This is a genomic window from Sinomonas soli (genome assembly GCF_054782415.1).
In genome coordinates, this window is the sequence record NZ_BAAGSN010000007.1 from 110,952 (window position 1) to 225,207 (window position 114,256).

Consider the following 114,256-nt stretch of genomic DNA (forward strand, 5'->3'; position numbering starts at 1 on the left):
GGGGCGACGGTCGCCCTGTTCGTGGAGCAGGCAGGGGCAGCCTACGCGCTGCTGGTCGAGACTCCGCGATCGGCGGGCTTCCACCTCTCGCTCAGCGAGGGAGCCAGCTACCCTTTCGACCACGGCGCTGCCACCTGGGCGCTGCGCTCCCTTCACCCGGCACGCCCGAACGATCCTGCCGTCCTGACCGAGGCGCGCTCGCGCGGCTGGGCGCGCACTTCCGGCGAGGTTGAGCCGGGGGCGTACGCTCTGGCGGTCCCGATCGGCTCAGACGGGCTGCGCCCGAACGCCTGCCTGGCGGCCATCACCCTGCGGGAGGAGATACTCGACGGCGCACTCGAGCCGATGCTCGAGTCTGCGCGGGTGATTGCCGCATGACCTTCAGGTAGCCGGCATCAGACGGCGCGGGAGCTGCCGCCGTCGACACGGATGTTCTGCCCCGTGATGTAGCTCGACTCGTCGCTCGCGAGGAAGCGGACGACGCGCGCGACCTCGGCCGTGCTGGCCGCACGGCGCAGGGGGATGCGGGAGGTCCATTCGGCGGGGACCGTGCTGGGGTCTGGCTTGGTGAAGCCGGGTAGGACGTTGTTCATGCGGATGCCCCGCGGGCCGTACTCGTCAGCGTAGAGCTTGGCGAAGGAGGCGAGGCCAGCGCGGATGGTGGCCGAGACCGGGTACGCGGGGTTCGGCTCGAAGGGCGAACTCGTCGAGATGTTCACGATCGACCCGCTCCGGGGCTGCAGCATGTGTGGAGTGACAATGCGAGCCATGCGGACGACATTCAGCAGGCAGATCTCCAGCCCGTCCACCCAGTCCTGATCGGTCAGCTCGAGGACCCCGCCCTTGGCAGGGTGACCGGTGCAATTGACGACGGCGTCGACGCGCCCATAGGTGGACACAGCCAGGTCGACGACTGCCTGCAGGTCGTCGACGGAACGGTTCGAGCCGGCCATGCCGACGCCGCCGACCTGGCGCGCGAGGTCCGCGGCGCGCCCGGAGGGCGACATCGCGGCGATGCGATAGCCGCAGGCGGCGAGCTCGGTGGCACACGCCGCACCGATGCCGGACCCTCCCCCGACGACGATCGCGACCTTCTCGGGATTGGCCATCAGGACTCCCCCTCCTGCGACTTCGCCTCGGCACCGCGCTTCGCATAGTGTTCGGTCAGCAGGTCGACCGCCAGGGTCGACAGCTCGGCGAGCTCCTTGAAGTCGACGTCATCACCGGCTGAGGCCGATACGTAGAATCCCTCCGTCAGCGCCCGGCCGAAGGCCACGATCTTCCGTGCGAAATCCGGATCCGCCCCGAGGGCCTGCGCCGGGAACTGCCCGCCCACCTGCCCCAAGGCGGTCTCGAACATGTCCGCACGGATCTGAAGGTACTTCTGGCGCGCTTCGTTGTCCTCCAGACGCTTCTCGAGGGCGAAGACCAGACCGATGACCCAGAACGCGTGCTTCGCATTGGCGGGGTCCGATCGAGGGGCAGCCGCGCCCGCAATCGAGCTGCCCAGCAACTCACGCTGACTCCGTCCCCCGACCGAATCGCGCCAAAGACCGAAGCAGTAGTCCAACAGCGCGACGAATAGCTTCTCCTTGTTCTCGAAGTGCCAGTACACCGAGCCGATAGGGAGCCCCGAGACACGCGCAACCTCCGACATCGTAGTCCCCTCGTAGCCTGCCTCAACCGCGAGGCCGAGGACCGCGTCCAGGATTGCCTTCTCGTTCTCTGGCGTCGTGTAGTGCACGCTCCTGCGTTTGGCCATGCTCACCAACTTCCCGGATCGTCTGCGACCTCAAACCCCTTGACGCCTGTGTGACCCACGATATACCGTCGCATCAATCCAGAACCTGCATTCTAGAATTCAGCAATTTGCGATCTGGAGAATGGCTCCACCTACCTAAGACCCCGACCGTTCCGGCCGTCCCTGCGCAGCGTTGCGCCACCGGCCGTGAGCGCGCTGTGAAACCCGAACGGATGAGGACGGGTCTCGCGCAGAGAGGCACTCATGAAGGTCACTGAATTGATCGCCGGTTCGAAGATGAGCCGGTTCCAGATCCTCGCCGTCGCCACCGCCATCGTGCTGACGGTCCTCGAGGGCTACGACTCCGCCATGATGGTGTTCGTCGCGCCCTACGTCACCAAGCAGTTCGCATCCTCCGCCAGCATGATCGGACTGGTGCTCGCGGGCGCCTTGATCGGCATGGTTGTCGGTTCAGTCATCGTTGCACCCATTGCCGACAAGGTCGGTCGCCGCCGCATCGCTATCGTCGGCACCGTTATCGTCGCCATCGGCATGCTCGCTTCTCCGTTCTCCACCGACATGACCAGCATGCTGTGGGCCCGCATCGTGACGGGCCTCGGTGTCGGCGCACTGATCTCCGTCGTCGGCGTCATCGCCGCCGAGTACTCGAACCGGCGCGTCTACCCGGTGGTCATGGCGATCTATTCCGCCGCCATCAACATCGGAGCCGTGCTGGGTGCCGTCATCATCGGACCATTGCTGCCAGTCCAGGGCTGGCGGTTCGCGTTCTGGGTCGGCGTCGTGCTTTCCATCATCGCCATCGTGCTCGCAGTCGCGCTCTTCCCCGAGTCGATCGCCTGGCTCGCCGCGCGCCGAAAGCCCGGCTCACTCGAGCGCCTCAATAGCACCCTCGCCCGGATGGGCCACGATCCCCTGCCCGGACTCCCCGAAAGCCAACTGCCGGCACGCGAGGGCAGCAGCGCACTGCGCACCGTCTTCTCCAAGCAGCTCATGGGTCAGACGGTGCTGATGATCATCGGCTACATTTCCTTCCTCGTCGTGTTCTACTTCGCCAACAGCTGGGCTCCGAACACCCTCGCAGCGGCGACGAAGAATCCGGCGCTCGCAGCTCCCACCACACTCTCGCTGGGTCTTGGTGGCATCATCGGCGCCTTGGTGTTCGGCTTCATCTCCACCCGTGTGAACCCGCGGATCCTCACCCCCATCTTCCTCATTGTCGGCGCCGCCGGCCTTGCGCTGTTCGGCTTCATCGAGACCAACCTGCCGGCTTCGCTGATCGAGCTCTTCGTCGCCTCCTTCTTCTTCAGCGCGGGCGTGACGGGCTTCTACCAGATCATCCCCAAGCTGTACCCGACTCTGGCCAGGGCCACCGGGTATGGCATCGTGGCCGGTGCCGGGCGCATCGGCGGCATCGCCTCCCCGATCCTCGCGGGCGCCGCGTTCGACGCACACATGCCAGTGCCGGCCGTCTTCGTGATCTTCGCGCTGCCGCTGGTCGTCTCCGCGCTGACCATCGCCGGTCTCCACGCGCTCGAGTCCACCCAGCGCAGGCGCGCAGCAGCGACCCAGAATGCGGCCGAGGAGAACGAGGCCCTCGCCTCACCCACCAGCTGATACCCCCCTTCCGCGCCGCCGAGTTTCAGGGCAGCGCGGAAGGCGACTTTTCTAGAACGAAAATTCTAGAACTTTATTTCTGAGAGGAAGCAACCTATGACTCTAGCGGTGGCAGCCCTGTCCCACGCCCCTTCCTTCGGCAACGTCGACCCCGGCGGGAGCACGTTCGCCGAGATCCAGTCCGCCATCGGAGAGGTCAAGGCCTTTGTGAAGGACTACGATCCCGAGGTCGTCGTCGTCTTCGGCCCAGACCACTTCAACGGCCAGCTCTACTCACTCATCACGCCATGGGCGGTGGGTGCCCAAGCTGAAGGCGTCGGGGACTACAGCACCACCGAAGGCCCACTACCCGTGGACAGCGCCGCCGCCCGCTCCCTGCACGCCCACGTGCTCGAGCAGGGCATCGAGATCGGGCGCTCCGAGCGCATGAAAGTCGACCACGGCGTCGTCCAGCCGCTCGACTTCGTCTTCGGCAAGGACTTCACCCAGCCGATCGTCCCGGTCTTCGTGAACTCCCTCGGTATCCCGCTGACCCCCATGCGCCGAGTCCGCGAGATGGGCGAGGCCTTCGGCAAGGCGGCCCAGGCGCTGGACAAGCGGGTGCTCTTCCTCGCCTCCGGGGGGATCTCGCACAACCCGCCGATCCCGCGGTGGGAAGGGGCTCCCGGGACCATGCAGGAGCGCCTCATTGCGTACGCCCCCACCCGCCAGGAGCGACTGGACCGCGAGCAGAAGATCGTCAGCGGGATCCAGGCGATCGCCGACGGCAACGCCCCGAGCGACCCGTTGAACGAGGAGTGGGACCAGCTGCTCCTGGACACGTTCCGCTCTGGGGACCTGAGCCCTGTGGACGGGTGGGCGAACGACTGGTTCTTGGCAGAGGGCGGATCGGCGGCGCATGAGATGCGAAGCTGGGTCGCTGCCTATGCCGCGCTCTCCACTGCCGGGACGTACCGCCTTCCCGTTGACCACTATTGGCCGGTGAAGACTTGGGGCGCCGGCTTCGGCATCCAGGCTGCGATCACGGAGGCCTCATGACCTCCCCGGCCCACGTGCTCTCACCCGCCGCGAAGGGCGCGACGGGGCTGGCCACCTTCTGGGAAGCCGTCGCCGACCTTCCGCACCGGCTGGAATACGTCCAGATCGGCGCCTGGCGCACCCGCGTGCTGCACGTCGGCCACGGCGAGCAGACAATCGTCCTGCTCAACGGCACCAGCGGACACATCGAAGCGTTCACGCAGAACGTCCGCGCCCTCGCTGCCCGCTACCACGTCATCGGCTACGACTATCCCGGGCACGGCTTCACCACTCTGAGCGACCACGACCTCGAGATCCCCGAGTACGAATCCCACCTGCTGGCACTGCTCGATGCCCTCGGCCTCGAGCGGGTCCACATCATCGGCGAATCTCTCGGCGGCTGGATCGCGATCAAGTTCGCCGCCCACCACCCCGAGCGCGTGCGCACCATCGTGCTCAGCGCTCCCGGAGGCCGGGTCGTGGGCGAGCAGAGGGTCGACCGGGCCCAGTCGGTGAGCATGCAGGCAGTCGCCGACCCCAGCTACGAGAACGTCAAGAAGCGGCTCCAGGTCGTCATCCACGATGCGGAGAAGATCACCGACGAGCTGGTGAAGGTCCGCCAGGCCATCTACTCGCAGCCGGGGTTCGGAGAATCCATGCGCCACATCTCCGTGCTACGCCAACCCGAAGCGCGGTGGCGCAACCGGGTCACCGTTGAGGACTACGCGGCGATTCCGGTGCCCGCGCTGCTGGTCTGGACGGACCACGAGCCGACCGGGGGCCCGGAGGTCGGCAAGCAGTTGGCGGCGGCCATCCCGGACGGCGAATACCTGCTAGTGACCGAAGCCGCCCACTGGCCGCAGTGGGAGGGCTCCGATGCCTTCAACGAGCACACGCTCGACTTCCTGAGGAGGAAAGGGTGACCAGCACAGCGAGCGAGCAGACCATCGAGGAGATCGCGAACGAGATCTACCTTGCGCGCCGCGGGACGTACACGATCGACTACGTCAGCCCTCGTCTGCCCGACCACGACCTCGAGTCCGCCTACCGGATCTCCGAGATCGTCGCCGCCCGCCGAGAGGCCGAGCTCGGCGTGAGGCGGGCAGGCCGCAAGGTCGGGCTCACCAATCCGCTCGTGCAGCAGCGCGTCGGCGTCTTCGAGCCGGACTACGGAATCCTCCACGACGACATGGTGTTCCCCTCCGGTGCCAGACTGGCCCAGTCGCGCTTCAATTTCCTGCGCATCGAGGCCGAAGTCGCGTTCGCTTTGAAGGAGGACATCCTCGACACCCGGCTCGAGGCCATCAGGGACTCGATCGACTATGTCACCCCGGCGTTCGAAATCGTCGACTTCCGCTTTCCCGGTAACGTCGGCGCGATCGTCGACACCGTCGCCGACAACGCCGGGTGCGGGGGGCTGGTCCATGGCGAGGAGAGACACGCCTACGGCGATGTCGACCTGACGGCCGCGGAGATGGTCATCACGACCGCGGACGGCCTCGAAATCACCCGTGGCATCGGCAGCAATGTGCTCGGCGACCCGATCAATGCGGTCAAGTGGCTCGCCGAGACCGCGATGCGCATCGGCCAGCCTCTGCGCGCCGGCGAGCTACTGCTCTCAGGCTCAATCGGCTACATCGAGCCCTGGCCAGCCGACGTCGAGTGCATCGCCACCATCACAGGGCTGGGCCGCGTGACTGCGACCCTCGATTCGAACAGCTGAGGACATAGCGATGACCGAGAGAACATACGGCGTCGATATCGAGACCCGAACCGAGATCGAGCAGCTCGTCTCCGAACTGCTCTACCGCCTCGACCACAATCGGGCCGACACCACCTGGGAGCTCTACACCGAGGACGCCGTCACCGTAGGACCGCTCGGCACCATGAAGGGCCGCGACGCTATAAAGTCCTGGGGAGCAAAGCGCGCACAGCAGACCGACGTCGTCGGACTCCATGTCATCGGCGGGATCCGCCTCGCCTGGGAGGGCGAAATCCTGGCCGGAACCGTCACGTACTTGACCTTTCGCGATGCGGCCGAGGACGTGCTTAAGCCGGCGAGCGTCGGCGAGTTCCGCGAGCAGTACCGCAAGGTCGACGGCGGGTGGCGCTTCGCGCGCCGCGAGATTGTCCCCGTATTCGGCGGCGCCAACGCGGCGGCGCACGCCAAGCGCCTCGCCGACGCCGAGGCCGTGAACGCGGGGCCACGGTGAAGCCGGTTGCCCTGGCATCGGGAGCACCCGCCCCTGCGCTGCTGCACCAGGCGCTCGCCTCGCAGGCCGCCGCCGAATTCGTCATGGCATCCGGCTACGACGGCGTGATCGTAGACCTGCAGCACGGCGAAGTGGGACTCGACGACGCGTGCCGAATGCTTCGCGCGGTCCCCCGCGAGCAGAGCGAGTATGCCTACGCCCGGGTCGGCTCCATCGACGCCACGTCGATCCTGCGCCTGCTGGACTCCGGTGCACGCGGGATCATCGCCCCCACGGTGGAGACGGCCGAGCAGGCCGCCCGACTCGTCGCAGCGACCAAGTACCCTCCGCTCGGCAGCCGCAGCCTTGGACCCTCCCGTCCCGCCCTCTACCCGGGCCAGGACTACACCGCGGCCGGCAACCGCGCCGTCTCGGCGGTGGTCCAGATCGAGACGCGCGCCGGCTTGGAGAACGCCGACGCGATCTTCGCCGTCGACGGCCTCGACTCCGTATACATCGGTCCGGCCGACCTCGCGGTGAGCTACGGGCTCCCCGGGCGCGGGGACTGGACCGACGGCCCCGTGCGCGAGGCGATCGGCGAGCTGTCCGTGAAGGCCCGCGCTGCTGGCCTCACCCTCGGGATCTACTGCGCTTCCGCCGAGTATGCGAGCGGGCTCCTCGAGGAAGAGCTGGTCGACTACGTCGGCCTCGGCATCGACCTCGTATTTCTGAACACCATGGCAAGGTCCGCCATCAAGGCACTGAGGAGCGAACAATGGGCTACGACGCCGACGTCGTGATCATCGGGGCGGGCCCTGTCGGCCTGACCCTGGCCAACCTGCTGGGCCTGCGTGGGATCGACGTGCTCTTGCTCGAGGCCGGCGAGGAATTGATCGACTACCCGCGGGCCGTCGGGATCGACGACGAGGCCATGCGGGTCATGCAGTGCATCGGCCTCGTAGAAAAGGTCCTGCCGCACACCGTCCCCGACCAGCGGATCCGCCTCGTCAACGGACGCGGCACGGTCATCGGCATCATCGACCCGGCAACCCGCGTGTTCGGCTGGCCGAGACGCAACGGCTTCGTCCAGCCTCTCGTCGACCGGGTGCTGCTCGAAGGCCTGCACCGCTTCGGGAACGTGAGGGTCCGATTCGGGACCCGGATGACGGAGCTGAGGCAGGACGGCGAAGGCGTGACCGCACGCTGCCGGGAAGGAGCCGGCCAGGAACACGACGTCCGCGCGAAATGGGCGGTGGCCGCGGACGGTGGAAGCTCAGGAACCCGGAAAGCCCTCGGCATCAGCTTCGAGGGAGAGACCCGCAAGACCCCCGGACTGGTCATCGACGTCGCCAACGACCCCATCGGCACACCCCACGCGGTGTTCGGCGGTGACCCGAAGCGCGGCTGGGCCACGCTCTCGCTCCCGCATGGCATCCGCCGCTGGGAGTTCAACGTCCTCCCCGGCGAAGAGGACCGGGCCGAGACCGATGCCTTTGTCTACGGTCTGCTGGCCGACCACGTCCCCGATCCGAGTGCGCTGAACATCATCCGGCGAAGGGTCTACACCTTCAACGCCCGCATCGCCGGTACCTTCCGCCAGGGTCGGGTCCTGCTGGCCGGTGACGCAGCACACGTCATGCCCGTCGTCGCTGGACAGGGCTGGAACTCCGGCATCCGCGACGCGGTCAACCTCGGCTGGAAGCTCGCAGCGGTCGTCGACGGCCGTGCCGACGCCGGCCTTCTGGACACCTACGACCAGGAACGCCGTGACCACGTCGCGGCTATGATTGGCCTGTCCCTGAACATGTCCCGGCTCATGACGAACCGGAGCCGTCTGGCCTCGGCGGCCCGCGACCTCAGCGCCGCCGTGATCTCGAAGCTGCCCAAGCTCAAGCGACAGGTCTCCTCGCAGGGCTTCAAGCCCATGCCGCAGTACGACCGCGGTGTCGTGGTGCCGTCATCGCTCCCACGCTCGAAGTCGGTGCCAGTCTCCTCCGACTCGCCCCTCTCCGTCGGCACGCTGTTTCCACAGCCCCGCGTACGAACGGCAGACGGAGGCGAGAAGCTGCTCGACGATGCGACCGGCACCGACTGGCGCGTCATCGTATGGAACAACGACCCGGCCGCACTGATCTCCCCCGCCACCGCTGAGCTGCTGCCCGTCCTCGGCGCTACCCTGGTACACGTCGTTCCCGCCGAGCAGCTCCCCTGGGCGGCCGCCCACGCGGCCGCCGGCGTCGCCGTCGTCGGCGACCCCTCAGGAGAGCTGAAGCGCTGGTTCGACGTTCGGCCCTTCTCGGCTGTGGTGGTCAGGCCCGACCACGTGGTAGCAGCCGAGTGCCTCGCCCAAGAGCTCGACGTGACCCTGCAGAAAGTCTGCTCCGCCGCCTGTCTCGTCCGCCCGGCCGCCCGCGACGACGAGCGAGCAGAGGCCGCACGTCGTGCCGACCTAGGCACTGACGCGCGCGAGGCTGCACCCGTGGGCTGACGGTCCCAAGGGCCTCGTGTACGACTGCCCTCGCGGGGCCGAACCTGCATCCTCACCTTCTACCGCCAGGAGAATCACTGTGCTCACTCGCACAGAAGCCACCCGCCAGCATGATGCCCGCCCCACCGCCGACGATGGCCGAGCGCTCGGGGCGAAGTGACTTCCCGATTCAGATCAATGAATGGGCACCCCATTGGGATGTCATCGGACATTGGCCCTGCCGCTTCTTCTCTCGCGCTCGCCTGGGGATCCGGGCTTCTGCAAGAGCTGGCCTGTGCTTCTCCCGCCTAGATGCTTCATGCACCGCCGGGCAAGGCTCTTGCTCAGCCCTGCGCGGCGCGCCAGATCCTCGGCTCTGATCGCCGTCCATTTGTCAGGGGCCTCTCTCAAGAGAATGCTCTCGACGCGTCGTACGGCCCAAACTGGAAGGGCTGCCTGGCTCATCCGGCCCCCACGGGACCGGCGTCTGGCACGTGGACGTGCAAACTGCCCGTGGTTCCCATCTGCTCCATGTCCTTCCTCACCTCAGGTCTCGGGCAGGGATGTCATGTGGAGGGAGAGGAGCCGCCATTTCCCCGTCGGCCCGAGGCGCCAGAGGCCGCTCGTCGCTGACTGGATGGAGCGCGCGGCCCCTTCGGAGGTGAGCAGGTCCAGCTGCGCTGTCCCCCATCCTGCCGCGGTGCCGGCGCCGAGTCTGGAGGCCTTCTCGAGCTGGTGGCTCACGGATCGGTACTGCACCGTCCGGGCCAGGACATACCTGCGCAGGCCTTCGGCAGTGTCCCGTCGCCCGGTCGAGTGCGTGTAGATGAGCTCCCGATCGAAAAGCTCGTCCCAGCGTGCTGGGTCTGGCGCAGCCATCCATGCGCACCGCGCCGCCTCAGCCTCCGCAAGCTCCTCCAGGAGGGATGTGCTCACGGCTCCGCCCGCCGCACTGGCCCACCGGCCCCGGGATCGGACATCTGCAATACGCGCAGGCGTCCGCCGACGAGCCCCACGGCGCGCACCTCCCCCGTCGGGGTGGCCATGGATTCTCCGGCCAGAGCGCGCACCAGGGGTTCGCGCCAGGCCGCGGCGACGTCGTCGAATGCGATGTCGTCGAGGCCCGCGAGCATCGGCGCATCGTGCCATTGCGAACGGTTCCCGAAGAGGAACGGGACGTCGAAGCAGTGGGCGGCGCCGGCGCCCCCCGCCGCCTCGAGCTCAAGCCTCGAGACGTGTACGAAGATTCCGGACTCTCGCAGCTCTTCCGCCAGTTCTCGTGCGGCAGCGGAGAACTGGTACTCGGTCATGTCGGCGGTCATGCGTTCCCAGGCGCTGCCCAGGGACGGTCGCTCCTGGGGGCGGGCGAAGTGTGCCTCGCGGAACTCGGTGGCGGCGGGCTCGGGCAGTTCGGACGCGGCTGCGGGAGGGATGAAGGCGCGCGCCTCGTGCGCGGTGGTCGCGAGCAGGACCTGCCGGACGCCCATCATGCGCCCGGCGGCTGCATGCCAGTCCTGCACGTCGGCCGTGAGCCGGCCGCCGGCGAGGGGCTGGACCCCGAGTCCGCGACCGGCCCATGCCCGATTCACTGCGGCAGACGCTGCGACGAGACGGGCTGGCTCGACCTCAGGCAGCTGCGTCCCGCCGAGGGACTCCGCGAACACCCTGCGCCGTTCCGCCGACCCCTCCGGGCCTGGCGGTGGCTGGTAGGGAAGGCTGAAGAGTGCGAGGCGGCGGATGCGTCCGGCGAGCGAGGGGTCCTGCGCGGCCGCGAAGGCGAGCCACGCCCCGGCGGACTGGCCTGCGAGGGTCACGTTCTCCGGGTCGCCGCCGAAGTGCGCTGCGTGCTCGATGGCCCAGTCCACAGCGGCGAGAACGTCGGACATAGCGGCGACAGTCCCGTCGGGGCCAGGCAGGAAGCACGCTGCGGCGCCGAGCCGGTATGCGGGAACGATGACGACCGCCCCCGCGGTCTCGGCGAGCACCGAGGCGTCGTGCCAGCGGACCGACGCACCCCCCGAGACGTACCCACCTCCGGGCAGGAACACGACGACGGGCGCGGCGCGACCAGCACCGGCGGGAGCGTACACGCTCACTTGGAACGCGTCGTCCTCCTGCTGCACCTGCGAGGCCGCCGGACCGAGCAGCCAGTCGAGTCCGCCCGGCTGTTGCGGGAAGACCACCAGTTCCTCGGTCGTGCCCACTTGCGCAGGAGGGACAGGCACTGCTGGCGGGAGGAGGCCGTGGTCCGCTGTCCCGAGGCGAGCCCAACGGCAGCGGGTGATGACGACGCCGCCCGATCCCCGTGGAGCACCCGAAGTGCGGGACCGCTGCCCCGCTTCCGCGGCGCTCACGGGAGCGGCTCGTACTGGGCTGGGTCGAGTTCGCGCGTCAGCTTCCAGTAGTCCAGGACCGGAAGGGGCCAGATCTGGGACACCCGCCCGAACCTGTTCTTGTACCAGGTCTGGACGCTCGGGTGGCCCCACGCCTTGGTGGCGCTTGCGGCATCGAGTCGCTCGTAGAACTCATCGAGGACCTCCTGCTTCAGGTCGAGCGCGGCCCAGCCCTGCTCGAGTTCGCGGCGGATGCCGTCGAGGGCGTACTCGAGGCCGTACTCGATCATGGAGAACAGGCTGCCGTTGACCACGTGGCCGGTGTTGGGTCCCGAGACGATGAACAAGTTGGGGAACCCGGGCACGGTCATGCCGAGGTAGGCCTTCGCGTCGCCGCCCCAGTACTCGTGGAGATCGCGGCCGTCGCGGCCCGTGATGCGCAACGGCTCGAGGAACTCGCTGGCCTGGAATCCCGTGGCGTAGACGACGGCGTCGAGGCGGTGGAGCGTGCCGTCCCCGTCCACGATGCCCTCGGGAACGAAGTGGTCGAGCCCGGAGGTCACGAGGGTGGTCTGGGGCTTCCTGAGCGAGGCCGCCCAGACGCCGTTGTCGCGGAGCATGCGCTTGCCGCCGAGCAGGTAGTCGGGGGTGACCTTCTCGAGGAGGTCCGGCCGGCCGGCGTACTGCTCGGCAAGGATCGCGCGAAGCGACTCCTGCACCCTGTGGTGGACTTCCGAGATCGAGTCCTTGCCGGCCCACTCGGGGTCGATCACCGTGGTGTGCTGGCGCCCCTCGACGCCCAGCCAGTGCTGCCACAGCCGCAGCCACTGGCCGAAGTGGGGCAGGTGGTCCGAAAGCCAGAGGACGGCGTCGGGCATGTCGTCGTAGTACATCGGGGTAGGCAGCATCCACGGCGAGCTGCGCTGGAAGACCGTGAGGGAGGCGACCCGGTCCACGATCGCAGGGACGATCTGATAGGCGCTCGCCCCCGAGCCGACCACAGCGACCCTCTTGCCCTCGATGTCGACCCCGTGGTTCCATTCCGCCGAGTGCATCTGGGCGCCGGTGAATGACTCGCGGCCAGGAGTGGCGGGGATCTTGGGCCTGTCGAGCTGGCCCACCGCCGTGAAGACGGCGTCGACCCGGTGGACGGTCGCGGTGCCTCCGACGAGGACGCGCACGTCCCATTGGCGGGAGTCTTCGTCCCAGATGATGGACTCCACGTCCGCCCCATAGACAATGTCGTCGAGGAACCCGCCGCGCTCGGCGACGGTGCGCGTGTAGCCGTGGATCTCGTGGCCCTGGGAGAACTGCTGCGGCCAGTCGTCACGCTGGGCGAACGAGAAGGAGTACGCGTAGTTGGGGGTGTCGAGGCGCACGCCCGGGTAGGTGTTCTTCCACCACGTGCCGCCCACGTCGTAGCCCTTCTCGAAGACCTTCACCTCGATCCCGGCTTGCTTGAGCCGGTACGCGGTGGCCATGCCCGCGACTCCGGCGCCGACCACGGCCGCCGAGAAGGTCCGGCCCGGCGCGATCTCGTCGACGCGCCACCGCGGGCGGCCGTTCGCCTGCGGGGCGAGGGCCATGTCGTGCTTGAGGAGCGGGCGGTATGCGGCGTCGGCACCGTTGGTGATCCAGTCGACTACGGCGTCGGCCTCCTCGTCGCTGAGGGTGCGGACGCGGGTGATGCGCTCATCGCGCACCCGCTTGAGCGCGGCGAGCGCGAGCTCGCGGGCCTCGGCCTGCTGCTGGTCGCTCATGCCTCCGTGGGGCTTGCCGACAGTGTCGACGGGCGGCTGCGGGGGGCGGAGCTCGTCGCGGAGGATGCTGAAGTCCCCCGTCGCCGCCGCAAGGGCGACCATGAGCGCCGGAAGCTCGACCGCCTTGACTGCCTGGGCGAGGAACGCGTCGTCCTCGGTGATGGGGATGTACTGCTCGCGCGTGTAGAGGTCGTCGACCTCGCGGGCGAGGTCGACGGGTGCCAGCGATTCGGTCACAGTGCTCTCCTCGTGTGAAGGGCCGCCCCGGGTGAGCAGCGTCACGTCTAGATCCATAATAGACAAGAAAATGTAATAATCCATTAATAATGCATTCTAAGCTCGGGGGTTCGCGCCGGAATCACTCGGCTTGGGAGAGCAAGCTCGCCAGCGCGGCGGCGTCGGAGGAGCGGGCCGTCCGGAACCGGGCAGGCCACACGCCCTGCTTGCCGGGGGCAATGATGCCCTGAGGGTCCACGGCGTCCTTGAGCAGCTCTTGGAAGCGGAGCGCCGCGTGGTCGTTGAAGTCGAATCCGCCGGCGATCCGGTCCATGTAGTCGACGTGGCTGCGGTACGGCGCATAGCCGCGGGCGCGGGCCGCATCGAGGAGCCGCACATACAGCTCGCGGGCGCGGGCGAGCATCTCCTCGTTGCCTCGCTCGAAGAAGATCATCGTCACGTGGACCATGTGGCGCGGGTACAGGTGGTAGCCGATGTACAGGTCGAAGCCGTATTCGGCGTACAGGTCCTTCGCCTCCTGGTAGAACGCGTAGACCTCCTCGCCACGTGCCGGGATGATCGGCGCGGCATCGATGTGGCCGCCGTTCTCCGACGCCCACGCGACGGTCGAGAGCGGCCGGAGCGTGGGGACGCCGGCCATCTGGGTGCGGTCGGCCTCGGCGATGCGATCGTGCTCGAGCGCACGGCCCTCCTCGCCCTCATAGGTCCGGGCGTCGACCACGGCGTCCGGGATTACGGCGGTGACACGTTCGCGCACGATCTCGAGGCGCCGGCGCACGAGGCCCGGGTCGCCGTACAGGCCGAACTTCGCGTTCCACTGCCCGATCCCGAACTCCCGGCGCATCTCGTCGAGCCGCCAGTCAGGGATGGAGCCCTCGCCGTCCCAGAAGTCCTTCCGCGCCCCACGCATCGTCGCGGCGCGGACCACGTTGCCGCACAGCGCGTTGTTCTGGATGATGTCCTCGCGGCGCAGCTGCGTCAGCACGTCGATAAGTGCGGGGAGGTCCTCCTCGCGCTCGACCATGATGTCCCCGTTCGCGAATGCCTGCGGAGCAGGCATCAGCCACAGGCCGCCGGAGACGACGACGCCGAGGTTGGACTGGGTGAACAGTCCGTCCAGCGTGGGACCGAAGCCGCCCTGGAAGATCGGACCGAGGTCGGAGTCCTCCATGGCGCCCATGCCGGTGCGCAGCAGGTCGCCGTCGGGCAGCACGACCTCGAGCCCGCACAGGCTCTTGACGTGGTCCCCGAGCGGCGTCATGCCGTAGCCGCGGTCGAGCATGTTGCCCAAGATCGAGCCCCATCCGAGTGCGGGGACGCTCATCCAGAGATTGAGGCCGTGCTCCTTGATGTACTCGAACAGGTCGAAGAACGTCACGCCCGGCTCGACCACCGCGTATCCGAGCCTGCCGTCCACTGAGAGAATGCGGTTCATCCGGGAGAGGTCGAGGGCGACCATCCCGTGGTCTCGCGGCTCGGGGCCGCCGTAGCCGAGGTTCTTGCCGCAGGAGAACGTCCATAGCGGCGTCTCCGTCTCGCCGGCGAGGCGCACGATCGCCTGGACCTCCTCGGTGCTCCCGGGCCGGACGCCGGGCCACGCCGAGCGGCCGCTGTTGAGCGGGTAGGGGTCGAGATAGCCGTCCTCCCCGCCGGGGCGGACCACATTGTCGGCGCCGACAATCTCGGCGGCACGGCGGAGGAACTCCTCGCGGGGATCTGTGGCGGGATCGCTGGGCATGTTCGCTTCTTTCGTTGTTCTCAGTGGTTCTTATGCTGCTGAACCGGGGAGTTGCCCCCGGCAGCCCGCTAGGCTGGGCGCGTGATCCCCGAGCAGCAGCCCGCCCTCACGCTGAGGCAGGCCTGGCATTTCGTCGTCGCCGCCGAGTCCGGGACGCTGGCCGAGGCCGCACGCCGGCTGCACATGGCGCCGTCGGCGATCTCGACCTCGGTCGCCGAGCTCGAGCGGGCCGTGGGCTCCGAGCTCCTCGTCAAGCGCCGGGCCAAGGGGGTCGCCCTCACGGCCACGGGCCGCGAGGTCCTCGGCATGGCCCGGGACCTGCTCCGGATGGCCGACTCGATCGCGGCGCTGTCCCGCGAAGACCGCTCGCAGCTGCGCGGCCCGCTCACGGTGGGCTGCGACATCACCCTCGGCCCGACGATCATCCCGGCGATGCTGAGCGACTTCGCCCGGCAGTGCCCGGGGGTCGAGGTGGACTTCGTGGAGGGCTTCCACGAGGACGTCCAGGACCGGCTGCTCGCCGGCGCACTCGACGTGGCCTTCGTGTACGACGCCGCGGTGGACCCCGCGCTCACGACCGTCGCCCTCGCCTCCGCGGCACCGCAGGTCCTGGTGCCCGCTGACCACCGCCTCGCCGAGTCGCCCACCGTGCGGCCGGCGGACATCGCCGAGGAGCCGCTCGTGCTCTTCGACTCGCCGCCGCTCGGGGGCCGGGTCCTGCAGCTGTTCCAGGAGGCGGGAGTGGTGCCGACCGTCCGTCACCGCTCCCGTTCCTACGCGACGGTGCGGTCGCTCGTCGCGGTGGGACGCGGCGTCGCCGTGCTCTACCAGCAGAAGGCGCTCGAGGCACCCTACGCCGAGCTGGGCGTGCGGCTGCGGCCGCTGTCCGCGCGCGGCGCCGTGGCCCGCCCGGTGCAGGTGGCGCTCGCGGCGCCCCGCAGCACGCGCCCGTCGGTGCGGGCGCGCGCCTGGATCGACGTCGCGCTCGAGCTGTTCACCGGTGACGGAGGGGCCGACGGCGCACCCTCCGACGGTGCCGACCGCGCGGTCGGGACTGGCTGAGCGGCGCACGGGGAAGCTGCTCAGGCGAGCGCGGACTCGCGCCGGGACGAGGGGTACGGGAGCCCGAGGTTCTCTCGGAGCGTGGTGCCCTCGTACTCGTGCCGGAAGTAGCCGCGCTCTGCGAGCTCGGGAACGAGCTTGTCGCAGATGAGCGCGAAGCCGCCGGGGTTGAATGGGGCGTTGAGGTTGAAGCCGTCGCACGCGCGGGCCTCGAACCACTCGATCATGCGGTCGGCCACGGCGCCCGGGGTGCCGGCCATCCACTGGTGGCCGGTCGATCGGGCGAGGTCGATGATGAGCTCGCGCAGCGTCATGCCCTGGTCCACGCTCTTGCGGCGGTAGATGTGGTACCGGGAGCCGCGTGAGGGGTCCTCGGTGAACCACTCGGCAGGGATGGCCTCATCGAGGTCCAGGGAGGACAGATCGAGCTTGAGGTCCGCACCGACCTGCCTGCGGCCGTTGTCCATGTGGATGTTGCGCGCGAGCTCGGCGGCGAGCTCGTCGGCCTCGGCCTGGGTATCGCCGAGGATGGGCAGGATGCCGGGGATGATCTTGATGAGCTCGGGGTTCCGTCCCTTCGCGGCGGCCTTGGCCTTGAAGTCGGCGTAGAACTCGATGGACGGCTGCAGGAGCGGCTGGGCCGTGTAGATGCCGTCCGCCACGGACGTGCCGAGCTCCACGCCCGGCCCGGACGAGCCGGCCTGGACGAGCACCGGCCGGCCCTGCGGCGAGCGCGGTCCGGGCAGGGGGCCCTGGACGCGGAAGTACTCGCCGACGTGGTCGATCGCATGGATCTTGGACGTGTCCACGTACCAGCCCGATTCACGGTCGTTGACGACGGCGTCGTCCTCCCAGCTGTCCCAGAGCTTCTGGACGACCTCGACGAACTCGGCCGCGCGGCGGTAGCGGGTGGGCCCGTCGGGGGCCTCGGTGAGGCCGAAGTTCTGGAAGCCGTCCGAGCTCGTGACGATGTTCCAGCCGGCGCGGCCGCCGGACATGTGGTCGAGCCCCGCGAGGAGCCGTGCGACGTTGTAGGGCTCGTAGAACGAGGTCGAGATCGTGCCGATGAGGCCGATGTTCTTCGTCACCGCGGCGAGCGCGGCCAGCGTCGTCATGGGCTCGTAGAAGCCATTCATCTTGATGTCGCCGCGCATCACGGTGTTGGCGTGCGCGATGTCACCGAAGAACACGGCGTCGAGCTTGGCGGCCTCGGCCATCCGGGTGAGGTCGGCGACGAAGTCGAAGGCGGCGAGCTCGTCCGCCCGGCTGCCCTCCATGCGCCAGCTGTCCTTGTGGTAGCCCGCCGGCAGCATGAACGTGGTGAGCACCATGTGGTGTCCGCGCGAGTTGGTCATCGAGAGTTCCTTTCAGTGCACCGGGCCACAGCGCCGCGGCGATCCCCTCCATCGTGGCCCGCGACACTTCATCTCGTAAACCATCGAAATTAGGGGGTTGTGTTCTAAAAAATAGTCTTTAGGGCGCACGACGGCGCGGGGTCGCCTGCGCGCACGACGGCGCGGGGCGGCGTCGCGCGCGGCGAGGCAGAGACGATCAGCGCGTGGTCGCGGCGCCCTCCGGGGCCCGGCGAGGGGCGCTGCCCGCAACGGCCTCGCCGTCGGAGCCGAGGCGCGTGCCCTCGCGGCTCAGGAAGACCGCCACGAGCCCCGCGACGAAGATGGCGGCCCACGCCACGCCCACGAGCAGGAAGGAGCCGCCGCCCATCATCGCCAGGGCGGTCGCGAGCATCGGGGTGAGGCCGGCGCCGAGCGTCGAAGCGGTCTGGTAGGAGAGCGATGCGCCTGTGTAGCGGACGGCCGCCGGGAACTGCTCCGAGATGTAGGCACCGATCGGGCCGGCGAGCAGGCCCTGGATGAGGCCGTTGCCCACGATCACGGCGACGGAGAAGCCAACGAGGGTGCCCTCATGCATGAGGACCAGCGCGGGGTAGACCCACAGGAGGCCGAGGATGCCGCCGGCGGCGAGCACCGCGCGGCGGCCGAGCCGGTCGCTCAGGCGGGCGGCCGCGAAGCACACCACGATCGTGACCACGGCCGCCACGCCCTTGACGTTGAGGATGCCCTCGCGGTTCACGCCCTCCTCGTACGCGACGGAGACGCCCCACGAGGTCAGGAAGCCCTGGCACGTGTAGAAGCCGAGCGATGCGACAAGCGTGAGGAGCAGCGCGCGCCAGTGCCTCCGGAACACCTCGACCACGGGCAGGGCTTTGCGGCGGTGGGCATCGACGGACTCGGCGTCGAGCTGCTGGAAGACCGGCGACTCGGCCACCTTCAGCCGGATGACCATACCGATGAAGATCAGCACCGCAGAGAGCAGGAACGGGATCCGCCAGCCCCAGTCGAGGAACGCGGGTCCCGTGACGGCCGAGACGCCCGAGACAACGAAGGTGGCCACGAGGCCGCCGGCGGGGCCGCCCGAGTTGGCGAACGCGGCCGCGAGGCCGCGCTTGGCGGCGGGGGCGTGCTCGAGGGCCATGAGGGTCGCACCACCCCATTCGCCGCCCACCGAGATGCCCTGGATGATGCGCAGCACCACGAGGAGGACCGGCGCGCCGAGCCCAATGCTCGCCTGCGTGGGGAGGAGGCCGACGGCCACTGTGGAGAAGCCCATCATCAGCATCGAGATGACGAGCATGCGCTTGCGGCTCACGCGGTCGCCGAAGTGGCCGAACACGATGCCGCCGAGTGGCCGGGCGATGTAGCCGACCGCGAGCGTGCCGAAGGACGCGAAGAGCCCGACGGCCGGCGGGAGGTTCGAGAAGAAGACCTTGTCGAAGATCAGTGACGCGGCGGTGGCGTACAGGATGAAGTCGTAGTACTCGATGATCGAGCCGATGGCGCTCGAGGCGAGGATGCGACGCAGGTCCTTGGTGTTGAGCGTGTCGGAGGGGCGCTCGGCACGCGACGGTGAGTGCTTCATGGGTGTGCCTTCTGCGGGAAAGGTGATCGGTCTCACGACAGGATGGCACAGATCACCCCATCCTTGAAACATTGTCGTCCTAAAAAAACATTATTTGCTGATTCTGCAGCTGCGCGCGTCGCCCCCTTGCGCCCCTCTCCTCAAGTTTGTAATCTCGACCACAGAATGTATTTTCGCCCATTGGGCTACCGACACAAGGAGGTCACCGTGGCAGCACGGACCGGAGAGCAGTACAGAGCCGGACTCGCGGACTCGCGGGAGGTGTGGATCGGCGACGAGCGCATCGACGTCGCCGTCCACCCGGCGTTCGCGGGGTCGATCGCCGGGATGGCGGCGTACTTCGACTATCAGCACAAGTACGCGGACGACTGCCTCATGGTGGATGTGGAGACCGGCGAGGAGCACAATGTCTCGCTCCTGCGGCCGCGCGCGGCCGAGGACATCGAGCGCCGCCATCGCGCGTTCGACCGCCTGGCCCGCTACTCGAACGGCATGCTCGGCCGCACCCCTGACTACGTCAATGTGGTGCTCGCCGGTCACGCGAGCCGTAAGGACATCTACGACCGCTCGGGCGACCCGGTCTACTTCGAGCGTCTCGAGGCCTACTGGCGCCTCGTCCAGGAACAGGACCTCGCCCTCACGCATACGATCGTGCACGCTGCCATCGACAAGAGCGTCGGCGAGCTGCAGGGCATCAACGAAGACCTCACGCTGCGCGTCGTCGAGCGCACTGAGGCTGGCCTCGTGGTCCGCGGTGCCAAGATGCTTGCGACCCTCGGGCCGATCGCTGACGAGCTGTACGTCTACCCGGCCGTGCCGATCCAGAAGGGTTACGAGGAGTACGCGCTGTCCTTCGCGATCCCGGTCGCGACGCCGGGCGTCGTGGCCGTGTGCCGCGACCACTACGGGGTGGACATGGACGTCGTGGACCGGCCGTTCTCCTCGCGCTTCGACGAGCAGGACGCCGTGATCATCTTCGACGACGTCCTCGTCCCGTGGGACCGCGTGTTCATCGACGGCGATCTGGGCGTGTACAACGCGATCAACGCGGCGACCGCCACCGGCAACACTCAGCAGCAGACCGCGGTCCGCGCGTGCGTCAAACTCGAGTTCGCCTACGACCTGTGCACCCAGATGGCCAAGGTCACCGGCACCGAGGGCAAGCCCGAGACGGCCTCGATGCTGGGGGAGATCTACTCCTACCTGCGCATTGCGCGCTCCGTCGTGGCCGACGCCGAGAACCGCGCCTCCGACTGGGGCGGCGGGGCGTTCTTCTGCCACGACGACATCTCGTCGCTGCGCACCGTCATGCCGATCTGGATGGCCCGGGTCAACGACATCATCAAGGCCATGGGCTCGCACAATCTCCTCGCGACCCCGACGGCCCGTGCCTTCGAGGACCCCCGCCTCGGCCCGCTCCTGCACAAGTACCTGCCCGGCGCGAACGGGATCGCCCCCGAGGAGCGCGCCCGGATCTTCCGCACCGCCTGGGACTTCGCCGGCTCTGCCCTCGGCAGCCGCATCGAGCTGTACGAGCGCTTCTACCTCGGCTCCGTAGCCCGCGCCCGCGCCCTCGACCATAAGAAGGCACAGGCCAAGGGCGAGACCGGCGCGTATGCCGCGATGTTCGCCGAGGCCGGCATTGCGCCCGTCCCGACGGCCTCCGACGAGCTGGACGACCTGGCGGCTGCACCGACCAGCTGACTCCGGCTGACGTCAGGAAGAGACAGGAGACGATGATGAGTGCACCCGCAGACATCGGGCGCGAGTATGCCGAGAACATCGGCGACGAGCGGGGCCACCTGGCCGCGCGGGCAGAGCTCACCGGGCGTCTGGCCTCCCACGTGGTGGACACGCGCTCGGGCGGCATCTCCCCCGAGGCCAGGGAACGCGCCGTCGTGCGCGTCCTTGACGCGGTGGGCTGTGCGCTCGCGGGGCACCGCGCGCCGAGGGCGGCGGAGCTGCTGGCGCTCGCCGCGTCCTGGGGCGGCCGACCGGACGCCCGCATCCCCGGCACCTCCACGAGGGTGCCCGCGCGCACCGCGGCGTGGGCGGGCAGCGTCCTGGTCCGCACGTTCGACTTCGAGCCGGTGAGCGCCGAAGGCCCCGGCGGCCAGGAGGTCGCCGCGCACATCACCGGGACCACGGTCCCGGTGGCGCTCGCGGAGGCCGAGCGTCATGGGGCGACCGGCTCCGAGCTGCTCGACGCGCTCGTCCTCGCGGACGACGTGACGGCGCGGCTCGCCGTCGGCAGCGGCTTCGACGTCTACTCCGGCCAGGACAACACCGGCACCGTCAACGGCATCGGTGCCACGGCCCTGGCCGCCCGGCTCGCCGGGCTCGACGCGCGCAGGCTCGTGGACGCCTGGGGCCTCGCCGTGCAGCAGCTCGGGGGATCCGTGGCCCCGATCTTCGACCACGCGCCCGCGTTCCGGCTGCCGATGGCGTTCGCCGCGCAGGCGGGCGTGACCGCCGTCGAGCTCGCGGCGATCGGGTACCGCGGCGAAGACGACCCGCTCACGGGCCGCTTCGGCTTCCTCGACCGGTTCTGCGCGGAGCCGCGGCCCGAGCTCATGCTCGAGCGGCTCGGCGAGGTGTACTGCGCCGACCGTGTCATCAAGCCATGGAGCTCGTGCCGCGCAAGCCACCCGAGCCTCGACGCCGCCGCCCGACTGCACGCCCGCGGTGTGCGCCTCGAGGACGCCGCGCGCGTCCGCCTCCACGTCACGCCGCGCACCGCAGCCGGGTTCGTGGGCGCCGAGTGGGCCCCCGGGCGGGACCCGGAGGTCGACGCCGCGTTCAGCCTCCGCTTCACCGCCGTCGCGGCGCTCGCGCACGGGACCGTCCGGCCCGAGCACCTCCTCGCCGCAGACGACCCGGCGCTCGGTGCGGCCGCGGCCGCCGTCGAGATTGTCCCCTCGCTCGGCCCGGGCGAGTACCTCACCGCAGAGGTCGAGGTCCTCACGCACAGCGGCGCCACGTTCCGCGAGCGCGTCGACGCGCCGCTCGGGGACCGTCACCACAGCCCGCTCACGCTGGCCCAGATCGAGGGAAAGTTCCTCGCGAACGCCGCATTCGCGGGCCTCCCGGCCGATCGGGCGCACCGCGCCCTGGGCCTCGCGCTGGGCCTCGCCGAGGCGCCAGGCGTCGGGCCGCTCCTCGACGCGATCACGCTTCCGTGACCCTGTTGACCCACACACCTATGAGTCCTGTCCAAAGGAGGACACCATGACCGTCCAGCCCCTCACCGCCGAAGGCCCCATCGTCGATCCCGTCGTGTTCCGCAACGTCGTCGGGCACTTCGCCTCCGGCGTCACGGTCATCACGACTGTCGTCGACGGCAGGCCGTACGGCACCACGGCCTCAGCCGTCTCGTCGCTCTCGATGGAGCCCCCCATGATGCTCGCGTGCCTCAACCGCTCGTCGTCGACGCACGACCGCGTCGTCGAGGCGGGCGTGTTCGGCATCAACATCCTCGCGGAGGACCAGGCTGCGCTCGCGTTCCAGTTCGGCCGCAAGGGCGGTGACAAGTTCGAGGGCGTGGGCTACACCATCTCCGAGAACGGGGTCCCACTGCTCGACGGTGCGCTCGCGACGATCGAGTGCCGGATCGCGGAGACGGCCACGGGCGGCACCCACACGGTGTTCCTCGGCCTCGTGGCCGAGGCCAGCGCCGCAGACCGGCAGCCGCTCGCCTACTACCGCGGCACGATGGGCCGCCTCGAGCGGGTCCTCGAGGTCAAGGCGTACGACGGCGTGCGCGACTGGGTGCTCAAGCGCCGCACCCCGCTCGGCTCCGTCCTGGACCCGGTGGCCATCGGCGAGGCGATCCGCTCCGAGCCCGAGCAGGTGCAGAACGCGCTCGTGAAGCTCACCGCGGAGGGACTCGTGTCCCGCAACGATGAGGGACTTCTCGAGCCTCAGCCCATCACCGCCCAGACGACCGACGCCGCCTATGACGGCCGCGCGACCATCGAGTCGGGCGTCATCGCCTCCCATCTGGGCCGGCTCACCGACGGCGACGTCGCGGAGCTCCGTCGAATCGTCTCCGAGCTTGAAGCGCTGCGCGCCGAGGAGGCGGGCGACCTCGACGCGTTCCTCGCCCTCAACGTCGCGTACCACGACCGGCTCGTGTCCGTGGCAGGGTCCGCGGCCCTCGCGGATGCCTTCCGCCGCCTCGGCCTCGGGACGGTCTGGCGCCAGGCCCTGACGGCCGAGGAGTGGTCGCGCCAGCTCGAGACGAACCACGTCCGCGACCTCACCGAGGCCCTCGCCGCCCGCGACGTCGACGCCGCTCAGGAGGCCCTCGCCGCGCACACGGCGTTCGGCAAGAAGCTCGCGCGCGACGTCATCGCCCGGCACGGCGGCACCGTCTGACCCAGCGGCCGAAGAGCAGAGGGGGCAGGACGCGAACAGCGTCCTGCCCCCTTTCCCCTTTCAGAACGTGATGACCGACCGCGCGATCGCGCCGGTCTCCTGCCGCGCGTAGGCGTCATTGATCGCGTCCAGGCCCACACGGGCAGAAACGAGGTCATCGAGATTGAGCCGGCCTTGGAGGTAGAGGTCCGCGTAGAACGGGATATCCCTGCGCGGGTCCGTGGACCCCATGTAGACACCGCGGAACGTGCGCTGGCCCACGAGCAGGTCCCGCATGACGTCGACGTCGAGCGGCGCGCCCTGGGGGATGCCGATGAAGTTCACTGAGCCGCCCGTGCGGGACAGCCCGATCGCCTGGCGCTGGGTCGTCGCGAGGCCGATCGCCTCGAACACGTGGTGCGCGCCGCCGTCGGTCGCGTCCCGGACGGCCGCGGCGACGTCGGCCGCGGAGGCGTCCACCACGTGGGTGGCGCCGAAGCGGCGGCCGAGCCCGAGCTTGGTCGGCTGCAGGTCGATGCCGACGACGGCGCGTGCCCCCGCGAGCGCCGCGCCCTGCACCACGTTCAGGCCTACCCCGCCGAGTCCGACCACGGCGACCGTCTCCCCGGCCCGCACGCCAGCGCTGTTGAGCACCGCCCCGACACCGGTCGAGACGGCGCAGCCGAGCACGGCGGCCTGCGCGAACGGGATCTCCGAGGGAACCTTGACGAGCTTGTTCCGGTGCAGGATGGTCCGCTCCGCAAAGCCGGCGACCCCGAACGAGGTGACCGGCTCGCCGTCGCGCGTGAGACGGGCGGGTGCGCCGGCCGGTCGTCGGGCCGCACCGGGGTCGAGGCAGCGGAAGGGCGCCCCACTCCGGCACTCGCGGCACACGCCGCAGAAGTCGACCTCAGTGGCCACCACGCGGTCGCCGACCGCGAGGTCCCGCACTCCCTCGCCCACGTCGATGACCGTCCCGGCCATCTCGTGGCCGGCCACCATCGGCACCGGCCGCCCCCGGTCCACCGACGCGACGAGGTAGTCGGAATGGCACAGGCCCGCGGCCGCGACCTCGACGAGCACCTCGTCCTGGAGCGGGCGCCCGATGCGCAGCTCCTCGATGTCGAACGTGCCGTCCAACCGGTTGATGACCGCTGCCCTCATGGTTCCTCCGTCCGCCCGGACCACCCCGGGCTATATATTGCAGATCTTTATCAATTATATTTTTTACTGCTAGCTATGTCACGAGAATCCCGGAGGAATCCATGCGCGCAGCAGTGACCGAGACCGTGGGCGGACCGTTCGAGGTCGCCGACATCCGGATCGACAGCCCCGGCCCCGACGAGGTGCTCATCGAGGTGCGCGCCTCGGGCCTGTGCCACTCGGACCTCCACGTCGCGACAACCGATGCCGGACTCCCGATGCCCGCGGTCCTCGGCCACGAGGTCGCCGGCATCGTCGCGGCGGTCGGCGCGGACGTCGCCGACATCGCGGTGGGCCAGCACGTCGTGACCTCGCCGATCCATTCCTGCGGGGCCTGCCGCGCATGCCTCACGGGCCGCCCGTACCACTGCGCACGGTCCTCAGCGACATCGCGCGCGCAGGGCATGGCGCCGCGGCTCAGCCTCGGCGGCCGGCCACTGACGCAGTTCATCGGCGTCGGCGGCTTCGCCGAGCAGGTCCTCGTGCACGCCACGAACGTCGTCGCGATCCCGGAGGAGATCCCATTCGACCGGGCGGCCCTGCTCGGCTGCGGACTGGTCACGGGTGCGGGAGCAGCGGTCAACACGGCGCGCGTGCGCCCCGGCGACACGGTCGCCGTGCTCGGCTGCGGCGGCGTCGGCCTCAACGTCATCCAGGGCGCGGCGCTGGCCGGCGCGGAGCGGATCGTCGCGGTCGACCTCGATCCGGCCAAGCTGGCCCTCGCGAGCATGTTCGGTGCGACGGACGCGGTGGACCCGGCCGCGGGCGACGTCGTGGCGCAGGTCCTCGAGCTGACCAGCGGCGGGGTGACCCATGCCTTCGAGGTGATCGGGCTCAAGGTCACCTCCGAGCAGGCTCTCGCGATGCTCGAGATCGGCGGGACCGCGTATCTGATCGGCGTCCACAGGCCCGGCCAGACCCTCGAGGTGACCCCGTTCGGGGACCTCCTCGGCAAGCAGAAGGGCCTGCGAGGAGTCGCCATGGGCTCGACGAACCTCAAGGTGGACATTCCGATGTACGCCCGCCTGTACCTCCAGGGCCGGTTCAAGCTCGACGAGCTCGTCTCGCACCGGATCGGCCTCGGCGAGATCGACCGCGGCTACGACCTCCTCCGCGCAGGAGGCGTGGCCCGCAGCGTCATCACGGACTTCTGAGCCCCGCACCAGGAGGGGCCGGGTCCACCGACCCGGCCCCTCCTTCGCTTGCCTCCCCTGCTCGCGGCGTCAGTCCTTCCGCAGCCGGTGCATGATGCGGGCGCGGGCCTCGGCGAAGCGGGGATCGGCCTTCGTCTCCAGCTGGTCGCGCTGGTCGCCGAACCCCGTCTCGATGACGTCCACGACCGTCGCGGGCTTTTCCGCGATGACCACGACCTTGTCCGCGAGGTAGAGGGCCTCGTCGATGTCGTGCGTGACGAGGAGGATCGTCACGCCGAGGTCCTGCTGGAGGTTCAGCACCAGGTCCTCGAGGTCGAACCGGGTCTGCGCGTCCACCGAGGCGAACGGCTCGTCCATGAGCAGGACCTTCGCCTCGTACGCGAGCGCCCGGGCGATCGCGACGCGCTGCTGCATGCCGCCGGACATCTCCCACGGGAACTTGTGGCCCTGGCCGGCGAGGCCCACGGCCGCGAGGTTCTTCTCGGCCGCAGCGTTCCGGTCCGCCTTGCCCATGCCCTTGCCTTGGAGCGGGAAGGCGACGTTCTCGAGCGTCGTCATCCACGGCATGAGCGAGCGGCTGTAGTCCTGGAACACCACCGCGAGGTCGGGGTGGGGTCCATCGATGACGTCGCCGGAGACCGTGATGGCGCCCGACTGCGGGCGGATGAGCCCGGAGAGGCACCGCAGCAGGGTCGTCTTCCCGACGCCGGACGGACCCACGATCGAGACGAACTCACCGGCGGCGATGTCCAGGTCGAGGTCGGCGAGGATCGGGTTGAGCGAGGCGCCGGCGCCGTAGCTCATGCTGAGCCCGCGCACCGTCATCACATCCCCGCCACGCGCAGGGGCGTGCTGCGCGGGGACGGGCTGGGTGGCTGCGTCCTGGACGGGCTGGTCCTGGATGGTCATGGGAACTCCTGGGGTGGCTTGAGGCCGAGGCGAGGTGGACGGCGTCGTGCTCACTGGGCACCTGAGGCGTGGTACCAGCGCAGGACGCGGCGCTCGATGAGGACGAACAGCATCGAGAGGATGTAGCCCACGACGCCGACGAGCAGCGCGCCCGCCCACGTCTCGGGCACCTGGAACGTGGCCGAGGAATTGAGGATGTAGAAGCCCAGGCCCTCGGTCGAGGCGAACATCTCGGACACGACCATGACAGTGATCCCGATCGGCAGTGCCACGCGGATGCCGGCCATGATCTGCGGCAGCGCCGCCGGGAGAACGACCCGACGGAAGTAGAGCCCGCGCGGGATCCGGTAGACCCGCGCGAACTTGCGCACGGTGGGCTCGACGCCGAGCACGCCGTCGATCGTGTTCAGCAGCACGGGCCACAGGCACGCGAAGGCGATGGTGCCCACCTTGGGCCCCTGGCCGATGCCGAACGTGCCGATGATGAGCGGCACGAGTGCTGCCTGGGGGATTGAGCGGAAGAAGTGGATGATCGGGTCCACGACGTCGCGCAGCCACTTCGCCTCCCCCAGCAGGATGCCGAGGGCGATCCCCACGACGGTCGCGATCGCGAGGCCGCCGAACAGGTTGCCCAGGGAGTAGGTCGCGCCGGCCGCGATGACACCGTTGCCGAGGTCCCGTACGAGGGCTTCGAGGATCGTCTGCAGCGGCGGGACGAAGAAGTTCGTGCTCCCGGCCGTCGCGAACCACCAGATGGCCGCGACGACCACGATCAGCCACGCACTCTGGACGATCGCCCCGGTGACGGTCGGTCGGGAGCGGGGGGCGCGGCGCGGCGTCGTGCGCGCGGGACGCGGACCGGCGGTGCGGAACGTGGTGCTAGTCATCGATCTGCCTCTTCCAGGTCAGTGCGCGGGCCTCGACCTTCTGAAGGATGACCGCGAAGGTCCACCCGACGAAACCGGTGAACAGCAGGTCCGCGAAGGCCAGGTCCCAGCTGGCGTTCTGCTGCATGAGGGTGATCTGGCGCCCGATGCCGGGGGCCTGGGAGATGACCTCGACGCCCACGGCGACGAGGATCGAGATGGCCGAGGAGATCCGGACGCCGGTCGCAATGAACGGCAGTGCGCCCGGCAGGAGGACTCGGCGGAAGCGGAGCAGCGGGGGGATGCGGAACACCGCGACGGTGTCCGCGACTGCGGCCTCCTGACGCCGGGCACCATAGATGGTCTGGATCAGGATCGGCCACAGCGCACTGAGGGCGACCACCACGATCTCCATCCTGGTATTGGACCCGAGGAGCATGATGACGACGGGCATCAGCGCGAGTACGGGGAACGAACGGCCGAAGTCGAGGAGGATCGCCGTGGAGCGGTCGAGGAAGCGGACCGATCCGATGAGCAGGCCGAGCACTGTCCCCACCACAGTGGCGATGAGCCATCCGGCAAGGGCCGCCAGGAGCGTCCCTCCCAGTGCCTGCCAGAACGCGGGGCTCACCACCGAGGCCGCGACGGCTGCGCCGACGGCGCCGACGGCAGGCACCATCGAGGGCAGGAGCCCGGCGGCGACCACCGCCTGCCATATCCCCAGCAGGAGAGCGACCGCGAGCACGCGCTGGGCGAGAAGCCCGAGTCCTCGGGAGCGGAGCAGTGTCATCGAGCGCTACTTCCCCGCAGACGCCCGCTGCGGCGCCTGCTCCCACAGGATGTCCTTGACCGCGACCGCCTTCTGGAGGAGGCCGAAGTGCTTCATCGCGTCCACGCCGTCCTGCGCCTCTTTGACGTTGAAGGTCACATCGGCCGGGACGAACGTCTTGGGCGCCTTGGAGATGTCCACCTGGTTCACGGTGGCGTAGACCTTGCGGACGTCCTCGAGGTGGCTGGGATCGCTGTAGTAGGCCACCGCCTCCGCCATGGCGTCGTCGAACTTCTTCGCCGCCGCGGCGTTCTGCGCGAGCCACTGCGCCGTCGACGTCCACACCGTCACCGGCATGTTCGCCTGGTACTCCCGCACCGGGTTCGAGATGCTGACGTAGCCGGCGGAGAGGATCTGGTGGTAGAAGCTGTCGGCGGCCACCACTGCGTCCACGGTCTTGCGCTCGAGCGCCGCCTGCATGCCTGCGTACGGCACGGCGACTTCCTTGACGGTGCTCACATCCACGCCCGCGCCCTCGAGGGCCTGCAGGACGGGGATGTCCCCACCAGTCTTGACGCCGACGACGCCGATGGTCTTGCCTGCAAGGTCCTTGAGGCCCTTGATCGGCGAATCCTTGGCGACGACGACGCCCGAGTTGTCAGACTTCGCATCGACCATGCCGTTGCCTCCGATGACCTTCACCGGCACGCCCTTTGCGGCAGAGGTCGCCACGTTGATCCACGAACCGATGCCGATATTGACGTCGCCCGAGACCACCTGGGCCAGGAGCGCGGCCGGGTCGGCGCCGCGGACGATCTCGACGTCGAGGCCGTGCTTGGCGAAGAGGCCCTGCTGCTGGGCGATGTAGGCAGTCTCGAACTGGATCGGGGCGACAGCGACTTTGAGCTTGGTGGTCCCGCCGCTGGCAGCCGACTGGGCGTCACCGCCGCAGCCGGCGAGACCGAGGGAGGCGCTGGCGGCGATGGCGACGACTGCCGCGCTGCGGGCCAGGAACGTGCGTCGAGTGAACATGTGGTGTCTCCTGCGTGATTCGGCGGCGGTGCCGCATCGGGTGCTGGGAAAGAGCACGCCCTCAGAGCGTGGGCGAACCGTGTGCATCATGAGCATAAGAATGTATTTCTTGAAAGGTAATGTATCTTCACTACGATGATGTTGCAAGGGTCACACCCATCTCAAGGAAGAGGTCCTATGACTGCCACGGCCACGGACACCGCCCTACCGGCATTGCTGGACGCCCCACTGCGGCTGTTCATCGATGGCGAGTTCAGCGCTGGCGAAGGCGGCGACTTCACGGTCGTCGATCCCTCGACGGGCACCCGGCTGGCGACGACGACGCTTGCGTCCGCCGACGACGTCGACCGCGCCGTGCGGGCCGCCCGGGCGGCGTTCGACGACGGCCGCTGGGCCCGCCTCGCGCCCGCCGCCCGCGCGGCGCGGCTGCACCGCCTCGCGGACCTGCTCGAGGAGAACCTCGACGAGCTCGCGCTCCTCGAGTCGCTCAACTGCGGAAAGCCGCTCGCGGTCGCCCGCGACGTCGAGATCCGCCAGGGCATCGAGATCCTCCGGTACCAGGCCGGCTGGGCGACGAAGCTCAACGGCGAGACCCGGGACGTCTCGCTCCCCGGCGCCTGGCACGCCTACACCCTGCGGCGGCCGCTCGGGGTCGCCGGGCTCATCGTGCCGTGGAATGTGCCGCTCACGCTCGCACTGTCCAAAGTGGCCCCGGCGCTCGCGGCGGGCTGCACGGTGGCGCTCAAGCCGGCCGAGCTCACGCCGCTCACGGCGGTCCGGCTCGCTGAGCTCGCCCTGGAGGCAGGGATCCCAGCGGGCGTGCTCAACGTGGTCCAGGGCCTAGGGCCCATTGCCGGCCAGGCCCTCGCCGAGCACCCGCTCGTGGACAAGATCTCCTTCACCGGCTCGACCGCAGTGGGTCAGCACCTGCTCCGCACCGTCTCGCACAGCCTCAAGCGCATCAGCCTCGAGCTCGGCGGCAAGTCGCCTGTGGTCATCTTCGACGACGCCGACCTCGCCCAGGCAATCCCCGGCGCCGCCCAGGCCATCTTCGCCAACGCCGGACAGGTGTGTGCCGCAGGCTCGCGACTGTACGTCCACGAGAAGGTCGCGGACGCCGTCGTGGATGGGATCGCGCGGATCGCCGAGGGCCTGCGGCTCGGTGCCGGCACCGCCGAGGGAACCCAGCTCGGCCCGCTCATCTCCGAGGCGCAGCGCGAGCGCGTCCTCGGCTACGTCCGCGCCGGGTTGGCGGGCGGTGCCGAGCTTGTCACGGGCGGCACCGCGGCCGACGGCGCGGGCTTCTTCGTGCGCCCGACCGTGCTCCGCACCGACTCGCCGTCCCTCTCCGTGGTGCGCGAGGAGATCTTCGGCCCGGTCCTCGTGGTGCAGACGTTCTCCGACGCGGACGCGATCGAGGACGTCGTGGCCCGCGCCGACGACTCGGACTACGGGCTCAATGCGATCGTGTGGACCCGGGACCTGAGCCGTGCGCTGCTCTTCGCCGAGCGTGTGAAGGCCGGGAACGTCCGCGTCAACACGCCTTCGGGAATGGACCCCAACCTGCCCTTCGGCGGGTTCAAGATGTCGGGCTGGGGCCGCGAGAACGGCCGGGAGGGCATCGAGGCGTACACCGAGCTGAAGACAGTGACCATCAGGCTCGCCTAGGGTCAGCGGCACGGCGAGGGCAGGAGGGCGGCCCCAGAACGGCCGGGCCGTCAGTCCCGGGCCGTCCTGGGAGCCGGTGGCGTCACATGGACCGTGTCAAGGTCTTCCAGCACCCGGAGCTCGCCGCGGAAGTGCCGGGCCGCCAGCCCCCACGTGGTGGGCGGCGCCCCGGCGGGAACAAGGTGGTGCAGTGCGAGCACGCGGACGCCTGCCCGCTCGGCGAGCTGTCCGGCCGCTTCAGGGGTCGTGTGGGCGTGGCGGTGGTGGCGCATCGAGGCGGCCACGTGGTCCGGGGCGGCGTGGGCGTGCAGAGCCTCTACGGCGGCCAGATCGATCGCCTCGTGGAAGAGCACGTCGGCGCCTCGCGCGAGGCGCTCGAGGTTCGCGCTGGGGCCGGTGTCGCCGGAGACGACCACGGACCCGTGGCGGGATTCGAAGCGGAAGGCGAAAGCGGGGGCCACTGGTGCATGCTGGACGAGCGTTGCGGTCACCGAGACGCGGCTGTCGCGGAAGACCTCGAATGGTTCGGTGGGAGGGTGCGGCCTCTCGTCGGCGTCGTATCCGATTCCCTCCGGGAGGACGATGTCGCGCGCGCGGAAGACGGCGGTCGGGTCGGCCCCGAGGGAGTCCCGGCGCCGGTCGTTGAGGTCGGTTGCGTGGGCGCGCAGGAGCAGCTCGACCATCTCCCGGGTCCCGGGCGTCGGATTGTCTGGGAAGACCACGGACAGCTCCTCGCTCGCGTGCTCGTTCATCCTCGGGACGGACCCTCGCGGGCCCGGACCGAGGACGGGCACTATGGCTTCCCTCCTCGAGCGGAACGCCAGGCCTCCCATGACCATCACCGAGTTGAGGTCGATCGTGTGGTCCGAGTGCATGTGCGTCAGGAAGATCCCGGCGAGGTCGGGGAAGCGCAGCCCGGCCTGGACGTACCGCTCGCCGACGCCCCACCCGCAGTCGATGAGATAGACGAAGCCATCCACAACGACAGCCGTGGCGATGCCGGCGCGGCGCGGTCCTCCCCTCGCGGCACGCCAGAGGGGTCCGCCGGCGGTGCCCAGCGCAATCGCGCGCATGCCGGGCTGCTCCGGACGGGTCACCGCGGGGCCGGGCTGAGTGCCGGGATGGAGAACTGCTCGCTGAGCCCCGGCAGCGCGGCTGCAAGAGCGCCGAAGGCCTCATCGCGGCGCCCGGCCCCAACGACGGCCGCGACGTAACGGTCCGGACGCACCAGCAGCTCGTGGCCCACCGCTGCGTCGAGGATGCCCGCATCGACGGGGCCTGCCACCGAGCGCACCGCGACGGGCGCCGCTCCCGGGCGGGTCACGGAGAGCTCGCCTGGGCCCGTGACGGCGATCCACGCGAACCCGGACCCGATCACGTCGTCGAGCTGGGTCACGGCGCCGCCGCCCGCCGGTACCACGTCCGGCTGGGGCAGGGCCCTGCCGAGCAGGTCCGCGGCTGCGGCAGGAACACCGGGGGCTACGGGCACGGCCAGGCCCTCGTGGTAGCGGGGCTGGCGGAGGAACTTCATGGTCGTGAGCCACGCCTTCGCGCGCGGGACGATGCCCAGTGCCGGAAGCACGGCGTCGCGCGTGGCGCACACGAGCGGACTGGTGCTCATGACGACTGATCCGATGCGCTTGGACAGGCGGACCATCTCGGCCGCGTGCGGCTTCCGTTCGGCCTCGTACGAGGCGAGGAGGGGCTCCGCGGCGCGCCCGTGCACCGCCTCTGCCAGACGCCAGGCTGCGGCAGCGGCGTCGCGCAGACCTGCATTGAGGCCCTGGCCCGCGAAGGGGGGCATGAGGTGTGCTGCGTCGCCTGCGAGGAGGACGCGGCCCTCCCGCCACCGCGCTGCCAGTCGCTGCTGGGCGGTGTAGACGACGGCTCGTCGGACCCTGAGCCGCTCGATGTCCTGGTACTGGCCCACCAGCGCACGGATGGATGCGGGCGAGAGCATCGCTTCCTCGTCCTCGCCTGGAAGGAGCATGAACTCGTAGCGGCGCCGCCCCTTCACCCCGGGAACGACGACGGCGGGCCGGGTGCCGTTGCAGTGGAACGACGCGTACGGCTCGCCGGTGCCTGCATCGAGCAGGTCCACGACGATCCACTTCTCCACCTGGGTCGAGCCCTCGAGCCCGATCGCGAGCGCCTTCCGGGCGAAGCTGCGGCCGCCGTCGCACGCTAGGAGCCACTGGGACCGGAACGTCACGGCAACGGGTCCGCTGCCTGCGCTGTCGGAAGGCGCCGCGGTTCCACCCCGATGGAGGATGTCGCTCGTGCCGGCCTCGGCCAGCGCGAAGGCCTCGTCCTGCGCGAGATCCCCGCGGAAGCCCTCAGTGCGGGGACCGCGGCGCGCCCCGGTAAGCTCGACGCCGCATTCTGTCTGGATGAGCCGCGTCGCTTCGGTCGCGAAGTGCAGCTGGATTCCTGGCCGCGCCGCTGCTGCCTTCCACAGCAGGCCCTCCATGACCGGCTGGTCGAATTGGCTCTTGCCGGGCTGGCCGAGGCGGGGGCGCGGCGGCCGGACATCAGCCAAGACCTGCCCCCGCCTGCCCGTGTACCGCGCACCCGTGCCGAGGAGCGTCTCCGGGGCGAGCTCCGGCAGGACGCCGAGCTGCTGCATGATGCGCAGCGCCTCATCGGTCGCGCTGATCGCACGCGGCTCATCGCCGGTGCCGGGGCGCTGCTCGACGACGGCGACGCTCAGGCCGGCATCGGCCATGAGGCAGGCGGCGGTGAGCCCGGTCGGTCCAGCGCCGAGGACCACGACGTCGGCGTCGACGTGCTCGCCCAGTGAGACTCGTTCGTCCATGTCGATCAGGCGTCCAGGGTCACCGTGTTGGACAGCGTGCCCAGGCCGGTGATCTCGACCTCGACCACGTCGCCTGCGGACAGGAAGCCCTTGGGTTCCATGAAGAGGCCCACCCCGCCGGGGGTGCCCGTGACGATGACGTCGCCGGCGGAGAGCTTCGTCCAGGCCGTGACGAATTCGATGATCTGCGGGATCGAGAAGTACAGGTCCGCCACGGAGGCGCTCTGCCGCACCTCGCCGTTGACCCTGGTCTCGAGCTTGAGCTGGTCCACGTCGCCCAGGTCAGCGGCCGGAACGAGGTAGGGACCGAAGGCTCCCGTGCCGGGGAAGTTCTTGCCGGGCGTCCACTGGGTCGCGGCAAGCTGCCAGTCTCGGACGGAGAAGTCGTTGTATGCGCCATACCCTGCCACGTAGTCCCACGCGTCCGCGGCCTTCACCCTGTAGGCATCCTTGGAGACGACCAGGGCCATCTCGCCTTCATAGTCGTACTGCGTGGTCGAGGCGGGCATGAGGGCCGGGGCGCGGTGGCCCATCTGGGAGTCCGCGAAGCGAGTGAAGACCGTGGGCGCCTTCTGGTTCGTCTTCCCGGTCTCCTCCTGGTGGCTCACGTAGTTCACCCCGATGCAGAGGATCTTGGCCGGGTCAGTGATCGGGGGCAGCAGGGTGACCGCGGCCTCGTCGTAGGCCGGGGCCCGGCGGACCTGCTCCTCGGTCAGGCTGCCGAAGCGTCCGTCGGCGACGATGTACTTCAGGGCCGGAGCGATGTCCGCACCCGTCGGGCCCAGGTCGTGGACCCGGCCGTCCAGGGCCACTCCCCAGGTCGTGGCGCCGTCGGGGGTCGTGAAGGAGACGTAGTTCATGGAAGGCCTTTCGAGTCGGTGCGGTGTGGGAGGGGTGGCCGGGGCCGAGGTCAGAAGCGGTGGTCGACCGGGGGGATGCCGAAGGTGCGGAAGTCGTCGGGGCGCCTGTCGGACCACATGTTGTACCAGTTCTCGTCCTGGCCCCAGATGACGGGCTCACGGTCGTCGTCGTAGATCTGCTCGAGGTCGGTGTAGAGCTCGACCACGGCGCCTGAGGACTCGACGTAGTAGGCGGCAATGTTGTGGCCCGCACCGTGCCGGACCGGGCCCCAGATGAGCTCCCGGCCCTTCCGGTTCAGCCGGTCGCCGAGCTTGGCGAGGTCCCCCACGGACTGGGTCTGCCACGCGTGGTGGTGGAACGTTCCGCGTCCCTTGATGAGGGCGATCCCGTGATGATCGGGGTTGCAGCGCATGAAGTATGCGAAGTCGTCGCCGATCACATCGGAGAGGCGGAAGTCGAACACCCGGGAGAGGAACAGCATCATGCCGCGCACGTCGACCGGGTGGAAGTTGATGTGCCCGTAGCGGTCCGGGCCGAACGAGAGGGGCCCGGACTCTGCGGATGCCATGCCGGTGTAGACCTCGAAGATCCACCCCTCAGGGCCCACGAAGGCGAAGCCGTCCGCGACCCCGGCGCTCAGCGGGTCAGTGGAAAGGATCTGGAGGTTCTCCGCCTCGACCCTCCGCCGCACTTCGGCGAGCGCGTCGCCGTCGCGTGCGATGAGGCCGAGGGAGTGGATCCCGTTCCGGCTCGACTCGACGTAGACGAGCTCATGGTGCACGGCATTGGCGGCGAGATACACGCCAGCGTCCGTGCGCTCCGTGACGCGCAATCCCAGGATGTCGGTGGCATCGGCCACTGACGCGCCCAGATCGGTGGTCTGGATGGCCACGTGGCCCATCTCGCTGATCAGTCCCCAGGACATCCGTGCTCCTTCGCTCGGCTCACTCCGGCTTCAAGGAGACACTATCCTAAAGATTGTGCATTATCCAGCGATAGTGCACATTTAGCTGGTCTTGAGTCCCACCTCGCCTGCGCTGCGGACGGCAGCCATGGTCGTCTGGTAGTGGGTGCGGAGCAGCGCGGCCGTAAGGCGGGGGTCTCGCGCCAGTGCGGCGGCGAGGATGTCGCGGTGCTCCTGCTCGATGTCCCGGTCAGCGTAGCGGGTTGCAGCTCCCGCCCAACGCCCGTAGAGCTGGCTCAGGTCGGAGAGGACCAGCGTGAGGTCAATCAGCACCGGGACCCCGCACGCCTCGACGAGCTTGGCATGGAAGGCCTGGTGGGCTTCGTTCCATGCCTCGGTGTGCTCGTCTGGATTCTCGGCCTCGCGGCGCTGGGTCCGCTCCAGCGTATGGTGCGCGGCCATGAGTTCGGACTCCCAGTCGAGGGTGCCGCGTTCGATCGCGAGGCGAGCCGCGAGTTCCTCGTTGACGCACCGCATCTCGGTGATGTCCTCGAGATCGGCCAGGGAGAGCTCGGGGACGAAGAATCCGCGGTTGGGGCGCAGGAGCACGAGTCGATTGCCCACCAGTCGCGTGAGGGCCTCCCGGACCACTGTGCTGCTCGTGTCGTAGTGCTCCGAGAGTGCGGTCAGCTGCAGCTTGGCTCCCGGGGCCCAGCGGCCAGCGAGGATGTCGCGTCGCAGTGCATCGTACAGGTGCTTTGAGAGCGTCTCCGCGTCGGTCTTCTTCGCCATAGCCGAATTGTACCAAGGGCACCAGAAAACAGAACGGTAAGTTAAATACATATCGCACGACAAGCGGATGCCTACCGTCGCTGCTTCGCGGACCTGTCCCTCCACACAGGCCATCAGCACGCTCTCCCGCCCGTGGTCCCTCCTTCAGGGCCTGCCACCCCGGCCACGCGTCAGACTGCCCCGAGGAGCCCGGCCGGCTGCAGTTCAACCCTCGCTGTCCGAGCTGGGGCAGTGGAGCCAGTCGGCGAGTTCGCGCTTCTCGGATGCGCCGACCTCAAGGCCGGCCGTCTCGGCTCGCCTCAGGATGCTCGTGTAAAGCGCCCGGGCGATGCTCTCCGCACCCGGAGAGGGGTGCGCGTTCAGATTCGTCTCCGCATCCCTGCACGCTCGAATGACAAAGGCAAAGGCGCTGCGGGGAATATCCGCCCCCTTCACAGCAGCCTGGTCGCGCGACCACTTTGAAGCCTCGGTCGGGTTGAACTCGTGCTCGCGGGCATAGGCTTCGAGCATCTCGAAGACGATTGGCCACGCGGCCGAGGGTATTCTCGGCATGCCGGTCACTTCGGCGAAGTTCTTGACGATGGGCGGCAGGCTCACGGCCGACGCTGGCACGGCCGCTGCCGACGGCGGTGTCACTATCGGCTCAGCATGCCGCGCGGAGTCCCATAGGTAGTGCTGGGAAAACTGGACGTTCGGGAGCCCCAGCCGCTCAATGGCTCGACGAAATGAACCAGCCCCGAACCATGTGCCGCCCCCGTCCATGCCGCGTGTTCTGAGCTGTGAGGAAAGCTGGGCCATATTCAGAGGCGCAGTGGCCTTTGAGTAGATCTCACGCACGGATTCTTCGAAGCCGCAGGAGTTCGCGCCGAGGCCAGTATTGTGCACTTGCGGCAGCGGGGCAGGGATGGCGGCCTCTTCCTCGAAGTCGACCGTCGAGTCGTTGGACATGAGATCGAACATGTCCTGCTCGTCGAGAAACCGGTCCGCGAGCGCTTCGTATGCTGGCGCCGTGGAGGATGTGGCGATAACCGTCACCCGGCGGTCGTCTGCCCGAAGGACCTGAAGCAGCGGAGTGAAGTCGGCGTCAGCGGATGCGATGACGAACTCGTCGTATCTCGTATTCGCTCTCAATGCTGTCATGACGTCGATGACAATCCGGATGTCCGCGCCGTTCTTGGATCCCCTAGTCAGCGCCGGACAGTCCACCACCTCGACGCCCGCCTGGGTGAAGAACGGGCGGAACTTTGAGAAGAACAGGCGCTCACCCTGCTTCCAGGGATCGGGGACCCAACCAGCCGGGTTCATGTAGCAGCGAAGGACGAGCCACCTGCGCGCGATGTCGTCCGAGTCTTGGCCAGCTAGTCTGTGCAGCCACCGGGCGGGACTCTCAGCCATGGACAGCGCGGAGGCCGGATCAGCCGAAATGAGCCCACTGAAGAAGTTGTCGAAATCCAGGAAGAGTGCTGCCCTCACGATCCCAACTCTTACAGAGTGACCGCGGCCACACGCGCACCGACACAACCTTGGATTCGCTTCCGCGCCCGGATAAAGCACCCGGCACTCAACGTATGCATGACACACTTCACCACGACACAATGTCCGATCTGAATGATGCCCTGGCACGGACACGTGAGAATTTTGTGATGAACAAATCCTTGGCCCCTGTTGTTATCGCCGTTGCCCTCGCACTGAGTGGCTGCGCCGGAACGGCGGCAAACGGCACAGACGCCGCCACTAGTTCTGCATCAAAGCAGGAAGCGCCAAAACCTCCCACTCTGACCGGCTCGTGGAAGCAGGAGAACTCTGCTGGGAAGACTTCCTATCAGCAGGCCACGATCACCGGCGACAAGATGACGATTGATTGGGTCTCCGACGGTGGGAACACGACGTCGACCTATTGGATCGGCGATTTCAAAGCGCCGACGGATGCGAAGGAGCCCTATACGTGGACTTCTTCGCGAGATGTCGAAGCCACGCGCTCCGCCCTGCTGGCGTCCTCGGATGCGACCAAGGAATTCACCTATCAGGACGGCGCCATCAGCTACAAGGTCTCAGCGCTGGGAACAACAACTACCGTGAAGCTGAAGAAGAGCTAGGCCCTCCCAGAGACTCCCCGGCGAGCCCATCCTCGCCGGGGAATCCGCTCTCTAACTGGTTGGACTGCCTCCAAAGTGCGTGACGAGCGGGTCCGGATCCCCCTTCTCGACCCCGCCTGCCCGCTCCACCGCGAAGCCGTTGCGCACCCAGTACTCGTACCCGCCGATCAGCTCGCGCACCTCGAAGCCCTCGGCGAGCAGGCGGCGCGCGGTGTGCGTGGCGCCATTGCAGCCGGGGCCCCACCCGTACACGATGAGGGTCCGGTCGGGCGGCAGATCGGCCAGACGGTCGTCCAGGGCATTGTTCGGAAGGTGCAGCGCGCCGGCGATGTGCCCCTGGTCCCATGACGACTGCCGGCGGGTATCGACGATGACGGCGGTCCCATCAGCCTGCGCCTCGGCGGCCGCGACGACGTCGATCTCGTAGGCCAGCTTCGCCTCCACGAACGCCAGCAGGTCGCTCTGCGAGGCCACCGCTACCGCCCCGACTGCACCGGCTGGCCGGAGGTGCCGAGCAGTTCCGCGAGTTTGGGGAGCTGGGACGGGTCCTCGAGTGCCGATCCGACTGCGACGACCCGCGCACCGGCGGCGAGGAAGTCGCCTGCGTTCCCGGCGTGCATTCCGCCGGTCGTGACGAACTTGGCCGCGGGGAAGGGGCCCTTCATCGCCTTGATCCACTCGGTGCCCAGCACGGAGGCGGGGAAGGCCTTGAGCCAGGTCAGGCCTTCCTTGAGCGCGATCTGCACCTCACTCGGCGTCGCCACCCCGGGCAGCGGCAGCAGCCCGGCCTCGGAGGAGGCCCGGACCACCTCGAGGTCGAAGCCGGGGCTCACGGTGAAGTGCGCGCCCGCGTCGATCGCCTGCTGCACGTGCTCGGCAGTGACCACGGTGCCCGCGCCCACCACCTTGCCCCTCTCGCGCCCGGCGGCCGCGACGGCGCGCAGGGCCTCGACGTCGTCGGGGGTCTGGATGGGCAGTTCGACGACGTCGATGCCGAGGTCCCAGGCGGTGGTGGAGACGGCGAGGCTCCTCTCCACGCCGATGCCGCGCAGGATCGCCATGAGCGGCGCTCCGCCGAAGATGCTGCTGAACTCAGAGTTGTCGATCATCGGAAAGACCGGTCCTTTCAGGGGAGGGGCTGCGTGAGGGCTGCCGGCGCGGCAGCGGGTGGGTCTGCGACGAAGTCGCTCATCGAGAGCAGGACCAGTCTCGCCCGTTCGTGGCCGGCACGGAGCCGCCCGGAGGCGCCCGCGCCGTTCAGGCCGGCCGCGAGGTAGCCCGCGGCGAACGCGTCACCGGCGCCGACCGCCTCGAGGACCTCGGTGGGGATCGCGGGCTCGAACACGGTTCCGTCCCGGCCCAGTTCGGTGGCGCCGATGTCGCCGTCCTTGACCACGATTCTGTCGGGCCCCGGCAGGAGCCCTCGGACGTCGTCCGGCGTCGCGCAGCCCCACAGGGCCTGCGCCTCGTCGAGGCCCACGAAAACCACGTCCGCGCGGTCGGCGATCCGGCGCAGCTCGCCGGCGGCCGCGCCCTCGGGCCACAGGGAGGGCCGGTAGTTGACGTCGAACGTCAGCGTCGCGGTGCTCGCGGCGACGCGGTCGATCACGGCGTCGACCAGGGCGGCGCAGGTCGCGGACAGCGCAGGCGTGATCCCCGAGAGGTGCACGATGTCGGCGTCCTCGAGCGGGATGCCCACGATGGTGGCGGGGCCCATCCGGGAGGCGGCAGACCCGCGCCGGTAGTAGAGGACTCCGTGGCCCGGGTCCTTGAAGTAGACGCCGGTGGGGGCCTCCGGGTCGGCCGTGACCCACCGGGTGTCCACGCCGCGCTCCCCGATGGCGCGGACGATCCGGCGTCCGAGGACGTCGTCGCCCACGGCGCTCACCCAGGCCGAGGGGATCCCCAGATGGGCAGTATGGCAGGCGACGTTGGACTCGGCTCCGCCGGGGTGGAGGCCCACGTCGTCGGCCGTGGCGAGGGACTCCGCACGCGCGGGCGTCACCATCATCATCGTCTCGCCGATCGTGATCAGGCGTGGGTTCGAGGTGTGCAGCATGACTCCCTATTCTCCGATGTGCTCGCGCCGGAGCCCGCGTCCCGGGGCGCCGTCGACGAGCGCGCCGCGGGCGAGCACCGGCTGGCCCGCCACGAGGACGTCGTCGATGCCCACCGCTTCGCCAAGCGGTTCCTCGTACGTGGCCGTGTCAGCGACCGTCTGAGGGTCGACGACGATGAGGTCGGCGACCCAGCCCGGTGCCACTCGGCCGCGGCGGCCCAGGCTGAATCGAGCCGCCGGGTCGGTGGACAGGTGGCCGGCCGCCTCCGGCCAGGACCACGTCGGCGTCTCCCTCACGAAGTCGCGCAGGTAGCGCGCGAACGTGCCGCGGGCCCGAGGATGCGGGTGGGCGCCGATGAAGATGCCGTCCGAGCCGCCGAGGTGGCGGGGGCTGGAGAAGATGGCCGCGAGCTCGGAGGTCGGCCGCTCGTGGCGCACCGCCATAATGGCGTTGACCTCGAGCCGGGACGCCGCGAGCACGTCCAGCGCGAAGTCGATGGGATCGGCGCCGTTCCGCGCGGCGGCCGCGTCGAGGGTGAGGCCGTGGGCCCACGCGAACTCGGGGGCTGCGATGTGGGCGAGGGTGATCATCGAGGGCCACTCGGGTCCGAGGCTCGCGTTGCGCTCCACCTTCGGGAACCACTCGCGGCGCAGCAGTGCCCGCTGGGCAGGGTCGCTGATGGCCTCGACGATGGCCTCCGCGGGCAGCAGTGAGAGGTCCGGCGGCAGCAGCGGCATGGCCAACAGCGTGCAGCCGCGGGTGTAGGGGTAGGCGTCGAAGGTGGCGTCCACGCCAGCCCGGGCGAGGGCCTCGAGCTGCTCGGCGACGATGTGCGCCTGGGCGTGGAAATGCGAGATGTGGACCCGGGCTCCGGAGGCCCCGGCGATGCGGGCGATCTCGTCGACCCCTGCGGCGGAGTTCGCCTCGTACCCGCCGCGCATGTGGGTGACGTAGACGCCGCCGGCCTCGGCCACCGGGGCGCAGAGCGCCGCGATCTCCTCGGTGGTGGCGAAGATCCCGGGGGCGTAGTCGAGCCCGGTGGACACCCCCACCGCGCCGTCGCGCATGCCCTCCTCGACGAGCGCGGCCATCGCGGCGCGCTGCGCCTCGTCCGCGGGGGCGGTGGAGCGGCCGCAGACCTCCCAGCGCACCGTCCCGGCCGGCACGAGGTAGGCGGCGTTCAGCCGCGACCGGCCGTCCGCCGCCGCGAGATAGGCAGCGACGCCGCCTCCGGCATAGCGAGGGTGCGGGCCGTTGATGGCGGCGAAGTACTCGCTCGCGTAGGCTCCGCTGCCCGGCGCGTACGAGACCCCGTCCTGCCCGGCGATCACCGTGGTGACCCCCTGCCTGAGCAGGGCCCGCTGCACGGCCTCGTCCTCGAGGAGTCCGTCGGCGTGCGAGTGCGCGTCGATGAATCCGGGCAGCACGTAGCGCCCGGTGCAGTCGATGATCTGGTCGTCGGGGCCGGGCGCGATCTCGTCGATCTCGGTGATCAGCTCACCGTCGACGGCGACATCCGCCGTCCGCATCCCGGTGCTGTCGACGACTGTGCCGCCGCGCAGGAGCAACCGCATCGTGCGCCTTTCCGTGTAGAGGGGTCAGAAGAACGTCTGGACGAGGTCGACGACGCGGTCGTCGTCCTGCGAGGCCACGACGGGCAGGTAACGCCACTTGTCGAACGTGGTGCAGGGGTGCGACAGCCCCAGCGCGACGACCGAGCCGAGGGCTACGTCCTGGCCTGCCAGCCCCAGATAGCTGTGCTGGTCGTTCATGGCCAGGATCGAGGCCTCCGCGAGGGGCGCCCACTCGCCGTCCAGGTCGGCCGCGACGGCGCGGGGCACCGGGAGCCCCTCGTCGAACGGGAAGTCCCGCTTCCCGCCGTCGAGCAGCGCGAGGCCGCGTTCGGGGTGGGACACCACACGGGCGACGCCGCGCATCGCCGAGCGCAGTCGGCTCGCCGTTCCCGGGCCGGCGGCTCGGGCGCTCCCCTCGTCGAACGGGGAGATCTGGCGGTAGAACCCGTCGTCGTGCGTGATGTAGGCGCCGCTGCGCAGCGTCCACAGGGTGCGCGAGCCGCCAGTGCGCGAATCGCTGGCCATCGCGCGGCCGAACACGTCGGCGACCACGTCGGGGTAGGCGCTTCCGCCCGCCGTGACGTAGAGGTCGCCCTCGCCGTCGTACAGCTCCCCCAGGTCGCGGTGCAGGTCGACCTGTCGCTCCACGTAGGAGCGCACGGCGGCGAGGGAGGCGTCCGACCGGTCGTGCGCGAGCGCGCCCTCGTAGCCGGAGACGCCCGCCAGGCGGAGGACGTCGGAAGCGGCAGCCCGCCGCGCGACGTCGTGCGCCTCGGCGACCGTCCGCGCGCCGGTGCGCCCGCCGGGGGCGCCCAGCTCCACGCACACGTCCACCGGCCGGGGCGTGCCGGCGCGGCGGAGCCCGCGTTCCATCGCCTCGAGCGTCGCGATCGAGTCGGCCCAGCAGACGAAGCGGAGCTCCGGGTCCGCCAGCTCACCGGCGAGGTAGGCCAGCGAGCGCTCGTCGACCACGGAGTTGGCCAGCATGATCGAGGCCAGGCCGAAGCTGCGCGCGGTGCGGACCTGCCCCATGGTGGCGAGCGTGATGCCGAGGCTGCCGGCGTCGAGCTGCTGCTGCCACAGCGAGGGTGCCATGGTGGTCTTGCCGTGCGGCATCAGCTCGAGCCCGCGGTCCGCGCACCACCGGCCCATCACGGTGAGGTTGTGCCTGATCCGTTCGCCGTCGAGGGCGACGATCGGGGTCCAGAACTCGGAGAGCCTCGGCCCGCTGGCGAGGAACTCGGCCACCGTCATCCCGACGGCGCGGGCCGGGATTCCCTTGTCGCGTGGGGAGAGCCGGGTGGTACCCAGCTCCCCCAGTCGCAGCTGCCCTGCCATCCGTTCCTCAGCGACCCTCGGGCACTGCGGCCACCACGTCGATCTCGACGAGGATGTTCGCCAGCTGCGACCCGACCGTGGTGCGGACCGGATAGGGCTCCGAGAAGAACTCCTGGTACGCCTCGTTGAAGGAGGCGAAGTCGGCCAGGTCGGCGAGGTGCACGGTGGTCTTGACGCAGTCGTCCAGCGTGAGCCCGCGCTCGGCGAGGACGGCCTGGATGTTGCGCAGCACCTGGCGGGTCTGCTCACCGACCGCATCGGCGACGGCGCCGGTGGCGGGATCCTGCGGGCCGAAGCCGGCGGTGTAGACGAATCCGTTGGCCTCAATCGCCTGGCTGTAGGGGCCGGCGGGCTGCGGGGCGTTGGTGGTGTGGAAGGCGGTCTTGGTGGTGACGGTCATGAGGTGTCCTCTTCTCTGGCGAAGTCTCAGCGGGTGGTTCTAGTGGTGGGAGGTCTCGGGTGCGGTGGTCTCAGCTGCGGGCTCGTGCAGCCGGCCCGCGTCCTCGGTGTCCGGCCGGAAGGAAGCGTAGGCGGTGGCGATCACGCCGATGAGGGCGATCACCGCGACGTAGATGATCACGGGCCACACGCTGCCGAAGGCTGCGGAGAGGGCGGTCGCGATGAGCGGGGCGAAGCCGCCGCCGATCGTGTTCGAGATCTGGTAGCCGATGTTGACCCCGGTGGTGCGGGCCTCGACGTCGAACATCTCGACCAGCATCGTCTGGAGCGTGCCCTGCATGGCCACGCCGGGGATCACGAAGCCGACCACCATGCCCAGCCAGATCAGGATCGCGGTCTGGGTGCTGAAGAGCGCGAAGGCGGGGTAGACCAGCAGGGCAAAGGCGATGCAGGCGCCGATGTAGACCTTGCGGCGGCCGATCCTGTCCGAGAGGCTCCCCCACATCGGCGCGACGAAGATCTGCAGGACGCCCACAATCATGGTGCCGATGAAGCCAACCTGCGCCTGGGTGCCCTTGGAGACCATGTAGGCGAGGCCGAACGTCAGGACGACGTAGCCGGCGATGCTCTGCGGCAGGCCGATGAGGATGCCGAGGATGGCGTTCTTCGGGTGCCGGAAGACCTCGCGGAGCGGGGACTTCCGCTGCGCGCCGGCAGACTTGCGGTTCGCCGACAGCTCCTTGAACTCCTCGGATTCCTCCAGCTTGGACCGCAGCACGATCGCCACGACGGCCAGGACGAGGGCGAGGAGGAACGGGACGCGCCAGCCCCACTCCATGAAGAACGACTTGGGTCCGGCGCCGAAGGCCGCCATCAGGCCGGCCGAGGCCACGTTGGCGATGCCGGCGCCGCTGATGAGCAGCGCGCCGTACAGGCCGCGCTTGCCGGCCGGGGCGTGCTCGACGACGAGCGCCGCCGCGCCGCCCATCTCGCCGCCCACGAACAGCCCCTGCAGCATCCGGAAGAAGAGCAGGAGGATCGGTGCGGCGATCCCGATGGAGCTGGCCGAGGGGATCAGGCCGATCGCGGCCGTCGAGATGCCCATGCCGATGACGGTGATCATCAGGGTGGTCTTCCGGCCCATGCGGTCGCCGATGTGGCCGAAGACCAAGCCGCCGATCGGCCGGAGCAGGAAGCCGAACGCGAAGCTGGCGAACGAGGAGAGCGTTCCGACCACGGGGTTGTCGCCCGGGAAGAAGACCGCGGGGAAGACGGTGGCTGAGGCCAGCCCGTAGAGGTAGTAGTCGAAGTACTCCATGAGCGTGCCGATCGCGCCGCCAGCGACCGTGCGGCGCTGCTTCGCTGAGATCGAGCGCCACCCCGATTGCGGTACCTGGTATGCCTGTGCCACGAGAGCCTCCTTGCCCCGATGTGTGCAGATGCGGTGAGTGCGGGCGGCGAGTCGCCCGGCCCTTCGGTGATGAAGCTAGCACCCCCTTGAACAGTCTGTCTACGACCAATACAATTTGTCTATGGCCTTCGGCGACGCGTAGGACTGACCCATGAGCGAGGTAGACATGACCCTGACTTCGGCCCAGCCGGCGGCTGACCACCCGCTCGCCCGCATGGGAACCTACGAGTCCGTGGACGAGATCCTCGCCGTGTTCCGCCCGGCCATGCACGCGATGGCGGCGGCCGTGGGCCCGGGGTGCGAGGTGGTGCTGCACGACCTCTCGGCCCCCGATGTGGACCTCGGCCACACCATCGCCGCCATCGAGAACGGGCACGTGACCGGGCGCGAGGTGGGGGGCCCGTCGTCGAGCCTCGGAGCCGGGGTGCTCCACAACCAGGGCGCGGAGCACAACGCGTTCGGCTACCGCGGATTCACGGCCGACGGGCGCGAGCTGCGCTGCTCCTCGGTGTACTTCCGCAACTCGTCCGGCCGCATCATCGCCGCCCTCTGCATCAACTTCGACATCAGCACGATCCAGCGCCTGCAGTCCCTCCTCCAGGGCCTGCTGCCGGCGGCCGCGTCCGACTCCCCCGAGCAGCCGAACGAGTTCTTCGGGCGGGACCTCGTGGCCGTGATGGACGCGATGGTCACAGAGGCCATCCGCGAGGTGGGCAAGCCCGTGGACCAGATGAGCCGCGACGACCGCATCGCCATCCTGACCAAACTCGACCAGCAGGGCGTGCTGCAGATGCGGAAGGGCATCGATCGCGTCGCGGCGCGCCTGGGGATCTCGCGGGTGACGGCGTACTCGTACCTGGATGAGGCGCGGAACCACGACGCGGGTGAGTGACAGCCACAGTTGGCAACCGAATCAACAGCCCTCGGGAATCCCGCGCCGAGAACTGGTCTTATGTAAGGTTGCACCTTCAAGTAGCTCGTCCATAGATCAGGTGCGTGCTCCTGTCCCGTGGTTAGCGAACCCGAACGCCCGCCACGGCCAGCTGCGGCCAACGTCGCAAGGCGCGATTGGCGGCCGGGCATCGCCGACACCCGCGCTTTTCCGGCGGCATGAGGCGTTCCGGACCCCAGGAGCAACTGCACGCTGACCTTCATCCTTGTGATCCTTGACACAGTTGGGTGGCGTTGTCTACGGTTAACCGTAATCCGATAACCGATAACCGATAACCGCGAGGCTGATGTGGGAGATCTCAACCTGATTGCCGGGGTCACTGCCCCGCAGAACAGCGTGCTGGGGAAGCAGGTCGTGGATCAGATGCGGCTGCTGATCATCACTGGGAAAATCCCTGCGGGAACCCATCTGGTCGAGGCGCAGCTTTCCACCATGTTCAACGTCAGCAGGGGTCCCATTCGCGACGCCTTGACGATGCTGGAGGCTGAGGGCCTCGTTGAGGGCCGCCGGCGAGGCTGCTTCGTCGTAGGCCTCGAACCTCGGGACATCGAGGAGCTGTACTCGGTGCGCGAGGCGATCGAAATCGCAGCACTCAAGGTCGCCGTGAAGGCCTCCCGTGATGCATGGGGCAAGGCGGAGGCCCCCTTAGAGCGGATGAGGCTCGCCGCCAAAGATGGCGACCATCTTGAATTCGCCCACGCCGACATGGCGTTCCACGCCAGCTTCTACACGATCGCGGAGCACCGGCGGCTTCAGCGGATCTGGCAGCAGTACGAGCCCACCTTCACGGTGCTCCTCGAGCTCACCACAGCGGAGGACATCGACTTGGGCCCCTCGTACGAGTCCCACGTTGAAATCCACGACCTGATGCTCGCAGGAAAGCTGGATGAGGCGACGCTGAGCCTGCAGGAGCATCTGCTCGGCTCGCGGGCCCGGCTAGTGAGGGCATTCGCCCGGCTGCACGCCACTGAGGGCGTGCAAGAAGACACCAAGTAGGAAGACCTCACTGTGCAATCACCCCTTCTCATCTCTGCCCCGCCGACCGCTTTCGGCGCCCGTGGCGAGATCGACTTCGCCTCCACTGCACGCATTTTCGAGCACACGCTCGACGGCGGCGTCGACGCCATGTTCGTCAACGGCACTACCGGCGAATTCGCTGCCTTGGACCGCGCCGAGCGGCGCCAGCTCCTCGAGCTGGCAGTGGGCGTCGCCGGGCCCGCGCGAGTCATCGCGCACGTCGGATCGGCGTCTCCGTTCGAGGCTCGGCTGCTGGCTCTCGATGCCTGCGAACTCGGGATCGGGCGGCTCTCCGTACTGACCCCCTTCTACATGCCGGCCTCGCTCGACGGCATCCGCCGCCAGATCGGATCGGTCAGGGAGGCTGCGCCGGAAGAGCAGCTCTTCCTCTACCTCTTTCCCGACCGGACGGGAGTGGAGGTTGCACCGGAGACGGCGGCGTCCCTCCTCGAGGAGTTCGATCTGGCGGGCGCCAAGCTCTCCATCGCCGGCACGGACTACCTGGCTGCTGTCGCGGCCTCACCCTCGTCGCAGTCCCGCACGGTCCTCTCGGGGAATGACGGCCTGATGCGCGAGGTGCTCGCCGCAGGAGGCGGGGGCGTGGTCTCCGGCATCTCAGCCTCGGTTCCGGCACCGTTCGCCCGGCTGAAGCAGGCAATCGCACAGGGCGACGCCGAGGCCGCCGACCAGTGGGCAGAGAAGGTCAACTCGATCGTCCCGGTTCTCGGCCCGAGCATCAGCGCCCTCAAGCTCTCACTGCACCTCCAGGGCGTCATCGACTCCCCAATGTGCCGGATGGCCATCGACGATCCCTCATCCGAACTGGCCGCGCGTGTCCGAACCGTGGTCGGCCAAGTTGAAGCCCTCTCGGCCTCAGCCGGCTAAGCGGACCGGAACCCCAAGGAGAACAGCGTGGTTCTGCATTCAGAGACGAAAACCCGGCCCCGGACCTCGATCGGCGCACCGCTCCCAGCCCCGCGGAAGGGAGGGAAACCGCGGCGCCACTCGGGTGGGGTCGGCTCGAGCTCTCCCCTCGGATTGGCCTGGGGACTGATCATCCCCTCGATCCTCGTGGTCGCGGCCGTATCGATCGTGCCGATCGCGTACGCGGTGAACCTGAGCCTGCACAACACGACCTTCATGCGGGTGGGCAGCTTCGCCGGCCTGGGGAACTTCTTGCCCATCTTCACGACTCCATCGGGTCTGGCCCAGATTGGCCGGTCCCTTGCCTACGTGCTGGGGTCCCTGGCCATCACGGTGCCCCTGAGCCTGGGACTTGCGAACCTGCTGAATCAGGAAGTGCGGTTCCGCAGCGTCTTTAGAGTGCTGATCCTGCTGCCATGGGTTGTGTCGCAGACCGTGGCCGCCCTGCTGTGGAAATGGATGGTCGATCCCAGTTACGGCCCGCTGGGCCTAGGCAACGTCGGCGGGACGAAGGTAGATTTCCTCTCAGATCCGGTCCTGGCCATGGTCCTGCTGATCATCGTGAACGTCTGGATCAGTTATCCCCTTGCCACCATCCTCTGCCTCGCGTCGCTGCAGACGGTGCCCAGCGAGCTGATGGAAGCCGCCCAAGTCGACGGCGCGGGAGCGTTCCGCCGGTTCATGCAGGTGACCCTGCCGCTGATGAAGCCCACCCTGTTCGTAGTAGCGATCCAGCTGACCCTCCTTTACTTCAACATGGTCACGCTCGTCTACACGCTCACCGGCGGCGGACCCTTGGACGGGACGAACGTGCTGTCCCTTTCCGCCTTCAAGCAGAGCTTCGAGTTCTTCCATATCGGCCTCGGGGCGGCCTACAGCGTGGTCCTGTTCGCGTTCAACATCCTGTTCGGCGCCGCCTACATCCGGCTTCTGAGGAGTGAGAAGAATGTCTGAGACCCTGCTCCAAGCTTCCAAGGCCGCTACTCGCCCGGCCGCCAGGCGCCGCGGCAAGCGGACGAACCCGCTCATCTACCTGGCTCTGGTCGCGGCGTCGCTCTTCGCAGTGCTGCCGCTGCTGTGGGGGCTGAGCACTTCCTTCAAGCCCGAATCCGCTACCCTGACCGACACCGGCTGGATCCCGAAGGAGTTCTCTCTGGAGAACTACCGGCTGGTGCTCTTCCAGTCCAAGATCCCCACCTACCTGGGCAACACGCTCCTGGTAGCCGGCCTGACCGTCTTGGCCACGATCGTAATCGCGGTCTTCGGCGCATACGCCGCGGCCCGCTTCCGCTTCCGCGGGAAGAGCACCAGCCTCCTGCTGATCCTCATGACGAGCATGATCCCGGGCATCGCCATCCTGGTTCCGCTGTACTTCCTCGCGGTCCAGCTCGGCCTGTACGACACCTACGCCGTGATGGTCATCATCTACACCGCCTGGCAGATCCCGACGGTGATCTGGATGCTCAAGGGCTTTTTCGAATCCATTCCCGACTCGATCGAGGAAGCAGGCCGAGTGGACGGCGCATCGCCCCTGCGGGTGATGGTGCAGCTGATCTTCCCCCTGGCCGTCCCCGGCATCGTAGCCTCGGCCGTGATCGCCTTCATCTACGTCTGGAACGACTTCCTCATCGCATCGACGATGATCTCCCACGACGACAAGCGCCTCGTTGCCGTCGGCCTCTACAACTACCTCTCCCAGTACGGGATCGTCTGGGGCCAGCTCACCGCGGCGGTAGTCGTCACCGTCATCCCAATCGTGCTGGTCTTCGTGCTCATGGAGCGCCGCATCGTCGCAGGCCTCTCCGCCGGTGCCACCAAGGGCTAGACACCCCAACCATTCACTCCTTCTTCCGAAAGGAAAGACCATGAATACAGACATGAGCCGCAGGAGCGCCTGCCTCCTCATCGCCGGCGCCCTCGCGCTCCCCCTGGCAGCCTGCAACGGCCAGTCCGGAGGAGGAGGGGGAGGGGGCAAGAAGGACCTGGCGCTATGGACCTTCCTGGACCCGAACAGCTCCGACGACCCCCGCGGGGCGGCCCTGAAGCAGATCGTCAGCGACTACAACGCCCAGGCCAACGGCACGGCTGTGACGGTGCGCTCGATCAACTACGCGAAGATCGACGCCGAGGTCATCAAGGCCACCGCCAGCGGCCAGGGTCCGGACATCCTGAACGTCTACTCCAACCAGCTGCCCATGCACGTCCAAGCCCAGACCCTCCAGCCGCTCACCATGTACGCCCAGCCAGTGCTCGACCAAGCCGGCAAGGATTTCCTCTTCCCCAAGGACGGAATCACCTTCAACGGCCAGATCATGGCCATGCCCTGGGAGGTGCGGGCCTGGCTGCTGTGGTACCGGGCCGACCTGCTCAAGGCCGCTGGCCTGCAGCCGCCGAAGACCCTGGATGAGCTCGGCAAGACAGCCGCCGCCCTGCACAAGAGCAGCGGCAAGACAGGCCTCGGGATCGGGTTCTCGAACTCCGGCCTCGGCGCCGACTTCATCGAGAAGTTCATCCCGCTCACTTGGGGCAACGGAGGAGAGGTCCTCAAGGACGGCAAGGCGGTCTTCAACTCCGACGCCGGCCGGACCGCCATGGGCTACCTCACTCAGCTGCACACTGAGGGCGCCTTCGGCGACGAGGTCCTGAGCATGGGCGCCGATGATGTGGTCAACGGGATCAAGGCCGGCTCGATCGCTATGGCAATCGAGGGCTCCTACCGGGTGGCGGCTGCACGGGCAGGCAAGGGCATCGGCCAGAACCTCCAGACCGCCCCGATCCCCTCCGCCGACCCATCCAAGCCGCTGCCCACCCAGGTCGCCGGCCAGACCCTCGGCATCGGTGCCTCGACCGGCAACCCGGACGCCGCGTGGGACTTCATCCGCTACTACACCGCCCAGGCCGCGCAGGAGAAGTTCGCCGCTGCGGGGGTGCTGCCTGTCTCCTCGAAGGCGTATGACTCGGCCACCGTGAAGGCCCTCCCGAATGCCCAAGAGCTCCTGCAGTGGCGCGACTACCTCCTCGGCTACGGGCGGCCCGCCCCGGTCTCGGCCAACTTCAACGAGCTCTCCGACTCCCTGGTCAGCGCCGGGCAGCAGGTCGTCTTCAAGAACGCCGATCCCGCCAAGTCGCTCGACGACGTCGCCTCCAAGTTCAACTCGAAGCAGTGACCGCAGGCGGCACATCCGCGCTGCCCTCCCCCGCCGAACCCAGTAAGGATCTACATTGACCAAGAGCACCGATTACGACGTGATCGTCTGCGGCGGCGGCCCCTCCGGCTTTGTCGCGGCCATAGCCGCCGGCCGTGCAGGCGCGCGCACCCTGCTCATCGAGAAGTACGGCTTCGTCGGCGGCATGGCCACCTCCGCCTGGCTCGGGCCCATCTCGCCGATGCACTTCGGAGACGAGCGGGTGATCGCCGGTATCCCGGAGGAGTTCGTCGAGCGGATGCGCGTGGCTGGCGGCTCCACTGGCCACTTGCGGTGCACGAACCCGCACGGCAGCGGCGCCTACCTCGGCTTCTATGACCGCGAGCACTACAAGTGGGCCGCCATCCAGATGCTCCAGGAAGCCGGAGTCGAGCTCCTCTTCCACTCCTTCGTCGCTGGCGTCTCCGTGGACGGGGACACCGTGACCGGGGTGGAGGTCTCCAACAAGGGCGGCAAGACGGCCTACACCGCGAAGGTCATCGTCGATGCCACCGGCGACGGTGACGTCGCTGCCCTGGCCGGGGCAGAGCACACCGTCGGCAACGAAGGCGGCATCTCCCAGCCCGGGACGCTGATGTTCGACATGGCCAACGTGGACACCGACCGGTTGAAGCAGTACATGGACGAGCACCTCGACCACTTCGAGTGGGCCTCGGAGATGGTCGCCCTCAAGCCCTTCTCTGAGAAGCTGCAGCAGACCCACTTCGTCGGCCAGGGCTTCCTCGACCTCGTCGGCCAGGGCCTGCGCAGCGAGGAGCTCTACCTCGGCCGTGACTCGATCCTCTTCCTCACCACCACCCACCCCGGCCTCGTCCACTTCAACTCGACCCGCATCGCCGGGCTCGACGGCCGCTCCGCCGAGTCCCTGACCCGGGCCGAAATCGACGGGCGCCGCCAGGTCATGTCGCTCTCAGAGTTCATCGTCAAGCACATCCCCGGCTTCGAGAACGCCTACCTCGCCGGAACCGGCACCCAAGTCGGCGTCCGGGAATCCCGCCACATCACCGGCGAGTACGTCATCACGGGCGAGGATGTCCTGAGCGGGCGCAAGTTCGACGACGTCGTGGTGCGGGGATACTTCCCCGTCGACATCCACAACCTCAAGGGCAAGGAAGGCTACCAAGGCGGAGGCCTCTGGGCAGATCCCGAGGACTCCTACGACATCCCCCTGCGCACCCTCATCCCGATCCGCCTCAACGGCCTCGTCATGTCCGGCCGGGCCATCTCCGCCACCCACGAGGCCCACGGCTCCCTGCGGACCCAGGGAGGGGCGATGGCGATCGGCCACGCCTCCGGCGTCCTCGCCGCTCAGGCAGCCCTCCGGGGAGAGCAGCCGCGGGAGGTCCCCTACCCCGCCGTCGAGCGCGTCCTGCTCGAACAGGGAGCCTCCCTCCGACGGGACAAGAAGAAGGCCGCCGCCGAAAAGGAAGCCGCCGACCAGGCCAACCGGGAAGCCCTCGCCTCCGGCAAGATCACCGGCCTCTACTTCCCCCACGGGGTCCTCACCGGCGCCGCCCCGCGCCTCTAGTCGTCTGGCCGCCCCGGGAAGCCGGGCCGGCTCACCTGAAGATCCTGGCACGCGAAGGAGGGCAGATGGGTTCGCCTGTATATCTGGGGTTCGATGTGGGGACGTCCAGCAGCAAGGGGGTGCTTGTTGCCCCGGACGGGAAGGTGGTGCGCTCGGCTGTGCGGGAGCACCAGGTCTCTCGCCCCCGCCCGGGCCAGGTCGAGATGCGCGGCGAGGTGTGGTGGGAGGAGTTCCTCCAGATCGCCGTGGAGCTGACCGCGGGCGGGGACGAGATCGTCGTCGGCGTCGGGGTCAGCGGGATGGGCCCCTGCGTCCTGCTCACCGACGACGAAGGGACACCGCTGCGCCCGGCGATCCTGTACGGCGTGGACACGCGGGCCACCGAGCAGATCGCCAAGCTCACGGCACAGCTGGGCGCCGATGACGTCCTGGCCCGGTGCGGGTCGGTCCTGACTACGCAGGCGGTGGGGCCGAAGCTGACGTGGGTCCGGGAGCACGAGCCCGAGGTGTTCGCCCGGGCGCGAAGGCTCTTCATGCCGGCGTCGTTCCTGGCCTACAAGCTCACAGGGCAGTACGGGCTGGACTTCCACTCGGCCAGCCAGAGCACGCCGCTGTTCGACACCGACAGCCTGTCCTGGTACATGCCGTGGATCAAGCGGATCTGCCCAGACCTCGAACTGCCGCCGCTGAAGTGGTCGGACGAAACGATCGGCGAGGTGACCGCCGACGTCCCCGGCATCCCGCGGGGGACCCCGGTGACCATGGGAACGATCGACGCCTGGACCGAGGCCGTCAGCGTCGGGGCCCAGAACCCCGGGGACCTGATGCTGATGTACGGCACCACGATGTTCCTTGTCTGCACGGTCTCCGAGCCGATCCGGACCCCCTCGATGTGGGGCACCGTCGGGGCGTTCGAGGGCACCCGCAACCTCGCCGGAGGGATGGCGACATCAGGCGCCATCACCGACTGGCTGCGGGAGACGTTCGGCTCGCCCGACTACCCAGTCCTCCTGCGCGAAGCCGATGAGTCCGGCATCGGCGCCCGCGGGCTGCTGATGCTGCCGTACTTCGCAGGTGAACGCACCCCCATCATGGACCCCCATGCACGCGGCGGCCTCCTGGGACTCACGCTCATGCACCGGCGTGGCGACCTGTACCGCGCAGCGCTGGAGGCCACCGCCTTCGGCGTCCGTCACAACGTCGAAGCCATGCAGGCAGCCGGTGCCCGGATAGGCCGGGTGGTGGCGGTCGGCGGGGGGACGCAGGGGAACCTGTGGACCCAGATCGTCACCGACGTCACCGGCCTGGACCAGACCATCCCCACCATCACCATCGGAGCGAGCTACGGGGCGGCGTTCCTCGCCGCCCGACTCGCAGGCATCCCAGACATCGCCGCTTGGAACCCCCCAGCACGCGTCCTGAAGCCCGACCAAGACGCCAAAGCCCGCTACGACGAGCTCTACGGCCTCTACCGGGACTTCTACACCTCCACCGCCCCCATTGCCCACCGGCTCGGCGCCGCAGTCGTCAACTGACCAGAGAGAAGGCACCATGACCGCCTACCAGTTCCCGGCCCCAGCGGAACGACCCGAAGTCCAGCCCAAGACTGCCTACCTCATCGCCAGCGGTGACCTGCGCGAGTCGGCCAACGTTGCAGGCTGGCCCACCCAGGCCGCACTCGAGGACGCAGTCCGCCGCGTTTTCGAACAGCTCGGATGGTCCGTCCGCCGCGCCCACGAGCTCGACCCCGCCACCGGGCACGGCTTCATCTCCAGCCAGCGGATGGGCCTGGAGGTCTTCAAGAACATCCCCGCCGACGCGCCCCTGATCGTCGCCGAGGCCGTGTGGCAGTACAGCCACCACGTCCTGGCCGGCCTGCGCACCCACCGCGGACCGATCCTGACCATCGCCAACTTCTCAGGCACCTGGCCCGGCCTCGTCGGCCTGCTCGGCCTGAACGCCGGGCTCACCAAGATGGACAAGGAATACTCCACCCTCTGGAGCGTCGACTTCGCCGACGACTGGTTCAAGAACGGAATCCGCAGCTGGGTCGAGACCGGCACGATCCCCCACGACTTCAGCCACGTCCGCGAGCTCCCGGCATTACCCGACACCGAAGAAAGCCGCCTCGGCGCAGCCATCGCCGAGGAGCTCCTGTCCGAGAAGGCTATCATCGGCGTGTTCGACGAAGGCTGCATGGGAATGTACAACGCCATCATCGACGACGAAATGCTCAACCAGCTCGGCATCTACAAGGAACGCCTCTCACAGTCAGCGCTCTACGCGGAGATGCTCACGGTCTCCGATGAGGAGGCCGCCGCGGTCGGCAAATGGCTCACCGACCACGGCATGACCTTCCGTCTCGGCACGGACGAGAAGACCGAGCTGACCCAAGAGCAGCTCCAGTGGCAGTACAAGATGTACATCGCCGCCCTACGCATCGCCGACGACTTCGGCCTCGACGCCGCAGGCATCCAGTACCAGCAGGGCCTGAAGGACCTGGTCCCAGCGAGCGATCTCGCCGAAGGCCTGCTGAACGCCGCCGACCGCCCCCCTGTCACCAGCCGAGACGGACGGCGGATCCTGCACGAAGGGCGCCCGCTGCCCCACTTCAACGAGGCCGACGAAGGCGTCGCCATCGACGCCCTGATCACAGACCGCCTCTGGCGCGCCATGGGCCTCCTCCCAGACAACACCTTGCACGACGTGCGCTGGGGCGAGCAGTACGGCGAAGAGTTCGTATGGGTCTACGAGATCTCCGGCTCCGTCCCCGCCTCCCACCTCGGCGGGTATGAGCACGCCGAAGGCTGGCGCCAGGACCCCGTCTTCTTCCCCGCAGGGGGCAGCACCATCAACGGCGTCTCAAAGCCCGGTGAAGTGGTCCTCAGCCGCATCTACATCGCAGAGGGAGTCCTGAACGCCGACCTCTTCCGAGGCACCGTCGTCGAACTCCCCGAAGAGGAGACCCAGCGCCGTAAGGAAGCCACGAACCCCGAGTGGCCCATCGCCCACGTCGTCCTCCACGAAGTGACCCGCGACCAGTTCATGGCCCAGCACAAGGCCAACCACGTCCAGCTGGTCTACGCGCCCGACGCCGAAACCGCAGACAAGGCCCTCACAGCCAAGGCCGCCCTCCTGCACCGACTCGGCATCCGGGTACGCCTCATCGGGCGGGTTGCCATTCAGACCTCGTGAGGAGTGGGCCCCTATGGAACGGCGCAGGCTGGCTGCCGTAGAGCCCTCTCCTGCCAGCGCGGTGCTGGCACCATTTTCGCAGCTGACCAGAGCCGATACCGCGTTCCCATCCAGAGCACGCACAAAGAGACAAGACATGCCCAAAGACATCTACACCGAGTACACCGCCCTCCCCGGCCATGAAGCGCGCGTCGAGGAACTCATTCGCAAACTCACTGCTGCTGCTCTGGGAGAACCGGGGATCTTGCGCTTCCTGCCCTACACGTTCAACGGGCATCCGAGGAAGTACTTCGTACTCGAGAGGTACATCAATGAAGCGGCCTTCGAGGTGCACGTCACCTCGGAGAAGCGGCGCAGATTCACCGAGGAAATCAGCCTTCTAATCGAGGATCACGCCGCGGCGATGTCGCCCCTGAAGGCACTCCACTGACTACTTCCTAGGCCTGGATCACGGCCTCGCGAAGCGAAGAAAGCAAACTGGTTGCTAGCCCCACGAGCTCATGCTGGAGGACTCGGGCATCGCGTCCCCGCCTAACAGCTGCCGCTCGAACCGCCCCTCATCGTGGGGGAATCGGTGGGCGCTCTGAGAGCACGAACCTCCACTGCCCGGGCAGGCCCGCGATGGCGGGCATGAGGCTTCCCTCGAGGATGAAGCGCAGCGCCGTATCGTCGTCCTCCTGCGCCCACCAGCCGCTCTGGAGGCAGTGCTGGCCGGTCCTGAGGACCATGCACCGCGTGGGCAGACGCCTCTCCATGGCACGCGTCCCCCGGCTCAGGCGAAGCGGTCGGGGCTGAAGGGGTACAGGAGGGGATGCGGCCTGCCGGAGAGGATCTCGCTGGCCAGGAGCTCGCCGGCGACGAGGCCTAGCGTGGCCCCCGAGTGGGAGAACGCCACGAAGCAGCCGGGTAGGCGGGAGGCCTGGCCGAAGACGGGCTCACCGTCGCCTGGAATGGGCTTGTATCCGATTCGCCAGGACGCAGGCTTCACCTCTGGATGTCCCGCGAGGACCCGCGAGGCCTCGGCGGCCAGAGTCTGGACGACTTCTTCGTCCACCCCGAATGTGCCGTCGCCGTAGTCGACGAGCTGGTCCTCGTACCAGTCGTGGTCCAGGACCAGGGTGCCGCCGGGATTCGGGCGGACGGCCACGCGTGGGGTGTTCAGAACGCTCTTGAGTCCGTGCTCGACGGGTTTCGTCTCGACGAGCATCGCCAGCGGCGAGCGGGTGGGAACGTCGACCCCGAGGCGGGCAAGCACCCGCGGGGTCGCGGCCCCGCAGGCGACCACGACGGCGTCGGCGCCGATGCGCCTCCCGGTTTCGGTGACGACGCCGACCGTGCGGCCGTTCTCGAACCAGACCCCCGCCTCGCCTGCGTGGAGGACGAGCTCTCCGCCTAGCCGATGGAAGTCCTCCATCAGGAACTCCACCAGGTGGGGCAGGCTCACCCATCCTTCGCCCGGATTGAAGATGGCGGCCTCGGGGATGGCCTCCGGATCCACACCCGGCACGTGCTGGGCCACCTGGGCCGGCGAAAAGAGGAGGGAATGGTAGCCGCGGTCCTGCTCGGCGGCGTGCCGCTTCTCGGTCGCTGCCAGCCCACCTGCGGCCTTCCAGTGCAGGCCCCCGGAAAACTGGAGCCACTCCCGGCCCGGGTCCGCAGCGTAGAGAGTCCGGTAGCGGTCCATTCCTACGTCGCGGAGCCGGTGGTATGCCGCCGAGCGCTCCCCTGCAGAGTTGAGCCATGAGAGCGACCTTCCCGTCGCCTCGCTGAAGAGTCCGGCTTCAGTGGCGAGGACGACGGCGGCCCCACCCCGGAGAAGGTGGACGGCGGTCGAAACGCCCAGGACCCCGCCGCCGAGGACGACGATGCGGGGGGACGCAGAGGCGGAAGTCATGTTTCTTCACTTTCCGGTTCGAGGACGCTGCGGAAAAGCCCAAAGATGCAGGGAACGTTCCCAATGTGATTCGCAGCATACGGACAGGTCCACGACTGGGTCAAGAGGGCGAACACGCCAATGGGAAGGATCCCAAATTCCCCATTGACGTGGCCCGCGCCACATCCCTACAGTGGAGCCACGCAATCTTGGGAACGTTCCCCAAGAGCCGATTCCCTCACCCGCAGCATCATGGCCGGCTTTCCCGGCAGAGGTTCATCAGCGCGGGAAAGCTGACGGGAACACCACAGACAGGAAGAGCATGACCCTCAGAATCGGAGTAGACACCGGCGGTACTTTCACGGACCTCTGTGCCTTCGACGAGGCCACCGGACAGGTCCACGTCCGCAAGGTGTCCTCGACCCCAGATGACCCGGGACGGGCCATCGTCATGGGCATCACCGAGCTCCTCGAGCAGATGGGCGGCCGCTCCATCAGCGAGGTCTCCTACCTCGCGCACGGCACGACGGTGGGAACGAACGCGCTCCTCACCGGGCGTGGAGTCCGCACTGGCCTGATCACTACCAAGGGCTTCCGAGACCTGCTCGAGCTCGGTCGCGGACGTCGACCGCACCTCTACGACCTCCAGGCGGACAAGCCCGAGCCGCTCGTCCCGCGCGGCCTGCGGCTCGAGGTGACGGAGCGCGTGCGCCACGACGGGCGCATCGAGACCCCGCTCGACCACGACGAGGTGCGTTCTGCGGTGCGCGAGCTCAAGGCCGAGAAGGTCGAGTCGATCGCCGTCTGCCTCCTCTACAGCTACCTCCGTCCCGACCACGAGCGGCAGATCGGCGAGATCATCGCAGAGGAGTTCCCGGAGGCGTACGTCTCGCTCTCGAGCGACGTCATGCCCGAGTTCCGCGAGTTCGAGCGCCTCTCGACCGTGGTCACGAATGCGTACATCGGGCCCGTCGTGGCCAACTACCTCAGCCGGCTCCGCCGGCGCCTCGCCGAGAACGGGCTCACGTGCACCCCTCACGTGACCCAGTCCAACGGCGGCATCATCCCGTTCCCGGCAGCGGAGCGCATGCCCGTCCGGCTCGTCCTCTCCGGCCCCAGCACCGGCGTCGTCGGCGCCGCCGCCATCACGAGCGCAGCAGGCAGTCCCGACATCATCACCTTCGACATGGGCGGAACCTCGTCCGACGTCTCACTTGTCCAGGACGGCGAACCGAAGGTCACCGCGGGCATGGAACTCGACGGCCGGCCCATCCGCTCCCCCATGCTGGACATCCACACGGTCGGCGCCGGCGGCGGGTCCGTCGCCTGGATCGACAGCGGCAACCACCTGAAGGTCGGACCCGCCAGTGCCGGCGCCTTCCCCGGCCCTGCGTGCTACGGAAACGGCCAGGATCCCACAGTGACCGACGCCAACGTCGTGCTGCAGGTCCTCAACCCCGAGTACCTCCTCGATGGGCAGCTCAAGATCGATGCACACGCATCGCATCGGTCCATCAAGGCCATCGCCGACCCGCTCGGACTCACCGTCCCCGAGGCCGCGCAGGGCATCATCCGCGTGGTCACGGCCAACATGGCGCGCGCCATCCGGGTCATCTCGGTCCAACGCGGCTACGACCCGCGCGACTACGTCCTCGTCCCGTTCGGCGGCGCAGGCCCCCTGCACGCTTCCCGTCTCGCGATCGAGCTCGGCATCACCAGGATCGTCGTCCCCGAGACGCCGGGCGCCCAGTCGGCCCTCGGCCTGCTGATGACCGACATCCGCAGCGACTTCATGAGGACGCAGATCACCCGCGTCACAGCCCACTCGGCAGAGGACCTCTCGAAGGTCTTCACAGAACTCACCGACCACGCCGAGGCCTGGTTCGACGAGGAAGGCATCGAGCCGGAACGACGGAGCATCCAGCGCCGCCTCGAGATGCGCTACGCGGGCCAGAACTACGAGCTTCCCGTCGACCTCCCCGAGGGTCCCATCACGCGTGAGTCCCTCACGGCGCTCGTGGAGGGGTTCCAACACGCCCACGACCGGATGTACGGCTACAGCGCGCGGGATGAGGTTGTCGAAGCGGTGACCTTCCGCGTCCAGGCCATCGCCGACGTCCCGCGGGCCGCGATCTCGCGGGCTGCCGCCCAGGGCCGCAAGGTGGAGGACGCCGTCGTGGGAACGCGCGATGTCTACCTGGCAGAGGAAGGCGACTACGTCCCCTGCCCGGTGTACGACCGTCGGCTCCTCGACGTCGGCCATCACATCGTTGGCCCGGCCGTCATCGAGCAGATGGACACGACCACCCTCCTGCTTCCCTCCGACGTCTGCGCCGTGGACGACATGCGCAACCTCGTCATCGACATCCGAAGGACTCCCAATGAATAAGCCCCAGCCCGCGAAGGCCGCGCTCGACGGCGTGCTCGTCGAGGTCATCGGCTCCGCCCTGGCGACGATCGTCGAGGAGATGGGCGAGACCCTCGTGCGCGCCGCCTACTCCACCAACATCAAGGAGCGCCGCGACTGCACGGCCTCGCTCTTCGACGCGAAAGGCCAGGGCATCGCGCAGGACGAGGGCGGCTCGCCGCTCCACCTCGGCTCCCTCATGGGCATCGTGGACGGGATCCTCAGCCGCTACCCGCTCGGCGAGATCAGCGAGGGCGACACCTTCATCGGGAACGACCCCTTCAGCGGCGGCGGCTCGCACCTGCCGGACATCGTGCTCGCGACGCCGATCTTCATCGACGGCGAAATCACCGCCTGGGCAGCCAACCTCGCCCACCACGCCGACTTTGGGGACCGGGCCCACGCACACATCTTCCAGGAGGGCCTCCGCATCCCGCCAGTGCGGCTCATCCGCCAGGGCGTCCTTCAGGAGGAGATGCTCAACCTCATCCTCCTCAACTGCCAGGTCCCCCACGAGCGGCAGGCAGACCTCCGCGCCCAGCAGGCCGCGAACCGGCTCGCCGTCCAGCGGTACAAGGACCTGTGCGAGCGCTACGGCCGCAACGTCATGGTCCAGGCCGCGGACGAACTCCTCGACTACACCGAGCGCCGCACCCGCGCCGCGATCGCCGCCATGCCCGATGGCGAGTACTCCTTCCACGACAGGTTCGACTGCCCCGAGCTGGACGGCGAACTCGACCTTCAGGTCCGGATCAAGGTCGACGGCGAGACGGTCGCCTTCGACTTCGCCGGGAACCCGCCGCAGGTGCGGGCCAGTGTGAACGTGGTCTGGACAGCGCTCTATGCCTCGGTCTACTACTCGCTCAAGAGCCTCATCGATGCCGACATCGTCCCCAATGCCGGCCTCTACCGGCCCGTGACGATCGAGGCTCCGACGGGCTCAATCGTCAACTGCCAAGAGCCTGCAGCGGTCAACGGGCGCAGCGAGACCTGCCAGCGCATCGTGGACCTCATCCACGGCGCCCTCGCAACGGCGGTTCCCGCCCGGGTCACGGCGGCGAGCAACGGCGCGAACACCGGCGTCCACTTCTCCGGCCGCAACTCGCGGACCGGCCGCGAGTTCGTCTACCTCGAGACCATCGGCGGCGGCTGCGGGGCGAGGGCAACCAAGGACGGGATGGACGGTGTGCAGGTCCACATGACCAACACCTCGAACCTCCCGGTCGAGAGCCTCGAGGCCGAATACCCCCTCGTCATCGAAGCCTACGAGCTCATCCAGGACTCCGGCGGCGGCGGCCAGCACCGCGGCGGCCTCGGCATCCGGCGTGCCGTGCGGGTCGAAGACCCCGATATCCACTTCTGGCTCGACACGAGCCGCCAGAAGTCCCGGCCCTGGGGGCTCGACGGCGGCCTCGCCGGCGAAAGCGCCCGGGCAGTCCTCAGCGACGGTGCCCGGCCCATCGAACACGGCTACACCGTGCTCCAGACCGGCGACCGGGTGGCCATCGAGACCGCAGGCGCCGGCGCCTACGGCTCGCCGGAACTCCGGCCCACGGACGAGGTCGCCCGCGACCTCGCCGAAGGGAAAATCTCCGAGGACTTCGCCCGCACGGTCTACCCCAAGCAGTACGCACAGCTCTCCCTCCCGCTCGCCTGATCCACTGACGCCTCCATCCCCTAGGAAGAGACATGTCCAACACTCCCCACGGCCCGGCTGCTCCCGTGCCGCCCGCGGTCCGCCGCCGGATCTTCATGTCAACGATGCTCGGCAACGTCGTCGAGTACTACGACTTCACCCTGTACGGCACACTCGCTGCGATCATCTCCACCCAGTTCTTCCCCTCCGGAGACTCGACCGCCGCCCTCCTCGCGGTGTACATCGGCGTAGTCCTCTCCTACGCCATCCGCCCCATAGGCGGCCTCATCCTCGGCCCCCTCGGAGACCTGAAGGGACGGAAATTCGTCCTCATCCTGACAATCGCCCTGATGAGCATCGGCACAGCAGCCATCGGCGTCCTCCCCCCGTACGCGGCCATCGGGTTCGCGGCACCGGCAATCCTCCTGCTCTCCCGCCTCATCCAGGGCGTCGGCGCAAGCGTCGAGTACACCACCGCTGCGAACTTCCTCTTCGAGCACGAGCAGGGACGCCGCCCCAACTTCGTCGCCGGCGTCCTCAACTCGACCTGCTCGGTCGGCTCGTTCCTCGCCGCGGGCCTCGCCTACCTCATGAGTGTGGCGATGCCGGGACACGCCTTCGCCGACTGGGGCTGGCGCATTCCCTTCCTGCTCTCGATCCCTATCGCGCTCATCGGCGTCTACATGCGCAACCACGTCACGGAAACGCCAGAATTCCAGGAGATCCTCCGGGAGGCCGAGGAGGAGAAGGTCAAGCAGACACCGCTGCGCACGGCCCTGCGCTACCACTGGGCGGACATGCTCAAGGCCATCGGCCTCGGCGCAGGCCAGCGCATCGGGTCCTACACCATCCAGGCCTACTTTGTGACGGCACTCATCACCGCCGGCTTCCCCGCGTCCCAGGCGCTGCTCGCCTCAATGCTCACCTACGTCGTCGGGCCCATCACCAGCGTGTGGGGAGGCCAGCTCGCGGACCGGTTCGGCGCCCGGCCTGTGCTGCTCACCGGATACGGCCTGTTCGCAGTCCTGACGGTCCCGACGTTCTTCGCCATCGGCGAGAAGTCCATCGTCCTGGCCACCGCGGCCGTGGTCGTCTTCACCCTCATCAACAACCTCGTCGCGGCGCCCCTCAGCGTCGCCTACGTGCTGAGCTTCCCGCCAGAGGTACGTGCCACGGCTTCGGCCCTGAACTTCAACATCGGCACCTCGCTCGTCGGCTCGACCGCCGGCCTCGTGGCCGTCTGGCTCTTCTCGGTCACCCGCTCCAACGTCTCGTTCGGCTGGTACATGACGGCAGCGTGCCTCGTCTCGATCCTCGTGACCGTCTTCGCCCTCCCCAGGGCGCTCGAACACCGCGAGGCTGCACGGGGCACCGCTGCCCCCGCCGTGGTGAAGTGACAAGTCCCTAGCCGGGGGGTCGGAGAGAACGCGCTCTCCGACCCCCGGCTATGCGGTGAGAGCGCCCACCCGCGGGCGCGCGGTCGAGTCCCGCACGATCAGACGCCCCAGGAGCGTCCTGTGCCGGCGGCGCTCAGCAGGATTGACCATCGAGACGATGAGCTCTCTCATGGCCGTCCTGCCGAGCTGGTAGCTCGGCTGTTCGACGACGGTCAACCGCGGGCGCACCAGAGTCGCCCAGTCCTGGTCGTCAAAACCGATGAGGGAAACCTGTCCCGGGCAGTCGATGCGGAGATCCTGGAGGGCAGCGAAGGCGCCCGCACTCAGCTCGCTGTCCGTGCAGTACACGGCGGTCACCTGAGGCTGGGATTCGAGGAGGCCGCGGACAGCGGCACTCGCCGACGCGCGTGCGTACGCGCTCGAGGCGACCAGCGCCGGGTCGTAGCGGATCCCCGCGCTCCGAAGGGCCGTCGCGTAGCCCACGAGGCGGGCCTGTGCCGGCCGCAGCGCGGACGCCAGACCGTGGTCGAGCTGCTCGGGCAGCGCAGGTGAGGCCTCCGTGACGATGCCGATATCCCGATGCCCGAGATCGATCAGGTGATTGACCGCCAGGGCTGAGGCACCGACATGGTCGACAGCCACGTAGGAGGCCGCGGCCACCCGCGGGGCCGGGCGGTCCAGGAGCGTCACGGCAATGCCCTTGGCTTCGAGCGACTCGAGGTGCTCGGTGTCCTCGGTCGAGACCGGCGCGATGATGACGCCATCGACCTTCTTTCCCGCCAGCACAGAGACCGCGCGCCGTTCGAGTCCAAGATCCCCGTCCGTACTGCTGAGGAGCACGTCATAGTCGCCCTCGCGCGCCGCGGTCGAGATTCCCCTCACGGCGTTTGCGAAGAACGGATTGCTGATGTCCGGGACGACTACGCCGACGCTCATCGTCCGCCCCGTGATCATGCTCCGGGCGAGTGCGTTGGCCTGGTACCCGAGCTCATCCGCCGCCACCTGCACAGCGCGCCGCGTCTTCTCGCTCACCGAGCCGTAGTCAGCAAGGGCCCGCGCTGCGGTCGACTTGGAGACGCCTGCCCGCCGGGCGACATCGATGATCGTCACAGACTGAGATGGGACGCGAGCCACGGCAAGGACCTCCCTCAAGCTGTGCGAATGGGACCGTTACCAATCGTCCGTCCACTCTAACCCAACGGCCTTTCCCGAGCTTGTCCGCCACCGAATGCGCCGTCGGCCTATCTGTGACCGCGGCCACCGAAGGCAATCGGCCGAGAAGGGGCCTCAATGTCAGGTGGAGATCTTCAGCTCCCTCTCCAGGAGCCGGGCGAGGTGGATCCAATCTCAGAGTGCGTTTCGGAACCAGGAGGTGATGGTGGCGGGGTGGGTGATCGCGGTACCTACGACGACGGCGAACGCGCCGGCATCGAGTGCGGACCGTGCCTGCGCGGGGGCGTGAATCCGTCCTTCCGCGATGACGGGGCAGCCCAGTCCTGCATCGGCGATGGCCTCGACCAGCCCCAGATCAGGGCCGTCGGTTCTTGCCCGTTCTCCGGTGTAGCCGGCGAGGGTGGTTCCGAGCAGGTCGGCTCCGGCTTCGGCTGCCTGTTGCGCGTCCGCGAGGGAGCCGCAGTCGGCCATGACGAGGGCATGGCTTTCGGAGTGGATGAGGGCGATCGTCTCCGCAAGCGTCAGCCCGTCGGGCCGCGGGCGCCGCGTACCGTCGACGGCCACGATGTGGGCGCCGGCTGCTGCGATGGCGAGGGCGTGCCGGGCTGTGGGTGTGATGTAGACGCCCTGGGTGCCGTCCTTCCACAGCCCGATGACGGGGACATCCACGGCGGCACGGGTGAACTGGACGTCGGCCAGGCCTTGGACGCGCACGGCCGCCGCTCCCCCGCGGACGACGGACGCCGCGATCTGTCCGGTGGTGCGGGGGTCCCTAAGGGGTTCCCCGGGGTAGGCCTGGCACGAGACGATCAGCTCGCCTCGGAGGGCTTCGAGGGCTCCGGCAGAGAGGATCACAGGCACACCTGCTCGGGGAGCGGCTGGACGGTGAGCGCTAGGCGGGCCGCCCCTAGGATGGCCGCAGAGGCGCCCAGGCCCGCTGGCCGCACGGGCATGTGGCGCAGTGGCGGTAGGACTTCTGTGTGGAACGCTCTCTCCATCGCCTCCCACCAGAGGGGGCCGCCTTCGGCGAGGCCGCCGGTGACGATGACGGCTTCGGGATCGAGCAGGTTGGCTATGCCTCCGAGCGCCTGACCAGCCGCGGCAGCTGCCAGTTCCAGCGCCTTGGCCGCCGGGCGGTCACCTGTGTGGGCAAGACGGGCCACGGCCCGCGCATCTGTGGCCGTAGTTCCGCCGAGCCTGAGGTATGCCTGGTAGAGCCCGGGCCCGGAGGCGATGGCCTCGAGGTGTCCCGCACCGCCGCACACGCACGGCAGCGGCGTTCTGGCCTGGTAGGCGAATGGGGAGGCGATGTGCCCGGCGTGCCCGGCAACCCAGCGGTGGCCCAGGAGGGGGCGCCCGTCGAGGGTGAAGCTGGCGCCAACCCCGGTTCCGAAGGCCAGCAGCAGCGAGGATGAGGTCCCGGCGCCCGCCCCCCGCCAGGCTTCTCCAACGGCGTGTGCGTGCACGTCGTTGACAGCTGTCGTCGGCAGCCCGGTCCCCTCGGCGGCTTCGGCTGCGAGGCGGGTGCCGGCCCAGTCGGTGATTGCCTCGGTGGAGGAGCGGACCACCCCTGCTTCCGCGTCGATGACCCCCGCCGCGCCTACTCCGAGCGCGGTCGGCGAGATCCCCTCGGCCTCGGCGCGGTCCAGGAGCCGGCGGACCAGGGCCACCATGGTGCGGACCACGGCCGACGCGCCTTCCCGGGATGGTGTCGGGACAGCGCCGCCGAAGAGCAGCTCCCCCTCGGCTGAGACGAGCCCAGCGGCCGTCTTCGTCCCGCCGAGGTCCACTCCGATGGCATGGGTCTCGGCCCCAAGCCTTGCTGCTCCTCCGGCTTCCCGGACAACGGGCCCCTGGGCGCCTGGGGAAGGGCTCATCTTGCACTGCCCTTCGCCGGAGCCGTTCGCGGGGTCGAGGAACGGCGGACTGGTGCTGCCCGGAGGGAGGCCTCAGGGTCGTCGAGGACTTCGGGCAGCGCCTTGCCGGGGTTGAGGATCCCGTGGGGGTCGAGGAGCCCTCTGATCCTCTTCTGGAGGTGGATGACTTCCTGCCGCTGCTCCCACGGCAGCCAGCGCAGTTTCCGCAGCCCGATGCCATGCTCGCCGGTGATGGTGCCTCCGAATTGAAGGGCAGTTCGCACGGCATCGTCGAGGGCGGCCTCGAGCCGCGCCCCTGCCGCGCGCCGGACTGGGGGTGCCTGGCCGTTTCCGCGGTGGGCAACGAAGGTCGGATGGAGGTTGCCGTCCCCCGCATGGGCCACCACCCGCACGGCGATGCCGTGACGGGCGGCAATCCCCTCCAGTGCCTTGGCGTACTCAACCAGCTGGGATCGTGGGACTGCCATGTCTGCGCCCACTGACTGCTCCGTGGACCTGTCCGCGCCCCTGGTGTGCCGCCGCAGCTCGACCAGGTCATCCCCCGACGGGCGGGTCGGGGGATCCACGTCAGCCCCGATGGCGTCTAGGGCCAGGGCCGCGGCCTGGGCTTCGGCCTCGGCGCCGTGCCCGTCGGTCTGGATCAGGAGTAGGGCGCCGCCCTCCCTGGCCAGAGTCGACCCGAAGTCGTCATCGAGCATCGACAGGGACGCGTGGTCGATCAGCTCGACAATGGCGGGCTGGACCCTGGCCCGGCCGAGGGCGCAGACGCCTTCGAATGCGGAGGCCAGATCGGGGAAGAAGGCGGTGACGGTGCGGTGCTCGAGCGGGCGCGGGCGCAGGCGCAGCGTCGCCCCTACGACGATTCCCAGAGTTCCCTCGGAGCCGACGAACAGCCCGGTCAGGTCGTACCCTGCAACGCCCTTGATGGTGCGCCTGCCGACCGACAGGAGGGTCCCGTCGGCCAGGACGACCTCGAGGCCGAGCACCGAGTCCCTGGTCACACCGTACTTGGCGCAGCGGAGCCCGCCGGCGTTGGTCGCGATGTTCCCTCCGATGGTCGAGGTCCGGTAGCTGGCGGGGTCTGGGGCATACATGAGTCCCTGGGCGGCTGCGGCCTCGTCGAGGGAAGCGGTGATGACTCCGGGCTCGACGACGGCAACCTGATCGTCCGCGTTGACTTCGATGATCCTGTCCATGCGCTCGAAGGAGAGCACGAGGCCATCCTCGACGGCGTTTGCTCCCCCTGCGACCCCGGTTCCCGCTCCCCGAGGAACGACCGGGACCCGGGCGGCGTGGGCTGCCCGCATGATCTGCTGGACATCGGCGACCGTCTCTGGGAAGAGCACGGCGGAAGGGAGTTCGGCTCTGTCGGCTTCTTTGGCATCCGTCGAATAGTGCCGGAGCACCTCGGGGGCCGTGGAGGCTGCCAGACGCGGGACTGTTCCTTTGAGGACGCGGAGCACGCTGGCTGCGTCCCCAGAGGGCGGCAGGGGCTGGGACGTTCTGTGGTCTGGGACGGGTACGGGGCTATTCCTTGACGGCACCGGCTGCGATTCCCTTGACGAAGTGCTTCTGGGCGAAGACGGCGATCAGGAGTGGGGGGATCACCGAGAGCGTGGCTGCTGCTGCGAGGTCTCCCCACTGGATTCCCGCGCTGGTGACGAAGTTCGCTGCGCCGACGGTCAGGGGGGTGGCGCGCTGGCTGGTGAGCACGAGGCCGAAGATGTAGTCAGACCACGAGAAGACGAAGGTAAGCAGGGCTGCGGAGGCCAGTGCGGGCCTGATCAGGGGCAGCATGACCGACCTGAGGGTCCTGAGGTCGGTGCAGCCGTCGAGGACAGCGGCGTCCTCGATCGAGGCGGGGATGTCGGCGAACGCCGAGGAGTAGATCAGCATGGCGACGGGCAGGTTCACCACGGCGTTGGCGATGATGAGGGCGGTCAGGGAGTCGAGCAGTCCGAGGGCGCCGAACATCAGGTAGAAGGGGACCATCAGGAAGATCGCCGGGACGATGCGCAGCGACATCACGGCCGAGAGGACCCTGCCGCCTCCCACCCCCAGTCTGGCGATGCCGTAGGCGGCCGGCACCCCGACGACGGTGACGAGGGCCACCGCACCCAGGGCGATGGTGAGGCTGTTGACAAAGAAGCCGACGAAGTCGAAGTCCGACCGGGCGAAGATGCTCGCGTAGTGGTCGAGGGTGAACGAGCTTGGCCAGCGCAGCGGGTTCTGGGCGAGGTCTGCGGTCGACTTGATGCTCGTCCACACCGAGGTGAGGAAGGGGATGTTCAGGACCAGCACCGCGGCCAGGGCGAGGGCGGTCCACGCGGGGCGAAGCGGGCTCCGGCGGTTCATTTCGGGGCTCCTGCCCGGGCCGGGACGAGGGTCCGGGTGACGACGGGGGTGACGGCCAGGAGGGCGATGAGGAACATCAGGCCGGTGGCCGCGGCCTGCCCGAAGTTCCCGCCGGTGAAGGCGAGCTGGTAGACGTAGACGTTGATGTTGGTCGTCTGGGTTCCCGGGCCGCCTCCGGTGAGCACGTAGATGGTGTCGAACGTCTTCAGCCCGTCGATGAGCCGGAGGAAGACCGCGATGGCGAGGGTGGGGACCATGATGGGTGCGGTCACGAGCCGCAGGGTCTTCCAGTACCCGGCTCCGTCGACGGTCGCGGCCTCGTAGAGCTCCTGGGGGACCCCCTGCAGCCCTGCGTACACCAGGAGCATCACCATCGGGGACCAGTGCAGGGCGTCGACCGCGACGAGCGTCGGGATGACGGTGTGGGCTCCGAGCAGGTTCTCGCTGATCCCCAGCGCCCGGATGAGTGCGGCGAGGGGTCCTGCGTCGCTGTTCAGGCTCAACCTCCACAGCGTGGCCATGAAGGAGGGGGCGATCATGATCGGGAACAGGGCGCAGGTGAACAGGACCTTCCGGCCGGGGAAGTTCCGCTCGAACATCAGTGCCAGCGCGGTGCCGAGGACGATTTCCGCCACGAGGGCGCTGAGTGTGAAGACCAGGGTGAATGAGACAGCCGACCAGAACTGGGGGTCGCCGAGCACCGCGGTGAAGTTCTCGAGACCTACCAGACCGCGCTGGTCCGAGGTGAGCGTGTAGGACTGGAAGGCGGTGACGACGCCGATGCACAGCGGGACGGCGACCGCCCCGGCGAGGAGCACGGCCAGTGGCGCCAGGAACAGGTAGCGTCCAAGGCGGCCGGGCCTGGCCCTGTGGGGCCTCCTCGCCGGGGCAGGGGTGCGCTCCCTTGCCTCGGTCTTGGCGGTGAGCGTTGCCATCGGCTGTGTCACTTGCCCTTGAGGACCTTCGCCTGGAGGCCTGCCAGGGCGGTCTTCGGGTCGGCAGTCCCGTTCCATGCTCCGGAGAGGCTCGCGGCGATGTCGGTGGCGACGGTGTAGGCGTCCAGGCCGTTCACGCCCGGCTCGGTGACGGTGTTGTCCTGCAGGAAGCCCTTCATCTGGGCCAGCTGCGGCCGCTTCGCCCCGCTGTCCAGGAATGAGGGGGCCGGTGGCATGCCGCCGTGCTCGCCGTAGGTCTGGAGCGCCTTCGCGGTAAGCAGGTACGCTGCGAACTTCTGGGCGGCGTCCTGATGCTGGCTGTACTTGTTCACGCCCAAGCCCTGCAGGTGCATGTGGCCCTTGTGGGAGCCGGGGATCGGGGCGAAGGTCACCTTGCCCCCGGTGACGGGGGATTTGGCGGTGTCGTTGAGGGCATCCATCGACGAATACCATTCCATGGCGAAGGCGGCGTTGCCGCCGCTGAGGGCAGCGTCGACTTCCACGGCGTCCCCTTGGCTGGAGTTGGGGGATGCCACGCCGAGCTTGACCGCGTTCGCGTAGAGCTCGGTGGCAGAGAGGGCTTGGGGGGTGTCGAAGGCGGGCTGGCCGGAAGAGTCGGCCCAGGCGCCCCCGCTGGAGTAGAGGACTCCTGACCATTCCAGTCCCGCGAATGCGCTGTTCTTCCCGGGCAGGATCGTCCCGTACTGGGTCGGGGAGGCCGGGTTGTACTTCTTCGTGAAGTAGGCCGCGGTGGCGAGGTAGTCGTCCCATGACCACTGGGCCGGGTCCTTCGGGGAGAGCTCCTTGCCGAGGACCTGCTGGCTGATCTGAGCGAACTTTGCCTTCTGGGCGGGGTCGTCCATCAGCTGCTTCATCAGGTCGTTCCGGTAGATGGTCCCGACCATGGAGGCATCCAGCGGCACGGCGTACAGCTTCCCGTCGGAAGAGAAGCCGTTGGCCGCGGAGGCAACGACGGCTGAGGTGTCAGGGTTGTCGATCGGGGCCAGGGAGGGCTTGTGCTGGTCCAGGAGGTAGCTCGCCTCGTAGTACATGTCGAACTTGGAGGACTTGGAGCTCATCTCCACCAGCTCCTTGTTGAACATGTCGGCGCGGGCGATCGTGACGAGGTTGACGCTGACGTGGTCCGTCTTGCCCTGGCCGTTGTTGTAGGCGTCCGCGACGGCCTTCATGCCGTCCAGCTCTGGCCCGGGCCAGTAGGCGACGTTGATCTGGGTACCGTTCTGGCTCTGCGTGGCCCCGCCGGCTGCGCCGCAGGCGGAGAGCACGAGGGCGGCCGCCGCTGCGGCGCCGATGGCTGCAAGTGTTCTGCGCATGATTCCTGCTTCAGCTGCTCACGCGAGCCCGACGGCGGCAAAGGCCTTGTCCGCCGCCTCCGACTCGCTGGTGTCAAGGGGGAGGACAGGGTTCCGGCCCTGGCCCAGGGGCGAGCCCGCCCTTCCGGCCAGGTGCTTCAGGAGCGCCAGGACCTTCGGCTCGCCCCCGGCCGCACCGAGCGCCATCGCCAGGTCCAGGTACGGAGTCAGGCGGTCCCTGATCGCCTTCGCCGCGGCGAACTCGCCGGCGGAGCGCGCCTCCCACATCTCCACAGCGAGGCCGGGAGCGAAGTTCGCCGTGCTGGAGATGAAGCCCTCGGTCCCGATCAACGCCGCCATCGGCTCGAGGAACTCCCCGTGCCCGTTCACCACGGTGAGGTTGTGGCCGACCAGCCGAGCCGTCTGCTCCATCTTGACGAAGTTGGGCGAGCACTCCTTGATGGCCACGACGTTCGGCAGCTCGCTGACTTCAAGGAGCACATCGACGGGAATGTCGAAATGCGTGACCTCGGTGTTGTTGTAGAGCATGATGCCCAGGTCAGTGGACTCGGACAGCGCTTGGTAGAAGTCGCGCACCACATCGGCACGCGGAGCGTAGTAGTAGGGCGAGACTGCCATGACTCCAGCCGCCCCGGCCTCCTGCGCCCTCTGCGCCATCGCGGTCACCTCGCGCAGGTTGCTGTGGTTCACCCCCGCGATCACGGGCAGCTCGCCGCCGACCTCCTCGAGCGCCGCGTCCCAGACGCGGGCGCGCTCCTCCGACGAGAGTGAGCCGCACTCCCCCGTCGACCCCGTCACGACCACGACCGCGTTGTCCTTGGTGATCCCGTGGTCGACGAAGAACCTCAGGTGGCGGCGCATGGCACCGTAATCCACGTCTCCATGAGCGTCGAAAGGGGTAGAGGCGATGGCTGTGATGCCCTTGAACTGTTCCCGAAGCGCGCTCGGCTCCATGATGGCTCCTGTCCAGATTTTTCCCGCCGCATCCTGGGCCTTCTTGACCGGGCGGCTTGCAGCCAACGGTAGTGAGGCAGATCGCACTGGTCTAGATGCGTTATCTAAACGTTATATCTGGTACACCTTCCTCTTTCGGGGCGTATCCACATTTCCCGGCGGGTAACGTATCGTGGGAGCCCAAGACGTCTAGACCAACTGCTTGCCTACCGAGCGAATGTGAGCGAAAGCGATGTCCCTCCTCCCAGAAGTGGAACCCCCCGGGACCGACGGCGCGGCCGAAACAGGCCGACGCCTGCCCAAGCACGCCCGCATCAGGGCTCAGCTCGAGCACGAGATCCTCCACAACTACCGCGAGCGGGACCCTCTCCCCTCAGAGCGGGAACTCATGGACCGATTCGGCGTGAGTCGGATGACCCTAAGGCAGGCGATGAACAGCTTGGAAGCCGACGGCCTCATCTACAGGGTGCAGGGCGCGGGAACCTTCGTTTCGGGCAGGACGGCGATCCGCAAGAGGCCCAAGGTGAGCACCTTCGGGGATGAGATGCGCGAGCGGGGGCACAGTCCCTCTTCCGAGACCATCGTGAAAGAGCTTGCCCAGGCAGATAGCCTCCTGGCTGGAGATCTCGGCCTCCCCCCGGAGGCCCAGATCTTCCGCCTCCGTCGCCTCCGGCTGGCGGACGGCTCCCCCATCGCCATCGAAGACGCCTGCTTCGACCATGCACGGGTCTTCGGCATCATCCACGAGGACCTGCGCGGTTCCCTCCACGCCACGCTCCGCGACCAATATGGCATCAAGGTCACCTCCGCCCAGCAGACGGTCTCTGCCATCCGGCTCACTGAAGCAGACGCCCGCCTTCTGGGAGAGGAAACCGGTGCTCCTGGGCTCATGGTCTGCAGCGTCGGATGTGATGAGTCTGGCAAGCCGGTCGAGAAGATCACCACCATCTACCGCTCCGACAGCTACTCGTACACCATCGATGTCAACGGTTGACGGCCCGCAGCCCACGGCATGCGGATGCGAGGGGCCTGGGCTGTGGAGGTAGTCATCCTTCCCGATGCGGACGCAGTGGCCCTGACGGCAGCCGACATCGTCCAGAGCAGGAGCGAAGACGGACCCGCGGTCCTCGGCTTGGCCACCGGCGCAAGCCCTCTCGGCACCTACCGGGAGCTGATCCGGCGTCACCGCCAGGAGGGGCTGTCGTTCGCCTCTGCCCGAGCCTTCACCCTTGATGAGTACCTGGGGCTACCGCCCAACCATCCGCAGTCCTACCGGTCGGTGATCCGACGCGAATTCACCGACAGCGTGGACTTCACCGACGGCGCAGTTCACAGTCTCGACGGCCTGGCCGAGGACCCGGGGAAGGAGGCGTCCCGCTACGAGGCCCAGATCGCGGCGGCGGGAGGGATCGACATGCAGCTCCTGGGCATCGGCACCGACGGGCACATCGGCTTCAACGAGCCCATGTCCTCCTTGAGCTCGCGCACCCGTATCAAGACCCTCACAGAGCAGACTCGCCGGGACAACGCCCGCTTCTTCCCCACCCTCGAGCAGGTGCCCCGGCACGTCCTCACACAAGGCCTCGCCACCATCCGCGACGCCCGGCACCTCCTGCTCATCGGGCTCGGCGCCGCCAAGGCCGAAGCCCTCGCCGCCGCCGTGGAAGGCCCCCTCACAGGATCCTGCCCCGCCTCGGCCCTCCAGCTCCACCCCCACACAACCGTGCTCGCAGACGCAGCTGCAGCCTCGCGCCTGCGGCACACCGAGTACTACCAGTACACCCACGCCCACAAGCCGACCTGGCAGCCCTACTGACAGCTCCCGCCAATCTGCCAAAGCAGCCTTCACCTTGCCCGGCCACCGCGGCATTCACCGGGGGCCCGTGATCACGCGTCCTCAGTGGCCACGTCGGCCTTCTGTTCGGCGAGGACCCTGAGGATCGTGCCCGGGGCTACCGAGAGGGCTTCGGCGATTCCGCGCAAGGTCGCGCCCTCGTTGCGCATCTTGCGTGCCTGCGCTGACTTCTCGGGAGTCATCACAGTAGGGCGCCCGGGACGGCGGCCTTGTGCGCGGGCTGCGGCCCGCCCCTCGCGAGTCCGTTCATTCAGCCGAGAGCGCTCGTAGGCGCCGATGCACGCGAAGACATCCTGGATGAGCGGCCCGTGGGCGGAGCCAGTGTCGAGCCAAGGCTCCGCGAGCGATCTGAAGACGACCCCCCGGGCTCGGAGCTCGCCCACGATGCCGGCGAGGTCGGCCACGCCGCGTCCGATCCGGGCCAGGTCGGTGACGATGAGGGTGCTCCCGCCCTGCAGCTGTTCGAGGCACGCCTGCCAGCCCGAGCGGTCCCGGCCCGTGCTGTGGTCTTCGAAGACCTTCAGGGCCCCGGCGGCCCGTAGGGCGTCCACTTGCGCGTCGAGGTCAAGGCCCGCGCCGCCGAGGCGGGCGTAGCCGATGATCGCTGCCACGGGTGCCGCCCTCCTTGGCGATCGGGGCTCACAGCTTCACGGCGCCCCAAGACCAGATGGCGGGACAGGAGACCCTTTCTCGCCATCTGAGTCTTGGGGCCGTTCGCGCAGGTCAGGGGGTCAGGCCCAGGGCTTCTCCTTGAGCGCGTGGCCGCCTGCGTACTCGGGGAGGGTGGGCGGCGCCCATTCGGCGAGGAGGGCGTCGTCGACCTTGTGGACCTCGATGCCGATGGGGCGGCAGACTTCGATGGGGTCGTGGGCGCCCTCGCCCCACATGGGCACGGACAGGTCGCCGCCGGGGCAGGTGGAGAGGGCCATGAGGAGGTCCTGCTCGGCGAAGAGCTCGAAGTAGTCGCCGACTTGGGCGGGGCAGGCCTTCATGAAGTACTTGTCCTGCTCGTTCAGGCCGGTGCACTGGAAGACGTTGAGGACGTCGTGGACGTCGAACTCAGTGAGGCCGAACGGCCTTACGGCGCGGACGAGGTTGGAGTGGCAGTGGTAGTCGAAGTCCTCGCCGGTGAGCATTCGGTTCACGTAGGGGTCGCAGCGGGTGCCGAGGGTGTCGTGGACGCGGCCGCCCTCGGAGTCCACGCCGTAGTCCTCGAGGGTGTCGGCGGTGATGGTGGCCAGCGGGCGCAGGTACGGCAGGTTCGACCAGAGGCGGTCGAAGGTCGTCACGTGGGCTGCCTGGAGCTGGCGGGTGCGCGCTGCCCAGAACCGCTCACGCGGGTTGTTGAAGTTCCACACGTTGAGGTCGCCCACCTGCGGGCCCTCGACGGTGAGGATGCGGCACACGTGCCCGGCTGGGACCTTCCAGGCCTTTCCGGAGCGGATCGGGATCTGGAAGGAGTCGACGAGGGTTCGGGACGCGGTCTCGCGCCCGATGGCCCCGTAGAAGTCCCTGTCGACCTCCAGGGCGGGGCCCTTGTAGGCGGCGTCAGTCAGCGACGCGACGGTGTCGTTGCTCATGCTGTCCTCTCGTAGCGTTCGGCGAGGGCGCGGCGCCTCTCGGCCGCGCGGATCCCATCGATGATCTGGGTTTCGGAGTCTGTCAGGTAGGCCTCGAGTGCCTGTGCCGCCTCCTCGCGGGCGCCGGAGAGCACGAGGTCGGCGATCGTCCGGTCCCGGCCGACCCATTGGACCTGGAAGGTGCTCTCGTCCGGGATGACCGCGAATGCCAGGCGCAGCTGGGCGGCGGTGGTGCTGAAGAACCGGCTGAGCCGCTCTGAGCCCGCCAGGGCGACGATGGCCCGGTGGAACTCGAGGCTCGCGGTGCCGACCTTGGACCAGTCGCCGGCCTGGACAGCCCTCTGGGCCAGCTCCGCGGCGGCGTCGACGGCCTCGAGAGCATCGTCGGCGGCGGAGGCGCTGTGCAGCACGGCGCCGGTCTCCATGATCCGGCGCGAGGCGTAGATGTCCCGGATGTCCGCGGCACTGAGCGTCCGGACCGAGTAGCCGGCGTTGCGCACCGACGTCAAGAGCCCCTCGGCCTCCAGCAGCCGGAGAGCCTCCCGGACCGTGTTGCGCGAGACGCCGTACTCGTCCACGACGGCGGGCTCCACGAGCCGGGTACCCGGCAGGAGCGATCCCTCGGTGATCTTCTGCCGCAGGGACACCTGCACAGCCTCCGCCGCCGACAGGGCGGGAGAGGCCGGGCTCGGGGACGTCGTCATGCCACGACTGTACCCGATCGTTGAACGATGTACGCATAACCGAAAAAGAGGACTCGCGCCGGACGGCCGAGTGAGCCGCAATGTCCCTGAAATTAAGCGGAAAGGATGAATTTCCAACTGAGATTGTTCGACAACCCTTGACTGAATCGTTGAACGATCGCTAGGTTCGCCGTATGACTTGGACCTCATTCAGGCGCGCAGCACGGCCGCTGGCCGCCGCTGTGCTCGGGCTCGCGGCTGCGCTCGGCCCGATCTCGGCCGCCGATGCCGCCCAGCCTTCCCCGGACTCGGGGCCGCTCAAGGTGGGCTCGGACCTCACCTATCCCCCGTACGCCTTCATGCAGGGCGGGAAGCCCTCGGGCTTCGACCCCGAGTTCATGACGGCCCTCTCCGCCAAGCTCGGGCGCACGCCGGAATTCGTCGACACCCGGTTCGAGCAGCTCATCACGAACCTGCGCTCGGGCCACTTCGACGTCGTCGCCTCCGCCCTCTACATCACGGCCGAGCGGGGCAAGCTCGTGGACTACGTCCCGTACTTCACCACCGGCAACTCGATCGTCACCCGCGCTGACGCCGCCCCGGCCCCCGACGCCGCGGCCCTGTGCGGGCACAGCGTGGCCGTGATCAAGGGCGGCGACGTCGCCAACAAGCTGCGCGGCGAGGCGAGCTCCCAGTGCTCCGCCGCTGGCAAGGGCGCCATCGACGTCCGAGACTTCACCGCCGACTCCGAGGGCACCCAGGCCCTGCTCGCAGGCCAGGTCGACGCCCAGGTCACCGACGCCGCCGTGGCGAAGACCGCCGTCGACAGCGCCGGCGGCAAGCTCGCGATCACGAGCAAGTCCTTCCTCTACCCGGTCCCGGTGGGCCTGGCCGTCGCCAAGGACAACCCGGCACTCGCCCAGCAGCTGCGCGACGGGATCGCCGCCATGCAGGCCGACGGCACCTACCAGCAGCTCCTGGCCAAGTACAACCTCGGCCCCGCGGACAAGGCCCAGGTCGCCTCCATCCTCGGCACCACCGACGACGGCAAGCAGAGCACCCAGGCATCCAGCGAGTTCGCCTTCGACTGGGGCTACTTCTTCAGCCTCTTCGCCGACAAGGACTTCTGGTCCGCCGCCCTGACCGTCGTGGCGCTCTCGGCCCTCGCCTGGGGCATCTCCACCGTGCTCGGCATGCTCGTGGCCCTCGGCCGGCAGTCCCGCCAGGCCTGGCTGCACAAGGTCCTCGGCGCCTACGTCTGGTTCTTCCGCTCCCTGCCGCTGCTGGTCCTGCTCATCTTCGTCTACAACGCCCCGCAGGTCATCCCCGAGCTCCGTGCAGTGGTCGGCTCCCCGTTCATGGCCGGGCTCATCGCCATGGTCCTGTCCGAGACCGCCTACATCTCCGAGATCCACCGCGGCGGCCTCTCCTCCGTCGCCGGCGGCCAGGGCGAGGCCGGCAGGGCGCTCGGCATCCCGTGGAGCGGGGTGCAGCGGAACATCGTCATCCCCCAGGCGTTCCGTGTCGCGCTGCCCTCGCTCGGGAACGAGCTCGTGACCATCATCAAGCTCACCTCCCTCGTCTCTGCCATCTCCCTGACCGAGATCCTGCTCGTGGGCCAGCGCCTCTACACCCAGAACTTCAAGGTCCTCGAGACCCTCCTCGCCGTCGGTATCTTCTACGTCCTCCTCGTCACCGTCTTCGACCAGGGCCTGAAGTTCCTCGAGCGCTACCTCGACGTCAATCGCCGCGGCAACCGTGCCAAGCTCGCGGCCTCGGCAGCCAAGGCAGACGAGCTCCCCGCCCCCGCCCAGCGTCCACGCACCCCCCACGAGGGCGAGGTCGTCCTGCAGGCCGTGGGAGAGCGGAAGTCCTACGGCGAGACCGAGGTGCTCAAAGGCGTGGACCTCTCCGTCCACCGCGGCGAGGTCGTCGCCGTCATCGGCCCCTCCGGCTCGGGCAAGACCACCATGATCCGCACCCTCAACGCCATGGAATCCATCAGCGGCGGCGACGTGCTCTACCGCGGCAAGCCCGTCGGGTACATCCGGGACGCCAGCGGGGCCGCCCGGCCGGCCCCGGACAAGGCCCTGGCCAAGACCCGCGAGAACATCGGCATGGTCTTCCAGCAGTTCAACCTGTTCCCCCACAAGACCGTCCTCGAGAACGTCACCTTCGCACCCACCCACCTGAAGAAGGCCACCCCCACAGAGGCCAAGGCCAACGCGACAGAGCTCCTCCACAAGGTCGGCATGGCCGCCCACGCCGACAAGTACCCCCACCAGCTCTCCGGCGGCCAGCAGCAGCGCGTCGCCATCGCCCGCGCCCTCGCGATGAACCCCGACGTGGTCCTCTTCGACGAGCCCACCTCGGCCCTCGACCCCGAGCTCGTCAACGAAGTCCTCCAGGTCATGACCGAGCTCGCCGCCGAAGGCCTGACCATGGTCGTGGTGACCCACGAGATGCGCTTCGCCCGCGAGGTCGCCGACTGGGTCGTCTTCATGGACCAGGGCGTCGTCGTCGAAGAAGGCCCCGCCGATCAGGTCTTCGACCAGCCCCAGCACGAACGCACCCGACGCTTCCTCGGACGCGTCATGGCCACTAACTGAAACCAAGAAGAAGGGAGGAGGGGCAGCGCCAAGAGTGCTGCCCCCTCCGCCCCGTTTACCAAGCCTCCTTCGCGATGGCACGGCCTGAAGACAGCACCCACTTTGCCGCCCATCAGGCGAGGCGCCCAACCGCACCCAGCGCGCACTCCCGCTAGCCTCTGACCCAGAAGCTCCACCAGACAATCCGAAGGACCGGCACCATGCCATTGGGCGAACCTGGCGTCCATAAGGACTATCTCAACCGCCCCTTCGCCGGTGCCTCGATTCGCGCCCTGGCCGGTCGGCTGCGCGAGGGAACTGCCACTTCCCCTGATCTCGCCGAGGCCGCACTGGCGGCTGCCGAATCGACAGGCGCCGCGCTCGGCGCCTTCGTGACCGGGGTCAGACAGGGCGCCCTGGCCGCCGCAGCAGCCGCCCAGCGAGAGCTGGCCGACGGGGAGGACCGGGGCCCCCTGCACGGGATCCCGGTCGCCGTCAAGGACGTCATCGCCACGGCGGGACTCAGGACCACCATGGGATCGCCGCACTTCGAGGCGCACGTGCCGGGGGCCGACGCCGAGGTCGTCGCGCACCTGCGGCACCTCGGCGCCATCATCATCGGCAAGACGACCACCCACCAGTTCGCGTAAGGGCCGACGGGAGACAGGGGCCTCGGCGGCCCGGCGCGCAATCCGCACGATCCCCGGAAGATCGCCGGCGGCTCCTCGGCCGGTTCGGCAGCCGCAGTCGCCGCCGGCATCGTCCCGGTTGCCCTGGGGACCGACACTGGAGGTTCCATCCGCATACCTGCGGCCCTGTGCGGCCTCCACGGCCTCCGCCCCACCACGGGCAGGCTGAGCACCCGCGGTGTTTTCCCCGTCGCCCCGACCCTCGACACCGTCGGGCCCATCGCCCAGTCCGCCGACAACCTCCGCACGGCATGGGACGCGATCGCATCCCCGACGCTGCCTCCACTCCCGCGGGCCCCGGCCCACGCCCCATCAGACGCGGATCGCCTTACCCCCGCATAGCCGTGGTCAGGAACGGCCTCACCGACCGGGCGGTGCCCTCACAGCGCGAGGCGGCCGACCACACTGCAGAGCTGCTGCGCGATGCGGGCTTCGACATCACCGCCGCGGAGATCCCGGAACTCGAGGCGCTCGGGGACCTGTACCCCCTCATCCAAGGTCCCGAGCTGTCTGCCATCCAACACCGGCGGATGGTGCAAGCGGCCGACCTCTTCGACCCCGAGATCCTCGAACGCCTCCAGAAGGCCTCACGCATCGAGGGCTGGCGCTACTTGGTGGCTCTCGAGCGCCGCCGCTCCCTCACCCACGATCTGGAGAAACGAGTCGGGCACACCGATGTCCTCCTGCTCCCCACCGTGCCGATCGAGGCACCGTGGCTGGACCAGCGCGAAGCGCCCGACCTCGGCGCCGGGTGGGAGAACGTCATCGGAACGCTGACGGCCTTCACCGCGCCCTTCAGCGTGCTGGGCTGGCCCGCCATGACCGTCCCGATCATCCAGAGGGGATCGCTGCCGCAGTCCGTCCAGCTCGCCGCGCGCCCCGGCCGAGAAGACCTGCTCCTGCTGATCGCCCAGTCCCTGGAGAGATCGGCCAGTGAGGCAGACCTCTAAACGCAGCTCTGGGCCATCCCCTTCGGCCGCGAACCACTCGCGAACAGACGCAGGATCCTCTCCTCCACGGTCGTCCTCCTCCATCCGCGCCCGGCCCCACCGGACATCTGGCCCACACGCGGGGCAGTCGAGACATGTGCGATCACCCCTCAGCCACCGAACGACGGGGAGGGCGAGCTCAACCTCACTGAGCGCGGACGCTATGGCGTTCGCCTTCCGCGTCCCCCGTGGTACTCTCATCTCGGACGCGCTGGTACACCGACGCTCCAATTCCGAGGCCCACGCATTGCGTGGGCCTTCGTGTTTCAATAGAGCGTGCATATCGCTTACCTCGATGAGTTTGGCCACATCGGGCCGTACGTGTCAAAGAGTGACCGAAAGTACGGCACTCATCCGGTATTTGGCTTCGCAGGAATCGTCCTTCCGGCCGATCGCGTGCGCGAGTTTGGATCATTCTTTTTCAATCTGAAGAATAACCTCTTGCAGTGGGAACTCAACCAATCCGGCGTGCACCCTAATCGCTGGGAAAAGAAGGGCAGCGCCCTACTCACCACCAAGAATATTGGCACCTATCCCCAAGTGCGTTCGGCGATGAACCGCATATTTAATAAGCTTGAAAGTTTGGATGGGCGCGTATTCTTTTACGGGCAGCTTAAGCCAAAGGGCGGCCCGGAAATTATCACGGAAACCAGCAGAAGCCGCTACGACAATGCGATGATTCAGACGATGATTCGAGCCAGCGACAGCCTCGATCGCGCGGAGTCACTCATGATCATCTTGGATGAAGTTGACGATAAATCCAGACTTGAGGCGCTCGCATCAGCAGGCGGATTCATATTTTCAGATCCCCGGGGCAAGAGAATCATAGAGCCACCACTCCAGGTAGAAAGTCACCTGTACCAGATAGTTCAGGCTGCGGACTGGATTTGCGCCCTTCTTGGACGGCTCAGCGCATACTGGTTCGATCCCGAGTGGAACGAGTTCGAATGGGCACACAAGTACTTCACCGAGCGCCTTGCAATTGTGACCATGCGGAAGAGCAAGCTGCGGAATTGTGATGATGAAATGGGAAGCGTAACCTTCGGGACTCTCCGGGGCGCTGTGCAATTCCCGCCGATTGGCTGATGCCTCTCGAACTCGGTCGCGCATCCTTTGCACATCCCTGGCCTTTTTGCGCATCTCCATATCCCCGTTACCGGTGGACCCTGCAGCGAGGTCCCGCAAGGCTGCTCGTCGTCCTGCCCAACGGATTGGCGCAGCCGGAGGGGCGATAACGCCACTGGCACCAACCCTTCCGCTGCCTTCCGGTCCTAGCGGCTGATGCCCTTCCGCAGGAGCTTCGCCTGGCCGCTGGCGCCGCGCGTCTTGCGGGCCTTGGGGCTGCGTCCGGGCGCTTTGGCGACGGCTGCTGTGGGCGGGGTGGCCTGGTCCTGGTCGGCGTTCAGACGGGCCTGGACAGCCTCGCGGTCGGAGAGGCCTTCGAGGCTGACGGCGAGCTCCTGACGGCGCTCGGCCGAATCGTACAGGTTGCCGGCCTCGTCCGGCGCGTCGGGGCGCTGGTTCTCCTCGTCCGTGTCCTGCTGGCGGTCGCGGTCTTCCCGGTCGGCCTCGGCCATCAACTCCACCGCTTGGGCGGTCTCGTCCCTGCCGGTGCGGCGTTCCTGGTCGGCCTGCTCGCGGTCCCGTTCGGCCGCCGCGAGGGCCGCGGCGACGGACGCTTCATCGGCGCCTAGGTTGTCCAGGTCCGAATCGCCCGGCTCCTCGCCGAGGGACGATCCACCTGGATGCCGCCCGGAACCGTCTTCCCAGTCAACTTGAACGACAACCTGAGGCCAGAACTCACGGACCTCCTGCTCGAAGGCGGAGCTGTATTTGCCGAACTGCCCTCGTTCTTGTTCCCGTTCCAAGGGCTCACAATCGACCTCGGCCCAGCCTTCGTCTACCACCCAAATGTAGTAGTCGAGGATGGAGCATCCGCAGCAGCCCGGATCCGGGCTGGATCCGCCCAAAACGAAAAGGTCACCTTGGTACCCCAAGGCGATCAGGGGATCATGGTGCACCTCCTAGCGTCTAGGACATCGGGATCAGACCATCTCCCTCCGACTGTCTCCTGGAATCTTCCAGACATGCCCGAGTACTCCGAACTAGCCAGCGGTATGCAAGACCCAGATGAACGCAGTTCCTAGTGGGCTCCAACGAGGCAATGGCCTCGCTGTCCAGTCAAGGGTTCCTTTGATTGGATGTGGTGGTTCAGAAGAAGATTAGCGACGCCCGTCGGTCTGGGAGTGGTCCTTTCCTTGGGCTTTTCCCTCCGCGGCCCCGGTCTCCCTGCGGCGGAAAGGATCCCCGGGGAATCATCGTGGCATCGGCCCGGAACACCACGGACCGCCCAACCGGAGGACAAGGAGCACGACCATGTACATGAAGAAGAACAAGAAGGACCCGAGCATCCTGGACATCTTCTTCGGCCCCGGCGTCAACGCCGGCAAGAAGTTCGACGGGAACAAGGCCCGCGACAAGGACGGAGCCAAGACCTACAGCCACGTCCAGGCCCGCCGCCAGGGCAACGACTACGTCATCCAGGGCGGCAAGAGCCTCGTCCGCCCCCGCAACGTCAACGGCCGCATCAACAGCAAGACCGGCTACTGACCCAACCACCAACGAGGGGCGCCCCCACCCAAGGGGGCGCCCCTCCCCTGTGCCCAAGACAGGTCAGACGGCGTCCAGAACCACGTCCTCGGCGAGGAAGTCATGCACCATCCGGTTCTCCAGGTCGTTGCGTGTGAGGACCGGGGCGTTGTTGACCAGGAGCCGGCCGAGCAGGGCGGTGGAGCCCTCGGTGTCGTACTCGTCGCCGGCGGAGAAGGGATCCTGATCGTCGCTGGCGAAGCGCTCGTACACGCGCGCGAGCATCTCGAGGAACAGGCTCGGGGCGACCACGGCGCAGGGTTCGCTGAGGAAGCGCGAGCGGTGCAGGACGCCTTCCGAGGCCCCTCTGACCGCCAGGATGATCGCGTTCTTGGCCTGCCCGAGGTCGGCGAGGACGCCGCGGATCATCTCTCGGTCGACCCGCTTGCGGGGGACCACGATGAGCACTGATTCCCCGTCTGGCATCTCCAGGAGGACCTTGGGGAGCTCGCCGGGAAGCGGGTCGGCATGCAGACCCATGCTCTGGGCCAGTTCGGTGACCACTCGGAGACCCTCTCCGCTTTCGACCCTCCAGATGTTTTCTTCCATGGTGTACATGGAGGACCGGGGTATCAGCTTGTCGGCCCAGTTGCTGCCTATGGTCAGGGCGGCCTCGTCGAGCAGGTGGCGCTGCTCGTGCAGGTGCTGCCGGATGTCTTCGATCTGCTCGGCCCGCAGTGGCTGCCAGGCGCCGGCTTGCGGGGTCCCGCCCGAGCGCTCCACGTACCGGTCCAGCAGCTCCTCGAGGTCGTCCCACTGCTCACTCTCGTCCAGCAGCATGGACACCATTCCCAGGAGCCGTTCCCGGTGGGTCGCCCGGTTGTTCATCCGGACGAGCGGCCCGAGGGCGATCGGGAGGCCGCTCTCGAGTTCGGCGGCGAACATGCTCAGGCTGCGGAACACCATGTCGGTCGGGGCACTGCCCAGGTAGTCGCCAGCAGCGTCGATGAGCGTGGAGACCATCTGTGCCAGCTGGCGGGCGTCGGTCTCGTCGATGTAGACCTTGTTGTAGGGGACGAGCCTTTCCAAGTCGGAGAAGGGCTTGGCGCCCCACCACCCGAGCAGGACCGCGGCACGCCACAGGGCGGTGAGCTGGAGCGCGGTGGCATGCGTTCCGAGGCTCTGGTCCTCGAGCAGGAGCCGGAGGGCGTCGGCCTTCCTTCCGGACCCGATGACGTCCGTCAGGTCGGCCCTCTGCCCACGGAAGTAGATGGGGTTCTCGTCCCTGCTGAGCTTGGTCGCGGCCTTCGCCCTGGCCGCGACCATGTTGCGCAGCTCCGGGGTCGCGTTGTCCTGGCATCGCATCTGGAAGGTGATGCTGCGTGTCAGAGGCGAGAGGCAGGCGAAGTAGAGCAGCGTGAAGGGCCCTGCCCCTTCCTCCGCCGCCTGGGCCATCTCCTTGACGGTCTCCACGATGCTGCTCCCTTGGGAGCTGATGGCCGCGATCCTGCCTAGCCGGGTCGGCCGGACCGTGTCCCCCTCCACGACGACGACTCCCCGTACTTCGAGCGGCGGGAGGGCCCGGGGCGGTTCGTTTCCTCCGTGGAGGCCGGCCAGGGAGCGCTCATACAGGGTGCGGGCTTCCGCCTCGAAAGCCTGCGCCTCGAGCCTCATGCCGGGAGCGCCAAAGAGGACCTGGAGAGCTGCGTCGCCGAGCCATGACGCTTCCGAAGGCGGGAGGTAGTGGGCTCCCCCTGACCAGTCCTGGAGGTAATGGGCGGTGACTGCTGGGATCTTGGTGAGGGCCGACAGCACCGCGCTGTCGGCCGCCTCGGGCGAGCCCCCGAGTCCCGTGCGTTCGGCGGTGCTGATTGCCAGTGCGTCCTTCATCCGGATGTCGGGAGCGATCTCCCTGGGCAGGACGAGGTAACCCGTGCCGCGGCCCTGGGTCACCAGGAAGCGTCCCGCCCGGCCGAGTCGCTGGATCACGTCGTCCTTGTCCAGCACGCGCTGGTGGCCGCCGGAGTAGACGAGCATGTCGGCGTTGATGACGATGTCCGTGGGGGTGTTCACGCCGAGCTTGAGGGTGTCGGTGGCGAACAGGATGCGTGTGTAGCCGAGGCGGAAGGCCTCCTCCATCAGCTCCCTGCCCAATCCGTCGAGCATCGAGGTGTGGAAGCCGACTCCGGTACGGGCAGCGGCCTCGAGCGCCTTGAAGACCCGGTTGGGGGGCATGGTCCGCAGATCCGAGTAAAGCTCCTCGGGGCTGCGGCCGGTATCCCCTGTCAGGGCCTGGAATCGGCCGTTGACGAAGGGGGCGGCATCTTCGGGAAGCCACCCCAGACCGAGGCTCTCCTCAATGAGCAGCTGACAGGCCATCGCAAGCTTCTCGGCGTTCTTGCGAGAGTTCATGAATACCAGCATGGACGGTGTGGTGGAGGCGAATTCCCCGTCCTCGACATGCTCGCGGAGGAGCGTGAGGATGACCCGCAGGACGCGGTCATAGTCCTGGGCGATTTTCCTGACCTCCTTGACGCCCCACGCCCTGACCAGGTGGGCGATCTCAGACTTTCTCAGCCGCCCTGCGCGGACGACCGGGGCCCGTCCGGTAATGACCATCTCGTAGTCGGTCCCGTCGGTTGCTGCGACTGCCAGGGGGACCGGTCGGAAGGCGGCCTCGTGCATGGAGACCGCGATCCCGTTGGCGTCGAACCAGCGTGCCAGGAGTTGGCGCGTCTCTTCCGAAAGGGATGCCGACAGGCCGATCCAGCGGAGCTCGGGGTGGGCCCGGAACAGCTCGAGGATGAGCAGCTCAAGGGACTGCCCGCGGGATTCGTCGACGAGGTGCTGGAGCTCGTCGACGACGACGAGCGGGGTCCCGTGCAGCGACATGCCAAGCCTGCGAAGCGCGGTGACCTTCTCAGGGATGCAGACGGCGACGTCGTATTTTCCGGTCCTGAGCCGGTCATCGTGCTGGGGGTGGTCGCGAGTGCCTTCAATGACTTCCCACGGCTCGTCTGCAATGCCGTCGAACAGCTCGCGCAGATCACGGGCAGTCTGGTTGACGAGGGCTTTCGTTGGGGCGAGGACGATGACGTTGCCTTTGAGGCCCCCGGCCTTGCGGCGGTTCACTGCGACAGCGACCGCGAGATGACCGAAACGACTCTTGCCGCTGGAGGTGGGGGCGAGGACGATGAGGGATTCCCCGCGGGAAGGGCTGAGCAGCTGCCGGAAGGCGAGCCGGTCAAGCTCCGTTGTCCCAGGATCCTCGATGCCTGTTTCCTCGTACTCGTAACGGTCCCGGACATGAGCGCGGTGTTCCAGGAGCTTCTGGGGCTTCCCCGCGAGCCTTTCGGCCAGCTTCGGCGGAAGGCCGTTCAGGTCCTTCAGGAACGAATCGGCCCCGTTGTCGTCGAAGGTCGCGGTGAGCACTGATTCCGGGAGCAGATTCTGTGCGATCTGCTTGGCCGCCAGCATGATCCCGGGCAGCCGCTGGATGGGCAGCTGCTGCTGCAGCATTCCCCTGAGCCAGACGTCCTTCGCCTCCTGGGCCGCCCCCCTCTCGGATGCGGCATCGTAGCCCGCCGGCGGACGGGCCGAAACCCCCACCAGCCGCGCCATTGGCTGGAGCACCCTCCACCGGAGGTCCATCAGGGCGCTCCGGGACGCGGCAGCGTCCTCATCGTCGAGAGGACCTGAGTTCCCGCTCAGCTTCTTGCCCGCCTCCAGGGCCCCCGAATCGGTCAAAAGCTCGTCGACGGTGCGGATGATCCCCGAGATGACCCGCTCTCCCCTCACGTGCTGGGCGAGGCCGCGGATCCCGAGATCGAGTCCCGGGAACACGAGCCGGGACTCGGAACCGGCGAAGTCCAGTGCCAGCCGGCGCTTCTCCGCCCAGGCCGGACCGCTGTCGGCCTCATGCCGGCGAGCGAAGAGGAACAGCGGGTTGAGCAGCTCCCCGAGCTCTGACCAGATCTCGACCCACTCGGTGTCCGGCCCGCAGGCCGAGCCGAGGGAGAACACCTCTCGTGACGGCACCCCAGTCTGCTTCAGCGGCAGCCTGCCCGCACGCAGGAGCTTGCGCTTGTGCTCCAGCTCCTCGAGTTCGTCCGTGTACTCGTACGGAATAGTCCCCACGCTGATTCCTCCTCGTTCGCCACCACGGGCAGCACCGCCGACGGGCGGCTGAGGAGAAAGTATCAGCGCCCGGCCGCGTCCGCAGCACCTTCGCCGGCCGTGCAGTTTCATGACACCGCCGCTGCTTTCCTTGGCTCTTTCCCTCCCGTCCCTTCCGTGCGGGGCGAGGGAACGACAGCCGCCTCCAGCATGGACATCGTCCGAGGAAGAAACGACACGGAAGGAGGTGGAGAAGCAATGGGCATGTTGCCACCGCACCAGCTGCCGCCGGCTGAAGTTCGCCGCGCGGAGGAGGCCGCCATGATGCGGGCCCAGGAGTACCGCAAGCAGCAGCAGGAGCAGGAGCGCCGCCGCCGCGAGGAGCGCGAGCGGGCCCTGGCCGCCGAGGCGCGGCGCCGGGCCGGCGAGACCGGCAAGAAGCGCTGACCGACCACCGGGGTTGCCCGCCCTTCCAGGCGGGCACCCCGCCCACCCGAAGAGAAGAGGGAGACCAGAAGGTGAAGCAGAAGGACATCCGCAAGCTCTGCAAGGAGCTGGAGGGCCAAGGATTCGACATCCGCCAGACCCGGCGCGGCCACTTCCTCTTCGAGCGGGAAGGCGTCGTCGTGGCCGGCATGGCCAAGACCCCCAGCGACCACCGGTCCATCAAGAACTGCATCGCCAGCCTCCGTCGGGCCGGCTTCGAATACGCCCACTAGAGCAGCAAGGAGAACAAAATGAACTTCAAGTATCCCGGGCCCCGCAAGCCCACCCCGCAGGCGGTCCCCTTCCCGGGGACCAGGCCGGCCACTGCCCTCACGACGTCCCGCGGCGGCGCGTACAACACCGGCATCCCCGAGCAGGATGTCGAGGCCAAGGCGCACGAGGACGGCACCGCCGGTGTCCTCGATCCCGCCGTCGTCGGGGTGAACTCCCACCCCCACGCCGTCGAGGCCCTCGTGCACGGCCACGAGGCGGCCACCGGCGTCATCTCCCACGACGCCCGCGGAGGCCTCCAGAAGGTCGACGCGGACCTGGAGAAGGAGCGGCTCAGGTTCAAGTCCTCCGAGACCGCCGCGCTCGAGGCGAACAGCGACTACGAGTCCGCCAAGCGCGAGCTCATCCTCCAGGAGCGCCGGATGAAGGCGACCGGACTGCCCATCCCCTCGAAGAAGGCCGCGTTCATCCTCGCCGTCGCGATGATCGCCCTGTTCGGTGGCGACTGGAGCCTCATCACCCTCGGCTACCAGACCCTCGGCCTTTCCGACCGTCCCTGGCTCCCCGGGATCGCGGTCACCGATGACCTCCACCTCGCCGCGTTCTCCTCCGTGTTCGCCCTGGTCATCCTCGGCGAGGCCGTCGGCGACCGCCTCCGCGGCATCGAGTACGCCCTGGAGAACCGCCGCCAGGCCGAGGAGGCGGACCGTGCAAGGCTTCCCCGGCCTGCCCGGTTCGACGTCTTCTGGCTCGCCGTCTGCCTCCTCGGAGCACTCGGCGGCGTGAGCGCCCTCAGCTACATCCGTTCCGAGTACCTCAAGGCCCTCGGGGCCGACACCGGCGGCCCGGCGTTCTTCGGCATCCAGCTCGCCATCCTCCTGGCGGCCATCGCGCTCGGCTTCGCCCACGCCAACCCGGAGGCGAAGCGCTGGAAGAGCAACGAGAAGAAGGCCCGCGCCGCGGAGGCGGCGCGCACCGCGGCGACGGCCGCCGTCACGGAATCGGGGAGCCGGATCAACGCCTTGATCGACCAGCGAGACGCCCTCATCGCCCAGACCGGACACCACATCAGCACCGATGCTGCCAACGCCGAGCTCCAGGCCTCCGCGTACAAGCGCCGCTACCTCCTCTCCCAGCTGGAACCCGTCCAGGAGCGCCTCTTCAGCGAGCACAAGACGCCCCCGCAGTACAACGAGAAGGAGCTCCTGGCCCTGATCACCGGCGTCAAGCCCATCCCCGCCTTCGAGAAGGTGGACACCGACACCGTCATCAGGGCCATCGGGACGACACGCACCAAGCTGGACCGCCTCCGCGCCCGCATCGACCAGGTCGAGATCAACAAGCTCAACCTGCCCGAGCTCGACGAGGACCCGCACGCGCCGACCCAGGACGGGCAGAAGCCCGAGTCCGTGGCCGAGGAGACGGCTGAGGAGGGGCCCGCCGCGACCCGGCTGCGGCCCGTGCGAGAGAGCGCTCCTGCCGCCGAGGGCGAGGACGACACCGACGAGGAGACCGCATGAACGGCAACAGGGGGTGCCGCCCCGTCGGCGGCACCCGCCTCCTCCACCAGGACCGCCCGGAAACCAGCGGCGTCCACATCCCCGGTCCGCCCAGGCAGACCGGCCCCGCCCAGCCCGTCGCGCTCCCGGCGCTTGCCGGCGAGAGCCCGGAAGAGATCCGGTCCCGGGCGCACCGCCTCCACTTCGAGACCGTCCCGGACTGGAGCGGGTCCACCTTCAGCGTCTGGGGCGGTGACCCGAACGACGTCATCGGTGCGGTCGCCCTCTCCGTCTTCCTGTGGCAGCGCCGCTACGGCGGCGGCACTGCAGGGGTCCTCCCCTGGGGGACAGCCCCCGCGGGCCATCTGGCCGTCGGTCCCCTGCCGGTCAAGAAGGACTTCAAGAGGCTCAAGGAGGCGATCCGCAACCGCGTCAACCTCGGCGGCAACGACCTCCCGGCCGCGCTGCGCCTCGCAGCGGAACGCACCTCGGGCCTGCCCGCCGACACGGTCCCGTTCTACTGGGTCCCGACCGACGGCATCGAGACCGTGACCTCTTCCACCCACGAGGCCGTCAACGCCCTGCAACCGGGATCCGTCCACCTCGTCCTGATCGACCCCCTCCACGGGTGCAGCCCCGAGATGGAAGCCGACTGGCGCACGGTCCCCTTCGGATCGGTCACTCGCATCGACGACCTGTCCGTGCGGACCGTCGCCACCACGATCGCCCAGCTCTGCGCCGCCGCCATCGGCCTGCACCTGACCGCCACAACTCCCACCACCGCCTGAGAACGAAAGAAGGAAACCCATGCATAACATCCGCTTCCGCACCGCCGTCGCCGCTGCTGGCGCCCTCGTCCTGGCCGCCTCACTCACCGGCTGTGCCACCACCCAGCCCGAGGCGGCCGCCACCAATGCCCCGCTCACGGGGACCGCCTCGAACTGCAAGCCCCTCCCCCAGCCGACCATCAACCCCGACACGCCCACGATCGCGATCCTGGGCGCTCAGGGCGCCGCCCTCGAGCCCTACAGCCAGGACACCGGCCTCATCATCAGCACCGCCAAGACCACCAAGGCCCGCGTCATCGTCAACGGCATCTCCGACGGCCCCGACGCCCCCAACCTCCTCAGCAACGTCGTCCTCGACGGGCAGGGAAACAACAACCTCGCCCGCACCACCGACCTCAACTGCAAGGCCGCCAGGGTCAACGAGGCCATCGACACCCTCAAGAAGGGCCAGGCCACGAAGGCCCCGGATGTGTTCGACGCCATGAATGCCCTCGCCGGCAACCTAGCCCACAATCCCTCCACCCAGCCCGTCGACGTCGTGCTCCTCGCCCCCCTCACCGCCCACGGCGGCGGGACGGACCTGGCCGACCCCAAGACGCTCACCGACCCCGTCGGCGCGATCAACTCCCTCGCTGCCAAGGGCCTCATCCCGCACTGTGAGAACTGGCGGATCTACGCCGTCTCGCCCTCCCCCGGTCTTGACGACGTCATGGCGGCCCGGCTCAAGGACTTCTGGACCCGCTACGCACAGAAGTGCGGCGGAACCCTCGTCGCCTGGGAGGACCACCTCGCGACCTTCCCAGTGCAGGGCGCCCTCGCCCCTGCCGACACCAGCCAGATCAAGGTCGAGCGCACCGGCGCGGACATCACCGGCACCCTCGGCGGCGACGTCCTCTTCGCCGCCGAGGGCCACACCCTCCTCGACTCCGCCGCGCCAGCCCTCAACAACCTGCTGGACCTCGCCACCAAGCATGCCGGACCCGTGGTTATCACCGGCTACGTCAACCCGACAGGCCCCACCGCCTACGACAGGGTGGACCTGAGCCGGCAGCGGGCCAAGGCTGTCAAGGACTGGCTGACCGCCCACGGCATCGAGGGCAGCCGCATCACCGTCACCGGAAAGGGCGGCGAGGACGCGGTCTACCCCAACCCAACCAGCGAGGCGCAGGCGGCTGCCAACCGGCGCGTGGTCGTCGTCATCCACACCCAGACCTGATCCAGCGAGCAGGTCAGGAGGAGACAGTTGTCAGTTCGCAATGACGCCCCCACCAAGGGCCCCCCGTGCAAGAAGGGGGCCCGCCCCTTTGTGCCCTGGCCTAGTCAGAATCGCCCGCTTGGTTACGCTGCCGTATCCCCGTGCCGCCCCTGAGAACGACGCACGACGGACGAAGCACCAGCCCCAACGGCTCGAAGCCGGATTCCGAGCCCATCGCCGACGGCCATCGCAAGCACCGCCGCGGCCTCATGCAGGGCCCCAGGTTCCTTTTCCTTGGGCTTTTCCCTCCGCGGCCCCGGTCTGCCAGCGGCGGAAAGGATCCCCGGGGAATCATCGTGGCATTGGCCCGGAACACCACGGACCGCCCAACCGGAGGACAAGGAGCACGACCATGTACATGAAGAAGAACAAGAAGGACCCGAGCATCCTGGACATCTTCTTCGGCCCCGGCGTCAACGCCGGCAAGAAGTTCGACGGGAACAAGGCCCGCGACAAGGACGGAGCCAAGACCTACAGCCACGTCCAGGCCCGCCGCCAGGGCAACGACTACGTCATCCAGGACGGCAAGAGCCTCGTCCGCCCCCGCAACGTCAACGGCCGCATCAACAGCAAGACCGGCTACTGACCCAACCACCAACGAGGGGCGCCCCCACCCAAGGGGGCGCCCCTCCCCTGTGCCCAAGACAGAAGCGCCGCCGCCCATATGCAATCAATGGTTCCTTCGACGGGACTGCCGGTCGACGGGCTCGAGCCCTCCCCCGCGTCCCGCACTGCCGCGGAAAAGTCAACGAAGTCCTAGGGCTGAGGATGTCTCGCCAATGTGTCGCACTTCGTCCGTCTCGACACCAGGCGATGTTACGCCTTTGATGGGACAAGCCAGGCAGCGCCAGTTCTCAAGCTGGTCGGCCCTACATTTCGTCGTTGCCGCCCCCCAATGCACGCGGGGCAAGCACAAGAACGGAACACGATGGTCAGCCCGTAGAGGGTGCAAAGGCCTCAACTTGACCAACTAACTTCCACCCAGTGGAAGGTGACCCAGCACACTTGTCGGTGACCAGGACCACACTGGAACAAGACGCACAGGCCCGGCCCCCAGCCGCGCCGAAGGCCACCAGATCAAGGAGTGCTGATGTCACTGGAGACTCAGGGAACGGGCTGCCCGTTCGGGTTCGGCGCCCAGGCGGGCACCGACACGGGTGCGGCGCCCGCGAGCGCCGGCCAGACGCCGTCGGCCGCTCACAACGCCACCCACCACGGCTACGAGCCGTTCCAGATGAAGAACCCCTTCCCGGCGTACGCGGCCCTCCGCGCCGAGGAGCCGGTGATGTACGACGAGCGGATCGACCTCTTCGTGGTCACCCGCTACGACGACATCAAGGCCGTCTTCGACGACTGGGAGACCTTCTCCTCCGAGAACGCCCAGGCCCCCGTCCGCAAGCGCGGCCCGCAGGCCACCCAGATCATGAACGAGGGCGGCTTCACCGCCTACTCGGGCCTCTCCGCCCGCATCCCCCCGGAGCACACGCGCATCCGCGGCATCGTGCAGAAGGCGTTCACCCCGCGCCGGTTCAAGGTCCTCGAGCCCTTCATCCGCCAGAACGTCGCCGACCGCCTGGACGCGATGATCGCCCGCGGCCAGGACGCGGCCGCGCACCACGGCGAGATCGTCAAGGACCTCGCCTACGAGGTCCCCACCATCACCATCCTCACCCTCATCGGCGAGGACCTCGCCAAGCTGGACGACTACAAGCGCTGGTCCGACTCCCGCGCCGCGATGACCTGGGGCGACCTCAGCGATGAGGAGCAGATCCCCCACGCGCACAACCTCGTCCAGTACTGGCAGGCCTGCCTCGCGCTCGTCGCCAAGGCCCACGCCGAGGGCGGCGACAACCTCATCGCGGACCTCGTCACCGCCCAGAAGGACGGCGCCGAGATCTCCGACCACGAGATCGCCTCGGTGGCCTACAGCCTCCTCTTCGCCGGCCACGAGACCACCACCACGCTCATCTCCAACGCCCTCCGCCTCCTCGCCGCGGACCCCGAGACCTGGCAGAAGCTCGTCGAGGACCCCAAGAAGATCCCCGGCGCCATCGACGAGGTGCTGCGCTACTCCGGCTCGATCGTGGCGTGGCGCCGCAAGGCCCTCAAGGACGCCGAGATCGGCGGTGTGAAGATCCCGAAGGGCTCCGGCATCCTGCTCGTGATGGGCTCGGCCAACCGCGACGAGTCGAAGTTCGAGGACCCCGAGACCTTCGACATCGCCCGCCCCAACGCCCGCGAGCATCTCTCGTTCGGGTTCGGCATCCACTACTGCCTCGGCAACATGCTCGCCAAGCTCCAGGCCAAGATCGCCCTCGAGGAGGCCACGGCCAAGCTCCCCCACCTCACGGTGGATGACCCGGAGAGCATCGAGTTCCGCGAGAACCTCTCCTTCCGCGTCCCCGTCTCCGTCCCCGTGAGCTGGACCGAATGAACGCGCCGACCACAACCATGGAGCAGACCATGCAGGACACCCACTTCCAGGACACCGAGTACATCCAGTTCTTCGACGGCGGCACCGAGCCGACCCTCGCGAACCTCGGCGGCAAGGGCGCCTCGCTCGTCACGATGACGTCCGCGGGCATGCCCGTCCCCCCGGGCTTCGTGGTCACCACCGCCCAGTTCGATGCGTTCATGGCGGAGAACCAGATCACGGAGCGGATCCACGCGCTCCTCGCCGGCCTCAACCCCGAGGACGTCGCCGAGGTCGACGCCGTCTCCGCCACCATCCGCGCGAGCATCGAGGAGTGCCCGGTCCCGGCCGAGGCCCGCGCCCAGACGGTCGCCGCCTACGAGGCCCTCCAGTCCCGCTTCGACTCCCCCGTCCCGGTCGCCGTCCGCTCGTCCGCGACCGCGGAGGACCTCCCCGACGCCTCGTTCGCCGGCCAGCAGGACACCTACCTGTGGCTCGAGGGCTTCGACGCGGTGGGCGAGCACATCCGCAAGTGCTGGGCCTCCCTCTACACCTCCCGCGCCATCATCTACCGCCTCAAGAACGGCATCCCCAACGAGGGCCTTTCCATGGCCGTGGTGGTGCAGAAGATGGTCAACGCGAAGGCCTCCGGCGTGGCCATGACCCTCGACCCCACCAACGGCGACCGCTCCAAGATCACCATCGACGCCTCCTACGGCGTCGGCGAGATGGTGGTCTCGGGCCAGGTCACCCCGGACAACATCGTCCTGGACAAGGTCACGCTCGCCCTCGTGGCCGAGCACCTCGGCGACAAGCACGCCGAGCTCGTCCCGGACGCCGCCACCCGCCGCCTCGTGGAGCGCGAGGTCGACGCCGAGCGCCGCTCCCGCCGCTGCCTCACCGACGCGCAGCTCACCGCAGTGGCCACGCTCGCCAAGCGCGCCGAGAAGCACTACAGGACCCCGCAGGACATCGAGTGGGCCCTCGACGCCGACCTCCCCGACGGCGAGAACCTCCTGCTCCTGCAGGCCCGCCCCGAGACCGTGCACTCCTCCAAGCCCGCCACCGCACCCCAGCCCGTGGTGAGCCAGAGCGCGCAAGCCGGCGCCGCGCCGTCGTCCGCCACCGGCGGCTTCAGCTGGGGCTCCATCAAGCTCACCGCCTGACCCTTCCGTTCGCCCGAACAAGCAGAGGACACACCAATGTCGATGAAGTCCTTCCCGAAGCCGTCCGAGCTCCCGGTCCCCGCCGGAGCCGAGGGCTGGGAGAAGCTGTACCCCTACTACCTCGTGTTCCAGGACAAGCTCAAGGAGCAGGAGGACGCCAAGTTCTGGTTCTGCGACAGCCAGCACTGGCCCACCGTCTTCAAGCCGTTCGAGACGATCGGCGGCGAGTTCGCGGTCAAGTGCCTGGGCCAGTACAACGCCCGCCACCTCATGATCCCCAACGCCAACGGGATCGAGTTCCGCATCCACCTCGGCTACCTCTACATGAGCCCCATCCCGGTGCCGGAGGACCAGATCGCCGCGCGCGTGCCGGACTTCGAGGAGCGCGTGGGCTACTACTTCCAGAACTGGCCGCGCCTGCTCGAGCAGTGGCACACCAAGGTCAAGGGCACCATCGACGAGATGGAGAAGATCACCTTCGCCAAGCCCCCGGCCATCGTCCCGATCGAGGATATCCACTCGGGCAAGGCCAAGGACGGCTCCGAGGTCCTCCTGGACAACTACGACCGCCTGATCCAGCTCGCCTACCAGAACTGGCAGTACCACTTCGAGTTCCTCAACCTCGGGTACATCGCCTACCTGGACTTCTTCAACTTCTGCAAGCAGGTCTTCCCGAACATCCCGGACCAGTCCATCGCCACCATGGTGCAGGGCGTGGACATGGAGCTGTTCCGCCCCGACGACGAGCTCAAGGGCCTCGCCGCCCTCGCCGTCGAGCTCGGCATCCAGTCCGCCTTCGAGAACGCGGACGACGCCGACGCCACCTTGGGCGCGATCCGCGCCTCCGCCGGGGGTGACCACTGGATCCAGCGCTGGGAGGAAGCCCACGATCCGTGGTTCAACTTCACCGTGGGCAACGGCTTCTACGGCCACGACAAGTACTGGAACGAGCACCCGGAGATCCCGCTCAACTACATCAAGGACTACATCGCCCGGCTGGACGCGGGGCAGGAGATCCTCCGCCCGGTCGAGGCGCTCATCGCCGAGAAGGAGCGGATCGTCGAGGAGTACCGCGAGCTGCTCGACGGCGACAACCTCGCCGCGTTCGACGCCAAGCGCGGGCTGGCCGCCCAGTGCTACCCGTACGTGGAGAACCACAACTTCTACATCGAGCACTGGACCATGGGCGTCTTCTGGCGCAAGATCCGCGAGCTCTCCCGCGTCTTCCACGCCGAGGGCTTCTGGACCCAGCCGGACGACCTCCTCTACCTGGGCCGCAACGAGGTCCGCGACGCGCTGTTCGACCTCGTGACCTGGTGGGGCGTGGGCGCCGCCGAGCCGATCGGCCCGAGCTACTGGCCCGAGGAGATCGAGCGCCGCCGCGCCATCGTGGACGCGCTCAAGACCGCCCGGCCCCAGCCCGCACTCAACACCCCGCCGGCCTCCATCACCGAGCCGTTCACCCGCATGCTCTGGGGCATCACCACCGAGCAGGTGCAGCAGTGGCTCGGCGAGGGCGAGGCCGTGGAGGGCGGCGGCCTGCGCGGCATGGCCGCCTCCCCCGGCGTGGTGGAGGGCCCGGCCCGCGTGGTCACCGACGCGGACCAGCTCTCCGAGGTCCAGCAGGGCGAGATCCTCGTCGCCACCGTCACGGCGCCGTCCTGGGGCCCGATCTTCGGCAAGATCGCCGCGACCGTCACGGACATCGGCGGCATGATGAGCCACGCGGCGATCGTGTGCCGCGAGTACGGCCTCCCCGCCGTGACCGGCACCGGCTCGGGCTCCACGACCATCCGCACGGGCCAGATGCTCCGCGTGGACGGCACGAAGGGCACCGTCGAGATCCTCGACGCCGCCCCCGCCGCCCAGACGGTCGTGTCCGGGCCCGGCGCGCACAGCCACGCACACGGCGAGCCGGGCCACGAGCACGGCGAGCACACGCAGGAGCCGGCGCATGCCTGAGTCGCCCAACCCCACGTCCGGTCCCCGGCTCGCGCTCATCACGGGCGCGGCCGGGGGCCTCGGCCGGGCCTTCGCCCTCGGCTTCGCCTCCCGCGGCTACAAGGTGGCCGTCGCGGACGTGAACGCCGCCGGCGCCGAGGAGACCGCACAGCTCCTGCGCAGCCACGGGACCGAGGCGCTCGGGCTCAAGGTCGACGTCACCGACGTCGCGTCCACCGAGGCGATGGCCGCGGAAGCGGCCGAGTTCGGCGGCGGCCGGATCGACGTCGTCGTCAACAACGCCGCGATCTACGCGACGGTGACCCGCAGCCCGTTCGAGGAGATCGACCCGGCCGAGTGGGACCTCGTGATGGGCGTGAACCTCAAGGGCCCGTGGCTCGTGACCCGCGCCGCCAGCCCGTACCTGGGCGACGGCGGGCGCGTCATCAACCTCTCGAGCGCCACGATCTACTCCGGCTCCGAGCAGTGGGCCCACTACGTGGCCTCCAAGGGCGGCGTCGTGGCCCTGACCCGGGTCCTGGCCAAGGAGCTCGGCAAGCGCGGGGTGACCGTCAACGCGATCGCCCCCGGCTTCACGCTCACCGAGGCCAGCTACGGGCTCATGGAGAACGCCGAGACCTACGGCGTGGACCGCGGCTCCATCAAGCGGGCCAGCCAGCCCGAGGACATCGTGGGCGCCGCCCTCTTCCTCGCGAGCCCCGACTCCTCGTACATGACCGGCCAGACCCTCGTGGTCGACGGCGGCCGGCAGTTCATCTGATCTCTAGCTACCCCAGGAGAGCACCCCAATGACCACCACCGTCCACTACACCGACGCGGAGGGCACCGTCCGGGACATCGAGGGACGCCCCGGCGACTCCGTCATGGAGACCGCCGTGCGCAACGGCGTGCCGGGCATCGTCGCCGAGTGCGGCGGCTCGCTCTCCTGCGCCACGTGCCATGTCTTTGTCCGCGAGGACTGCCTCGACGAGCTCCCGCCCATCGAGCCCATGGAGGACGAGATGCTCTACGGCACCGCCGTGGACCGCGAGGAGAACTCGCGCCTGTCCTGCCAGCTCAAGCTCACGGACGGGATGGACCTGTACGTGACCACCCCCGAAACGCAGGTGTGACATGGCTGAGAAGACCGGCCTGCTGATCATCGGCGCGAGCCAGTCCGGCGTCCAGCTGGCCATCTCGCTCCGCGCCCTCGGCTTCGAGGAGCCCATCACGCTCCTCGGCGAGGAGAACCACCGCCCCTACCAGCGCCCGGCCCTCTCCAAGGAGTGGCTCCAGGGCGAAGTGGGCAACGAGTCGCTCATCTTCCGCTCCAACGAGTACTGGGACGAGCACCACGTCACGCTCGTCAAGGACCAGCGGATCACGGAGATCCGCAAGAACCCCGACGGCTCCGGGGTCGCGGTTGCGGCCTCGGGCGCCGAGTTCCCGTTCCAGCGCCTGGCCCTCACGGTCGGTGCGCGGGCGCGGAAGCTCGCGATCGACGGCGGCGACCTTGCCGGCGTCGTCTACCTCCGCAACGCCGACGACGCCCTGGCCCTCAAGGCGATCGTGGGCAGCGCCACGGACGTCGTGGTGGTGGGCGGCGGCTTCATCGGCCTCGAGGCCGCCTCGAGCCTGAAGAAGATGGGCAAGAACGTGGTGGTCCTCGAGGCCGGGCCGCGGCTCGTGGGCCGCGCCGTGGGCGAGGAGACCGCGCAGTTCTTCCTCGACGCCCACCGCGCCCGCGGCCTCGACATCCGCCTCGGCGCGAAGATCACCCGGTTCGTGCCGGGCTCCGGCCGGGCGGATGCCGGTAGCGCGCACGACGGCGCTCCTGCAGTCGCCGGCGTCGAGCTGGCTGCCGCTGGTGGTGCAGAGCCCGAGGTCGTCCCGGCGCAGATCGTGCTCGTGGGCATCGGCGTCGTGCCGAACACCGAGCTGGCCGAGCGGATGGGCCTGGCCGTGGACAACGGGATCGTGGTGGACCAGCACGCGCTCGCCTCGGACGGCACCACGGTGGCCGTGGGCGACTGCGCCAACATGCCCAACCCGGTCCCCGGCTCCCCCGCCGGCGAGCGCATCCGGCTCGAGAGCGTCAACAACGCGATCGAGCACGCGAAGGTCGCGGCGTACTCCCTCATGGGCCGGCGCGAGGACTACGCGGGCATCCCGTGGTTCTGGTCCAACCAGGCCGACCTCAAGCTGCAGATCGCCGGCCTGTCCATGGGCTTCGACCAGACCGTGGTGCGCCGGGACGACGAGCGCGGCAAGTTCTCCGTGCTCTACTACCGGACTGGCCGGATCATCGCCGCTGACTGCGTCAATGCCCCGCTGGACTTCATGGCCGTCAAGAACGCCCTCGCCAAGGGCCAGAACATCCCGGCCGAGGCGGTCCAGGCCGCCGCGCCGGACGTGCAGCTGAAGACCCTGGCCGTCCCGCTCGCCCCGGCACCCGCCTGATCGGTGCAACCCCGCATGATCGGTGCCGCCCAGCACCGATCGTGCGGCCCGGCACCGATCGTCAGGCCACCCCTCGTCCGGCCCCGACCGTCCGGCCCCCCATATGCCGGCAGAGCGCCGATCCTCGAATTCCTTGCCCCGGAGGACCCCATGACTGACCATCCCACCCTTGCTTCGCCGGAGGCGAGCGCGCCCGCGAGCGCCGCACCGCCGCCCAGCGGGGAGCCCGCCGGCGGCCCCGCCGTTGATCCCGCCCGCGCCGACGCGTTCGCCGCCGCCTACCCCGTGCGGCCCGTGCCGGCAGAGGGACCCGTGGACACCCGCCCCATCTGCGAGACGCCCGGGACGGCCGGCCCAGGCGGCCGCCTTGACCCGCTCTGGAGGGCCGTGGTCGAGTACACCCGCACCCGCGGCAACGACATCCACCTGCCCATCTCGGTGGCCTACGCCGAGCGCCTGTGCGACGCGTACGCGGGCGCGGACCGCGAGCTCGTGCTCGTCGCGACCCTCCTGCACGACACCGGCTGGGCCCGCGTCGACGAGTCCCGCATCCTCTCCGAGGGGTTCACCGGCGACTGGCGCAAGGCCGCCATCCGCTACGAGCACGAGCACCAGGGCTGCCTCGTGGCCCGCGAGGTGCTGCCCGGCCTCGGGTACGCGGACGAGTTCGTCGAGCGCGTCACGGCGATCATCGACGGGCACGACACCCGCCACGTCGCCTACTCCCTCGAGGACGCCCTCATGCGCGACGCCGACCGGCTCTGGCGCTTCGACCGCGCCGGGATCGCCCTCGCGTCCTCGTGGTTCGGCATGGACCCGGCCACCTACACGGACCGCCTCGCGGACGAGATCGTGCCCGAACTCATCACCGCGGCGGCCGTCGAGATGGCCACCACCGACCTCGCGCGCTCCACCGCGCTACTCCAGACGGGAGTGCTCCGATGACTGTCCCCACGCACACCGGCGCCACGACCGCGGGAGGCGGGCGGCCGGCGTCGTCCGCCTCCGGTCCCGACGCCCGCGAGCGCCGCGCCGCCCTCTCCCTGCCCTACACCCGGGTGGACGACATGTTCGTCGACGGCGCGTGGGTCCCCGCACGGGCCACCGGCCGCAACCCGGTCACCGACCCGGCCACGGGCGAGGTCTGGGGCGAGGTCCCGGACGGGTCCGCGGAGGACGTCGACGCCGCGGTGCGCGCCGCCCGCCACGCGTTCGACGCCGGCCCCTGGCCCCGCCTCTCCCCCTCCGAGCGCGCGGCGTACCTGCTGCGGGTCGCGGACGAGATCGAGTCGCGCGCCGAGGACCTCGCGCTGACGAACACGCGCGAGAACGGCTCGCCGATCACCGAGACCCGCGGGGCTGCGGCGAACGCGGCGGGGATCTTCCGCTACTTCGCCACCCTCGCCCAGTACCTCGAGCGCGAGGACGTGCGGCCGTTCCCGTTCGCCCCGGGCCAGGAGTCCGTGGTGCGCCGCGACCCCGTGGGGGTGTGCGCGCTCATCGCGCCGTGGAACTTCCCGATCAACCTCGTGGTCATCAAGCTCGCCCCGGCGCTGCTGGCGGGGTGCACCGTGGTGATCAAGCCGGCCTCGCCCACGCCGCTGTCGATCCGGTTCATCGTCGACGCGGTCGCGGCGGCGGGGGTGCCGGCCGGCATCGTGAACCTCGTGACGGGGTCGGGCCGGATGGGCGATGTGCTCGTCAAGCATCCGGGCGTGGACAAGGTCGCGTTCACCGGGTCGACCCCGGTGGGGCGGCGCATCGCGGCCGCGTGCGGGGAGCTGCTGCGGCCGGTGACGCTCGAGCTGGGCGGGAAGTCGAGCGCGATCGTGCTGCCGGACGCCGACCTGGACGCGATGTCCAAGGTTCTGATCCGGTCCTCGATGCGCAACACGGGCCAGACCTGCTACATCTCCACGCGCATCCTCGCGCCGGCGTCGCGGTACCGCGAGGTGGTGGACATGGCGGCGTCGGTCATCGCCGCGGCGCCGCAGGGCGACCCGCTCGACCCGGCCACGGTCTTCGGACCGAGCGCCACGAAGTCCCAGTTCGACACGGTCATGGGGTATGTGGAGTCCGGCCTCGCGGAAGGCGCGCGGGCAGCGACCGGCGGCAGGGCGGCGTCGTTCGCGGCCGGAAGCGGCCTCGAGGGCGGCTTCTTCGTGGAGCCGACCGTGTTCGCCGATGTCACCCCCTCGATGCGCGTGGCCCGGGAGGAGATCTTCGGTCCCGTCCTGACGGTCCTGAAGTACGACGACGCCGGGCCGGCTCGCGGGGTCGACGAGGCCGTGGCGCTGGCGAACAACACCGAGTTCGGGCTCGGCGGCCTCGTGTTCTCGGCCGACCCCGAGGCGGCCCTGGCCGTCGCGGACCGGGTGGACACCGGCTCGATCGGCATCAACTTCTTCGCCTCGAACCACTCGGCCCCGTTCGGCGGCCGTCACGATTCCGGCCTCGGGACGGAGTACGGAATCGAGGGCCTCGGCGCGTACCTGACCTACAAGTCGATCCACCGGAAGGCGGGGTAGGCCGAAGGGGCCATCTCCCCGTCATACCGGGCGGACGGCCCCTCGAGATGAGCGGAACAGCGTAGGCTGGGAAACGCATCACGAGGGGCCGGAATGAGGGTCCCGCGCAAGGAGGCAGACCCATGGACGAGACCATCGCCGGGCAGGGTCCGGAAGCCGTACTGGCCCGGGCGCAGGAGGACGAGCTCCTGGACCTGTTCCTCGGAAGCGTTGACCTTGCCACGTTCCTGGCGCGCGTGGCCGTGGTCGCCGCCGAGGACCTCTCGAAGGACACGACCGTTCCCGGCACGGTCACGTGCAGCGTCACCGTGGGCCGGCACGGGCGCCGCGCCACCGCGGGAAGCAGCGACCCGATCGCCGACGCGATGGACGAGCTGCAGTACGCGAGCGGCGAGGGTCCCTGCTCCGAGGCCGTGAGCACTGGCCACACGGTCTACGTCCCCGATCTGAGCACCACCACCCGCTATCCGCGCTACCGGGCCGCCGTGGCCGGGTCCCCGCTCCGCTCGGTCTTCGCCACCCCCATCCCGCTGCCCACCGCGGCCGACGCCGAGGCGGCCCTCAACTGCTACTCGGCCGAGCCCGGGGGCTTCCCCGACGAGCTCCGCGCGCGCGCCGAGGAACTCGCGTCCCTGGCGTCCCGCTCGGTGCACCTCGCGGTGCGCTTCGCCCGGGAGACCGACCGCGTGTCGGACCTCGAGTCCGCGCTCGAGTCCCGCACCGCGATCAACCTCGCCGCGGGCGTGATCATGGCGCAGTCCAACTGCACCGCGGACGAGGCCATCCAGGTCCTCAAGAACGCCTCCATGAACCGCAACCAGAAGCTGCGGGACGTCGCCGCGCTGGTCCTGTCCCGGTACGGCAGCGAGGACCCCAAGACCACGTTCATCTGAGGTTCTCCGCCGGGGGAGGTGAGGTGCCGTGCGCATCGTCTCGGTGGCCTTCGAGACGGAGGACCTGCTCCGCGCGGAGCAGTTCTATGGCGGAGTGCTGGGGCTGCCCACCCACCGTGAGGACGGGACACTGGCCGTCCGGGCGGGGTCGTCGCTCCTGCGGCTGCGCCGGGGTCCCACGGGCCCGGGCAGGCAGCATCTGGCCTTCACCGTTCCCCGGCTCATGTTCGACGCCGCGAAGCAATGGATCTCCCCCAGAGCGGCGCTCCTGCGCGATGCCGACGGCAGGGACGACTTCGAGACGGCGCCGCGCTGGAACGCCCACTCCCTCTACTTCCCCGACCCCGACGGCAACATCCTCGAATTCATCATCCGCCGGGACATCCCGGACGACCGGACAGGACCCTTCGGCCCCGGCCACATCCAGTGCATCAGCGAGGTCGGGATCGCGGCGGACGCCGTCCCGACGCTCGCCGGGCGGCTCGAATCGGAGTTCGGCGTCCGCCCCTACGGGGACGGCGTCCCGACCTTCCAACCGGTGGGCGACGTCGAGGGCCTGCTGATCCTCGTCGCCCCCGGCCGGCCCTGGTTCCCCACGTCCGTGCCGAGCGGGAGCCAGAGCCTCACGGTCGACATCGCCGGACGGGCCGCCGGATCGCTGGAGGCGAGCCCCGGCATCGTGATCCGCTCGAAGCCGTATCGGTCTTAGTTTCGAATAACCCTGTTCTTTATCGAATATGTATTCTAAAATGGAGGTATGGGGGCGACGGGCGGGGTCGGGAGGCAGCGGGGCGCGGGAGCACCCCGAGCCGTCAGCCTCGACGGCCTTCCTCCGGACGAGGAACTGCTCGCGAAGGACTACGAGGACTACGGATTCGTCGATCCGTTCAGCGCCGAGGGCCGCGGTGCGCTGCCGGTGATCGAGGACTACCTCGCGCTGGTGCAGGCACTCGACAGCCAGGAGATCGGGCCGGAGTCGCTCGATCCGGCCGTCCTCGCCATCGTCGCCCCGCATCTGGCGGCGGACCGCGTCCTCGAAGCCACGGAGGCGGGCTCCACCGTGGTCGACCCTGCGGTCCTCGACCCCAGCGCCGTGACGGCCGGCGAGTGGGAGGCGCTCGGCATCCCCGCTCCCCGCTGCGGCGAGGACCTCCCCACGGCACGGCGGGCCCTACGGCTCGAACACGCCGCCGAGATCATGCGGGCCATCGAGGAGACCGAGGTCGACCAGGCACGCCTCGATGCCCAGCGTGCCCGGCTCATGGCCGAGCTTGTGCAGCTCCACGAAAGATCAGGCGATCTCCAACGGCGCCTCGAGGCCCCGCCTCTCGCGGCCTCCGAAATTGCCGCAGCGCTGCGCGTGTCCCAGCGGACGGCGCGGGCGAGGGTCGAGGAAGCCCGGGCCCTCGCCGATCCCTTGATGGCGCCCGTCCTCGACGCGATGAAGGCCGGGCGGCTCACACGCCAGCGGGCGGCCGCTGTGCTCGACGCCGCCATTCCGGTCCCGTCCACGCGCCTCGCGGACTTCGCAGCGGCAGCCGCCGCCATCGCTGCGCCCGAGGACCCGGACCGCCGGCCCACCCTTCCCGCACTGGGGCAGCGCCTGCGACGCCTCGCAGAGGACTACTGCGAGGAGCCCCTCGCGGCACGCCGGGCCAAAGCCGTCGCCGACCGCCGCGTGGACGTGGCCCCCACGGGCGACGGCATGTGCTACCTCACGGCGCTCCTCCCCCTCGAGGTGGGTGCGGTGGTCGATACGCGCCTCACGGCGATCGCGCGTTCGCTCCAGTCCCCCGCCGAGGCGCGCACCATCAACCAGCTCCGCGCCGACGTCCTGACCGACCTCCTGCAGCACGGGCCCGGCCGGCAGCTCGGCAGCACTCCAGCCGTCGGCGGAACCCACTTTGCGAGCGGTACGTCCGGAGGCGCTGAGCCGCCCTTGGCCTGGGCGCCGCTTGCCGAGGCCCCCTTGGCCGAGCCACCGTTGGCTTGGGCGCCGCTCGGCGGGGTGCGCCTGCAGCTCGTGGTGACCGCACCGGCGTCGACCGTTGATGGCACCGGGGATGGCCCAGGCGAGATCCTCGGCTACGGCCCCATCGATCCTGAGACGACGCGGCGCCTCGCCGCGCAGGCCTCGACCTGGACGCGGCTGCTGGTGAGCGCCCGGGACGGCTCGCCGCTCTCGATCGGCCGCATCCGCTACGCGCCCACCGCGGCCATGCGGCGGTTCCTCACGGTGCGGGACGCCACGTGCCGCTTCCCGGGCTGCGACAAGCCCTCCGCCGCCACCGAGGCCGACCACACGGTCGAATGGCACGAGTGCGGCCAGACCGACGTCCGCAACCTTGCCCTCCTGTGTCCCGAGCACCACCGCCTCAAGAGCCTCGGCCTCTGGACGGTCAGGCACCTCGGAGCCGGCGCGGAGGTGCCTGCCACCACGACGCCCCACGATCCGCCTGCACCGCCTCCTCACGGGCCGGGCCCGAACCCAACTGCGCCACCGAGCCACACGCCACAGACGCCACCACCGGGGCCCGAGCCCCCGGGCACGCTCGAGTGGACCGCGCCCTCAGGACGCCGCTACGTCACCCGCCCGTACCACGAGGATCCGCCACCGTTCTGAGGTCTGGCCGGCCCCGCGCCCGGCCCTACACGCTCTCGGGCCCCTCGGGCCATGGCCCCTGCGCTCGATCCTGCGCTCGATCCGGCCACTCCCCTCGTGGCCCGTCCCGTCAGGACCCGTCCCGTCAGGACCCGTCCCGTCAGAGCCCGTCCCGTTAGGGCCACTCCCCGAGGCCGAAGACCCCTGTTCAGGCCGCGGGCCCGGCACCTGCCGTGCGACCGCCCACGAGCTTCGCCATCCGCGCCCCGGTGTCGGAGCCGGGCGCGGGGAGGTAGGCGACGATGTGCAGGGACGGGGCGTCGGCGGGCACGAGCTGGTGCTGCTCGAAGTCCAGCCGTCCGGCCACGGGATGGAGGAAGGTCCGGGCACGGGAGGCGAAGCGGCGCACCTCGTGGTCGTCCCAGGCGCGGGCGAAATCGGGAGAGTCCTCGCGCAGCCGCGTCACGAGTTCAACGTGCGCCGCCCGGTCGGCGTGCGAGCCCGCCTCGGCGCGGTAGTCGGCCAGGAAGCTGCGGACCGTGACCTCCCAGTCCGGCAGCATCCCGCGCACATACGGGTCGGTGAAGGTGAGCCGCAGGAGGTTCCGGTCGCGGGCGGGCACCGTGGCGATGCCCGGGAAGAGCGCCTCGTACCCTCTGTTCCACGCGCCGATGTCCCACGTCGAGGTCACGGCGAACGCCGGCGACGGGTCCAGTGCATCGAGCAGATGCTGGACATGCTCGGGGACGGGCTCCGGGGTGCCGGGCACCTCGCGGGGCGCCGGCGCGAAGCCGCTGAGGCCCAGGATGTAGTCGTGCTCGGGGGCGCTGAGGCGCAGGTTCACGGCCACGGCATCGAGCACCTGGCGCGAGGGGTGGATGTCGCGGCCCTGCTCGAGCCACGTGTACCAGGTGACCGAGACGCCGGAGAGGAAGGCGACCTCCTCGCGCCGCAGCCCCACGGTGCGGCCGCGGCCCACAGGCGGCAGGTCGTAGTCGGCGCGCACGGCCCGCTCGCGGCGGGAGCGCAGGAAGGCACCCAGTTCCTTGCGGTTCGCCGCCTGGCGGTCAACCGGCTCCGGACCCGCAGCAGCCGTACGGCGCGCGGAAGGGTCTGGACTCACGCCTCAACGCTAGCACTCTCACTACTAGTACCACCGCAGTCTGGCGGCGCCCCCGCGCGCGTGAAACGCTCGTGCCATGCCTGCTCTTCGCTCCCGCACCGTGACCCATGGCCGCAACATGGCCGGCGCCCGCGCACTGATGCGCGCCTCCGGCGTCGCCGACTCGGACATCGGGAAGCCGATCGTCGCCGTCGCCAACTCGTTCACCGAGTTCGTCCCCGGCCACACCCACCTCGCGCCCGTGGGCCGCATCGTCTCCGACGCGATCCTGGCCGCCGGCGCGGTGCCGCGCGAGTTCAACACCATCGCCGTGGACGACGGCATCGCCATGGGCCACGGCGGCATGCTCTACTCGCTGCCGTCCCGCGACCTCATCGCCGACTCGGTCGAGTACATGGTCAACGCCCACTGCGCCGACGCCCTCGTCTGCATCTCCAACTGCGACAAGATCACCCCGGGCATGCTCATGGCCGCGCTCCGCCTGAACATCCCCACGGTGTTCGTCTCCGGCGGCCCCATGGAGGCCGGCCGCGTCACCCTCACCGACGGCTCGGTCCGCTCCCTCGACCTCGTCAACGCGATCTCCGACGCCGTGGACGAGTCCATCTCGGACGCCGACATCGACCTCATCGAGCAGAACGCCTGCCCCACCTGCGGCTCCTGCTCGGGCATGTTCACAGCCAACTCGATGAACTGCCTCACCGAGGCGATCGGCCTCTCGCTCCCGGGCAACGGCTCGGTCCTCGCGACCCACACCGCCCGCAAGGCGCTCTACGAGCGGGCGGGCGCCACCGTCGTCGACCTCGCCAAGCGCTACTACGAGGGCAACGACGACTCCGTCCTCCCGCGTTCCATCGCCACCGCGCAGGCGTTCGACAACGCCATGGCCCTGGACATCGCCATGGGCGGCTCGACCAACACGATCCTGCACCTGCTCGCCGCCGCCCAGGAGGCCGGCATCGAGTACGGCCTGGCCGAGATCGACGCGAAGTCCCGCAAGGTCCCGTGCCTCGCGAAGGTCGCCCCGAACGTCGCCAAGGACAAGACGTACTACATGGAGGACGTGCACCGCGCCGGCGGCATCCCCGCCCTCCTGGGCGAGCTCAACCGCGGCGGCCTCCTGCATACGGACGTCCACTCGGTCCACTCCCCCGACCTCGCCTCGTGGCTCGACGCGTGGGACATCCGCAGCGGCAAGGCCACCGACGAGGCGCAGCAGCTCTGGCACGCGGCGCCGGGCGGCCAGCGGTCCTCGACCGCGTTCTCGCAGTCGAACGAGTGGACCTCGCTCGACACCGACGCCGAGGGCGGCTGCATCCGCTCCGTCGAGCACGCGTACTCGAAGGACGGCGGCCTCGCGGTGCTCCGCGGCAACGTCGCGGTGGACGGTGCCGTGGTCAAGACCGCCGGTGTGGACGAGTCAATCTGGACGTTCGAGGGCCCCGCGGTGGTGTGCGAGTCTCAGGAGGAGGCCGTCGAGAAGATCCTCAACAAGACGGTCAAGGAGGGCGACGTCGTGGTGATCCGCTACGAGGGCCCCAAGGGCGGCCCGGGCATGCAGGAGATGCTGTACCCGACCTCGTTCCTCAAGGGCCGCGGCCTCGGCAAGAAGTGCGCGCTCATCACCGACGGCCGCTTCTCCGGCGGCACCTCCGGCCTCTCGATCGGGCACATCTCGCCCGAGGCGGCCTCGGGCGGCACGATCGCGCTCGTCGAGGACGGGGACCTGATCCGCATCGACATCCCGAACCGCTCGATGGAGCTCGTGGTCGACGCCTCTGAGCTCGACGCCCGCCGCGAGCGGCTCGAGGCCACGACCGGCTACCACCCGGCCCACCGCGAGCGTCCGGTCTCGGCGGCCCTGCGCGCCTACGCGGCGATGGCCACCTCGGCGGACAAGGGCGCGGTGCGCGACATTGACGCCCTCACCCGGCTCACCTCGCCGCAGTCCCAGCCCGTCGGCTGAGGCAGCCCGGACGTTTCTACACAACTCAGGCGGCTCCTGCCCCCGAAACGGGGCCTGGGCCGCCTGAGTTGTGTCGTTCTGCACGCCACTGGGCCCGCACAGCCCACGCCCTGGTCAGCGACGTCGGTAGTAGTCCCGCCAGATGAGTCGGTGGAGGGGGATGATCCGGGGTATCGACCGCAGCCCCGGGATGAACGGCAGGAACATCAGCGCCAGGGTCAGGACCACCATGATCCCGATGACCACGAGGTCCGCGTTGGCGAGTCCGTTGAACGGCGGGATCTGGTACCAGAAGGAGAAGAGCCACAGCCAGGACTGCCCCGGGTAGTTGCCGGTCTCGTTCATCATGCCCCACTGGTCGCCGGTGAGGTGCTGGCTGTCCGCCAGGCCCTTGAAGTAGGAGCCGTCGCCGAGGAACAGCTCGGTCCGGGTACGGTCGAGGCCGGCGGCCGTTCCGCCAGCCGTCCCACCGTCGAGCACCCGGTCGAGGGCTCCCGAGCGGGCCATGCCGAGCAGCGCGTCGGCCAGCGCGGGCACGGGGCCGTAGTCGCCGGACGGGACCTTGGCCGGATCGCCGTCCGGCGCCTTGGACAGCGCGTCGGAGTAGGCGGCGGTCCACGCGGCCCGCTGCTTGTCGGTGGCTCCCGTCCAGGCGGACAGGGCCGACGGCGGCTGCGGCAGCGTCTCGAGGGGGGCCACCACGAGGTCCTGGGCGGTGTCGACCGGCAGGCGGACGCCGGAGAGGCTCTGGAGGTCGATCGGCCCGAGCGTCTGGCTCGCACCCTGGGTGGCGTTGTACGGCGGTCCGTACTGGGCGGTGTCGCTCGTGCCGCCGAGCTCGGCGGTGGCCGTCGCCACGAAATCCGACGGCGCCGCGCCGGCCCACGAGGCGAACGTCACCGGGGCATCGTCCGGCGATCCGACCACGGCGGCGAGCCCCACCGTGAGCACTCCGATGACAACGAGCGCGTAGACGAGCTCCTTGACGAGGTCGTACTCGCGGACGGCTCCGCGCCAAGGGGCTCGGTCGAGGTCGCGCCTGCGGTCGAGCATGCGCGGCGTGCGGGAGTGCGGCCGGCGCTGCTCGGACCTGCCGTGCCGCTCAGGTCCGGCGGCAGGCGGCCGGGATGTGGTCGTCATGCCGCGCCGCCCGTCCCGGCGTCGGGGATCGTCTGAGAGTCCCGGGCCTGCATCCCGCCCAGCTGGGCGTCGGTCCTCAACTCGGAATCGGTCCTCAACTCGGCGTCAGTCCTCAGCTCGGAATCGGTCCTCAGCTGCGCGTCGGTCTCGGCGGCCTCGAGCGGCGCGACGACTCCGTGCACGCGCACCAGGAGCACATGGAGCACCACGACGGCGCCCACCGCGAGCGGCAGCAGCACGATGTGCCACATGAGGACCTGACCGAGGTTCGCCACATTGAACCACGCTCCGACCCCCACGGCGTTGAGGGCGTCCTTCGCCTGGAAGGCGATCCATTCGGAGTCGAAGTTGGTCTGGAGCAGGTACCCGGTGAACGCCGTGACGATCGAGACGACGAACGCGATCACTCCCGTGATCCAGGTGAGGGCGCGGCCGCCGCGCCACGATGCCATCCAGAACTTGCCCCACAGGTGGATGACCATCGCCATGAAGAACAGCTCGACCGCCCACAGGTGGGTGCTGTTGACGAAGTGGCCGAACGCGGACACGTGGTACCACGAGGGCCCATTGAGCGCGAGCACCAGCCCGGACACCACCACGTAGGCCAGCGCCGCGATCGCGCCCATCCCGAACACGTAGATCCAGGACGCGACATAGCTGGGCTGGGTCTCGGGGAGGAGCCGATCCGGCGGCAGGGTGCGGACGCCCCAGCCCCTGAGCCGTCCGGTCCAGTTCACGATCCGGCCCCCGGGCTCCGGATGCGGGGACTGCGCGGTCATGGCCTGTCCTTCCCACCGGGGAACGGCAGGAGGAGCGCTGCGACGAACAGGGCGATCATCGCGAGGATGACGATGAGGTTCCCGAGCTGGACCGTGAAGGAACCCCATCCGAGGTAGATGCCGCCGGCCTGGAGCCGGACGGCGGCCGCGAGGGCCGTGAGTGGCGTGTCCACGCCATCACGGTCCGCCCGCGCCGCCGCCCTACCTAGGGGCTTTCGGCCCGCCGGGGCACATTCCGGGCGAACTCACAGGACTCAGAACGGGTACGGTGCGATCTCCGGGCGCATGGTGAGCCACTGGACCTCGGTGAACGCGTCCATGTTGGCCGTGGCGCCCCCGAACCGGGCCCCGGTCCCCGAGGCGCCCACGCCTCCGAACGGGGCGTTGGCCTCGTCCGAGACCGTCTGCTCGTTGATGTGCACCTTGCCGGAGTGGACACGGTCGGCGATCTGCATCGCCGTGCCGACGTCGCCGAGGATGCCCACGGAGAGGCCGTACTCGTTGGCGTTGACCAGGTCCACGACCTCGTCCACGCTCGTGAACCGCGTGACGGGAGCCACGGGGCCGAAGATCTCGTCGGCGAACGCGGGGTTGTCGAGGTCGAGGTCCGCGAGGACGGTGGGCCGGTAGAAGAGCCCCTCAAAGCTGCCGCCGGCCGCGAGCCGCCCGCCCTGGGCAACAGAGGCCTCGACGATGCCGTGGATGCGGTCCAACTGCTTCTGGTCGATGATCGGGCCGAGCGCCACGTGCCCGGTGGCCGGATCGCCCACGGGAAGGTGCTCGGCCTTCTCGGCGAGGGCGGAGATGTAGTCCTCGTACACGGACTCGTGGACGAAGTGCCGACCCGTGGTCATGCAGATCTGGCCCTGGTGCATGAAGGACCCGAAGGCGCCCGCGGACGCGGCCTTCGCGAGGTCGGCGCCCGGGAGCACGATGAGCGCGTTGTTGCCGCCGAGCTCGAGGTGCGCGCGCTTGAGCAGCCGCGCCGCCGCCTCGCCGACCTTGCGGCCCGCGGCCGTGGAGCCGGTGAAGGAGACTACCCGCACCTCGGGCGCCTCGACCACGGCCTGGCCGGTCTCGGCGCCGCCGGGCAGGAGGGAGAGCACGCCCGCCGGCAGTCCCGCCTCCTCGAACACGCGCATGAGCGCCACACCGCCGCACACCGCGGTGCGGGGGTCCGGCTTGAGCAGCACGGCATTGCCGAGGGCGAGCGCCGGCGCGACCGAGCGGATGGAGAGGATGAGGGGGAAGTTGAACGGCGCGATCACACTCACGACGCCGACGGGCCGCCGCCGCGCGAAGGACCACCGGTCCTCGTCCGAGGTCAGGACCTCGCCGTGCGGGTGCGAGGGCAGGGCCGCGGCCTCGTAGCACTCGTTCGCGGCGATGTGCGTCTCGAGCTGCGCCTTCGGCGGGATGCCCCCGGACTCCCGGACGATCCAGTCCTGGATCTCCGCCCCGTGGTCCTCCCAGAGCTGGCCGGCCCGGCGCAGCACCGCGGCCCGCTCCTCGGGCTTCCTGGCCGCCCACGCGAGCTGCGCCTCGGCCGCGACCCGTGCGGCCCGGTAGACGTCCTCGCGCGAGGCCGTCCCCACCGAGCCGAGCGTGGCCCCGGTGGCGGGCTCGACGACGTCGTGCGTGCCGCCCGCCGCCTCCGTCCAGCCGCCGATGTTCACCTTGCCGCCCCACAGGGCGGCGTCATCGAGAAGTGCCATGGGTGACCTCCCTGTCGCCGTGGTTCCCCTCAGCCTAAACCCGCGCCCCTCGCCCCGGACGGCGCCGGCGCCCGGGGGCTGATGATGGCGCGCGGGGACCCATAATGGTCCGGTGCCGAAGATCTCCGCCCCGACCGTCGCCGAGCACCGCGACGCCCAGCGCACGGCACTGATCCGGGCTGCCGAGGCGGTCCTCCTGGAGGGCGGCCTCGCGGCGGCGACTCCTCGCGCCGTGACCGAGCGCGCCGGCCTCGCCCGCTCGAGCTTCTACGACTACTTCCCGTCCAAGGACGACCTGCTGGTGGCCGTCGCCCTGCGGGCCTTCGAGCAGTGGAACGAGGAGATCGGCGTGGAGCTCGCCGAGGCCGCGCCGGGACTCGAGCGGCTGCGCGTCTACGTCGAGGCGACCCTGCGCATGACCGCCGACGGGAAGCACGGGCTCGCCACCTCGCTGCGGGAGGCCGAGCTGACGCCGAAGCGGCGCGAGGACATCGGCGCCCTGCACGCCGCCCTGTTCCGGCCCCTCGAGCAGACGCTCGCCGAACTGGGGCACTCCGACGCCACGCTGTGGGCCTACCTCGCGCAGGGCGTGCTCGGCGCCGGCGTCCAGCTGGTCGAGCACGGGGCCGACCATCGGGCCGTGGCGGACTCGGCGTTCCAGCTCCTCACCCGGGGCCTGCCCGCCTGACGCCCGCCTCCGGGCCCTGAGGGGCCGCTTCCCCGGCCGCGCGCATCCGCGAGCCGGCTCTCCCTTTTTGCCGAAGTCGCCCAGTAGCTGACATACTGTCGGCATGATTCCGACACCAAGTCGGAAAGATGCCTCCAAGGAAGTGACATGTTCCTCGCTCTGCGCGAACTCAGATTCGCCCGCGGCCGGTTCACCCTCATGGGTGCCGTGATCTCCCTGATCGCCGTGCTCGTCGTCCTGCTCTCCGGCCTCTCCTCCGGCCTCGTCAACGACGGCGTCTCCGGGCTCAAGTCCCTCAGCGCCACCGCGTTCGCCTTCGACAAGGGCACCATCAAGGACAACGCCTTCAGCCGTTCCCTCGTGGACGGCAAGCAGCTCCAGGCCTGGCGGGACGCGCCGGGGATCGAGCACGCCGAGCCGATGGGCGTGAGCATCGTCAACGGCACCACGTCCTCGGGCCACCAGGTCGACCTGACCCTCTTCGGCGTGCAGCCCACCGGGTTCCTCGCCCCGGCCGCGGCCGAGGGGAAGGGACTCGGGGCCCCCGAGGGGATCGTCGTCTCGTCCACGCTCAAGGCCAAGGGCGTGGCGGTCGGCGACACCGTGACGCTGGACCGGATCGGGACCATCCTGACGGTCGCCGGCTTCACCGACGGCCAGGCCACCTTCGGCCACGTCGACGTCGCGTACCTCCCGATCGGCACGTGGCGGCTGCTCGCCTCCGCGACCGCCAAGCCCGGCGCACCCACCCAGGCCCAGGTGGACGCAGCCGACTACCCGTACTCGAGCGTGGTGGCACTCAAGGCGGCACCCGGCCGGTCCCCCGACTACGCCGCCCTCGACGCCGGCGCGGGCACCATGACGATGACCAAGACGCAGGCGTTCAACGCGTCCCCCGGCTACGAGGCGGAGACCCTCACGCTGAGCATGATCCAGGTCTTCCTGTACGCCATCTGCGCGCTCGTGGTCGGCGCCTTCTTCACCGTCTGGACCATCCAGCGCACCCAGGAGATCGCGGTGCTGCGCGCCATGGGCGCCTCGGGCGGCTACCTCCTGCGCGACGGGCTCGCCCAGGGCGCCCTCCTGCTCCTCGGCTTCACGGCCCTCGGCGTCGCTGTCGGCGTGGGCTTCGGGGCCATGATCCCGGACGCCGTCCCCTTCGCCCTCGAAGCGGCCCCCATCGGCATCGCGACCGCGCTCACCGGGGTGCTCGGGCTGCTCGGCGCGGCCGTTGCCGTCCTGCGCATCACGCGCGTCGATCCCATCACTGCGCTCGGAGGAAACCGATGACCACGCCCTCAGCATCATCCACGGCTGTGCCCGCCCTCGAGGTCTCGGACCTCGTGCTCGAGCTCGGCGACGGCGACGGCAAGGTCCGCGCCCTCGACTCGGTGGACCTGCGGGT

The 114,256-nt window shown here is 69.0% G+C and carries 101 protein-coding genes and 1 pseudogene (2 of these 102 only partly in view); 56 read left to right on the plus strand and 46 right to left on the minus strand.

Annotated elements, in window-relative coordinates:
- Positions 1-378, plus strand: partial view of an IclR family transcriptional regulator gene (locus ACYVKZ_RS08200; protein WP_460991657.1) — the 3' portion only. 303 nt of this gene lie to the left of the window's left edge; 378 of the gene's 681 nt are visible here — the last part of the coding sequence; its start codon lies off the left edge, out of view; the stop codon is at positions 376-378.
- A gap of 17 nt (positions 379-395) precedes the next feature.
- On the opposite strand, the gene ACYVKZ_RS08205 is transcribed toward ACYVKZ_RS08200, so the two are convergent.
- Positions 396-1,109, minus strand: a complete 714-nt coding sequence (locus ACYVKZ_RS08205; RefSeq protein WP_460991658.1) for an SDR family oxidoreductase — start codon at positions 1,107-1,109, stop codon at positions 396-398.
- Positions 1,109-1,744, minus strand: a complete 636-nt coding sequence (locus tag ACYVKZ_RS08210; protein WP_460991659.1) for a TetR/AcrR family transcriptional regulator — start codon at positions 1,742-1,744, stop codon at positions 1,109-1,111. The genes ACYVKZ_RS08205 and ACYVKZ_RS08210 overlap by 1 nt, the downstream gene beginning before the upstream one ends.
- 261 nt (positions 1,745-2,005) lie before the next feature.
- Between ACYVKZ_RS08210 and ACYVKZ_RS08215 the strand changes: the two genes are divergently transcribed.
- From ACYVKZ_RS08215 to mhpA, 7 genes are all read left to right on the plus strand, one after another.
- Positions 2,006-3,376, plus strand: coding sequence for an MFS transporter (locus tag ACYVKZ_RS08215; RefSeq protein ID WP_460991660.1), 1,371 nt, complete (start codon positions 2,006-2,008; stop codon positions 3,374-3,376).
- A gap of 96 nt (positions 3,377-3,472) precedes the next feature.
- Positions 3,473-4,414, plus strand: coding sequence for a 3-carboxyethylcatechol 2,3-dioxygenase (locus ACYVKZ_RS08220; protein ID WP_460991661.1), 942 nt, complete (start codon positions 3,473-3,475; stop codon positions 4,412-4,414).
- A complete protein-coding gene (locus ACYVKZ_RS08225; RefSeq protein ID WP_460991662.1) occupies positions 4,411-5,316 on the plus strand; it encodes an alpha/beta fold hydrolase in 906 nt (301 codons plus the stop codon). Before ACYVKZ_RS08220 ends, ACYVKZ_RS08225 begins: the two co-directional genes overlap by 4 nt.
- Positions 5,313-6,116: a 2-keto-4-pentenoate hydratase gene (locus tag ACYVKZ_RS08230; protein ID WP_460991663.1), complete on the plus strand. Its 804-nt coding sequence runs from the start codon at positions 5,313-5,315 to the stop codon at positions 6,114-6,116. Before ACYVKZ_RS08225 ends, ACYVKZ_RS08230 begins: the two co-directional genes overlap by 4 nt.
- A 10-nt stretch (positions 6,117-6,126) precedes the next feature.
- Positions 6,127-6,606, plus strand: a complete 480-nt coding sequence (locus tag ACYVKZ_RS08235) for a nuclear transport factor 2 family protein (RefSeq protein ID WP_460991664.1) — start codon at positions 6,127-6,129, stop codon at positions 6,604-6,606.
- Positions 6,603-7,385: an HpcH/HpaI aldolase family protein gene (locus ACYVKZ_RS08240; protein WP_460991665.1), complete on the plus strand. Its 783-nt coding sequence runs from the start codon at positions 6,603-6,605 to the stop codon at positions 7,383-7,385. The genes ACYVKZ_RS08235 and ACYVKZ_RS08240 overlap by 4 nt, the downstream gene beginning before the upstream one ends.
- Positions 7,361-9,073 carry a bifunctional 3-(3-hydroxy-phenyl)propionate/3-hydroxycinnamic acid hydroxylase MhpA gene (gene mhpA / locus ACYVKZ_RS08245; RefSeq protein WP_460991666.1) on the plus strand — a complete coding sequence of 571 codons (1,713 nt, stop codon included), beginning with the start codon at positions 7,361-7,363 and terminating at the stop codon, positions 9,071-9,073. The genes ACYVKZ_RS08240 and mhpA overlap by 25 nt, the downstream gene beginning before the upstream one ends.
- Before the next feature lie 525 nt (positions 9,074-9,598).
- Here mhpA and ACYVKZ_RS08250 read toward each other — a convergent pair.
- The 4 genes from ACYVKZ_RS08250 to ACYVKZ_RS08265 all read right to left on the minus strand — a co-directional run bounded on the left by ACYVKZ_RS08250 (position 9,599) and on the right by ACYVKZ_RS08265 (position 15,120).
- Positions 9,599-9,988: a DUF4440 domain-containing protein gene (locus ACYVKZ_RS08250; RefSeq protein WP_460991667.1), complete on the minus strand. Its 390-nt coding sequence runs from the start codon at positions 9,986-9,988 to the stop codon at positions 9,599-9,601.
- Complete coding sequence (locus ACYVKZ_RS08255; RefSeq protein ID WP_460991668.1) at positions 9,985-11,256, minus strand: carboxylesterase family protein; 1,272 nt, start codon at positions 11,254-11,256, stop codon at positions 9,985-9,987. Before ACYVKZ_RS08255 ends, ACYVKZ_RS08250 begins: the two co-directional genes overlap by 4 nt.
- A 146-nt stretch (positions 11,257-11,402) precedes the next feature.
- Positions 11,403-13,382, minus strand: coding sequence for a flavin-containing monooxygenase (locus ACYVKZ_RS08260; RefSeq protein ID WP_460991669.1), 1,980 nt, complete (start codon positions 13,380-13,382; stop codon positions 11,403-11,405).
- Between the two features lie 121 nt (positions 13,383-13,503).
- On the minus strand, positions 13,504-15,120 hold the full coding sequence (locus ACYVKZ_RS08265; protein WP_460991670.1) for an FAD-binding oxidoreductase: 1,617 nt from the start codon (positions 15,118-15,120) through the stop codon (positions 13,504-13,506).
- A gap of 81 nt (positions 15,121-15,201) precedes the next feature.
- On the opposite strand from ACYVKZ_RS08265, the gene ACYVKZ_RS08270 reads away from it, so the two are divergent.
- Complete coding sequence (locus tag ACYVKZ_RS08270) at positions 15,202-16,182, plus strand: LysR family transcriptional regulator (protein ID WP_460991671.1); 981 nt, start codon at positions 15,202-15,204, stop codon at positions 16,180-16,182.
- Between the two features lie 20 nt (positions 16,183-16,202).
- On the opposite strand, the gene ACYVKZ_RS08275 is transcribed toward ACYVKZ_RS08270, so the two are convergent.
- Complete coding sequence (locus ACYVKZ_RS08275; RefSeq protein WP_460991672.1) at positions 16,203-17,537, minus strand: NtaA/DmoA family FMN-dependent monooxygenase; 1,335 nt, start codon at positions 17,535-17,537, stop codon at positions 16,203-16,205.
- Positions 17,538-17,733: 196 nt separating this feature from the next.
- A complete protein-coding gene (locus tag ACYVKZ_RS08280) occupies positions 17,734-19,119 on the minus strand; it encodes an MFS transporter (RefSeq protein ID WP_460991673.1) in 1,386 nt (461 codons plus the stop codon).
- Between the two features lie 207 nt (positions 19,120-19,326).
- On the opposite strand from ACYVKZ_RS08280, the gene ACYVKZ_RS08285 reads away from it, so the two are divergent.
- From ACYVKZ_RS08285 to ACYVKZ_RS08295, 3 genes are read left to right on the plus strand one after another with little or no spacing between them, the layout of a single operon-like run.
- The gene (locus tag ACYVKZ_RS08285) at positions 19,327-20,823 is read left to right on the plus strand and encodes a 4-hydroxyphenylacetate 3-hydroxylase N-terminal domain-containing protein (RefSeq protein WP_460991674.1); all 1,497 of its coding nucleotides are present in this window, start codon (positions 19,327-19,329) and stop codon (positions 20,821-20,823) included.
- Positions 20,824-20,858: 35 nt separating this feature from the next.
- On the plus strand, positions 20,859-22,301 hold the full coding sequence (locus ACYVKZ_RS08290; RefSeq protein ID WP_460991675.1) for an MmgE/PrpD family protein: 1,443 nt from the start codon (positions 20,859-20,861) through the stop codon (positions 22,299-22,301).
- Between the two features lie 46 nt (positions 22,302-22,347).
- Positions 22,348-23,496, plus strand: a complete 1,149-nt coding sequence (locus ACYVKZ_RS08295) for a flavin reductase (RefSeq protein WP_460991676.1) — start codon at positions 22,348-22,350, stop codon at positions 23,494-23,496.
- Positions 23,497-23,556: 60 nt separating this feature from the next.
- On the opposite strand, the gene ACYVKZ_RS08300 is transcribed toward ACYVKZ_RS08295, so the two are convergent.
- Positions 23,557-24,639 (minus strand): zinc-binding dehydrogenase, encoded by a 1,083-nt coding sequence (locus ACYVKZ_RS08300; protein WP_460991677.1) that lies wholly within the window; start codon positions 24,637-24,639, stop codon positions 23,557-23,559.
- Between the two features lie 101 nt (positions 24,640-24,740).
- Here ACYVKZ_RS08300 and ACYVKZ_RS08305 point away from each other — a divergent pair, with 101 nt between their 5' ends.
- On the plus strand, positions 24,741-25,832 hold the full coding sequence (locus ACYVKZ_RS08305; RefSeq protein ID WP_460991678.1) for a Zn-dependent alcohol dehydrogenase: 1,092 nt from the start codon (positions 24,741-24,743) through the stop codon (positions 25,830-25,832).
- Positions 25,833-25,901: 69 nt separating this feature from the next.
- On the opposite strand, the gene ACYVKZ_RS08310 is transcribed toward ACYVKZ_RS08305, so the two are convergent.
- From ACYVKZ_RS08310 to ACYVKZ_RS08325, 4 genes are read right to left on the minus strand one after another with little or no spacing between them, the layout of a single operon-like run.
- On the minus strand, positions 25,902-26,741 hold the full coding sequence (locus ACYVKZ_RS08310) for an ABC transporter ATP-binding protein (protein WP_460991679.1): 840 nt from the start codon (positions 26,739-26,741) through the stop codon (positions 25,902-25,904).
- A gap of 50 nt (positions 26,742-26,791) precedes the next feature.
- Complete coding sequence (locus tag ACYVKZ_RS08315) at positions 26,792-27,628, minus strand: ABC transporter permease (protein ID WP_460991680.1); 837 nt, start codon at positions 27,626-27,628, stop codon at positions 26,792-26,794.
- Positions 27,621-28,397 (minus strand): ABC transporter permease, encoded by a 777-nt coding sequence (locus tag ACYVKZ_RS08320; RefSeq protein ID WP_460991681.1) that lies wholly within the window; start codon positions 28,395-28,397, stop codon positions 27,621-27,623. The genes ACYVKZ_RS08315 and ACYVKZ_RS08320 overlap by 8 nt, the downstream gene beginning before the upstream one ends.
- Positions 28,398-28,403: 6 nt before the next feature.
- Entirely contained in the window at positions 28,404-29,408 is a 1,005-nt protein-coding gene (locus tag ACYVKZ_RS08325) for an ABC transporter substrate-binding protein (protein WP_460991682.1), read from the minus strand.
- 177 nt (positions 29,409-29,585) lie between these two features.
- Between ACYVKZ_RS08325 and ACYVKZ_RS08330 the strand changes: the two genes are divergently transcribed.
- The gene (locus ACYVKZ_RS08330; RefSeq protein WP_460991683.1) at positions 29,586-31,076 is read left to right on the plus strand and encodes an aldehyde dehydrogenase family protein; all 1,491 of its coding nucleotides are present in this window, start codon (positions 29,586-29,588) and stop codon (positions 31,074-31,076) included.
- 50 nt (positions 31,077-31,126) lie between these two features.
- On the opposite strand, the gene ACYVKZ_RS08335 is transcribed toward ACYVKZ_RS08330, so the two are convergent.
- The 6 genes from ACYVKZ_RS08335 to ACYVKZ_RS08360 all read right to left on the minus strand — a co-directional run bounded on the left by ACYVKZ_RS08335 (position 31,127) and on the right by ACYVKZ_RS08360 (position 37,921).
- Entirely contained in the window at positions 31,127-32,149 is a 1,023-nt protein-coding gene (locus ACYVKZ_RS08335) for an MBL fold metallo-hydrolase (protein WP_460991684.1), read from the minus strand.
- A 20-nt stretch (positions 32,150-32,169) separates the two neighbouring features.
- Positions 32,170-33,891, minus strand: coding sequence for an FAD-dependent monooxygenase (locus ACYVKZ_RS08340; RefSeq protein ID WP_460991685.1), 1,722 nt, complete (start codon positions 33,889-33,891; stop codon positions 32,170-32,172).
- A 5-nt stretch (positions 33,892-33,896) separates the two neighbouring features.
- Positions 33,897-34,751, minus strand: coding sequence for a fumarylacetoacetate hydrolase family protein (locus ACYVKZ_RS08345; RefSeq protein WP_460991686.1), 855 nt, complete (start codon positions 34,749-34,751; stop codon positions 33,897-33,899).
- Positions 34,752-34,801: 50 nt separating this feature from the next.
- Positions 34,802-35,677, minus strand: coding sequence for a VOC family protein (locus tag ACYVKZ_RS08350; RefSeq protein WP_460991687.1), 876 nt, complete (start codon positions 35,675-35,677; stop codon positions 34,802-34,804).
- An 81-nt stretch (positions 35,678-35,758) separates the two neighbouring features.
- Positions 35,759-36,448 carry a GntR family transcriptional regulator gene (locus ACYVKZ_RS08355; RefSeq protein WP_460991688.1) on the minus strand — a complete coding sequence of 230 codons (690 nt, stop codon included), beginning with the start codon at positions 36,446-36,448 and terminating at the stop codon, positions 35,759-35,761.
- A 204-nt stretch (positions 36,449-36,652) separates the two neighbouring features.
- Positions 36,653-37,921, minus strand: a complete 1,269-nt coding sequence (locus ACYVKZ_RS08360) for an NYN domain-containing protein (protein ID WP_460991689.1) — start codon at positions 37,919-37,921, stop codon at positions 36,653-36,655.
- 122 nt (positions 37,922-38,043) lie between these two features.
- Here ACYVKZ_RS08360 and ACYVKZ_RS08365 point away from each other — a divergent pair, with 122 nt between their 5' ends.
- Positions 38,044-38,544 carry a hypothetical protein gene (locus ACYVKZ_RS08365; RefSeq protein ID WP_460991690.1) on the plus strand — a complete coding sequence of 167 codons (501 nt, stop codon included), beginning with the start codon at positions 38,044-38,046 and terminating at the stop codon, positions 38,542-38,544.
- Between the two features lie 51 nt (positions 38,545-38,595).
- On the opposite strand, the gene ACYVKZ_RS08370 is transcribed toward ACYVKZ_RS08365, so the two are convergent.
- The 7 genes from ACYVKZ_RS08370 to ACYVKZ_RS08400 are packed head-to-tail and all read right to left on the minus strand — an operon-like array spanning position 38,596 to position 45,326.
- The gene (locus ACYVKZ_RS08370; protein WP_460991691.1) at positions 38,596-39,018 is read right to left on the minus strand and encodes a rhodanese-like domain-containing protein; all 423 of its coding nucleotides are present in this window, start codon (positions 39,016-39,018) and stop codon (positions 38,596-38,598) included.
- Between the two features lie 2 nt (positions 39,019-39,020).
- Complete coding sequence (locus ACYVKZ_RS08375; RefSeq protein ID WP_460991692.1) at positions 39,021-39,653, minus strand: bifunctional 4-hydroxy-2-oxoglutarate aldolase/2-dehydro-3-deoxy-phosphogluconate aldolase; 633 nt, start codon at positions 39,651-39,653, stop codon at positions 39,021-39,023.
- 17 nt (positions 39,654-39,670) lie between these two features.
- A complete protein-coding gene (locus ACYVKZ_RS08380; protein ID WP_460991693.1) occupies positions 39,671-40,603 on the minus strand; it encodes a sugar kinase in 933 nt (310 codons plus the stop codon).
- Positions 40,604-40,609: 6 nt separating this feature from the next.
- Positions 40,610-42,178 carry an N-acyl-D-amino-acid deacylase family protein gene (locus tag ACYVKZ_RS08385; protein WP_460991694.1) on the minus strand — a complete coding sequence of 523 codons (1,569 nt, stop codon included), beginning with the start codon at positions 42,176-42,178 and terminating at the stop codon, positions 40,610-40,612.
- A gap of 24 nt (positions 42,179-42,202) precedes the next feature.
- Positions 42,203-43,516 carry a type III PLP-dependent enzyme domain-containing protein gene (locus tag ACYVKZ_RS08390; RefSeq protein WP_460991695.1) on the minus strand — a complete coding sequence of 438 codons (1,314 nt, stop codon included), beginning with the start codon at positions 43,514-43,516 and terminating at the stop codon, positions 42,203-42,205.
- Between the two features lie 7 nt (positions 43,517-43,523).
- Complete coding sequence (locus ACYVKZ_RS08395) at positions 43,524-43,916, minus strand: RidA family protein (protein ID WP_460991696.1); 393 nt, start codon at positions 43,914-43,916, stop codon at positions 43,524-43,526.
- Positions 43,917-43,955: 39 nt separating this feature from the next.
- The gene (locus ACYVKZ_RS08400) at positions 43,956-45,326 is read right to left on the minus strand and encodes an MFS transporter (protein ID WP_460991697.1); all 1,371 of its coding nucleotides are present in this window, start codon (positions 45,324-45,326) and stop codon (positions 43,956-43,958) included.
- Between the two features lie 151 nt (positions 45,327-45,477).
- On the opposite strand from ACYVKZ_RS08400, the gene ACYVKZ_RS08405 reads away from it, so the two are divergent.
- From ACYVKZ_RS08405 to ACYVKZ_RS08450, 10 genes are all read left to right on the plus strand, one after another.
- Entirely contained in the window at positions 45,478-46,218 is a 741-nt protein-coding gene (locus ACYVKZ_RS08405) for a helix-turn-helix transcriptional regulator (protein ID WP_460991698.1), read from the plus strand.
- Between the two features lie 348 nt (positions 46,219-46,566).
- The gene (locus ACYVKZ_RS08410; protein ID WP_460991699.1) at positions 46,567-47,274 is read left to right on the plus strand and encodes a GntR family transcriptional regulator; all 708 of its coding nucleotides are present in this window, start codon (positions 46,567-46,569) and stop codon (positions 47,272-47,274) included.
- Positions 47,275-47,286: 12 nt separating this feature from the next.
- Positions 47,287-48,180, plus strand: a complete 894-nt coding sequence (locus ACYVKZ_RS08415; RefSeq protein WP_460991700.1) for a dihydrodipicolinate synthase family protein — start codon at positions 47,287-47,289, stop codon at positions 48,178-48,180.
- Positions 48,181-48,333: 153 nt separating this feature from the next.
- Positions 48,334-49,173, plus strand: a complete 840-nt coding sequence (locus tag ACYVKZ_RS08420) for a carbohydrate ABC transporter permease (RefSeq protein WP_460991701.1) — start codon at positions 48,334-48,336, stop codon at positions 49,171-49,173.
- Positions 49,166-50,044, plus strand: coding sequence for a carbohydrate ABC transporter permease (locus ACYVKZ_RS08425; protein WP_460991702.1), 879 nt, complete (start codon positions 49,166-49,168; stop codon positions 50,042-50,044). The genes ACYVKZ_RS08420 and ACYVKZ_RS08425 overlap by 8 nt, the downstream gene beginning before the upstream one ends.
- A 52-nt stretch (positions 50,045-50,096) precedes the next feature.
- On the plus strand, positions 50,097-51,386 hold the full coding sequence (locus ACYVKZ_RS08430) for an ABC transporter substrate-binding protein (RefSeq protein ID WP_460991703.1): 1,290 nt from the start codon (positions 50,097-50,099) through the stop codon (positions 51,384-51,386).
- A gap of 55 nt (positions 51,387-51,441) precedes the next feature.
- On the plus strand, positions 51,442-52,953 hold the full coding sequence (locus ACYVKZ_RS08435; RefSeq protein ID WP_460991704.1) for an FAD-dependent oxidoreductase: 1,512 nt from the start codon (positions 51,442-51,444) through the stop codon (positions 52,951-52,953).
- 65 nt (positions 52,954-53,018) lie between these two features.
- Complete coding sequence (locus ACYVKZ_RS08440; RefSeq protein ID WP_460991705.1) at positions 53,019-54,488, plus strand: FGGY-family carbohydrate kinase; 1,470 nt, start codon at positions 53,019-53,021, stop codon at positions 54,486-54,488.
- A 16-nt stretch (positions 54,489-54,504) separates the two neighbouring features.
- Positions 54,505-56,148 (plus strand): fucose isomerase, encoded by a 1,644-nt coding sequence (locus tag ACYVKZ_RS08445; RefSeq protein ID WP_460991706.1) that lies wholly within the window; start codon positions 54,505-54,507, stop codon positions 56,146-56,148.
- A 136-nt stretch (positions 56,149-56,284) separates the two neighbouring features.
- Positions 56,285-56,578 (plus strand): putative quinol monooxygenase, encoded by a 294-nt coding sequence (locus tag ACYVKZ_RS08450; RefSeq protein ID WP_460991707.1) that lies wholly within the window; start codon positions 56,285-56,287, stop codon positions 56,576-56,578.
- A 127-nt stretch (positions 56,579-56,705) separates the two neighbouring features.
- On the opposite strand, the gene ACYVKZ_RS08455 is transcribed toward ACYVKZ_RS08450, so the two are convergent.
- Both ACYVKZ_RS08455 and ACYVKZ_RS08460 read right to left on the minus strand, forming a co-directional pair.
- Positions 56,706-56,903 (minus strand): hypothetical protein, encoded by a 198-nt coding sequence (locus ACYVKZ_RS08455; protein WP_460991708.1) that lies wholly within the window; start codon positions 56,901-56,903, stop codon positions 56,706-56,708.
- A 17-nt stretch (positions 56,904-56,920) separates the two neighbouring features.
- A complete protein-coding gene (locus ACYVKZ_RS08460; protein WP_460991709.1) occupies positions 56,921-58,042 on the minus strand; it encodes an NAD(P)/FAD-dependent oxidoreductase in 1,122 nt (373 codons plus the stop codon).
- Between the two features lie 301 nt (positions 58,043-58,343).
- On the opposite strand from ACYVKZ_RS08460, the gene ACYVKZ_RS08465 reads away from it, so the two are divergent.
- From ACYVKZ_RS08465 to ACYVKZ_RS08475, 3 genes are read left to right on the plus strand one after another with little or no spacing between them, the layout of a single operon-like run.
- Positions 58,344-60,410 (plus strand): hydantoinase/oxoprolinase family protein, encoded by a 2,067-nt coding sequence (locus tag ACYVKZ_RS08465; protein WP_460991710.1) that lies wholly within the window; start codon positions 58,344-58,346, stop codon positions 60,408-60,410.
- On the plus strand, positions 60,403-62,085 hold the full coding sequence (locus ACYVKZ_RS08470; protein ID WP_460991711.1) for a hydantoinase B/oxoprolinase family protein: 1,683 nt from the start codon (positions 60,403-60,405) through the stop codon (positions 62,083-62,085). Before ACYVKZ_RS08465 ends, ACYVKZ_RS08470 begins: the two co-directional genes overlap by 8 nt.
- Before the next feature lie 32 nt (positions 62,086-62,117).
- Positions 62,118-63,461, plus strand: coding sequence for an MFS transporter (locus ACYVKZ_RS08475; protein WP_460991712.1), 1,344 nt, complete (start codon positions 62,118-62,120; stop codon positions 63,459-63,461).
- A gap of 48 nt (positions 63,462-63,509) precedes the next feature.
- On the opposite strand, the gene ACYVKZ_RS08480 is transcribed toward ACYVKZ_RS08475, so the two are convergent.
- The 8 genes from ACYVKZ_RS08480 to ACYVKZ_RS08515 all read right to left on the minus strand — a co-directional run bounded on the left by ACYVKZ_RS08480 (position 63,510) and on the right by ACYVKZ_RS08515 (position 72,089).
- Positions 63,510-64,571, minus strand: coding sequence for a LacI family DNA-binding transcriptional regulator (locus ACYVKZ_RS08480; RefSeq protein WP_460991713.1), 1,062 nt, complete (start codon positions 64,569-64,571; stop codon positions 63,510-63,512).
- A 237-nt stretch (positions 64,572-64,808) separates the two neighbouring features.
- Positions 64,809-65,489, minus strand: a complete 681-nt coding sequence (locus ACYVKZ_RS08485) for an N-acetylmannosamine-6-phosphate 2-epimerase (RefSeq protein WP_460991714.1) — start codon at positions 65,487-65,489, stop codon at positions 64,809-64,811.
- The gene (locus tag ACYVKZ_RS08490; RefSeq protein WP_460991715.1) at positions 65,486-66,511 is read right to left on the minus strand and encodes an ROK family protein; all 1,026 of its coding nucleotides are present in this window, start codon (positions 66,509-66,511) and stop codon (positions 65,486-65,488) included. The genes ACYVKZ_RS08485 and ACYVKZ_RS08490 overlap by 4 nt, the downstream gene beginning before the upstream one ends.
- Entirely contained in the window at positions 66,508-67,857 is a 1,350-nt protein-coding gene (locus ACYVKZ_RS08495; RefSeq protein WP_460991716.1) for an FAD-binding oxidoreductase, read from the minus strand. The genes ACYVKZ_RS08490 and ACYVKZ_RS08495 overlap by 4 nt, the downstream gene beginning before the upstream one ends.
- A gap of 181 nt (positions 67,858-68,038) precedes the next feature.
- A complete protein-coding gene (locus ACYVKZ_RS08500; protein WP_460991717.1) occupies positions 68,039-68,866 on the minus strand; it encodes a carbohydrate ABC transporter permease in 828 nt (275 codons plus the stop codon).
- A complete protein-coding gene (locus ACYVKZ_RS08505) occupies positions 68,863-69,801 on the minus strand; it encodes a carbohydrate ABC transporter permease (protein WP_460991718.1) in 939 nt (312 codons plus the stop codon). The genes ACYVKZ_RS08500 and ACYVKZ_RS08505 overlap by 4 nt, the downstream gene beginning before the upstream one ends.
- Positions 69,802-69,809: 8 nt before the next feature.
- Entirely contained in the window at positions 69,810-71,135 is a 1,326-nt protein-coding gene (locus tag ACYVKZ_RS08510) for an ABC transporter substrate-binding protein (protein WP_460991719.1), read from the minus strand.
- An 18-nt stretch (positions 71,136-71,153) separates the two neighbouring features.
- Complete coding sequence (locus tag ACYVKZ_RS08515; RefSeq protein ID WP_460991720.1) at positions 71,154-72,089, minus strand: dihydrodipicolinate synthase family protein; 936 nt, start codon at positions 72,087-72,089, stop codon at positions 71,154-71,156.
- A 232-nt stretch (positions 72,090-72,321) separates the two neighbouring features.
- Between ACYVKZ_RS08515 and ACYVKZ_RS08520 the strand changes: the two genes are divergently transcribed.
- Positions 72,322-73,083: a GntR family transcriptional regulator gene (locus tag ACYVKZ_RS08520; RefSeq protein ID WP_460991721.1), complete on the plus strand. Its 762-nt coding sequence runs from the start codon at positions 72,322-72,324 to the stop codon at positions 73,081-73,083.
- A 42-nt stretch (positions 73,084-73,125) separates the two neighbouring features.
- A complete protein-coding gene (gene nagB / locus ACYVKZ_RS08525) occupies positions 73,126-73,905 on the plus strand; it encodes a glucosamine-6-phosphate deaminase (RefSeq protein ID WP_460991722.1) in 780 nt (259 codons plus the stop codon).
- 71 nt (positions 73,906-73,976) lie between these two features.
- Here the strand turns inward: nagB and ACYVKZ_RS08530 are convergent, their stop codons facing one another.
- The 3 genes from ACYVKZ_RS08530 to ACYVKZ_RS08540 form a co-directional block, all read right to left on the minus strand.
- Positions 73,977-74,555 (minus strand): recombinase family protein, encoded by a 579-nt coding sequence (locus ACYVKZ_RS08530; protein WP_460991723.1) that lies wholly within the window; start codon positions 74,553-74,555, stop codon positions 73,977-73,979.
- Between the two features lie 120 nt (positions 74,556-74,675).
- A complete protein-coding gene (locus ACYVKZ_RS08535) occupies positions 74,676-75,524 on the minus strand; it encodes an urea carboxylase-associated family protein (protein WP_460991724.1) in 849 nt (282 codons plus the stop codon).
- Positions 75,521-76,228, minus strand: coding sequence for a GntR family transcriptional regulator (locus tag ACYVKZ_RS08540; RefSeq protein ID WP_460991725.1), 708 nt, complete (start codon positions 76,226-76,228; stop codon positions 75,521-75,523). The genes ACYVKZ_RS08535 and ACYVKZ_RS08540 overlap by 4 nt, the downstream gene beginning before the upstream one ends.
- A gap of 173 nt (positions 76,229-76,401) precedes the next feature.
- On the opposite strand from ACYVKZ_RS08540, the gene ACYVKZ_RS08545 reads away from it, so the two are divergent.
- The 4 genes and pseudogenes from ACYVKZ_RS08545 to ACYVKZ_RS08560 all read left to right on the plus strand — a co-directional run bounded on the left by ACYVKZ_RS08545 (position 76,402) and on the right by ACYVKZ_RS08560 (position 81,559).
- Positions 76,402-78,816: an ABC transporter permease subunit gene (locus tag ACYVKZ_RS08545; protein ID WP_460991726.1), complete on the plus strand. Its 2,415-nt coding sequence runs from the start codon at positions 76,402-76,404 to the stop codon at positions 78,814-78,816.
- A gap of 200 nt (positions 78,817-79,016) precedes the next feature.
- Positions 79,017-79,826 (plus strand): annotated as a pseudogene (locus ACYVKZ_RS08550) (amidase).
- Positions 79,827-79,828: 2 nt separating this feature from the next.
- A complete protein-coding gene (locus ACYVKZ_RS08555; protein ID WP_460991727.1) occupies positions 79,829-80,434 on the plus strand; it encodes an amidase family protein in 606 nt (201 codons plus the stop codon).
- A 315-nt stretch (positions 80,435-80,749) separates the two neighbouring features.
- On the plus strand, positions 80,750-81,559 hold the full coding sequence (locus tag ACYVKZ_RS08560) for a DUF3800 domain-containing protein (protein WP_460991728.1): 810 nt from the start codon (positions 80,750-80,752) through the stop codon (positions 81,557-81,559).
- Between the two features lie 185 nt (positions 81,560-81,744).
- On the opposite strand, the gene ACYVKZ_RS08565 is transcribed toward ACYVKZ_RS08560, so the two are convergent.
- Positions 81,745-82,494 carry a hypothetical protein gene (locus tag ACYVKZ_RS08565; RefSeq protein ID WP_460991729.1) on the minus strand — a complete coding sequence of 250 codons (750 nt, stop codon included), beginning with the start codon at positions 82,492-82,494 and terminating at the stop codon, positions 81,745-81,747.
- Between the two features lie 355 nt (positions 82,495-82,849).
- Here ACYVKZ_RS08565 and ACYVKZ_RS08570 point away from each other — a divergent pair, with 355 nt between their 5' ends.
- On the plus strand, positions 82,850-83,083 hold the full coding sequence (locus ACYVKZ_RS08570; protein ID WP_460991730.1) for a hypothetical protein: 234 nt from the start codon (positions 82,850-82,852) through the stop codon (positions 83,081-83,083).
- A gap of 63 nt (positions 83,084-83,146) precedes the next feature.
- Here the strand turns inward: ACYVKZ_RS08570 and ACYVKZ_RS08575 are convergent, their stop codons facing one another.
- A complete protein-coding gene (locus tag ACYVKZ_RS08575) occupies positions 83,147-87,199 on the minus strand; it encodes a DEAD/DEAH box helicase (RefSeq protein ID WP_460991731.1) in 4,053 nt (1,350 codons plus the stop codon).
- A gap of 300 nt (positions 87,200-87,499) precedes the next feature.
- Between ACYVKZ_RS08575 and ACYVKZ_RS08580 the strand changes: the two genes are divergently transcribed.
- The 17 genes from ACYVKZ_RS08580 to ACYVKZ_RS08660 all read left to right on the plus strand — a co-directional run bounded on the left by ACYVKZ_RS08580 (position 87,500) and on the right by ACYVKZ_RS08660 (position 105,461).
- Positions 87,500-87,625, plus strand: coding sequence for a hypothetical protein (locus tag ACYVKZ_RS08580; protein ID WP_460991732.1), 126 nt, complete (start codon positions 87,500-87,502; stop codon positions 87,623-87,625).
- Between the two features lie 71 nt (positions 87,626-87,696).
- Positions 87,697-87,897 carry a hypothetical protein gene (locus tag ACYVKZ_RS08585; RefSeq protein ID WP_460991733.1) on the plus strand — a complete coding sequence of 67 codons (201 nt, stop codon included), beginning with the start codon at positions 87,697-87,699 and terminating at the stop codon, positions 87,895-87,897.
- Between the two features lie 18 nt (positions 87,898-87,915).
- The gene (locus ACYVKZ_RS08590; protein ID WP_460991734.1) at positions 87,916-89,415 is read left to right on the plus strand and encodes a hypothetical protein; all 1,500 of its coding nucleotides are present in this window, start codon (positions 87,916-87,918) and stop codon (positions 89,413-89,415) included.
- Positions 89,412-90,182, plus strand: a complete 771-nt coding sequence (locus ACYVKZ_RS08595) for a hypothetical protein (protein WP_460991735.1) — start codon at positions 89,412-89,414, stop codon at positions 90,180-90,182. Before ACYVKZ_RS08590 ends, ACYVKZ_RS08595 begins: the two co-directional genes overlap by 4 nt.
- Before the next feature lie 19 nt (positions 90,183-90,201).
- Positions 90,202-91,398: an OmpA family protein gene (locus tag ACYVKZ_RS08600; protein ID WP_460991736.1), complete on the plus strand. Its 1,197-nt coding sequence runs from the start codon at positions 90,202-90,204 to the stop codon at positions 91,396-91,398.
- Between the two features lie 391 nt (positions 91,399-91,789).
- Complete coding sequence (locus ACYVKZ_RS08605; protein WP_460991737.1) at positions 91,790-92,023, plus strand: hypothetical protein; 234 nt, start codon at positions 91,790-91,792, stop codon at positions 92,021-92,023.
- A 504-nt stretch (positions 92,024-92,527) separates the two neighbouring features.
- Positions 92,528-93,871 (plus strand): cytochrome P450, encoded by a 1,344-nt coding sequence (locus ACYVKZ_RS08610; protein ID WP_460991738.1) that lies wholly within the window; start codon positions 92,528-92,530, stop codon positions 93,869-93,871.
- 29 nt (positions 93,872-93,900) lie between these two features.
- Positions 93,901-95,016 (plus strand): PEP/pyruvate-binding domain-containing protein, encoded by a 1,116-nt coding sequence (locus ACYVKZ_RS08615; RefSeq protein ID WP_307007435.1) that lies wholly within the window; start codon positions 93,901-93,903, stop codon positions 95,014-95,016.
- Positions 95,017-95,052: 36 nt separating this feature from the next.
- Complete coding sequence (locus ACYVKZ_RS08620; RefSeq protein WP_460991739.1) at positions 95,053-96,978, plus strand: PEP-utilizing enzyme; 1,926 nt, start codon at positions 95,053-95,055, stop codon at positions 96,976-96,978.
- Complete coding sequence (locus tag ACYVKZ_RS08625) at positions 96,971-97,738, plus strand: SDR family NAD(P)-dependent oxidoreductase (protein WP_460991740.1); 768 nt, start codon at positions 96,971-96,973, stop codon at positions 97,736-97,738. Before ACYVKZ_RS08620 ends, ACYVKZ_RS08625 begins: the two co-directional genes overlap by 8 nt.
- Before the next feature lie 28 nt (positions 97,739-97,766).
- Positions 97,767-98,090 carry a 2Fe-2S iron-sulfur cluster-binding protein gene (locus tag ACYVKZ_RS08630; RefSeq protein ID WP_307007438.1) on the plus strand — a complete coding sequence of 108 codons (324 nt, stop codon included), beginning with the start codon at positions 97,767-97,769 and terminating at the stop codon, positions 98,088-98,090.
- Between the two features lies 1 nt (position 98,091).
- On the plus strand, positions 98,092-99,417 hold the full coding sequence (locus ACYVKZ_RS08635; protein WP_460991741.1) for an NAD(P)/FAD-dependent oxidoreductase: 1,326 nt from the start codon (positions 98,092-98,094) through the stop codon (positions 99,415-99,417).
- A 150-nt stretch (positions 99,418-99,567) separates the two neighbouring features.
- Positions 99,568-100,362 carry an HD domain-containing protein gene (locus ACYVKZ_RS08640; RefSeq protein ID WP_460991742.1) on the plus strand — a complete coding sequence of 265 codons (795 nt, stop codon included), beginning with the start codon at positions 99,568-99,570 and terminating at the stop codon, positions 100,360-100,362.
- The gene (locus ACYVKZ_RS08645; RefSeq protein WP_460991743.1) at positions 100,359-101,945 is read left to right on the plus strand and encodes an aldehyde dehydrogenase family protein; all 1,587 of its coding nucleotides are present in this window, start codon (positions 100,359-100,361) and stop codon (positions 101,943-101,945) included. The genes ACYVKZ_RS08640 and ACYVKZ_RS08645 overlap by 4 nt, the downstream gene beginning before the upstream one ends.
- Before the next feature lie 122 nt (positions 101,946-102,067).
- Positions 102,068-102,838 (plus strand): ANTAR domain-containing protein, encoded by a 771-nt coding sequence (locus tag ACYVKZ_RS08650; protein WP_460991744.1) that lies wholly within the window; start codon positions 102,068-102,070, stop codon positions 102,836-102,838.
- 28 nt (positions 102,839-102,866) lie between these two features.
- The gene (locus ACYVKZ_RS08655; protein ID WP_460991745.1) at positions 102,867-103,547 is read left to right on the plus strand and encodes a VOC family protein; all 681 of its coding nucleotides are present in this window, start codon (positions 102,867-102,869) and stop codon (positions 103,545-103,547) included.
- Positions 103,548-103,595: 48 nt separating this feature from the next.
- Entirely contained in the window at positions 103,596-105,461 is a 1,866-nt protein-coding gene (locus tag ACYVKZ_RS08660; RefSeq protein ID WP_460991746.1) for an HNH endonuclease signature motif containing protein, read from the plus strand.
- A 187-nt stretch (positions 105,462-105,648) separates the two neighbouring features.
- On the opposite strand, the gene ACYVKZ_RS08665 is transcribed toward ACYVKZ_RS08660, so the two are convergent.
- On the minus strand, positions 105,649-106,563 hold the full coding sequence (locus ACYVKZ_RS08665; RefSeq protein WP_460991747.1) for a helix-turn-helix transcriptional regulator: 915 nt from the start codon (positions 106,561-106,563) through the stop codon (positions 105,649-105,651).
- Between the two features lie 76 nt (positions 106,564-106,639).
- Here ACYVKZ_RS08665 and ilvD point away from each other — a divergent pair, with 76 nt between their 5' ends.
- Complete coding sequence (gene ilvD, locus ACYVKZ_RS08670) at positions 106,640-108,529, plus strand: dihydroxy-acid dehydratase (protein ID WP_460991748.1); 1,890 nt, start codon at positions 106,640-106,642, stop codon at positions 108,527-108,529.
- 114 nt (positions 108,530-108,643) lie between these two features.
- Here ilvD and ACYVKZ_RS08675 read toward each other — a convergent pair whose 3' ends face one another.
- From ACYVKZ_RS08675 to ACYVKZ_RS08690, 4 genes are all read right to left on the minus strand, one after another.
- Positions 108,644-109,669, minus strand: a complete 1,026-nt coding sequence (locus tag ACYVKZ_RS08675) for a hypothetical protein (RefSeq protein WP_460991749.1) — start codon at positions 109,667-109,669, stop codon at positions 108,644-108,646.
- A complete protein-coding gene (locus ACYVKZ_RS08680; RefSeq protein WP_460991750.1) occupies positions 109,666-110,448 on the minus strand; it encodes a cytochrome b N-terminal domain-containing protein in 783 nt (260 codons plus the stop codon). Before ACYVKZ_RS08680 ends, ACYVKZ_RS08675 begins: the two co-directional genes overlap by 4 nt.
- Entirely contained in the window at positions 110,445-110,621 is a 177-nt protein-coding gene (locus ACYVKZ_RS08685) for a hypothetical protein (RefSeq protein ID WP_460991751.1), read from the minus strand. Before ACYVKZ_RS08685 ends, ACYVKZ_RS08680 begins: the two co-directional genes overlap by 4 nt.
- An 81-nt stretch (positions 110,622-110,702) precedes the next feature.
- On the minus strand, positions 110,703-112,163 hold the full coding sequence (locus ACYVKZ_RS08690) for a benzaldehyde dehydrogenase (RefSeq protein ID WP_460991752.1): 1,461 nt from the start codon (positions 112,161-112,163) through the stop codon (positions 110,703-110,705).
- Between the two features lie 112 nt (positions 112,164-112,275).
- On the opposite strand from ACYVKZ_RS08690, the gene ACYVKZ_RS08695 reads away from it, so the two are divergent.
- The 3 genes from ACYVKZ_RS08695 to ACYVKZ_RS08705 all read left to right on the plus strand — a co-directional run.
- Positions 112,276-112,851: a TetR/AcrR family transcriptional regulator gene (locus tag ACYVKZ_RS08695; protein ID WP_460991753.1), complete on the plus strand. Its 576-nt coding sequence runs from the start codon at positions 112,276-112,278 to the stop codon at positions 112,849-112,851.
- 147 nt (positions 112,852-112,998) lie between these two features.
- Positions 112,999-114,141, plus strand: a complete 1,143-nt coding sequence (locus tag ACYVKZ_RS08700; protein ID WP_460991754.1) for an ABC transporter permease — start codon at positions 112,999-113,001, stop codon at positions 114,139-114,141.
- Positions 114,138-114,256: the start of an ABC transporter ATP-binding protein gene (locus tag ACYVKZ_RS08705; RefSeq protein WP_460991755.1), read on the plus strand. 586 nt of this gene lie beyond the right edge of the window; only the first 119 of its 705 coding nucleotides appear in the window; it begins with the start codon at positions 114,138-114,140; its stop codon lies off the right edge, out of view. Before ACYVKZ_RS08700 ends, ACYVKZ_RS08705 begins: the two co-directional genes overlap by 4 nt.

Coding starts and splice junctions, on each gene's coding strand:
- ACYVKZ_RS08205 (WP_460991658.1), bottom strand. CDS start 1,109: ATGGCCAATCCCGAGAAGGTCGCGATCGTCGTCGGGGGAGGGTCCGGC.
- ACYVKZ_RS08215 (WP_460991660.1), top strand. CDS start 2,006: ATGAAGGTCACTGAATTGATCGCCGGTTCGAAGATGAGCCGGTTCCAG.
- ACYVKZ_RS08220 (WP_460991661.1), top strand. CDS start 3,473: ATGACTCTAGCGGTGGCAGCCCTGTCCCACGCCCCTTCCTTCGGCAAC.
- ACYVKZ_RS08225 (WP_460991662.1), top strand. CDS start 4,411: ATGACCTCCCCGGCCCACGTGCTCTCACCCGCCGCGAAGGGCGCGACG.
- ACYVKZ_RS08235 (WP_460991664.1), top strand. CDS start 6,127: ATGACCGAGAGAACATACGGCGTCGATATCGAGACCCGAACCGAGATC.
- mhpA (WP_460991666.1), top strand. CDS start 7,361: ATGGGCTACGACGCCGACGTCGTGATCATCGGGGCGGGCCCTGTCGGC.
- ACYVKZ_RS08265 (WP_460991670.1), bottom strand. CDS start 15,120: ATGCCCAGCGATCCCGCCACAGATCCCCGCGAGGAGTTCCTCCGCCGT.
- ACYVKZ_RS08275 (WP_460991672.1), bottom strand. CDS start 17,537: ATGACCAACTCGCGCGGACACCACATGGTGCTCACCACGTTCATGCTG.
- ACYVKZ_RS08280 (WP_460991673.1), bottom strand. CDS start 19,119: ATGAAGCACTCACCGTCGCGTGCCGAGCGCCCCTCCGACACGCTCAAC.
- ACYVKZ_RS08290 (WP_460991675.1), top strand. CDS start 20,859: ATGAGTGCACCCGCAGACATCGGGCGCGAGTATGCCGAGAACATCGGC.
- ACYVKZ_RS08295 (WP_460991676.1), top strand. CDS start 22,348: ATGACCGTCCAGCCCCTCACCGCCGAAGGCCCCATCGTCGATCCCGTC.
- ACYVKZ_RS08300 (WP_460991677.1), bottom strand. CDS start 24,639: ATGAGGGCAGCGGTCATCAACCGGTTGGACGGCACGTTCGACATCGAG.
- ACYVKZ_RS08305 (WP_460991678.1), top strand. CDS start 24,741: ATGCGCGCAGCAGTGACCGAGACCGTGGGCGGACCGTTCGAGGTCGCC.
- ACYVKZ_RS08310 (WP_460991679.1), bottom strand. CDS start 26,741: ATGACCATCCAGGACCAGCCCGTCCAGGACGCAGCCACCCAGCCCGTC.
- ACYVKZ_RS08315 (WP_460991680.1), bottom strand. CDS start 27,628: ATGACTAGCACCACGTTCCGCACCGCCGGTCCGCGTCCCGCGCGCACG.
- ACYVKZ_RS08320 (WP_460991681.1), bottom strand. CDS start 28,397: ATGACACTGCTCCGCTCCCGAGGACTCGGGCTTCTCGCCCAGCGCGTG.
- ACYVKZ_RS08325 (WP_460991682.1), bottom strand. CDS start 29,408: ATGTTCACTCGACGCACGTTCCTGGCCCGCAGCGCGGCAGTCGTCGCC.
- ACYVKZ_RS08330 (WP_460991683.1), top strand. CDS start 29,586: ATGACTGCCACGGCCACGGACACCGCCCTACCGGCATTGCTGGACGCC.
- ACYVKZ_RS08335 (WP_460991684.1), bottom strand. CDS start 32,149: ATGCGCGCGATTGCGCTGGGCACCGCCGGCGGACCCCTCTGGCGTGCC.
- ACYVKZ_RS08340 (WP_460991685.1), bottom strand. CDS start 33,891: ATGGACGAACGAGTCTCACTGGGCGAGCACGTCGACGCCGACGTCGTG.
- ACYVKZ_RS08345 (WP_460991686.1), bottom strand. CDS start 34,751: ATGAACTACGTCTCCTTCACGACCCCCGACGGCGCCACGACCTGGGGA.
- ACYVKZ_RS08350 (WP_460991687.1), bottom strand. CDS start 35,677: ATGTCCTGGGGACTGATCAGCGAGATGGGCCACGTGGCCATCCAGACC.
- ACYVKZ_RS08355 (WP_460991688.1), bottom strand. CDS start 36,448: ATGGCGAAGAAGACCGACGCGGAGACGCTCTCAAAGCACCTGTACGAT.
- ACYVKZ_RS08365 (WP_460991690.1), top strand. CDS start 38,044: ATGTCCGATCTGAATGATGCCCTGGCACGGACACGTGAGAATTTTGTG.
- ACYVKZ_RS08375 (WP_460991692.1), bottom strand. CDS start 39,653: ATGATCGACAACTCTGAGTTCAGCAGCATCTTCGGCGGAGCGCCGCTC.
- ACYVKZ_RS08380 (WP_460991693.1), bottom strand. CDS start 40,603: ATGCTGCACACCTCGAACCCACGCCTGATCACGATCGGCGAGACGATG.
- ACYVKZ_RS08385 (WP_460991694.1), bottom strand. CDS start 42,178: ATGCGGTTGCTCCTGCGCGGCGGCACAGTCGTCGACAGCACCGGGATG.
- ACYVKZ_RS08390 (WP_460991695.1), bottom strand. CDS start 43,516: ATGGCAGGGCAGCTGCGACTGGGGGAGCTGGGTACCACCCGGCTCTCC.
- ACYVKZ_RS08395 (WP_460991696.1), bottom strand. CDS start 43,916: ATGACCGTCACCACCAAGACCGCCTTCCACACCACCAACGCCCCGCAG.
- ACYVKZ_RS08405 (WP_460991698.1), top strand. CDS start 45,478: ATGAGCGAGGTAGACATGACCCTGACTTCGGCCCAGCCGGCGGCTGAC.
- ACYVKZ_RS08425 (WP_460991702.1), top strand. CDS start 49,166: ATGTCTGAGACCCTGCTCCAAGCTTCCAAGGCCGCTACTCGCCCGGCC.
- ACYVKZ_RS08430 (WP_460991703.1), top strand. CDS start 50,097: ATGAGCCGCAGGAGCGCCTGCCTCCTCATCGCCGGCGCCCTCGCGCTC.
- ACYVKZ_RS08440 (WP_460991705.1), top strand. CDS start 53,019: ATGGGTTCGCCTGTATATCTGGGGTTCGATGTGGGGACGTCCAGCAGC.
- ACYVKZ_RS08445 (WP_460991706.1), top strand. CDS start 54,505: ATGACCGCCTACCAGTTCCCGGCCCCAGCGGAACGACCCGAAGTCCAG.
- ACYVKZ_RS08450 (WP_460991707.1), top strand. CDS start 56,285: ATGCCCAAAGACATCTACACCGAGTACACCGCCCTCCCCGGCCATGAA.
- ACYVKZ_RS08455 (WP_460991708.1), bottom strand. CDS start 56,903: ATGGAGAGGCGTCTGCCCACGCGGTGCATGGTCCTCAGGACCGGCCAG.
- ACYVKZ_RS08460 (WP_460991709.1), bottom strand. CDS start 58,042: ATGACTTCCGCCTCTGCGTCCCCCCGCATCGTCGTCCTCGGCGGCGGG.
- ACYVKZ_RS08465 (WP_460991710.1), top strand. CDS start 58,344: ATGACCCTCAGAATCGGAGTAGACACCGGCGGTACTTTCACGGACCTC.
- ACYVKZ_RS08470 (WP_460991711.1), top strand. CDS start 60,403: ATGAATAAGCCCCAGCCCGCGAAGGCCGCGCTCGACGGCGTGCTCGTC.
- ACYVKZ_RS08475 (WP_460991712.1), top strand. CDS start 62,118: ATGTCCAACACTCCCCACGGCCCGGCTGCTCCCGTGCCGCCCGCGGTC.
- ACYVKZ_RS08490 (WP_460991715.1), bottom strand. CDS start 66,511: ATGAGCCCTTCCCCAGGCGCCCAGGGGCCCGTTGTCCGGGAAGCCGGA.
- ACYVKZ_RS08500 (WP_460991717.1), bottom strand. CDS start 68,866: ATGAACCGCCGGAGCCCGCTTCGCCCCGCGTGGACCGCCCTCGCCCTG.
- ACYVKZ_RS08505 (WP_460991718.1), bottom strand. CDS start 69,801: ATGGCAACGCTCACCGCCAAGACCGAGGCAAGGGAGCGCACCCCTGCC.
- ACYVKZ_RS08510 (WP_460991719.1), bottom strand. CDS start 71,135: ATGCGCAGAACACTTGCAGCCATCGGCGCCGCAGCGGCGGCCGCCCTC.
- ACYVKZ_RS08515 (WP_460991720.1), bottom strand. CDS start 72,089: ATGGAGCCGAGCGCGCTTCGGGAACAGTTCAAGGGCATCACAGCCATC.
- ACYVKZ_RS08520 (WP_460991721.1), top strand. CDS start 72,322: ATGTCCCTCCTCCCAGAAGTGGAACCCCCCGGGACCGACGGCGCGGCC.
- ACYVKZ_RS08535 (WP_460991724.1), bottom strand. CDS start 75,524: ATGAGCAACGACACCGTCGCGTCGCTGACTGACGCCGCCTACAAGGGC.
- ACYVKZ_RS08540 (WP_460991725.1), bottom strand. CDS start 76,228: ATGACGACGTCCCCGAGCCCGGCCTCTCCCGCCCTGTCGGCGGCGGAG.
- ACYVKZ_RS08545 (WP_460991726.1), top strand. CDS start 76,402: ATGACTTGGACCTCATTCAGGCGCGCAGCACGGCCGCTGGCCGCCGCT.
- ACYVKZ_RS08570 (WP_460991730.1), top strand. CDS start 82,850: ATGTACATGAAGAAGAACAAGAAGGACCCGAGCATCCTGGACATCTTC.
- ACYVKZ_RS08580 (WP_460991732.1), top strand. CDS start 87,500: ATGATGCGGGCCCAGGAGTACCGCAAGCAGCAGCAGGAGCAGGAGCGC.
- ACYVKZ_RS08590 (WP_460991734.1), top strand. CDS start 87,916: ATGAACTTCAAGTATCCCGGGCCCCGCAAGCCCACCCCGCAGGCGGTC.
- ACYVKZ_RS08595 (WP_460991735.1), top strand. CDS start 89,412: ATGAACGGCAACAGGGGGTGCCGCCCCGTCGGCGGCACCCGCCTCCTC.
- ACYVKZ_RS08600 (WP_460991736.1), top strand. CDS start 90,202: ATGCATAACATCCGCTTCCGCACCGCCGTCGCCGCTGCTGGCGCCCTC.
- ACYVKZ_RS08605 (WP_460991737.1), top strand. CDS start 91,790: ATGTACATGAAGAAGAACAAGAAGGACCCGAGCATCCTGGACATCTTC.
- ACYVKZ_RS08610 (WP_460991738.1), top strand. CDS start 92,528: ATGTCACTGGAGACTCAGGGAACGGGCTGCCCGTTCGGGTTCGGCGCC.
- ACYVKZ_RS08615 (WP_307007435.1), top strand. CDS start 93,901: ATGCAGGACACCCACTTCCAGGACACCGAGTACATCCAGTTCTTCGAC.
- ACYVKZ_RS08620 (WP_460991739.1), top strand. CDS start 95,053: ATGTCGATGAAGTCCTTCCCGAAGCCGTCCGAGCTCCCGGTCCCCGCC.
- ACYVKZ_RS08625 (WP_460991740.1), top strand. CDS start 96,971: ATGCCTGAGTCGCCCAACCCCACGTCCGGTCCCCGGCTCGCGCTCATC.
- ACYVKZ_RS08630 (WP_307007438.1), top strand. CDS start 97,767: ATGACCACCACCGTCCACTACACCGACGCGGAGGGCACCGTCCGGGAC.
- ACYVKZ_RS08635 (WP_460991741.1), top strand. CDS start 98,092: ATGGCTGAGAAGACCGGCCTGCTGATCATCGGCGCGAGCCAGTCCGGC.
- ACYVKZ_RS08640 (WP_460991742.1), top strand. CDS start 99,568: ATGACTGACCATCCCACCCTTGCTTCGCCGGAGGCGAGCGCGCCCGCG.
- ACYVKZ_RS08645 (WP_460991743.1), top strand. CDS start 100,359: ATGACTGTCCCCACGCACACCGGCGCCACGACCGCGGGAGGCGGGCGG.
- ACYVKZ_RS08650 (WP_460991744.1), top strand. CDS start 102,068: ATGGACGAGACCATCGCCGGGCAGGGTCCGGAAGCCGTACTGGCCCGG.
- ACYVKZ_RS08660 (WP_460991746.1), top strand. CDS start 103,596: ATGGGGGCGACGGGCGGGGTCGGGAGGCAGCGGGGCGCGGGAGCACCC.
- ilvD (WP_460991748.1), top strand. CDS start 106,640: ATGCCTGCTCTTCGCTCCCGCACCGTGACCCATGGCCGCAACATGGCC.
- ACYVKZ_RS08675 (WP_460991749.1), bottom strand. CDS start 109,669: ATGACGACCACATCCCGGCCGCCTGCCGCCGGACCTGAGCGGCACGGC.
- ACYVKZ_RS08680 (WP_460991750.1), bottom strand. CDS start 110,448: ATGACCGCGCAGTCCCCGCATCCGGAGCCCGGGGGCCGGATCGTGAAC.
- ACYVKZ_RS08690 (WP_460991752.1), bottom strand. CDS start 112,163: ATGGCACTTCTCGATGACGCCGCCCTGTGGGGCGGCAAGGTGAACATC.
- ACYVKZ_RS08700 (WP_460991754.1), top strand. CDS start 112,999: ATGTTCCTCGCTCTGCGCGAACTCAGATTCGCCCGCGGCCGGTTCACC.